Raw genomic sequence first — 115343 nt, 5'->3', positions numbered from 1 at the left:
CGGAGAAATCAGTTTCTCTTCCGAAAAAGAGCCCTTTGCACAATTGCTTAACAACAACTGCAGAGCCCTGACCGAAGATTCAAACAAAAATTTATGGGTGGGTACGCTTGAAGGAGTTACCCGCATTCATCTGCCTAGCGGCAAAAGCACTCTCTTCAATATTCACCAAAACAGCAAACATAAAACCAGCAGCCAGAGTTTTTATTTTATCACCGAACTTAGCGATGGTAAAATCTGGATGGGTACCGGAGGAAATGGTGTAAACATTTACGATCCGCAATTGGATTCGGTACATATTTTTACCGCCAACGATTTGCTGAAAAATAAAGATGTTTATGGTATTATTGAAGACTCGTTTAGCAACATCTGGATAACGAGTAACGATGGTTTGATCCTGTACAATACCGAAAATAATTCGTCGCGAAGGTTTGTGCTAAACGATGGTATCCAGGGCAACTTGTTTAATCCCAATGCTATTTTTAAAGACCGCCAGGGTAATCTTTATTTTGGCGGAACCAATGGTTTTAGCCAGCTTGAGCCGAAACCCATACAAACTAACCAACGCCCCCCCAATGTGCTGCTAACAAAAATTATTGTAAATAACCGTAGCATTGTTCCGATGCAAACCGTTGTTAACCAGTACGAAAGAATTATTTTAGCCCCCGAAGAAACGAACCTGAGTTTTACTTTTTCAGCCGACAATTACCTGTTGCCCGATAAAAATGAATTTACCTACCGGCTAAGCAATTACATTAATAACTGGGTGCAAAACAACAATAAAGGCACGGCCAGTTTTGTTAATCTTCCGGCTGGCGAATATCGTTTTGAAGTTAAAGCCAGCAACAACGATGGAATATGGAATGAAGAACCAGCCAGCATTACCATTGTTATTCAGGAATTTTGGTACAAATCAAAATATGCCCTAAGCTTTTATTTACTGGTTACACTGGTTATTATTGTGCTTATTATCCGCTTTTTCAGAGAGCGATCGAAATTGAAAAAGGACTTGCTGATTGAAAAGATGGAACACGAGCAAGAAGAGCAGTTAAACGAAATGAAGCTGAAATTCTTCACCAATATTTCGCATGAATTCAGAACTCCGCTTACCTTAATTAACGGTCCGGTTAAACAACTGTTAACTGCATCCAATTTAACCGATGTACAGCACAAACAACTTGATACCGTTAAACGAAATACCAACCGGCTGTTGCAGCTCATCAACCAAATAATGGATTTACGCAAAGCCGAAAAGGGTTTGGAAAAACTCAGCATCAGTCAAACTAATCTGGTTCAATTCATTAACGATCGGGTCTTGAATTTTTCGGAAGAGGCACGCGCAAAAAATATTACATTTTCGTTTAACTATTCCACCAGCTCCCAAATAATTGAAGTGGACGAAGAAAAGCTGGATAAAATAATATTCAACCTGCTATCTAATGCATTTAAATACACGCCAACCAACGGAAATATAACGGTGAGTCTTGCCACAAATTCATCAGACCGGCAGAGTTTCTTTTCAAACCAACTGAGTTTTGGTGAGTTGGAAAAAGAAGATTTTGTTGAAATTGCCGTTCTGGACAGCGGACAAGGCATTAGTGGAGATGATTTACCTAAAGTATTTGAACGTTTTGAACACGGAAAAAATAATAGCTCGAAAGAAAACAGCACCGGAATTGGATTAAACCTTTGTAAAGATTTTACCCTGATGCACCGCGGTACTATAATTGTTCAAAGCACGGTTGGAAAAGGCACTCGTTTTGCGGTAAAATTGCCCACCAAACAAAAGGCCCAAAAAATTATGTACCAAAGTCACGAGGAAGTTAAGAATATTGAATCGTGGGAGGCTAACGAGAACACTGCACAGCAAGTACCTGAAGCCAACAGCAACACTACTGTTTTGGTGGTGGAAGACAACAAAGACTTACGCGAATACATTGTTGGCCTGTTAACTAATTTTTACAAGGTACTTTTTGCCGAAAACGGGCAAGATGGTCTGGCAATGCTGAAATCGAATAACATCGACCTGGTTATTTCAGATGTAATGATGCCCAAAATGGATGGCTTTGAGTTTTGCCAAACCCTAAAATCTCAGATTGAAACCAGCCATATACCGGTTATTCTGTTAACCGCATTATCATCGGCAGAAAATACCTCCATTGGGCTCGATAAAGGTGCCGATGCCTATATCTCAAAACCCTTTGAAGAACAAGTACTTTTAGCCCGGATAAGCAACCTGCTCAATCAACGCAAACGGCTTCAGGAAAGCTACGCCAAACGATTTATAAGCAAGCAGTCCATTGATGTGGGTAGCCTCGACAACTATTTCCTGAATAAAATTAATGCCATTATTGAAGAAAATCTTGTAAACGAAAACTTCACTGTAGATATATTAGCTTCAGAAATGGGCCTAAGCCGCAGCCAGTTGCACCGGAAATTGAAACAAATTTCCAACCATTCGGCATCAGAATATGTAAATATGGTACGGATAAAAAAAGCTACTGCTTTACTGGCATCGCAAAACTTTAATGTTGATGAAGTGGCGTTTAAAGTTGGATTCAACAGCCATTCTTATTTTAGCAAGTGTTTTAAAAAAATCCACGGAAAAACCCCAAAAGAGTATTTAAAGGGATTGTAAAATTACCTGTTCCACCGATAAAATAGCTCATTTCATCGATTCAGTTATGCCGGGCACACCAATTATCGCTTACTTTGAAATGAAAACAAAAAACAACAGAAAGCAGAAACAATTTTTTTTCATAGATTAGGTTTAGTTAGTTCAGAAAACAGGGAGGCAGAGGTCTCCCTTTTTTATTGCACAAAAAAAAAGCCCCGCTTGGTAAGGATTTTCCAGGCGGGGCTTTCAATATAATAAGCAGATATATTGCGTCAAATATTTATAATATAATTCTTATTCCCCGTTTTATCGTATATATCGCGGCTAAACATATACAAATTCGATGGTTTTTTTGAACCGCCAACTACCCGCTTTTCGTCAAGCGGCACAATGTAGGTTTTACTAATTGCTTTTTTACGAAAGTTGCGGTTATCTATTTCGATACCAAATACCGATTCGTAGGCAAGCTGCAATTCATTCAGAGTGAATTTATCGTCTAAAAACTCAAAAATAACAGGCTCGGTCATTACCCTTTGTTTTAAATCGACAAATGCCCGCTCAATAATTTCCTGATGGTCGAATCCCAGCTGTGGTAATTTATTCAGAGGATACCATTTTACACTTTCATGGTTCATCCGAATTTTTGAAAGAGGCAACAAAAAATAATAGGCTACCGACATAACACGTGGGTTTACACCGCGACTTTTTAACCACAGCAAATCTTTTTCGTTTTTAATACGCTCAGGATTTCCAAAAGTGCGGAACTGTTTTTTATAAATATTGCCCAGCCCTGCAAGCTCACTAAAAATACGCTCTGCCGATTCGTCGAGCCGTTCACTTTTTAGCACATGATCGCCTGTTAACACCCAATCGTCAATAACCGGATACTTATCATCGTGCATGTGCAACATCCGTTTCGATAAAAGAATACTAATCCCATCGTTTGCAAAACCAAAAACAACACAGTCAACCGAAATATTTGGAATTTTACGAAAATCCATAAGCGTTTTTTTAACGTTTTTACCCCTACTTAAAACTAACACAAATATATAAACTAAACTCATTAAGTTCCAATTTTTTCTAAACAAGCACTTTTATTATTAAACGTATATTTAACTATTTCCAACATTTAGAAATTAAACATAAACACATAACCAATTAACACCGACAAGAACACATGTTATAAAACATACCACACAAAACCCTTTATATATGGGACTTATTCAAACTCAAAAGAAATATTATTTCGATTTATTTTGGATATGAGAAAAATATTTTCATACATTTGCTGAACTAACGTACTTTTAACGCTTTATAAAATTATCACATAAAACATTTAAACCATAGGATTATGAACTTACAGGTAACAAAAACCCAAAAAGTTAAAACCCAATTATTACGCTTTAAAAAATCATGTTTGTCATCAGCACACTTGTTAATACTTATTCTTTTAGGTGCATACATGGCAAATGCACAAGACGAAACTTCAATTGCCGATAATTTTAGCGTAAATCTTGAACTTAAAAACATGCACCTGTGGCATGGCTTTGTGGTTACTCCGGGTATAATGATGGCATCGAGCATTGAATATGTTTCGAACAATAAAAAGTTTATTGCAGGACTTTGGGGTGGCGCAAGTTACAGTGGCGAATACAAAGAATTTTCGTATTACACCAAATACAATTTCACCAACAATTTTAACGCAAGTCTTATAAGCCACAATAATTACAGCAATTACGAGAACTACGACATTTTTAGCTACAACAAGTACACCTCTCCAAACTTTGTTGATGTGGTTTTTGAATACACCGTATCGGAAAATATTCCATTAACCTTTTACTGGAGTACCATTTTATTTGGCAACGGTGCCGATTTTGAAGTGGAAGACGATGGCTCGGACACCAATTCTTACTCCAATTATGTTGAAATGCGCTACAAGTTATTCCCTCAAAATGAAACCAGTATTACCTTATTTGCTGGTGGTGCATTCTCGTTTACCACCGAGAAAACATTTTACAGCGAAAGTACGAATATTGTAAACCTGGGCCTGACTGTTAGTCACGACGTGGAATTTCTATCAAAAAAGTTTCCCGTAACGGGTACGGCATTCTGGAATCCTGAATCTGGGAAAGGTGCACTTCAATTGGCGATTGCCATTTTTTAATTCAACAATTCAATTTTTTAATATAACTTCAAAAGCATAATAATCATGAAAAACGAATCAAAACAAAACTTCGACCACCTGGATGAAGAACAGCTGCCCATAGCACGGCATAAACTTCATGGAGGGAAACACTTTGCCGGTCTTTACGCCGGAGAACATGTTGCAGCAACTGAATTTGTTATTGGCGCTACCTTTGTTTCGCTTGGAGCAAGCACGCGCGACATTCTTTTCGGACTACTTATCGGAAATATCCTGGCTGTGCTAAGCTGGACTTTCCTTACCTCTCCTATTGCGGTTCAAACCCGATTGAGTTTGTACACTTACCTGAATAAAATTGCAGGCGATTCGATGACCAAACTCTACAACTGGGCAAACGTGATAATTTTTACCGTAATTTCTGCGGCAATGATAACCGTTTCCTCCTCAGCTGTAAGGTTTCTGTTCGGAATTCCAGCACAATTAAATTGGTATTCAACAAATGTATGGTTCTTATTAATTGTAGTAGCTGTTGGAATTGTTGTTGTTTTTGTTGCCATTTACGGCTTTAATACCGTTGCCGATTTTTCGAGTATTTGCGCTCCCTGGCTATTTACCCTTTTTGTTGCCGGTGCATTGGCCCTGCTTCCCGCATTGGCGCATTCCGTAATCGGCTCTACTTCTATTTCGAGTTTTAGCGAATTTGTTCGAATTGGCGATGTTTCTATTTGGAAAGGAGTAACCAACACGGGAGAGTCGGGAATTGGTTTGCTTGAGGTTATTGGTTTTGCCTGGGCTGCCAACACCATCACCCACGTTGGATTAATTGATATGGCAATTTTCCGTTACGCAAAAAAAGCCAGCTATGGCCTTTATTCCAGCTTTGGAATGCTTTTCGGGCACTACATTGCCTGGATTGCTGCCGGAATTATGGGAGCAGGTGCGGGTGTTTTACTTAACCAACCGGTGGTTGCTTTAGACCCCGGCGATGTGGCTTATTACGCTCTTGGTGCTTCGGGGTTTGTGATTGTAATTGTTGCCGGATGGACAACTGCCAACGCTAATCTTTACCGTGCAGGACTGGCTGCTCAAGCAATCTTTTCGAATCACTCACGCCGTAAAACTACTCTAATAGTTGGTGTATTTACTGTAATTATTGCCTGTTTCCCCTTTGTATTTGGAAAAATGTTGCCAATGCTAACCTACGCCGGCTTATTGGTTGTTCCGGTTGGAGCCATTGTTTTTGCTGAACATTTCCTTTTTCCAAAAATCGGTTTAACCAGGTATTGGGCTTACTACAAAAAAATGATTACCAGCAAGCCTGCCATTATTTCGTGGATTGCGGGGCTTGTTTTAGGCTTTGGACTAAACGCTTTAGATATAATGTCGTTTTACTACCTGTTTATTCCGGCATGGTTTTTTACACTGCTATTGTATACTATTTTAGCAAGATACAATGGAGCTACAAAAGACTACACGGAAGAAATTAAGGAAGAACAACAGTTGCAAGCCAATATTTTAGCCTACCAGGAAGATAAGGCAAAATACGAAAAAGTGGAAGTTAAAGACTCCTCTGTTTTCTCACGGGTACTAAGTTATGCCTCAATTGCATGTTTGTTGGTTATTATAACTTTAGCATCTGTAACTATGTTCGGAAGCGCCGACCTGGAAGCCTACAACCTGAACAAAGATATTTTCCATAAGTACGCATTCTTCTGCACCATTGGCTATTTCACCTTTGCCTATTGGAACCTGCTTCGCAAAAAGGCACTTAGCAAAGCTGCTTTCGAAAAAGCGAACACCAAACAAGAATCGTTTAACTCGGCAAACGCCGAAGTTGCCACAGAACCCGTAATGGCAACCAATAAATAATAAAAACAAAGTATAACACCTGGAGCAAGACTGCACCGCGCTTTGCCTTTTGCGCTCTGCCCTATGCGCCCTGCTCCATGCAAAAAAATAAACAAGATGAAAACTTCAATAGCATTAAATCAAGAGAATCTGGCAATAATGCCACCTAATGTTTCCAAACCATCATACAACAGAGACAAAGTAAAAACAAGCATAGTACACATTGGCGTTGGTAATTTCCACCGCTCGCACGAAGCCTATTACACCAACGAATTAATGGAGCGATATGGTGTTTTAGATTGTGGAATTTGTGGTGTGGGTTTATTAGATTACGACCGCCGGATTTACAACATTTTAAAAGACCAGGATGGCCTTTATACTTTAGTTACCAAAGAATTGGACGGCTCGTTAAGTGCAAAAGTAATTGGTTCGATTGTGGAATTTCTGTTCGCTCCGGAAAACCCGATTGCCGTTATCGAAAAAATGGCGAACCCTGACATTAAAATTATTTCGCTGACCATTACCGAAGGTGGTTACAACCTAAACGAAGCTACCGGTGAATTCGATTTTAGCAACCCGGTAATTGTTGAAGACATGAAAAATCCGATGTCGCCAAAAACGGTATTTGGCTATTTGGCACAAGCCATGAAATTACGTATGCAGCGGGGTTTCCCGGGATGTACCATTCAATCGTGCGATAACATTCAGGGCAATGGCAATGTGGCAAAAAAATCGTTGCTCAACTATGTTGAAAAAGCAGAACCGGAATTGGTAGAATGGATTGAAGAAAATGTTTCGTTCCCGAATGCCATGGTAGACCGAATTACACCTGTAACCGTTGCAACAGATATTACAAAATTGCAGGAAGAATTTTTAATTGACGACCAATGGCCCGTGGTTTGCGAACCATTTATTCAATGGGTAATTGAAGATAAGTTTGCTGCCGGACGACCTGCCTGGGAAAAAGTTGGAGCTCAGTTTGTAGAGAATGTCGTTCCGTTTGAAAATATGAAACTGCGTTTATTAAATGCCGGACACAGTGTACTGGGAATGCTGGGAGCTTTGCACGGGTACAATACAATTGACGAGGCTGCCCGCGACGAAGATTTTAAAGTTTTTCTGCGTGCTTTTATGGATGAAGAAGCCAGCCCTACACTTGGCGACCTGGGCGGTATCGACCTTGAAAAATACAAAGACAGTTTAATTGAACGCTTCCAAAACATTTACATTAAAGACCTTATTTCGAGGATTTGTTTAGAAAGTTCGGCTAAGTTTCCGATTTTTTTGCTGCCAACAGTAAAAGCACAATTGGAAAATGGCGGTAATTTTGGACGTGCAGCTTTTGTGGTTGCGGCCTGGTGTAAATATAACGATGGAGTGGATGAAAACGGAAATACCTACACCATTGAAGATGCCATTAGCAACGAACTAATTCGCGCAGCAGCACTTTCGCACCAGGAACCTATCCGCTTTTTGGAAATCGATACGGTTTTTGGCAATCTGAAAGCTAACAAGACTTTTGTTGATGCTTTCCTTAAATCGTTGAAAATGCTGAGAAGCAAAAAAGTGAAAGCGTGTGTGCAGGAGATGAATGGCGTTTTAGCATAAGAAGAAGCAGGAAGACCGAAGCCGGAAGTAAAAAAACATTTAAAATTTTATTGCAGGACTCCGGTCTTCCAACTTCAGACTTTCATCATAAAATAAATACAAAATGAAACGAACATGAACTTATTTAATCATAACTACACCAGGGCAATTGCATTTAAAAAGCTTAACCGCAAAAAGCGCGAAAAACACGAAAACAAAATTGTAAAGCAATTTTTAACACGTCATAGACGTGTGCATATTTCACGTATTTTGTGCCTTTCGTGGTAAAACTAAATTTATATGGCAAAGCCATATAACTTGAAAAGTTGAATGCGATTGCCCTGATAATTACACAAATAAGGATGATTAAAAAAGTTTATGTGAGAGCGGAGCGGTTCCATCCGTTCTCAAATTTTAAAGTAAAATATTAACAACTTGAAAATTTTAAACGGATGAAAAACATAGTTTGTTACGGAGAAGTATTATGGGACATGTTACCCACAGGTAAGAAGCTGGGAGGCGCACCTTTAAACGTGGCACTGCGAGCACAGTCGCTTGGTAACAACACAAAAGTAATTAGCGCCATAGGAAATGACGAGATTGGTAACGAAATTATTGATAAAATGAAAGCACATTCTGCCAACCTTAACCATATTCAGGTGAGCAAGAATTTCGGCACCAGTGTTGTTTTGGTACATTTAAACAACAAAGGCTCTGCATCATATGAAATAAAAATGCCCTGCGCCTGGGACGACATTCAACTGTTAGAAAAAGATATTGAAGTTGTAAAAAACTCGGATGCATTTATTTACGGCAGCCTGGTTGCACGCAGCAGCACTTCACGCAAAACCTTATTTGATTTGCTGGCAGAATCAAAATTCAATGTTTTCGATGTAAACCTGCGTCCTCCTCATTTTTCTCTTGAAACCCTAAACAGTTTAATGAAGCCTGCGGATTTTATAAAATTTAACGACGACGAAATTGTTGAAATCTGTGCAAACATGGGCCAGTTAAATAAGCCACTGGAAGAATGTATCAGGTTCATTGCAAACAGCACAAACACTGCTCAAATTTGCGTTACACTGGGAGAGAAGGGTGCTGTTCTTTTTACCGACAATGAATTTATTTACAATAAAGGATATAAAATTACTGTTGCCGACACGGTTGGCGCCGGAGATTCGTTCCTAGCCACCATTGTAAGCAAACTACTAAACGGCTCAAGTCCGCAAGAGGCAATAGACAGGGCCTGTGCAATTGGTGCAATTGTGGCATCTAAAAACGGTGCAAATCCGGTAGTTTCAACTGATGATATAGAAGAAGTAATGCAGAAGTAACAATTGTATTAGATTATTATCAGACAACGATGATATTATAAAGATAAAATTAAATACGGGGAGCCAACAGCTTCCCTTTTTTTGCCCTTCCACGTCAGCCAGCGATAAAAACACAAACACTTTTTAACATCCATTAACATACTGGCACACAGCACACAAACACTCCAAATCACTTTAAACAAACATTCAATCATTCTATCGACAAAATAACTCATTTCATCGATTCAGTTATGCCGGGCACACCAATTATCGCTTACTTTGAAATGAAAACAAAAACACAACAGAAAGCAGAAACAATTATTTTTCATAGATTAGGTTTGGTTAGATTAGTTAGAGTTCATAAAACAGGGAGGCAGAGGTCTCCCTGTTTTTGCTGTCAACCTAAATGGTTTGATATAAGGCTATTCCTGAACCTATATCTCATTTTTTACAAATCCTGATAAGCTGAGTTTTTCCCGAATCGTAGTTCTGCAAATTTGTCGATGAAAAAATCAAATCCGTCGAGTCCATTTCATAAAAGATTTCCCATTAAGTTCCTTTGAACCAATCAAAATTCAATTAAAAAACGAAAGAAAAGAGCAATGGGAAATTCGAAAACAGAACACAGAAAATTATTTGTTAGATTGTTTGCCTTACTAATCCCAGTTGGTTTGCTTATTGGCTGCCAAAACGACGATGGCGACATAACATCGGAAGAGCTGGATGTAATAATAACTTACGATTATACCCTGGTAGCCTCGGGGCAAACTTCTATTTACGATGCCGATGGTGCAGAACTATACAACCTAAGTGAAGGCGATGCTTTTTTTGGGCAAGATGGAAATTATCTTAAAGGGGCTACCATGTCGTATGTTGACAATGGCGATGGAACCACATCTGACATAAACACCGGGTTAATGTGGCAAACCATTCCCCTACCCGAAAAAATGACCTACGACGAAGCAATTGAATATTGCGAAAATCTTGAACTGGCCGGTTACGATGACTGGCGTGCCCCGAGTCTGAAAGAATTATTCTCGATTAGCGATTTTGGTAAAGGGTGGCCATATCTCGACACCACTTATTTCAAACTGGCTTCGGGCATTGTCGACAAATCAGAACAATTTTGGTCGGGCAACCGCTATGTTGGAACCACAGTTGAAGGGCAGGATAATGCCGCCTTTGGAGTTAACCACGTTACCGGACATATAAAAGCTTACGCTGCCGGCTCTGAAATGGAAGGAGACGATTCCGGTGCACCTCCAACTGACGGAGCACCAACTGGTACAGGAACCGCACCAAGCGACAGCACCGGTACAGGCACTCCTCCACCTCCGGGAGAAGGAACGGGAACAATGGGCAGTCCTTTGGCAAAATACATTCGTGCGGTTCGTGGCGACGAGTATGGTGCCAACGATTATGTTGATAACGGCGACGGAACAATAACCGACAAATCAACCGGTCTGATGTGGACACAAGACGACAGTGGCGAAGGCATGGTTTGGGAAGATGCTCTTTCGTTTGCCGAAAACTCGACCTTTGCCGGATACGACGATTGGAGACTGCCCAATGTAAAAGAACACCAGGCTATTGTTGATTATGCTTATTCGCCAACAGCAACCGACCCCGATAAAGTTGGCCCGGCCATAGACCCCATATTTAATTGTACACAAATTACCAGCGAAGCAGGTTACGACGACTACGCTTATTACTGGACAAGCACATCGGCAAATTTTTCAAAAGGACAACCCTATTATTACGCCTGGTATATTTCGCTAGGTAGAGCTGTTAACGACCAGGGCGAAGACTTTCACGGAGCAGGTGCCGTTCGGTTTGACACAAAAGACATTGATGGCCCGGCAGGAGAAGATGCAGAACGCTATTACAACTACGTTCGACTGGTTCGAAATGTTGAATAAAACGATAGAATAAGATTTTGTTTTCAGGCTTTGAAATGCCGGATACCCGGGGCAGGATATTTCTTGCCCTGGTGTTCGGCAAATTCAGCATAAATTCACTAATTAAAATTGATAGCATATAGAAAAACTTTACATTTACAACAATATGAAAACTACCATAAAACCCAATACTAATTTTAGCAGAGTACAATTTCAGATAATACTTTTTATCTGGCTGCTAATATTTGCCATTCCTTTGTTAGCTGGCGATACCTCCAACGGGATAGCCTGGTCGCATATTACAAGAATTTGGATAGAATACGGATTTGTTTTTGTTGTTTTTCTGATAAACCATTTCCTTTTATTTCCTCAATTTCTAAAAGGAAGACGAATACTATATTTTGTTTCTGTCTTTTGCATACTGGTGCTACTTGTATTGGTATCTTATTTTTTTGGAAACACCGACGCTCCGCCAGCCGATGCCATGCAGCCAATGAGGCCTCCTGGCGAAGGTCCACTCGGACCTCCACCTCATGGGAAAGGCCCCAGAGAATTTATTCCCCCATCTGGAAACCTTTTAATAATTAGTATCTTAATGATTGGATTTGATGCAGGGCTCTCGTTTGCGGGCAAATGGTTACAGGCCGAGCAAAACAAAATTATACTGGAAAAAGAAAATGTGGAAAACAAAATGGCTTTTCTGCAAAACCAGGTAAGCCCTCATTTTTTCATGAACACTTTGAATAATATTCATGCCCTGGTTGATATTGATACAGAAGAGGCAAAAGAGGCAATTATCCGTCTATCGAATATGATGGCCTACATGCTGTATGAATCGCAAACCGAAAAAATCAGCATTCAAAAAGAAATTAATTTTATAAAAAGTTATGTGGAATTAATGAAATTACGTTTCTCCGAAGAAGTTGAAATAAAATTGGAAATTCCGGAGAAACTACCCGAAATCAGTGTTCCTCCCCTACTTACCATTTCGTATATCGAGAATGCCTTTAAACATGGCATAAGTTACGAGTCGCCATCGTTTATACACCTGGCCTATACATTTACCGATAAGCAGTTAGGCTTTGAGTTAAAAAACAGTAACCACGCCAAACAAAACAATAGCACGAACTCGGGAATAGGTCTGCAAAATGCGCAAAAACGTCTCGACTTATTATTTAAAAACAACTACAGTTTAAAAATGAGTTCGAAAACCGACAAAGAATTTACCATTAAATTAAATATTCCGCTATGATACGCTGTATTGCAATTGATGACGAGCCTTTAGCTTTACGACAAATAACAGGCTATATTGATAAAACACCATTTTTGCAACTGGAAAAGAGCTTTAACAGTGCCTTAAAAGCTATGGATTACCTGAACGACAACGAGGTTGATTTGATGTTTGTTGATATTAATATGCCCGACCTTACCGGGCTAGATTTTGTAAAATCGATATCAACGTCGGCCAAGGTTATTTTTACCACTGCCTATCGCGAATATGGCTACGAGGGCTTTCAGCTGGATGCTGCCGATTACCTGGTAAAACCCATTGGCTACCCCGATTTTTTAAAGGCTGTTACCAAAACAAAAGAACGTTTCTTCTCAAAAAAAGAAGTGACTGAAACTGTTGAAAAAAACGACCGATACCTGTTTATAAAATCGGAATATAAAATTGTACGCATTGATTTTAACGACATTACCTATATTGAAAGTATGCGTGACTATGTGCGAATTCACCTCGACAACCAGAAGCCGATAATGGCATTAATGGGCATGAAGAAAATGGAAGACTTTTTACCTAAGTCAGATTTTATGCGTGTACATCGCTCGTTTATTGTTAACCTCAATAAAATTTCAACTATCGAGCGTAACCGCATTATTTTTGGTAAAGACTACATTCCCATAAGCGAACAGTATAAAGAGCTTTTTCAGGAATTTTTGGATACCCGCTTTCTAAAATAATTGCTGCAAAAAAAAGAGATAATCGAATCATAAAATTCAATCATCTCTTTTTTTATTTGTTACAACTGCTGTTGTTAACTCAGAAATTTCTTTCTTAAATCTTCCACCTGCTCGTCGTTTATAGGAATTAGCTTACCCAGCGAAGCCCCCATTGTTAATGATTTTGCACTAAACTCGGCAACCTCAAGGCGGTCGAAAGTTCCCAGTAATTTATCTCCGGTTACCAATACCGAATCGTTATTAATAATTACCGCTGGCGTATTTTCCGAAATGGTATTTAAAATTGCTTCTTCGCCTGCGAAATGCGAACCAAAAGGCATATTTGGTATATCCTGAAGAAATATCCAACTTTCAGGAATTGTTCGTACATCAATTTTTTCGCCGGTAACACTATACCCCATCAAATATGGCGTTTGAGTTAAAATAATGGAATTAATGTGCGGATTGCGCTTGTATATTTCCTGGTGTAACCATGTTGAACGACTTGGAACTTTTCCCGGCTCACGCTTTCCATCCTTAATCTGCACAATATCTTTTAGTTGAATATCCCAACGCGCCACATTAGTAGGCGTAATCAAAAAATCATTTTCTTTCCACCTAACCGACACCGTTCCGTACGAGCTAATCATTAAGCCCTGCTCGCAGGCACGCAATACAATTCGCTGTATTTGCTCGCGTATTGCCCGTTCATCCGAGGGATAACTCACCTCTTCCATCTCGGGCAAAAGCTTTGGCACTTGGTTTTCAAATTCATCTATTTGCGCATCACTCAGGTAATTGGGCTTTCCAATGGTACTCCCGTTAATAAGTGTGCGTGCACTAAATTCCATGGTTTCAAAACGCTGATAAGCATCGCTAAGGTTTACACCGCCAACCACAGTACCGTGGTTTTCCATAATAACAGCATTTACGCCTTTTTTAAATTCTTCGGCAATAACATCGCCCAACTCGTTGCTACCGGGCAAAGCATAAGGTGCATAGCCAATTGGGCCAATTACATTCTTAGCCTGTGGCAATACGTTCGGGTCGGGTATTTGGCGAACGATACTAAACGAAACCAATGCCGGAGGATGTGCATGTATAACGGCCTTTATTTCGGGCCGGCATTTGTAAATTGCAATATGGAACGGATACTCGGATGAAGGTTTGTGTCTTCCTTCAATGGTTCCATCGTTTCGCACACAAACAATATCAGAAGCACGCAAAGTTCCCTTGTCGATAGCTGATGGGGTTACCCAAACATCGCCATTGTCATCAATTATTGAGATGTTTCCGCCGGAGGTTGTGGTTAGTCCTCCTTTGTAGATCTTATCAATAATCATGATAATCTGATCGCGGGGATGCATCCATTTTGTATTCAGTTTTCTCATTTCATTCTGTATTTATTTAGTTAATAGTCATAGCAAAAGAATTATGCTCAGGTTAATCCAACCTATTTATAATCATCACTAAAGAATTTTCACGCAAGCTATACTAGTTTGAGTCTTGCTTATAAAATTTATAGGTTCTGTAGCCATACGTGGCAATTACCACAAAGCTTATTAGCGGCAAAACAAAGGATACATTAACTGCAGGCATATTTCCAATTTGTCCCATATCGATAATAGTACCCTGCAGAGGTGGCATTAAAGCACCTCCAACAATTGCCATAACCAAACCTGCGGCACCCAGGGTGGCATCCTGTCCAATACCTTCAAGAGCAATTCCATAAATTGTTGGAAACATCAGTGACATAAATGCAGAAGTTGCCACCAGACAATACAAGCCTGCCATGCCTTCAATAAAAATGGTTCCGGTAATGGTGCACATACCTCCAATGGCAAAAAACAATAGTAATCGCCTCGAATTTACATATTTCATCAGTAAGGTGCTTATAAAGCGGCTTCCCAGAAAAATGCCCATTGCAACAATATTGTACATTTGTGCGGTGGCCTTATCAATCCCCAGGTTATCAGCATATTGAATTATAAATGTCCAGCACATAATTTGAGCAGCTACGTAAAACACCTGAGCCAGAACACCTTCGCGGTAAACACGGTTACTTATCAGGCGTTTAAACGATTGCATGGGATGAATTTCGTTGGCATGCCCGGTTTGCGGCATTTTAGTGAGTACAATAACCACAAACATGGCGATTACCACCAGACCTAAAATTACGTATGGGTTCCGTATAATCATCAGATCGTTGGTTCGAATAGCAGCTTTTGTTGCCTCATCAAGCATGGGGAAGATAAGTTCGCCCGCTGCATTTCTTTTATCCGACTCTAAAGCCGCCAAAACAATGCGCGAAGCGACAAACATGCCTAGCAGCGATCCCATTGGGTTAAAAGCCTGTGCAAGGTTTAAGCGGCGTGTTGCGGTTTCTTCAGCACCCAGGGATAGGATAAACGGATTAGCCGTTGTTTCGAGAAAAGCCAGGCCAAAGGTTAAAATATACAGCGAAACCAGAAAGAATCCGAAAGCCTGAAATTGAGCGGCAGGCCAAAAAAGCAAGGCTCCCGTGGCATACAATGCTAAACCTAAAAGTATACCCTTTTTATAACTGAATTTTTGTACAAATAAAGCAGCAGGAATAGCCATAGTAGCATAACCGCCATAAAAAGCAAACTGCACCAGCGAGGCTTTTGCATTTGATATTTCCATTACGGTTTTAAATGCTGCAACCATGGGATTGGTAATATCGTTGGCGAAGCCCCATAACGCAAACAAGCTGGTTATTACAATAAACGGAAACAGGTATTTTTTCTCTACTACCTTAGTTTTTGTTGGTTTCATTTGTTTTAGTTTTTGTTCTAAATGGTATTTCCCTTTTTACAGGATACCGGCATTCAATAACAACAGGCAAGCTTCATTATTACCGCTCAAGTTGTTTTAAATACCAAAATTTATGGATGTTTTTATAAGTTTTCTACTCTACGGGTGTAACCCCTTTTTTAAGAATTATATTACCGTATTTGGCCAGCTCACCTGTAACCACAACTGCAAAAGCTGATTTTGTTCGTTCGTAAAAATCAAAGCGTTCAATACGTAAAACCGGCTTAACTTCTGGATTGGTTTTTCGAATACTCTCCAAATAACTGTCTTCTACCTGTGGGTCAAGGGTGTCGCCCTCCACCGCGCTCATCATCATCAGCGGATGGTCGGTGTATTGATCAAGCTCGAAGAGCGGTAGGATTGCAGCCAGTAATTCAGGGATTTTTAATCCATCAGCGCGCAGTACATTGTTATTAAAACTTTCAGCCGGGAAGTGGGCATCTGCTAAAACAATTTCGTCGCCATGGCCCATACGGCAAAGTAATGCAAGTAATTCGGGGCTTAATAAAGGTGATATTCCTTTCAGCATAAAGTAAAAATTTGATTGATTTATTTCAGTTTAATTCATTTTAAACACTAATACAGAAAACTTCAATTGATTCGCCCCATGAAGCTACACTTTCATCTACGCTAAATATGAAAAATTGCCCTATCCTCAACTTCACCTCCAAGATGTACAGCAGGCACATTTCTTCATTTATTTCAATCTTTTTGAAGAGCTTGGCAGTAAACCAGCTACCACCCGGCTTAAAAGCCGGCTACACCCATCGGATGCGTAGTAAGCAAAGCCCCGGGTAAATCATAAAAATCTCAACCACTATAATTTAAAAAGAACGAATACTATTTATAGTTACTCATTCTTGTTTGATTTTTGGTTTTGTAAACCTTAATTTTGTTTAGCGCAAAGATGAAAAAAAGGTATACTGCACAAAATGACCGATTTTATTAATTTTATATCTATTTGAAACATAGCCCTCCTAAAAACCGGTTTTAAGAGTGCATAGCGACACGGGGGGAGATGTATTTATTGTGGAGTAAGTTTATCGTATGTTAATTTTATTTGCTCTAAAACCGCTCCATTCTCACCAGTTAAACTGAATTGAAGTATTGGCAGTTCCTCCGTGGTATCAAAGCTTAATTCGCCGAAAGCCACAAACCCTTCACCATGGTAGCCAAATAACTGGTTTTGCGGGTTGGGAGCCATTGCATCCGGTCCGGGTACCCCGCCGAGTGATGCTACCTGAAACTCGTAAAACCTGTTGTTGTTTTCACGCGGAATACGGAATGCCCTTGCTCCATGACGGTCTCCACTTAAAAAGACAACACCAGAAATATGATTTTTTTCAATAAACGAGAATAATTCCTCCCTACCGGCAGTATCCCAGGTACCCCATGAGTCTTTTCCATTTGAAACATCATCGCTCCACATGGTACCACTGGAAATAACTTTAAATGGAGCAGTAGAATTTTTGAGGGTATTTTTTAACCAGTCTTGTTGCTGTTCGCCCAAAAACGAAGCATATTCTCCACGTTTTTCAATGGTTCTGCACGACCGGGTATCAAGCATTATAATTTCAACAGGCCCCAAACGGGTAGAAAAGTAAATGCCATCTTCAACATTTTCAGGGTTATTCCAGTTCTCCTTCCATATATTCCGGAGAGCATCTCTGTCGTTGGTTGAAAAACCTTCAGGAATGCCGCTTAAATCGTTATTTAAATAGTCGTGATCGTCCCAGGCAGTATACACCGGAATTTGAGCTACCAATTGCTGCCATGGAGTCGATAAATCCCTCAAAAGGTAGTCTGAACGGTGCATGGCAAAGTTATTTTCCCTGTCGTCAACCGCAATGTCGCCAAGTAAAAGCATAGCTTGTGGTTTTCGGGCCATTATTTGGTTAACAAGGTTAGGGTTATGGATTCCTATTTTATGAAAACACGAGCCAAAGGCGAGTTTAAAAACAGTTTTCGCATCTTCTGAGGGAGCGGTTGTAAATGAACCGTTGGCTACTTCATTATTTTCAATCACGATTGTATACTGATATTCGGTATTGGGAAAAAGGTTTTCTACTTCAATCTTTTGCACCACACCGGGGCTTGTTTTTTCCAGCCGCACCTCATTTGGGGTACCATCTTCTTTTTTGCTTACAACAATACTGAGTGGAAGTTCCTGTGCCGGACGCAACCAAAATTCAACACTTTGGCTTGTGAGTTTTCCCAGCATTGGGCCCCCTAATAATTTTATATTGTTCTTTTTAGCCGCTGCCAGTATCTCCTCGTTGGTAAAATCAGCAGTACTGCAGGCAGCAAATACCGAACGAGCCGTAAGAAAAAATTCTTTTTCCTTTTTTGATGCACCCAAATAGCTATCCTGCAACTTTTCATCAATTGATTGATTGCCAACATGTGCTTCTTTTAAAGTAACTTTATGTTTGGGTTGCTTTATCTCATCAAGCTGGGCACTCACTCCTAAACAACTAAATATAAACACTATAACAATAGTTAATATTTTATACTTGTTAGAACTTTTCATTGATGATAAATTTTAGGTTTAAGCCCATGCCGGATGTTTAAACAGGCTATATTGGTACTTTTTTGCTAAAATAAACTTTTACACCGATATTTTTGAGTGATTCACCTGTTATTCAGAAAACGATTTAAATGAAACCGGTTCAACTCATCGCTATCGCCATATTTTTTTCGAATTTCAATAAGCCTGGCGTGCATTTGTTTTTGTACTTCAGCGTACTCCGGGTTATTGTATAAATTAGTCATCTCTGTAGGATCCTCTTCCAGATCGTACAATTCCCAGGTATCCGAATCGTAATAAAAATGAATGAGTTTATAGCGGTCGGTACGCACTCCGTAATGGCGTTGCACATGGTGTTCGCCCGGATATTCGTAATAAGTATAATAAATGGCATCGCGCCAGTTTTCGGTCTTTCCTTCTGACAAGCTCCTGAATGATTCGCCCTGAATATCTTCAGGAATTGCTGTTTCTGCATAATCCAGAAATGTTGGAGCAAAATCAAGGTTCTGAACCAGTCCATCCACAACAGTTCCGGGTTTTATTTCTTTTGGGAAGCGCATTAAAATAGGTGTACGAAACGACTCTTCGTACATAAAACGTTTATCAAACCAACCGTGTTCGCCCAGGTAAAATCCCTGATCGGAGGTATAAATTACAATGGTGTTTTCGGCCAGGCCTTCCTCATCAAGATAGTCTAGCACTTGCCCAACACCATCGTCAACCGATTGAATGGTGGCAAGGTAATCTTTCATGTAACGATTGAATTTCCATAAGGCCAGCTCTTTTCCTTCAGGCTTTAGTTCTTTAAACTCCTCAATAATTGGCTTATAATGAGCATCCCAGGCAGCCCGCTGTTCTTCGTCCATGCGGTTGTATATATTTTGAGCATTGGGGCGGTAACGGGTTTGAAATTCTCCTTCGTCATCGAGCATTTTTAAATCGTACACCAAATCCATATGTTCCCAAATCCCCATTTCATGTTCAGCAGCTACGGGGCGGTTTTCAAAATTATCAAAAAAATTGGCGGGCGGTGTAAATGTCGAGTCCTCAAATAAATCGAGGTACTTTTTCTCGGGCATCCAGGTCCGGTGTGGCGCCTTCTGGTGATATAGCATCAGAAATGGCTTGCTTTTATCGCGTTTGTTTTTTAACCAGTCTAATGCAATATCGGTGGTAATTTGCGTACAATAACCGTGGTACTGCTTTTTAACGCCGTTTTCAATAAAATCGGGGTTGTAGTATTGCCCCTGCCCCGGCAGAACGTTTGAATAATCAAATCCCTGCGGCAAACCATCGATATGTATTTTGCCAATCATAGCTGTTTGGTAACCTGCTTTTTGCAGCTGTTTGGCTACGTTATCCTGGCTCCAGTCAAAAGCCTGCTGGTTATCCACTTTCCCGTTAACAAAACTGTGTTTGCCGGTAAGCATCACCGCACGGCTGGGTGCACAAATCGAGTTGGTAACATACCCTTTGGTAAAAATTGCCCCTTCCTCTGCAATGCGATCGATATTGGGTGTATGGTTTAAACCATGGCCATATGCACTAATGGCCTGATAGGCATGGTCGTCGCTCATTATAAATACAATATTGGGCCGTACTTGCTCTTTGTTGGCAGTATTGCACGAACAAATTATAGCCAAAACAGCAAAACAGCACAACTCAACTATGCGATTTTTTTTACTCATCAGAATCTACTTTTAAATTTTTTTAAGAACAAATATATTTTCTCCGGGCTTAAGCTCCACCACCTTTGGCCATTTTTTTTGTTCTAAACCATTAAAAAGTAACATTTCAGTAGAATTTGGGACATAAAATTCGCCACGCATCGTATCAGGAAGGACCAGCGTATATTTCTCTTTTCCGTTTGGCATGGTCTCAAAGCTTGCTAAAATCTGGCCAACTTTGGTAGGCACACTCAACTTGCAATGCGTTAAGCCTACAATCTGAGGTTTTATTGTAACGCTTTTAAAACCGGGCTCCCGAGGTGTTATTCCCCACATGTACCTGGTAACAATATTGGTTGGGGCTGTTCCCCAGGCATGGTTCCAATCGGCATTTGGTTTGTATTTCATGTCCCAGGCTTCAAGCGTCATGGTCGATCCTATTTTAATCATATTCCACCAGGTACGATCATGTGTGGTATCGGTAATTAAGTGCATTGCATACTCGGGTGCCCTGGCTTTAAACAATCCCTCTAACAAATATTGAGCACCGTAAACACTGCAAGCCATCCCTCTGGTTTTAATATGCTCAACCACCGATTTCTGATATTCTTCAGGCACCAAATCAAAAGCCAATGGAAACATATTGGCATGCAAAGAGGCATGGTTTGAGTGCTCGCCATCTACATAAACCCCACGTTCTTTATCAAATAGCTTTTGGTTAATGGCCTCTTTGGTTTTGGCCGCTTTTTCCTGAAAGCATTTTGCATCATCATATTTCCCAATGAAATTAGCTATTTCTGCCATAAGCTTCATGTTATGATAGTAAAAGGCATTAACTACGGTATTAATCGCTACCATTTCGTAGCCATCGCGTTCTCCGGCTTCGGTTGCCAGTTTCCATCCCGTATCTTTTTGGCCCGGAGGCCAGTCAACGATATCGCGTACATTGGTTTTTGGATTTTTAAAGCCGAGTTTTTGTTTATATTCAGGTGTAAGCTTTTCTGTTTTTGTGCTAATTAGCCCATCCTCACGCACCAGTTCCATTAAGGTTCTGGTTTTTAATGTTTCGTAGTTTTCTTGCAGTACCTGTAAATCGCCGGTATACATATAATCCTGATAAAACAACATTACCGTGTGCAAAAGCCACTCGGTTGGCCAGGTAGGGTGTTTCAGAAAATATTGGTTGGTTCTGCGGGCAACAGCATACTCCTTATCCAAACAATAATGACTTAACTGATTAATGTAGGCATCGGCTTCGTATGGAATCCGCTCACGGTCGCCATCAACATAATACCCTGTAAAGGTGGTGGCTTTTATGGTATGTTTACACAACTCCCACACGGCGTTTAGCACCGTATCCGACGAAGTAAACAAACTAGCTTCATCGTCAAATTTGCAATAAAAAGCTTTTTGTAAAACATCAATCTCACGAATAGGGATTTTCAGGTTTTTAAGCTCGCAATAACGAAAAGGCATAATTACGCCAAACGAATCGGGTAAAGCAATGGCATTAGGGCCCGTATTTCGTTTATCAGCCTTTAACTGAACTACTGTTTTTCCGGGTTGTAACATATTTAACACAACTTCCTGGTAACGAATGGTTCCGCCAGGCTGTTTGTCAACCAGGCTATTTTCAGCCACTTTTTCTCCTATATGAAGAATCAGGCTATCGTCCTGTTCGTGTTTAGTTTCAAGTACCACCGTTCCGAAAAAGGCTTTACCAAAATCAATAAGATAATGCCCCTCTCCGACTTTGGTAATTTTTTCGGGTTGAATAAAATCTAATTCAAATTCAAACTTACTATTTTGAGAATAAGACTTGTTATAAAACGCGCTTGTTACCAGCATAAAAATGATTATCATCCGACTTATTCTACTTCTCTTTTTTACCATAACTTATTTGTTATTTCATTAATTATTCACCAGTTATTATTTTAACGGGGCCCAGTAATCCTGATGGGACCAGCGGACTATCTTTCTGATAATGCCGGGCCGTGGTAAAAGTAACTCTTCCGGTTGGGCTATTTTCACCGTCAATAAACCATTCCGGCCAATCAACAAAATGCGGATAATATTTTTATACTCTTCATTTGCCCGGCAGTTATCCATTGTTATTTTCCAAAAACAGCCTTATCAATCACCACTTTTTCGTGCCCCTGTACGCCAAATGCAAGTTCTATTGCACGAGGTTTTTCACTTGCTTTGTACACCAACAAAAATGCATGCCAGCCTTTTTTCAAGGCTACTTTTTCTGTTTTTCGAAACGGATTCCAATTTTTTGCCTTATCAATAATTACATCATCGCCAAAGTAGAACAAGCTTTCGCCATCCGATTTTAGTTCAAATTCGTAAACCCCATTTTCCGCAGCATATAAGTAGCCTTTATAAATGCGGGCTTCATGGGGCTGAACATTTTCCCCCAAATCGATTTTTGGTACTTCTTGAAATTCGGCAGCAGCCGGCAATTCTATTTCTTTTGCCGATTTAAATTTCCCGGAAGCCTTCCAAAGTTGCAGTCTCCCCTGTTCAGGTGCAATTTCAACTGCCTCGCGATAATCCATTTTTACCAACTTAATGTTCGTAATATCATTAAACTGTTCGCCTAAAAAGCTACGCACCTTTATTTCTCCTTCATTTTTTACTTTGAACGGGGCTGTATATTTTAATGAATTTCGCGTGGGTACTGAGCCATCGAGCGTATAGAAAATTTCAACTCCGGCTTGTGCGTAAGCTAAATCCAGGTTTACCAAAACACTGTCAACAAAAGCAATATTTTTACCATGGTCGTTCACTGCCGGTATGTAATAGTAAATATCCAGTGCATCCATTCGTGCAAACTGGCCTTCCATACGGTTAAAGAAATTCTCAAAATCCTTATTTTCTTTCATAGTCCAGGCTGTTTCGGCCATGGCTTGTAAACGCGGAAATGCCTGGTATTGCAGACGCTTAAAACTGGGTATCCACTCCGACCACAAATTGGCCTGAATGCCCAAAACATTGTTGGCTTCATCCGGTGTAAAATCGTCTGGAACAGGCTCGTAATTGTACACCTTCTCCATTGAATTATGATCGTTTAAATAATCGTAATAGTAAGCTGCAGTTGGCGTAACCACCACCTTGTTTCCGTTTCTTGCAGCTGTTTTTGGGGCATCGGGCACCCAGTTACGCCACCACATTACACTGGCATCTTCGGTAAGGCCTCCTTTCACAATCTCATCCCAGCCCATCAGCTGCTTACCTTTACTTTGCAGGAATTTTTCAATACGGCGGTTAAAATAAGATTGCAATTCATGTTCGTCCTTCAACTTATGTTTATGAATTTCACTCTGACAATGTTCGCACTCCTCCCACGATTCAATGTTTACTTCATCGCCACCAATGTGAATGTATTCACTGGGGAAAAGCTCAACCACTTCAGCCAATATGTGTTCCATAAACTCGTAGGTGGTTTCTTTGCCCAAACACGCCGGGTAGGTAAACACAGTTGCCCAACCCGACTCTTCGTTGCACGATAGATACGGATAATTGTCAATGGCCGATTTAAAATGGCCGGGCATATCAATTTCGGGCAAAACAGTGATGCAACGTTCATCGGCATAAGCTACAATTTCTTTTATTTGTTCCTGGGTAAAAAAGCCACCATACATGCGTTGTCCGTCAATTTCGTGGTAATTGCTTTCGTCAATTTTATATAACTCGTTTTCAATGGCACGTTCGTTACAAATACTATCCTGATTGTTTTCAATGCGCCAGGCTCCTTTCTCGGTAAGCAAAGGATACTTTTTAATCTCAATACGCCAGCCCTGGTCATCGGTAAGGTGCATGTGGTAGGTGTTCAGTTTATATAAGGCCAGGTAATCAATAAATTCTTTTACCTCATCAATATTAAAAAAGTGACGGCTAAAATCCATATGCATTCCGCGCCAAGTAAAACGGGGTTCGTCTTCCACCTCCACGCAAGGCACCAGCCAGTTGGCTTTCGTCACCTCTTTCCTTTCAATTTCATGTGGCAACAACTGCCGAATGGTTTGTACACCATAGAAAAAACCGGCTTCAGACGAGGCCTGAATGGTTATTTGTTTCGGACTAACCTGCAAAATATAAGCCTCATGAGACAAACCTTCAATGCCTTGAAAAAGGATGCCGTTGCTGGTTGTGCTTTGGGTTTCTGCCAATGAAAAACCGGCAGCTTTTTCAAATAAGTCCGAAAGGAAAGTAGCCGCTTTTTTTGCCCGCTCATCCTGAACTGAAAGTTTTGTTTTTGAAGAAAATTTAAAAGCTCCGTCTTTTAATATTAGACTTTTAGGTTGCGGAACAACAGAAATATCATCGGTTTTAAAACCCGGATTTGAACAGGATGCCAAGATTAGGGCAACCCAAAATAGGATTAAAGCACTTGTTTTCATTCGTTTTAATATTGTTTGTTTCTTTTAGCTATTTCTTACAGCGAATATGGTGCTGTGTATTTGCCTTGTTTCTGCTACAACGTTTGATAATTCTTTCTTCTGAAAAGAAAGTATGATTATCACCTTATTTATTACTATTCTTCAGTTTCAAAAATGCCTCTTCGTTAGCCAATGGAAGCAGATTGCTTCTGTCTCTTCTTCGAACAAGGTTCTGTAGCTGAGTGAGTGGGATATCTCCTCCCGAATTCTGGATTCTGGTATAAACCGGGTTATTATCTCGTTCAGGAATAAGTTCTAAAATCGTATTAAACCGGGCAAGCTCGTCTTTCACATTAGCTTCATCAATCAGGTTATTTGTTTCATATGGATCTTCCTGCATATCAAAAATACGTACCACCTGCTTTAAAGTATCTACGTAGGCTTTGTAGTGCTGACTACAAATGACCCGATCTCTAAAAACAAAGCGGTTTTGCAATAAGGTATCAGCAGAAAGGACAGCCGGTAATCCGCCCATTGACAGCGCCCACTCTCTTTTGCCATTGTTTAAATTACCACGTAGCACATCGGCAAATGAAACACCATCGATATTCAATAAGTTGCGATTTTCGATATTCGCCAAATCCAGCAAGGTTGGATAAATATCAGTAAAATCAACAAGGGCTTCTGTTTCGCCTGTTTTTCCATTGGGAGTACGAGCAATAAATGGTGCGTTTATTCCATTTTCGCTTAAAAAGGTCTTTCCTCCTCTTACGTAAGCGGTATCTCTTTTTCCAATAATCGAACTTGTTGTTCCGTTGTCGGTAGTAAGAATAAGGTAAGTATTATCCATAATATCCATCTCCTCCAAAGCTTCAACAATTTTACCAATAATATGGTCAGTGTATCTTACCATTGCCCGGTGCTTCTCAAATATTGTAGTAACACCGGGTTCAAAAGGAGTATGCACAAAAGGGGTGTGCGTTAAAACCATCGGATAATAAACACACATGGGGTGTTCTTTATTTTCGCGTAAAAAGTCGATTATAAAATCAGAGAAAATATCAGGCCCAAACTGGCCGTGATAAGTCTTGCTGCCCTCTTTTGTGTGAATATAGGGATCCCAATAACGGCTTTCACTAATTGGATTGCTACTTTCGTATCCGGTCCACATACAAAATTCATCAAAACCGGCTTTTTGCATGGCATCGGGTTCAATTCTAAAATCGTTAATTTGCCATTTCCCGGCTACACAGGTTTTGTATCCGGCTTTCTTTAGTTCGTTGGCAAAAGCCGGATTTTTTTGCGTATCGAAATTTACACCATGGCCCCACCTCGGAACATCGTAGTGATTAATCCAGCCATTTGTGTACGGGTACTGGCCGGTAACCAAAGCAACACGCGAAGGCGTGCACTGTGGCATAGAGTAGGCTCTGTTAAATTTAATTCCTGAAGCTGCTAGCAAATCAATATTTGGTGTATTTATTTCGCTTGCACCATAGGCTGAAATCCACTCCTTTCCCAAATCATCGATTAAAATAATGAGAAAATTTGGTTGCTTTGGTTTTGAGGGAGAAGTACAACTGCCCAATAAAAAACAAAGCAACACAACTAAAAACCAATGCATTTTCAGGAAGGAAAAACAATTTCCTTTTACCGCTAAAATAGTATTCTTTTTTTGTTGAGCTACCATCGCCGTCCCGTTTATGCTTCTACTTAATCGTCAGCCTGATTATCTGGTCGATCTCGTTTTCAGGCAATCCCCCGGTGTAAATAAATACGCCCTCATCCTGTTGTTTATAGTTGAGTTTTGCATCGCCCTCGAAGGTTTTTGCCGAGGTAATTTTCTGATTAAACTGCGGGATAAAAATGTAAGGCTTATTGTTTGGTTTCAGAATATGCACAAACAACTCTTTACCTTTTTTTGTAATGGTTCCCCAATCTTGAGAAGCAATTACTTTTCCACGAGTTCCATAAATGGTTTCGCCATATTTTGCTGTCCATTCGCCAACCTCTTTTAAGGTTTCGATAAACTCGGGCTGAATTTTACCATTAGGCATCGGGCCCACATTTAGCAACAGGTTACCATCTTTTCCGGCAGCTTTTACCAGGAAATCGATAATCTGTTTTGTTGATTTAAAGTTTTTGTCGTTTAAACCAAAGCCCCAAAACTTAGCCATGGTAGCACACGACTCCAGTGGCAGGTCGCTTACTTTCACTCCGGCGCTGTAACCACCTTTATTTTCGCCCGGCAAATCGCGCTCAAAAGTCTGAATATCTTCACCCGGAATAGGCTGGATGTGGTGATTGTTGGCAATTAAAGTTGTTGGGCTCAACTCGTGAATAAGACTGTAGATTTCATCGTACCGCCAGTCAACGGTCTTGCGCTCCCAGTGCCCATCAAACCAAATGCAGCCAATTTCGCCGTAGTTGGTCAACAGTTCCGTCAATTGTTTCTTCATAAAACCGATGTAGCTGTCCCAGTCGCCATCAACCGGTTTTCCATCCACAATTTTACTTCCGAAAGCATAATCGTCGCGTGCCCAGTCGAGCAGCGAATAGTAAAAGTTCAGCTGAATGCCTTCTTTTTTACATTCTTCTGCCAGTTCTTTCAGCGGGTCTTTCCCGTAAGGCGTGGCATCTACAATGTTGTAATCTGAAGCGTCGGTATCGAACATACTAAAACTATCGTGATGACGTGTGGTAATGGTGATGTATTTCATTCCGGCTGACTTGGCAATTTGCACCCACTCTTTGGCATCAAACTCCTGTGGATTAAAAAAATCTGCCAGACGTTTGTAGGTATCAAAAGGAATGCGCTGGTTGTGCATCACCCATTCGCCATCGCCAAGAACACTGTAAATTCCCCAATGGATAAACATTCCAAAACGCATATCGCGAAAATCTTCGCGGGCTTCCAGGTTTTCGGGTGTTGGGGTGTATTGGCGCATGGGAAAGGAATATTGTTGTGCATTTGCAGCCAAAATTCCTAAACTGAATAATGTGATTAAGATTACTTTTTTCATGATGTTCTATTTTTCTTTGTTTTGATATTTTCATTTACTCTACCCCTCACCCTGTCGGGAGCTCCCCTCATGAGGGGAGCCAGCTTTGAAATAACGACCTACATTTCATCAAAGCCTCTGGCTTTACATCTTACCGTTTCCCCTTTATGAGGGGAAATGCCTACAGGCAAAAGGGTAAAGAATTCTCTTATATTTTATTTCACCGAAAACTCAACCGGTTCCGGGCCCATTTCCATTTCTAAAATACCTCCCGAAACAATTTCATCATGACTTATCCAATAGCGTTTCATCGGCGTACCGTTTAAGGTCATTGATTGGATGAAGATGTTTTCCGGCGAATTATTATTTGCTATAATTTTAAATTTCTTTCCCTTGTAGTAGTTTTCATCTAGGCTCAATTCAACTTTATTAAAAACCGGACTGGTAATCTGATACTTGTTATCGCCCGGACAAATCGGATGAATTCCCATTGCCGACAGTACATACCAGGCCGACATTTGTCCCACATCTTCGTTACCACACAATCCGTAAGCATCTGTTCCGTAGGCTGCACTACAAATTTTTCGGGTCCATTTTTGTGTAAGTTGTGGCACACCTGCCTCGTTTAGCATGAAGGGCACATGATGAACGGGCTCGTTAGGATGGTTATAGTAATTGTTCCAGAGAAAGTCTTCGGGTGTATTCTCAAAAAACGATATTAATGAATCGCGAAAATGCTGTTCTCCACCCATCAATTCTTTTAAACCATCAATATCGTGCGGCACAAACCAACCTTGCTGCAAAGGATTACTTTCAATGCAACCCTGTCCGTGCACCGTTTTTCCTTTCCATTCTTTCCAGTTTCCTTCGGCATCGCGGGCCCGAAACCAGTTTACGTCCTTGTTCCAAATATTTTTGTAGTTTTTACTTTTTGAATAGTATTCATTTGCAACCGTTTCATTCTCTAACGATTCGGCAAAACGCGCCAGGCACCAGTCGGTATAGGCATACTCCAGTGTTTTTGAAATACTGTGGGGGGTGAATCCCAATGGTTCGTTACTAAAGGTATCCACGCTGTTTTTGCAATAGTCAAATGCTTTTGCGATATCGTAGTTGCGAATTCCTTTTTCGTAGGCATCAACAATTACCGAAACAGCAGGATTGCCGAGCATACAGCCCGAATAAGAATTTAACATCTCCCAACGCGGCAAATAGTCCCTGCCACTCAATTCGGCCATTTGAAGCAAAGAATTTACTTCATCATTCACCAACTCCGGGTTAATAATGGTTTGCAAGGGAAATTGCGAACGGAAAACATCCCAACCACTAAAAATAGTACGGTAGGTAAAATTGTTGGTTTGATGTATTTTTTTATCGGCACCTATGTAATTTCCGTTTACATCGGAAAAGGTACGCGGATCAATCATTGTATGGTAAAGTGCCGTGTAAAAAATTGTTTTTTCATCTTCAGTACCTCCTTGCACCTCTACATTATCAATGGCCTTACTCCATAATTCTCGTGCCTGTTTATGCACTTTATCAAAATCCCAATGATCGATATCGTGCTCCAGGTTTTCCCGTGCACCGTCCACACTAACGAAAGAAATACCGCTTTTAAGTAGCACCTCTTCCCCTTCTTTTGTGCTGAAATTGGTATAAAACCCAAGGTGTTTCCCTTGCATTTCTTTTGCATTTTTATGGCGTGTTGCATTTTTTACTGCATTCTGGTATTCCGGTTGTCTGATGTGGCGCATCTTTCTCCCTTCATCAGGAATAGCTGCACTCCAGATTCCATAATCTTCCAAAGGTTTGCTAAACTGGCACCAAAAATACACGGTATAATCTGCATTTCCGGCTCCGGCTCCCCAGCCACCACCTTCAGGTGGGCATTTCATCCATCCGGAAATGGTATTTTCATTTTCAATTTTAATGTATTGTTCGGTTGAAGTACCACCCACCCTGCGCGATAAATCGATTTGAATACGCGAGCTATCGTTTTCGGGATAGGTAAAGCGAATAATTCCGGCGCGCGGTGCAGCTGTCAATTCTGTTCGCACATTATAATCGTCGAGCGTAACGGCATAATATCCAGCCTTGGTCTCTTCTGTTTGGCGTGAAAAACGCGAACGATATCCCCCCTCCGGTTTTTCAGGCACTCCGCGGTTTGTAATTAGTTTTCCGGTAGTTGGAGTAACCAAAAAGTTACCCAAATCGCCAAACCAACCCACGCCGCTCATGTGGGTAAAACTAAATCCTTCCAGGGTTGGATGTTCGTAAGAATAACCACTCCCATTGTCGCCACCGGTATAAGTATCGGGGCTAAGTTGCACCAAACCAAACGGTGTTGCTGCTCCCGGAAAGGTTTTTCCAAAACCATGGTAATCGGTAGTTTTTTTTCCATAGGTTACTGCTCCAATAATAGGATTGATGTAATCTACAGGCTTTTTTTCGTGTGTTTTACATCCTGTAATTCCCATCACTGTAATCAACACTAATCCGGCTATTTTTTTTACTTTTTGCATGGTTTATACGTATTGCATATTCATGCACCACCTCACCACACCTGTGGTGTATTCCCCTCCTTCTCGCTTCGCAAGCCGGAGGAAATTTCGTGCTGCGATTTTATTTTTCTGTTTTAAAGATATCCACTTCCACATCATTTGGTTCAGCTGCACCTGCGGTTGTTCTTCCTTGCTCAACCAGCGTCATTAATTCAGAGCTCAGCTCCTGAACCACTTCCGGATATTTTTCATACACATTGTTTTGCTCCGTTTCATCTGCTTCCATGTTGTACAGTTGAATTTCGGGTAAACCGTTTTTGCGTGCCGCAATATCACCGGGACTACTCCAGCCTCCAGAGCCAGGGCACAATTCCAGTTTCCAGGGGCCTTTGCGAATAGAAAATTTGCCACTAATGGAATGATGAATTACTGCCGGATAAGGGCTTGGTGCTGTGCTATCTTTTAACAACGCTAGAATACTGTACGAATCTTCCCCGGCATTTTCAGGAACATCAGTTCCGATAATATCAGCGCAGGTGGCCAACAAACTGGTAAGACAAATTACCTGATTGTTTAAAGAGCCAGCTTTAATTTTACCGGGCCATTTTACTATAAACGGAACCCTGTGTCCTCCTTCCCAAATATCTGATTTTCCGCCTCGAAACTGTGCGCTGGCGTAGTGTCCAAACTCATTTTCAAGTTGATTTCCACGGGCAGCAGGAAACGAACAGCCATTGTCGCTGGTAAAAAACACAAGGGTATTTTCGGCTATACCGTTATCGTCGAGGGCGCGAAGTACCTGCCCCACCACGTCGTCGGTTTCCATCACAAAATCGCAGTAAGCCGACATGCCACTTTTACCCTGCCAGGCTTCGGATGGCACAATAGGCGTGTGTGGCGAATTCAAGGCGAGATACAAAAAGAAAGGCTCATCACTTTTTGATTGTTCAGCAATATAACTACTGGCATGAGTGCCTAAAAACTGCAGCATTTTTATGGTTGGCATGTTGTCGATTACCTTGCCATCTTTTATCACTGTTTCCATTGATGCGGAATGGTGAAAACCAAGATAGGTATCGAAACCACGCGTTGTTGGTCCGTTTGGCACAGTTGAACCTACCGGAGCCGGACTTGGTCTTCTTTGTCCGTTTGGATACACATCAACCGGGTTGCCTAACGAATCGTTAAGGGCAAAACCCAAATGCCATTTCCCCATGGCTGCGGTTGTGTAACCGGCCTGTTTAAGCAATGCCGGAACTGTTAACTGATTTTCAGCGATTAATGGCTCAAACTCCTGTCCACCACTTAGCACGCCGTTTTGCAAACGCGAACGCCAGGCGTAACGTCCGGTTAAAACTCCATAACGCGTTGGTGTACAAACCGAAGACCCTGAATGGGCATCGGTAAATACCATGGCCTCTGCTGCCAGCCTATCAATTTGCGGTGTTAAAATTTTTCCACGTTCGGGATTTAAGCACTGCACATCGCCATACCCCAAATCATCGCAAATAATGTAAACGATATTTGGATTGTCAGCTCTTGTTGCTTTTTTAGTTCTTGTACCCGAACAAGCACAAAATCCAAAAGCCACTATGGTTAGCAATAATATCTTAGTCATTCTTACCGTATTTTTAGTTCAGTTATTTTTCCCAACAAATTTCGGTCCTTATCAAACAGTCCGGCTTTAACGGTGCTCCGGTTCTCAACGGTAAAAACACCGGTGTATTGCTTTGCCTCAGCCGTTGGTTCGCTGCCATCGGTAGTATAAAATATGTCGTAAGCGGTTTCGGTGGTTAAATATACTTTTGCCTGGTATGACAATTTATCGAGTGCAAACGAGCCGTAAACACTGTACAGGCTTGTTGAAACATTTACTCCTTTTTGTTCCAACCTGTCGAAATGATTTTCGACTGCCGATTGAAAACGGTTCCAGTCTTTAACTTCGGGTGTACGCCAGGCAACTTCAGCATTGGCAAGGGTGCGTGGGTACAGCATATATTCGCAATGTTCTTCGGTTGGGGTAAATTCGCCCCACAAGCAAGCTTCGGTTCCCAAAACAAAGGCAGCTTCTTTGGTGCTTAATTCTTCAGGGATAGGCTCGTAAGCATAAACTTTTGATAGAGGCAATACCACTTTCGGGCCCTCGGGCTCCAGCTCCTGCGGTCCTTGCACCTGGCTGATGTACGAATGCGTATAATCTGTCATTATAGTTGGATAGCCACCTTTTGGGGCATCCACTTCGGGTGTATATTTCCCGCGACGCCAGGCCATTATAGTTGCTCCCTTTGCGCCTTTCCCACTCAGAATCTCGTCCCAGCCAATCATTGTTTTTCCTTTGGCGCTTACCAATTTATTTACACGTTGAATAAAATGGCTTTGCAGTTCTTCCATGTCTTTTAAGCCATTTTCTTCCACTACCTTTTGGCAATGTTCGCACTTACGCCAGTTGGTTTTATTACATTCGTCGCCACCAATGTGCAAGTATTGGGTTGGAAACAATGCAGCAACTTCGGTAAGTACATCGTCTAAAAATTCGTAGCTTGTTTCTTTTCCGGCACAAACGGCATTATCAGGTGCCTTTCCTCCGGTTGCTACTTCAAAGTTGGCTGAATCAACACAAGATAAAAAAGGATAAGATGCAATTAAAGCTTTGCTGTGTCCCGGCACATCAATTTCGGGAATCACTTCAACATTACGAATTCGGGCGTATTCAATCACCTCTTTAATATCTTCCTGCGTATAAAAGCCACCAACGGTTTTAGGTTCATCGGGAGTAGCCAGTTCACGCTGCCACCAGGTAATTCCTGTGCGGTCGGCTCGCCAGGCACCTTTTTCTGTAAGGTTCGGATATTTTTTTATTTCAATACGCCAGCCCTGGTCGTCGGTTAAATGCCAGTGGAATTTATTGATTTTGTAGGATGCAAACACATCGATCTGTTTCATTACAAATTCTTTGGTTTGAAAATGGCGCGATACATCCAGCATCATTCCACGCCAGGCAAAACGTGGATTGTCTTTTATTTTCATACATTTTGCCTCAGCTTTTCCGGTTTTTACAACCAGCGCCTGACGTAAAGTTTGAAAACCGTAAAACAGTCCGGCATAACTTCTTGCCTGTACTGTTATTTTACTGGTAGAAATGTCTAAAACGTACCCTTCTTCGTCAATAGTTTCATCATTTACCATTTCAAAAACGATAGCGTTTACCCCTACTCTTTTTCCTGTTTTTATTTCTAACCGGAGGCCTGTATCGTCGGCTATTTTTTCCAAAAAGTAGGTTTCAAAATCGGTTGCCACTTGTTTGGGGATATACACCCGCGTTTCAGCAGAGAGTGTAAAAATCCCATCTCTTAAAATTACCGACTGAGGTTGTGGAATAAAAGCGGGTTGTTTTTCCGTGGCTTTAACCGATAAGGAAACAATTAGTATTGTGAGTAATAATATTATTCTGGTCATCATTATAAATTTTGTTCAATTATCCGGGCTACTTCTTTGCCCTGTTCTGTTTTGCCCAAGTCGTTGTAATGTACGTCTCCGGGCTTAATTGCCCACGCTTCGAGGTTTGGTTTTGTAAAAGCATACAAATCGTTTATGGCAATGGCCGGGTAATTTGCCAAAACCTGTAAGGCAGCTTTGTTGTATCGTACGCTATCGCCCGCGTATCGTCCGGCAGCCCCTTCAGGTACCGGCGTTGTGGTGGCAAAAATGAGTTTTGCCTGTGGAAATTCTTTTTGCAGGTAGCTACAAACCGCGTTTAGCTTGGTTTTATATTCTTCAACAGATGAAACCTGCTTGCCATTTTCCTTATCCAGCTTACCATTGTTCAGGTACTTTAAATCGTGAAGGCCCACATTAAAATGAATGACATCCCATGTAAAATCCCAACCATTTTTCAAGTGCGGCTGAAACATCGTTTTTTGCATCTCTTCGGTTCCGGGAATAAGGTGCTGACTTGCGCCTCCGTTTCTGTAGGTGCGGAAAACATCAGCCCGGCCTTTCAAGCTATTACGAACAATTGGGGTGTACCCAATAGATATGGAATCGCCGTAAAGTAAAACCTTAGGGATTCCTTTTTGCGGGTGCACATAATCGAAAGCCGGACCTGTTAACAGACGTAAATTATTCCAGGCTTCGCGGCACACTTCTTCTTTGCATTTTTTCCCTCGTGAACCGGCAAAGGATAGTGGGGAGAAACTTATTGCCGCCACCCCAAAGACTGCATTTCTAATAAATTTTCTTCGTTCCATAGCTTATTTTAACTGACTTAAATTGATGAAAGTAAACTTCTGGAAAGCCCCTGATTACAATTGTACAACTAGCGTATTAAACGATTTGGCATCCAGCTCAACGTTTATCGCTTCACCGTTGATGTTTAATTTCAACACACGATTTTTATCTACCTCGTTGTAGTTCAGAATTTTTACTTCGTTGACTGTTTCCGCGTAAAACACCAATGTATTTTCATCACTTCCATCGGTGGTCAGTTTAACATCACCGGGCTTTACAAATGCACTAAGGTGTTTCATCAGGTAAAACTCAGGATTGTAAACAATTTCTTTTGTTTTGCTGTCAATCGAAATCATCGAGTTTTGTTTCCAGCCCCACTGACTTTTACCAGTTTCATCTAAAACCATATTCCAATACATATAGGCATTGGCACCATTCTCAAAATAATGCTTCATCAAACTGAAAGTATATTCTGCTGCTTTCCAGTCATTTGAGCCATCGCCACATTCGGTTTCGGTTTGCATTAACTGCATTGCCGGATATTTTTTATGAACCTCAGGGATTGCACCTTTACCTGCCCACTGAAAGCCAACACCTTTAACGTAATCCATCGTATTTTTATACTGAAGCACATCGTCAACGCGCTCAATTTGTGGGCGTTCAATTGTTCCCAACCAGATTTCCGCATCAATTCCATCTTTTTCAAACCGGGGAGCAAGATAATCGGCAATTAAGATTCCAAGATCCTGAGGTTTCCAAACACACGATGGAAAATTTTGTGCCGAGTTAGGTTCATTTTGCACATGAACAGCTGAGATTTCGATCCCCTCTTTTTCGTAGGCTTTAACAAACTTTGAGAAATAAAGCGCATAGGCCTGAAAATATTCAGGTTCGGTAATAAAACGCGATACCAGTTCTTCCATAGAGCTCAACTCAGGTGCTAAGTCGTTTACTTTTGCATCGGCACGGCACGCGTAATGTTTGTTGTGTTTCATCCACGATGGCGGACACCAGGGAGAAGCCCAAACCTGGATATTCGGATTTATTTTTTGCGCTTCGTGAATGTAGGGAATCAGGCGTTTTTTATCGCGGTCGATGGAGAAATTTTCCATTTCAAAATCCCCTTCAGTTTCGTTATAGCTGTACCAATCAACCGCATAATCGTTGGCCCCGATCGGCATGCGGCAGATGGTAAATTTACAGCCTGTTTCCGGGTCGAATAAATCGTTTAGAATTTGCTGTTGCTCTCCGGGAGTTACCATATTCAATGCCTCCCATCCCAATTCGTTAAAACATCCACCAAAGCCTGAGATGGATTGTTGGCGGTTATTGGTGTCAATATTAATAGCGAATTCAGCAAGTCCGGCTGTTGGTTCCGAAACAATTTCTTTTTTAACCCAAGGGTTCGAATCAGTTGTGCTTACCCAGGTAACATCGGTTTTTTGTGTGCATGATACCAGTATTGCAGTTAATGCCAGTAAAATTAGTTGAAGTTTATTCATATTACATTGTAATTGTTATTATTTTATGTCCGCTTATATGTTCCAACTGTTCCCAATCCGCAACGTTATCATTTTGTAGTTTTCTTCCTTGAGTACTTCTTCCGTCATTGATCACTTTCAATAACTCGTTGCGGTATTCGTTAATCAGCTCAGGATATTTAGCTACCTGATTAATTTCCTCTGCTGCATCATGCCCAATATTGTAAAGCTGAACCTTAGGCAGACTATCCATTAGAGCTTTGTCTCTACTGGCATTTGGGAAACTCCAACCTCCGGATCCCGGACAAAAAGTGGCTTTCCATTCGCCCTTACGATAAGAAAACTCTCCATTAACCGAATGATGAACAATGCTTTGGCGTACCGGTAAATTTGATTCGAAATTTGTTGCTCCTAGATGACTGTAACTATCTTCGGCAACGTCATCTGAATATTCTGCCCCTATTAAATCGGCAACAGTGGCAAAAAAGTCGGTTGTACAAACCAGTTGATTCGATTTTTTGGGATCAATATTCCCTTTCCAGCTCATAATATAAGGTACCCGATGACCGCCTTCGAATATGTCTGATTTTGTTCCTCTGAAAACATAACTCGGATTGTGTCCTTTGCCTATTAATTGTTTAAAGTTTGCAGTTGGTGAGCATCCATTATCGCTGGTAAATACAATTAAGGTCTTTTCAGAAATGCCATTCTTTTCCAATGCTTTTGTTACCTCACCAACAACCCAATCTACCATTAAAACAAAATCACCATAAGGGTTTTCCAAACCACTTTTCCCTTGAAACTCTTTTGTGGGTAATATGGGTGTATGCGGAGCAGGAAGTGGCATGTATACAAAAAATGGGTTATCCTGATTTGCATTTTCATCAATATATCTGACTGTTCTTTTTGTTATTTCAGGCAGTACTTGTTCATGATCAAAATCATTAGAAGTTGGGCCTTTACGCCAGGTAGTTTGTCCTCTTTTTCCAACCGTAATTTTTACAGGAACCATTGTTGCCACATCATTCTCAACCCATACATACGGAGGCATATCCAGTGAACCACAAAAACCGAAACTATAATCAAAACCATGCGTATTTGGCCCGTTTTTAACTGGCTGGGAAAAATCTACTTCCGGAATTGATTTCAGTTTATCGATGTCTATCGAATCCGGATTATTTAAAGCCCAATCCCAACCTAAATGCCATTTCCCAATAAAGGCAGTATTGTAACCATTGTCTTTTAAGAGTTCTGCAACGGTTGTGCGTTCTTGTTTTATAAGCGACTTTGAATAGCCACTTAACACCCCTTGTTTTAACCTAGTTCTCCAGTTATAACGCCCTGTTAATATACCATAACGGGTTGGTGTACAAACCGACGAACTCGTATGGGCATCAGTAAACATTACCCCATTTTTAGCCAAATGATCGATGTTGGGTGTTTGTATTTTTGATTCTTTGTTATACGAGGAAACATCACCATAACCTAAGTCATCTGCCAAAATGTAAATGATATTAGGTTTATTAATATCTCGCTCTTTGGGCTTAGTACAAGCAAATGCAATAACCGCCAACAAAACTATTAATGATACGCGTAACATATTTTACTAAAAATTATCTATCAACTCTTCACTTTGTTAAAATCAAATATTTAATGGCGGTTATTATTTAAACTTTCATCAAAATCAGCCATTATCGTTTTCATTTCCCCAACTGTTTCAGTATACTGATCAGCCAGGTTGTTCTTCTCTGAAATATCTTCATTCAAATTAAAAAGCTCAATTTCACCTTCCTCTTCCCTGAGTTTCCATTCGCCAACACGAACTGCCTGCAGGGTACTGTCGCGGTAATAAAAGAATGCTTCGTGCGGTGAAGCAGCCGTTTCATCACCAGAGAGTAAAGGCCAGATATTCTTTCCATCAATTTTTCGTTCAGGTAATTTGGCACCAGTTAAACCGGCAATTGTTGGCAGCAAATCAATTGTAGATGCAATTTCCGAGCACTCGGCACCTGCCGGTATTTTACCTTTCCATTGGGCAATCATTGGCATACGCATGCCGCCCTCGTAGGTACTGAATTTGAAACCACGCAAGGGGAATGCACTGCCGCCATGACCATTTTTCAGGTTCCACGGGCCATTATCCGAAGTAAAAACTACGAGCGTATTCTCATCCAGCTCAAGTTCCTGAAGCGTTTGCAGAATCTGGCCCATACTCCAGTCGAGCTCCTCAATAACATCGCCATACAAGCCCCGTTCGCTCTTCCCCTTAAATTCAGGTGAAGCAAATAGCGGAATATGAGGCATTGTGTGTGCGATGTAGAGGAAAAAACTACTGTCCTTGTTCTCCCTTATAAATTTTGTTGCTTCGTTGGTGTATCGTTTTGTTAAAGTTGTTTGGTCAACCGGGTACTCAATCACTTCGTCCTGGCGCATTAAAGGCACTTTACCGCCCCGCCATTTTACCTCCTTCAGGCTGTCGAGGTTCATGCCCTCGTTGTACACGATATTTTCAGCGAGTTTAAAACTGCGGTTTATCGACATGTCGTTGCTATACGGGATTCCGTAATATTGATCGAAGCCCTGGCTGGTTGGCAAAAGCTCGGGTTTATCGCCCAAATGCCACTTACCAATACAGGCGGTTGCATACCCTTGTTCTTTCAGCATATCGGCAATGGTTACTTCGCTTTGGGCCAGGCCTGTTTCGCTGGCAGGCCATAAAACCACCGGAACGCCTACCCTTAGCGGATAACACCCGGTTAGCAAGGCCGCACGCGATGGCGAACAAACCGACGAGGCCGAATAGAAGTCGGTGAAACGAATTCCGTCGTTGGCCATCTGGTCGAGATGAGGTGTTTTTATTAGCGGTGAGCCAAAACACCCTACGTCGTTATAGCCCTGGTCGTCGGTGAAAAAGATGATGACGTTAGGTTTTTTATTTGTTTCCGTTTTGGTACAAGCCCCCAGTACCATCCCGAAACAGATAATTGCTACAATAAAAGTTTGTATTTTTCGATAAGCACTCAACATTGCAATTTTTATTTTAGTTCGCCATTAAAACTATAATTCTTGCCTTTTTCTGTTTCAAATTCAATCAAGGTATCGTTGTATTTTAAGTGACAAGTGTTGCCGGCCTTTGAAAGTACTTCCACTTTTTCAAGCTGCCCGTCTTTCCACGAAAAAGCCAGTTCGAACCCACCCCGCGCACAAACACCCGAAATGTTTCCGTTTGGCAGAGCGCTGGGTAAGGCTGGCAAAAGCTCAATTTTACCCAAATGACTTTGCAACAACAGTTCAATGATTCCGGAGGCACCGCCAAAATTCCCATCAATCTGAAATGGAGGATGGGCATCGAAAAGGTTGACATACGACCCCCCTCTTTCTTTGTTATCGGGAGTAATAGCCGGACTCAGCAGGCGGTGAATCATTTTGTAAGCATGATTACCATCGAGAAAACGCGCCCAGTAATTGATTTTCCAGGCCAGGCTCCATCCGGTACCACCATCGCCACGAAATTCGAGCGATTGCTGCGCGGCATTCATCAACTCTGGTGTTTCTTCCGGATTAATCTCACTTCCCGGATAAACCGCCCACAAGTGCGACACATGGCGGTGTTTTACTTCCGGATTATCTTTGTCTTCCAACCACTCCTGCAACTGCCCGTACTGCCCAATTTGGTTGGGTGCTATCTGCGGAATCAGGGCTTTTAATTCTTCGGCAAAAGCATGGTCTTTGTTTAGTTTTTCAGAAGCTTCAATGCAAATCCGAAATAAGGCGCGGATAATTTGATGATCCATGGTTGGACCAGCCACCAGACCACCAATTTCGGGAGAGTTGGATGGCGAACTGATCAGGTATCCGGTATTGGGATCACGGTATAAAAATTGGGCAAAAAACTGCGCCGAACCCTTTATTAACTCGTAGTTCTCCTCCAAAAACTTTTTGTCTTGAGTAAATAAATAATGTTCCCAGAAATGGGTTGACAACCACGCACCACCGGTTACCCATATTCCATGATTCGACGCATTTATAGGTGCTGCCCCTCTCCAAATATCTGTGTTATGATGTAGAACCCAACCATCGCAATTGTAGTGTTCTCTGGCCACAATCGCTCCTGTTTCAGCAACCTCCTTAAGCATGGTAAACAAGGGCTCGTGGCACTCCGGCAGGTTGGTTAATTCCACCGGCCAGTAGTTCATTTCGGTATTAATGTTTACGGTATATTTACTTTCCCAGGGTGGGCGAATTTTATCGTTCCAAATTCCCTGTAAGGTAGTTGGCCTCGTACCCTCGCGGCTACCGGCAATGGTTAGGTAACGGGCATATTGCACATACAAGGCCAGCAACTGCGGATCTTCCGGTAAACGTTCAAATTCAACAATGCGCTTTTCAGTGGTCATGGCTGCACGGCCGTTATCGCCAAAATCAATTTTAAAACGATTGTAAAGTTGCTGATAGTCGGCAATATGATCGGCTTTTAACTCCTTGTATTTTTTACCCTCCAGATGCTTTAACTTTTCACCGGCCAGCTTTTTTGCATCGGCACTAACGTCGTTAAAATTTACATAATTTGTTGCAGCTGAAAGGTAGATGGTTGCTTCCGAAGCGTCCTTTATTTGAATGTTGTTATCTACCGCAGCAAATGCGCCATCGGTTTTTACCACCAGCGTTGCCACGCCATACAATGCGCCATCTTTCACGTTTACTTTCAGCTCCATTGTATTTCCTTCGGTAAAAACAGCTTTTTGTTCGTGAACAGCATCCAGAGCAAGCTCAAAATTCAGAGCCTTCTTTTTATCTGCACTAAGGTTTACCGCTATAACCTGGTTGGGGAAGGAGGCAAACACTTCACGCTTATATTGAACACCGTCAACTATATAGGAAGTCTTTGCAAGGGCCTTTTCGATATCTAACTCGCGTTGATAAGCCGTATAATTCTCATGTCCCGGAAATTGGAGATACAAATCGCCAAAGGGCTGATACGCTTTCTGATGCAGCGGAACACTCATAAATTTTTCGGAAGCCAGGTTTTGCGCCTCGCGTTGTTTGCCATCTGCTAACAGTTGCCTGATTTCTGCCAGGTAGTTGCTTGCTCCCTTGTGCGAATAATCGTGTGGTTCGCCCGTCCACAATGTCTCCTCGTTAAACTGAATGTGTTCTTGCTGAACGCCACCGTAAACCATTGCTCCCATTCGTCCGTTACCAATGGGCAGAGCTTCTGTCCAAATTTCAGCGGGTTTGGTATAAAGTAAGCGAAATCCGGATGGTTTTTCTGCATTTTCACACGCCAACAAACTCATTAAAACCAAGAGCGTTATCAGTATTTTATTCATCATTTTAGCTATTTCGTATCCATTAAATTTACCTCAACATAAAAGGGCATGACATAATTCGCCTTGTTGTTTTCGTTTACAAAAACTGCCGGAATTAGGTCTATTTCGCCCTGCGGAATATAAAATTCACCAAGCAACAGTTTTGCACTCGCCGGATTTTTAAAATGAAAAGTATGTTTTTCTTCCCCTATAAATAGCTCAACATCGCAACTGGCAGCTATAGGCTTTTTAAAAAACAGCTTAATCTCATACCTGCCACTCTGCGCGGCTTTTGTAGCCCAGTAAACAATATTTTTATCCGCTTTTTCGTGCGGTGTAAAATGCACATCGTTTAAGTTTAACATACTTGGATTTTCATGTTCTGTTCCGATTATCATTCGCGGAGCATGCAGCGCATTTTGCTCGGCCAGCAGCTCATCAATCCAGTTATTTAAGTCGGTTTTTAAGGCAGTTGCCGTTTCCTTGTGGCCTTCAACAATATTGTGTTGTTCATACGGATCGTTGAGACTAAACAATTCAAATTCGTCAATAGTGGCATTCTCGCTACAGTTTCCAACCAATTTAAACCGGCTGTTCCTAATCATCATATTATCGAATTTTCGGGGTTCGCGGCGTGACCAGTAACGGCAAATATTACGTTTGGGCAGTTCTGAAGCTTCTCCTGTTAACAAAGGCAACAAACTTATGCCGTCAATTTTTCGGTCGGTTGGAATAGTGGCGCCACATAATTGGGCAATGGTTGGAAAGATGTCAAAATGCGAAGCGGTAGCCTTAATATCCCGGTCGGGTTTAAATCCATTGGGATAGCGCCAAAAACAGGGTACCTGTATGCCACCTTCGTAAACCGATGATTTTCTTCCGCGCATTCCGGCCAAATACCGGTAAGGAATTGGTCCGTTGTCGCTCATAAATATCACCAAAGTGTTTTCGCTTAAGTTGAGCTCATCCATTTTTGTTAACAAACGCCCCATATTATCATCGATATTGGTGACCATCGCATACACTTTCCGGGCTTTCTCCTTCATGTTTTCGTTCATCTCGGGAAAAGGGCGGCTGTCGTTTTCGAAACCTGAAGCCGGATCAATGTCTTTGTACATTTCGTAATATTCCTGCGGAACCTGTAGCGGATCGTGTGGTGCGTTAAACGCCAGATATAAAAAGAAAGGATCGGTTTGGTTTTCTTCCAGAAACTGGATAGCTGCATCGGTAAAAACATCGCTGCAATAGCCCCGGCTTTCGACCATTTTACCGTTTTCAAAAAGCGCAGGATCAAAATAGCTTCGGTTGCCTTTTAGGTGGTTGGGCCAGTCGCCCCACTGCCCGATACCTCCCGACAAATGACGCAAGGTATAATCGAAGCCCTGATCTTCAGGGCGCATTGGATAGTTATCGCCCAAATGCCACTTACCAATCATTCCGGTTTTATAACCCACATCTTTTAATATTTCGGCAAGGGTTATTTCAGAAGCCGCCATCATTGCCCCCCCCTGGTACGTGTCGCGCACGCCTGTTCGCAAGGTATAGCGGCCAGTCATTAAGGCCGAGCGGGTTGGGGCACAAACCGGCGACACCAAAAACTCATCGAAACGCACACTCTCGCCAGCAAATTTGTCAAGCACCGGTGTTTTTATGTGCGGATTTCCATAATACCCCAGGTCGCCAAATCCCTGATCGTCGGTCATTATTAAAATTACATTGGGTTTCCCTTCCACTCCACTCTGTGAAGTATTCGATTTAGAAGTTTTTTGCGTACAGCTTCCAAGCACGAACATCATCAGGGCAATACTTGTATACGTAATTAGTCTGTTCATTAATATTGTTTCTTATTGAGTTAAGAATACATCCTCTTCCCACAATCGTATTTTTTCTAACATTTCTTCAACTAATGCCGGATTCTCAGAAGCTACGTTAGTTGTTTCCCCAATGTCAGTTTTCAAATTAAACAGTTGTGGTTCAGCACTTTTAAAGCGCATAAGTTTCCAGTCGCCAGAGCGTAAAGCTGTTTTTCCTGAGAAACTCCAAAACAAATCCCTTTCAGGTATCTCCTCGCCTTTCAGCAAATGATTTTTAAAACTTACACCATCAATATTTTGCGGGATTTCAGCCCCAATCATTTCAGCAAGAGTTGGATAAAGATCCATGGTTAATAGCGTTTCATCATTTATCTGATTAGGAGCAATTACTCCGGGATACCAGGCAATGGCCGACACGCGATGACCACCTTCCCAAAGGCTTGCTTTAAAACCACGCAGTGGGCCATTATCGGCTAAACGTGAAATACCACCATTGTCGGAACAAAAGAAAACGAATGTATTTTTATCAAGCTCTAATTCTTTCAATGTATTAATTACTGCACCAATACCTTCGTCCATGACTTCTATCATTTCTTTGTAGATGGGTTCCTCAATTTCTTTCGGGTCGCGTTTGTTAAATCCCGGATCGTCTTTTCCTCCTATTTGGCGGCGGGCTTCGGTATTTCTTCCCTGAAAAGGGCCATGAGGCGCCTCGTGCGGGATATACAGTAAAAAAGGTTTGTCTTTGTGCCGTTTGATAAAACCGACCGAATGTTTTGTAATCAAGTCGGTAGAGTAGCCTTTTTCTTTTACCAGTTTATCGCCGGTCCACCAGTCTTCGTACCCTTCCTGATCCACGTGCGAATGGTAATCAACATTGCCTGAAACAAAACCAATGTATTCATCAAAGCCTTGATTGATGGGATTAAATTTTGTTTCGTAACCTACATGCCATTTCCCAAACATTCCGGTTGCATAGCCAGCATCTTTAAATGTTTCGGCAAACGTTTTTTCACCAGGAGCCAAACCTACGTGACGATGACTCTTAGCGGTAACAACACCATCAATACCCACTCGTTGCTGGTATTTTCCGGTGAGCAGTGCTGCCCGCGTGGGACTGCATACCGGGCCGTTGGAGTGGAAATCGGTAAACCGGATTCCTTCAGCGGCCAGTTTATCGAGGTTGGGTGTATTTATGGTTTTACTGCCATAACACGATAAATCGGCATAGCCCAAATCATCTGCCATTATGATAATGATATTGGGTTTGCTAACTACGTTTTCCTTTGTACAGGCAAACGCGAATGCCAGCGATAAAATCAAGCCCCAAATTGATATGCTTTTTAATTTGTTCATTTTTAAACCTTTGCACGCTGATTTTGCAAATTTACACAGATGAAGAATTATACATCTGCGATTATTTGCGTTATCTGCGCGAAATTCTTAGTCGTTCCAGTGTTCTGCAATTATCTCCAAAATCTCCGGATTATCGGCATCGGTGTCGCCAAGCAATTCCCGTTGATGAAGAATTTCCTTTTTCATTTCAGCAATAATACCCTGATATTCGGGCTCATTGTAAGCATTATGTAATTCCTTTGGATCTTTTTCAAGATCGTAAAAATCCCAGTAACGCCCGGTTTCTTCGCCTTCGCCAAATTCATTCGCTTTAAAACCATTTCCGTAAAAGAAAGCTAACTTGTAGCGGTCGCCACGAATTCCGAAGTGTCCCGGCCGCATGGTTTGGTGTTCCCAGTAACGATAATAACCATATTTGCGCCAATCGTCGGGCGTGTTTCCTTTCAGGTTTTCGCGGAAGCTATGCCCTTGCATTGCGCCCGGATAAGCTGCTCCGGCATAATCGGCAAATAAAGCTGAGAAATCCACATTTTCAATAATATCGTTGTTGCGTGTTCCTGCAGGAATTTCTTTGGGATAACGAATAACAAATGGCATATGTACCGATTCTTCGTTAATCATCCGTTTATCGAACCAACCGTGTTCGCCAAGGTAGTAGCCTTGATCGGCGGTATAAATTACAATGGTGTTTTCTGCCAAACCTTTTTCATCCAGATAATTCAATAGCTTTCCAATATTATCGTCGATAGCGGCACCACAACGCATAAAATCTTTCACATATTTTTGGTAGGTTTTGTAACGTGCGTCGTTGTTTGTTAATCCATCAACCGAAAAAGGTAATTCAGGATACTTCATGAAACCAGGAGTATCGTCGGGATTAGCTGAGGCTTGCAGGTAACGTTTTTTCAGGTTATCAACCGATTGGCCTTTAAATGAACGGCCGGTATCGTCAGCTCCCTGATCGTAAAACGAACCTGGAATTGGAATCTCCTGATCGCGATACAAATGGCTGAAACGCTCGGGATAATCCCAGGGCTCGTGTGTTGCCTTAAAATGACACATCGCCATAAATGGTTTGTTTTTATCAATACCTTCGAGCCACTCAATAGTTTTATCGGTAATTACATCGGTACTAAAACCTTCATAAGCTGTTCCTCCTTCATGTGCATCTTCCCAGTTTTCTTTGGTTTTTAGAATTGGATCCCAATAACGCCCCTGCCCGGGAAGAACACAATAATAATCGAATCCGGATGGCTCTTTTTTCAAGTGCCATTTTCCAATTACCGAGGTTTGATAACCTACATCCTTTAAAACTTTAGCAATGTTATTTTGCTCGGGATACAACGAACCACTCAATGTTTTAATTCCGTTAATATGGCTGTATTGTCCGGTTAAAATAGTACCACGGCTTGGCGTACAAATGGAGTTCGACACCAAACAGTTATCCAACACACAACCTTCCTCAGCCAGGCGACTAATATTTGGCGCATAAACATAGTCTTTTAAAATTCCGCCGTAAATTCCCCATGCCTGCCCGGTGTGATCGTCGGCCATTATGTATAAGATATTGGGTTGCTTAGGCGCCTCACTTTTTTCGGTTTTGCACCCCGTAAAGGCAGAAACAGCAACAAACGCCAATACCAACGATTTTAACTTTGCTAACATTTTATTTCCCTTTGTGTTATTTAATTTCAAAACTTCGCTTAGTCAATTTAGCCGAAGAAGGCCCTACTCCTATTTCGAACACACCCGGCTCCACTACTTTTTTATCATGCTGAATATCAAAAAACGCGAGGTCTTCTGATTTCACGGAAAAAGTAACCATTGTTGATTTTCCGGGTTCAAGTGAGATTCGTTTAATTCCCCTTAAGCTTTTTAACGGACGAACTTCATCACTTTCAACATCACTAACATAAAGCTGAACAACTTCATCGCCTTTATAATCACCATTGTTGCTTACTTCAACAGTAACCTGCAATGAATCATTTGCTGCCATCTTCTCTTTCGACAAGGTAATATTTTTATACTCGAAATTTGTAAAGCTTAAGCCATAACCAAAAGGATACAAGGCCTCTCCCTTAAAGTAACGATAAGTTCTGCCTTTCATGGCATAATTAACAAACTGAGGCAAGTCTTTTTCTGATTTGTAAAAGGTTACCGGCAAGCGCCCCGAAGGATTGTAATCGCCAAAAAGAATATCGGCAATAGCGGTTCCGCCCAATTCGCCGGGATACCAGGCTTCCAGAATAGCTGGCAGGTTTTCATTTTCCCAGTTTATAGCCAATGCACTACCATTTAACAGAACCAAAATCACAGGTTTTCCAGTAGCGTGCAGTTTTTTAATTAATTCTTTCTGCACGGTTGGCAGTTGAATATTTGTTTTGTCGCCACCATCAAAGCCGTCCCAATCAACGCGCATTTGCTCGCCTTCAACTCCGGGTGAAATGCCACCTACAAAAACAACCACATCCGATTTATCGGCAATTTCAATAGCTTTTTCGTAAGATGATTTACCCGGTGTTTTCCACATCAGCTTTAATTTTGAAGGAACGCCTTTGTGCTTGTATTCAATATTGATAGCGTATTCTTTTCCCTTTTCAAGGTACACGCTTTGGAGTAACAACCTGCGTTTGGGCGCTTCAAAATTGTCAATTACTACTTTACCATCTACCGAGAATTGAAAACCACCGCTGGCATGCACACCCAATTCATATTCTCCCGAAACAGCTACTTTAATTGTACCGTCATATTTAACTGCAAATTCGCTTAGGTTTAATCCTTTAACCGGATTAGCATTCCAATTGGTGTTAACGCCTTTTTCAACACGCGTTTCAAGAGCTTTGCCCGAGAAATCGAGGTTGTTAAAATAGCTGGCTTGTAATCCCTGCTTTCCGTTAAAACTCAAAAATCCAGCCGGAATAAGCGATGCAGAAGATGCTGTATCAATTAATTCGCACCCTGTTTCGAAATATACTTTTGTGTCTTTTGAAACCTTACTTTTTATACCTTCAAGCGGAGTGCTGTATTTTGCCGGAAAACCGTTGTAGTTGCCCAGCAAAACTTCCAGGTTATTGGCATTTGGACCAATAACAGCAATCGATTTAATATCTTTTTTCAGTGGCAATGTTTCGTTTTCGTTTTTCAACAAAACCATTGATTTCCGAGCCGTTTCAAGCGCCAGTTTTCGGTGTTTTTCTGAGCTTACCACGCTCATAGGGATTTTGGCATAAGGCACATTTTCGGGCGAATCAAACATCCCCAGTTTAAAACGCGCTACAAAAAGCCTTTTTAATGATACATCAATTTCATCTTCGGTAATAAATCCCTGCTCAACAGCCCCTTCAAGATAGGCATAGCGGTAACCGCAATTTAAATCGCACCCTGCCAGAACTGACACCGCCGCAGCCTCTTCTTCCGAGTCGGTAAAATTGTGGTAATCGTGCACATCGCGAATGGCGTTACAATCGGAAACCACGTACCCCTCAAAGCCCCAGTCGTTGCGTAGAATTTCGGTAAGCAAATACGGACTGGCACAACACGGTACTCCGTTGGTGCGGTTGTAAGCCCCCATTACAGAGTAGGCATTTGCTTCTTTGATACAAGCCTCAAAAGCCGGCAAATACGTATCGTAGAAATCGCGTTCGTTAACGGCAGCATCAAAAAAATGTCTTTCCGGCTCGGGGCCACTATGTACGGCAAAGTGTTTTGGCGTGGCTACCAGTTTTAAATATTCCGGATCGTCGCCCTGAAGCCCTTTTACAAAAGCAACTCCCATGCGGGCAGTCAGGTACGGGTCTTCTCCGTACGTTTCCTGTCCACGGCCCCAACGCGGATCGCGAAAAATATTTACGTTGGGAGTCCAGTAAGTTAAACCTTCGTATCTTTTGTAGGAATTGTTGCGTTGTGCTTCGTGGTGTTTTGCACGGGCTTCGTCTGAAATAACCACTGCCGATTCGTAAATGAGCTGTGGATCCCAGGTAGCCGCCAAACCAATGGCCTGTGGAAAAACCGTTGCTTCGCCGGCACGGGCTACACCATGTAAACATTCGTTCCACCATTCGTATTCAGGAACATCTAAACGCGGAATCCCCGGTGCTTTATTCATCATTTGCGAAACCTTTTCCTCTAAAGTCATTCGCGAAATGAGGTCGTTAACACGCTCTTCAATACTCAGGCACTCGTCTTGGTAAGGAAGTTTAGTTTCCTGTGCACTGCCTGAAAAAATAATTGTAGCCAGACAAAGAAGTCCAACAATCTTTCGAAAATATGATTTTTGTAGCAACATTTTATCTTGATTTTCCTGATTAAAACTGCACGTCTTTAAACTTTGCTTTTAGTACAACAGGGTAGCTTTTCCCGTTTACAGCAGGCATGTTCACTACCAAACTTGCAAAGTTTTGTGTGAAGGTAATTTCCCGGCCATCGTACAATTGGGTAAGGGCAATTAATTCGCCAGGATTAACCTCACTATTTTTTCCAAGCGAAGGGATGGCAAATTTGCCGCCTGCAGGATTCATTACTATAATGTAAAAATCTGTACCTTTTGTGGTGTAGCGCACTTCGTCGTGGGCAAATGCCGGTGTGGCCGTTGTACGCTGGTTAAAATGCTCACCCTTTTTCTGATTTTCTGTGGCATTTCGAAGTTCGCCAACCACGGTTTCTACTGATTCGCCACGCACACCTTTCCCATCGCCAAATACTTTCCAGGGGCGTGATCCGTAAATGGCTTCTCCGTTAATTTTTAGCCAGTCGCCAACTTTTAGAACTTCCTCTTTAATTTCCGAAGGTATGCTGCCATCCGGATTTAATTCCATACTTAGCAACAAGTTTCCGTTTTTACTCACCGCATCAATTAACATTTCCAGAATAGTAGTGGCATTGTGTGTTAAATGGCGGTCTTTTTTGTAGAACCAATCGGTAAAGGTAATTTCCGATTGCCAGGGATATTCACGCAAAGTATTACTTCCTCCCGACTCCACTTCATTTACCGTTCCGGGCTCCAATCTTTTAAGAAGCATTACGGCATCAATTTTCCCATTCTCTTTCAGGCTATTGTTATACAAGCGCCGCACCACCTCTTTGCCGTGCTGTCCATACGAAAAATTAAGGCCATCGTTGTATAATAAATCTGGTTTATAATCGTCAACCAATTGTTTATGGCGCTTTTCCCAGTTTTGTTTAATAGCGTTAATTACTTCGGGTGTTCGGTCTTCAGGTGCGGGGCCATATAAATCGGCCGGGTCGAGTCCTTCCCACCAAAGGCCTTTCCCATCTTCCTTTGTCAAGCGTCCATCGTAGGGTACACCGGCTTTTTCTCCGGTTTCATCGGCTCCAAAGGCCGGTAGCCACCAATTCAGAAAACGGTCGTCGTGACTGGTTACACCAAATTTAAGCCCGGCGTTTCGGGTTGCGGCTGCAAATTCGCCGATAATATCCTTTTTCGGTCCTACGTTCACCGAGTTCCATTCATGATAGGTTGAATTCCAAAGGTCGAAATGATCGTGATGATTGGCCAAAGCGACAATATATTTCGCACCGTTTTCTTTTGAAAATTTCACCAATGCTTCGGCGTTAAAATTTTCGGCTTTCCAGGTGTTAATTACATCTTTAAATCCAAATTCAGAGGGGTGTCCGTAAGTTTGTTCGTGGTAAGGTCGGGCCATTTTACCAAATTTCTGACGGCCTACATCTTTCATGTACATATGACGGGCATACCAGCCACCTCCCTGCTCGGGAACTGCCTGAGGCCCCCAGTGGAACCAGATACCAAATTTGGCATCGCGGAACCACCCGGGGCATTCATAGTTACCTGCAAGTTCATCCCACGTAAGTTCCTGATTGTCTTGTGCTTTTATTTTTTCGGCAACCAGTAACATTAATACCGGCAGAAAAAAAAGACATATCTTATTTAATGCTGATTTATTTTTAGTTGGTTTCATTTTAAAAAGTTAAAAGAAGGAAGCAGAAAGCTCAGAGCTCTTTTCTTCCGGTTCATGTATCAATTATTCGTTATATAAACCAAATTCATCTTTGTCTAAATTTGCAGGATCTCCTGTTTCTGAAATTAATTCTCGAAGTTCTGCTATCAATTCTTCTTTTATTGCAGTGTATGCTTTTTCATTCACCAAATTATTTAACTCCCATGGATCGTCTTTCAGGTTAAACAGCTGTTGAGTTTCTATCCCTTCTTTACTGCTAATTATCAGTTTCCATTCGCCTTTGCGCACTGCGCGGTTAGCTCCCCTATCCGAGGGTTGACCTTCTTTTTCACGTTTTACATCACCGGGCCAGGCATTATAGGCAAACTGCAAAGCATCGTGTACTTTTTCTTTTTCGTTATGAATAACAGGACTAATATCTTTGGTTTGAATTGATTCCGGAATTTCCAGATTTGTGAGCGCACATAAAGTAGGAAACACATCGTGCAGGTATACCAGAGCTTCGCGTTTTTGATCCTCAGGAATACCGGGTCCACAAAAAATCAGCGGTACTTTTATGCTGTGTTCGTATAAATTTTGTTTGCCCAGCAGGCCATGTTGCCCAACAGCAAGTCCATTATCGCCAGAAAATACAATGATGGTGTTTTCTGCTTTACCCGATTTTTCCAACTCGTCCAATATTCTTCCAATTTGGACATCAGTTGCAGTAATCATGGCATAATAATCCGAGATATGCTTTTTTATTTCGTCGGCAGTGCGAGGAAAGGCAGCCAGTTTCTCATCGCGAATGTGCATATCGGCAATAGGAAAAGGATGTCCGGGCTTAAAGTTAGCAGGAAGCTCCATTTCTTCTGCCGGATACATTTTATGAAACGCTTCAGGTGCAGTGCGCGGATCGTGTGGAGCGGTAAAAGCCACATACATTAAAAATGGTTTTTCGCCGGTGCTGTGCTGAATAAAATCGATGGCTGCGTCGGCAAAAACTTCGCTCGAAAATTTTTCTTTGTCAGAGTAAGGTTCCGACCAACCTGAAGCTGGTTCAAAATCTTTCACCAGTGTACCGAAATGTTTGGTCATTCCACCAAGGTACACCGATTTACAGTGGTCAAATCCACGCTCAAGCCATGGCGTACCATTGTGTTGTTTTCCGGTGGCAAAAGTTTGGTAGCCATTGTTTTTAAAATGCTCCGGAAAGGTTATAAAATCGCATTTTCCGCGTTCGCTAGCGGGAACTGTCCACTGGGCATAAACGTTGGCGGGCAGGTTAAAATAATGACGACCGGTCATAAGCATAGCGCGGCTCGGCGAACATACTGCTCCGTGTGGTGCGCCTAAGATATAAGAGTTGGTAAATGTAACACCACTTTTTACCAGGCGATCGATGTTGGGTGTTTGCACCGGGTCGTGTTGCATTTCGCCAATGGTACCGTAGCGCTGGTCATCGGTGAACAGAAATAAAATATTGGGTTGTTTTGTATTTTCTTTATTGGCCACTTTACAAGCTCCCAGAAAAGAAATAATACAACAAAGCAGGAGAATTTTGCTTTTTAAAAAGGTTATATTCATTCCATTTTTTATTTAAACCGATTTATTTGCGGTCTTTTTTCTGAAAAAAAAGGGGAGACAAGCTCCCCCTAGTTTAACTTAACAAACTAAACTAAACCTATGCGAAAGGTTATATTTTATTCCCAACCCGGATTTTGGGTAAGGTTCTCGTTTAAAACAAGTTCATCAGAAGGTAAAGCGCTCAGGTAGTCTCTTGATGGGTTAAAACCGTAGCCTGTCGGAATCGCCCCCTGGTATGGATCAAGATAGCCTTCTTCATCGCTCGTAAGCTTGTTGTTTGCATTTTTTAAGATATCCTCGTAAAAGGCTCCACGGGGTCTTTTTCCTACAAACAAATTATGCGCTCTCCAACGTCTTAAATCATCGCTTCTAAAACCTTCACCTAATAATTCTACCGATCTTTCTCTTCTAATTTCGTATAAAACATCAGTTAAAGTATAGCCATAATCGGGCCACTCAGGGTCAGCTGTAATTGAGGCCATTGTTAAATGTGGCATCCCCACACGGTCGCGAAGTTTATTGATCGACACATCCAGGTCTCCCTGACTTACAGTGCCCAGTTCAGCTTTTGCTTCGGCATAAATAAGTAATGCTTCTGCATACCTGAAACTTATTTTTGCGAGGTCTTTAGATACATTATTCAGTTCTTCATCAACATTTAAGATGCGGTATTTTTGCGTTTCGTAAGCTGTTGGGCACATGCCGTTACCAGAAAGCTCGGGTACGCTAAAAAATACGGTATCTCCATTTGAGTTGATAATTTCAATATCACCCGGAACCATAACGGTAGCGGCTAACCTTGGGTCTCTGTTTATTTCTAACGAATCCAACATTTCGTCGCCTTTGTATAATGGACTAACAGAAACAGGTAGTCCGTCTTTACACAAATAACTGCGAACTGCAAATCGTGTATATCCACTTCTGTTTGGAAAGTATTGCGAATCGTTTCCGTAACTACGACCATAGGTAATATAATCGTATTGTCTCCACAACATTACTTCCTTGTTACCACTTAAATCTGTTTGATTAAAAATTGATCCATAATCAGCATGCAAAGAAAAAGCACCTCCATCGATTACTGCTTTTGAAGCATCGGCAGCTTGTTGCAAATAAGCTGATCCATCTGAACCGGAAACTCCAAATTCGGTACCTGCGTGATATTTTTCCCAGGTTCCTTCAAACAGGGCAACCCGTGCTTTAAATAACTGAGCAACTTCTTTACTTACCCTTGGTTCGCCACTTAAATCGCCTTTTGTTTTCAACAGCGATATAGCCATATCAAGATCAGCCAAAATAAAATCAGCCACTTCATTACGCGGACCTCTTGCAGCGTATAAATAATCGGTATCAGTGTTATCAATGTACTTGTCGATAATTGGCAAAGCACCGTATCTGTTTAACAACTCGTAATAAAAGTAAGCACGAAAGAAATATCCTTCTCCGGTATACTGGTTGATACTTGCTTCATCACCTTCTGCTTTTGATACATTCGCCAAAAAGTAGTTTGCCCTGCGCACTTCATCCCAGCTCCAAATGGTTCCTGACGCTGCAGTTGGAACGGTGTTGTTTCCGTTTAATCCATCGGGAACAGTAGTATAAAGCGAAACATCTGTTCCATTGTCGGGGTTGGCTGAAAAACCATTACCAACGCCAGCCCAACCCGGCAATTTGTTGTAGAACCAGTTTGAATATAATTTCAGGTCGCTTGCTGTTTTCCAGAATTCCGGTTCCGAAATTTGATCCAAAGGAGTCCTTTCCAGGTAATCTTCATCGCAAGAAACAATTGATAAAGAGAAGATTACGATAAATAAATATATTAGCTTTTTCATTTTAATCTATTTTATACGTGTTTTAGAATGAAATATTTACCCCGGTTGAAATTACCTTCGACAGTGGGTAAGAGTACGCACTACCAAAGTTACCAACGGCTGTTTCCGGATCGTACATCATCATTTTTGTTTTTGTCCAAAGGTTTTCACCTGATACATAAACTCTTACACGATCCAACATTACTTTTTGACTTATGTTTTTCGGAAGCGTATATCCTATCTGTACATTCTTTAATCTCATGTATGCACCATTTTGCACATAACGATCAACTGCAAAGCGGTAGTTTCTGTTATTATTACCCGGATTTTGTGCATATGGCCTGGGGAAGTACGCATCGGTATTAGCACCTAAAGCACTTGTTTCATCTCTCCAGTAATCTAAATGTTCTTCAAAAACCATGGCATGGAAAGGTCCCTGCGCCGGTCCGCGGAAACGTTGGTGGTTCGACATTAACACGTCTCTTTTTCCAACGCCCTGAATAAACATACTGAAATCGATGCCTTTCCAATCGCAGCCGATATTTAAACCGTACTGAAATCGTGGGGTCTGGTTTCCTATAACAACAAAGTCTCCTGAATCACCAAGGGTATTGGTACCTCTGTCAATAACCATATCTCCGTTTTGGTCAACATATTTGGTATCACCAGGATTCCATGTTCCACCACGGATGTATGATTGGTCAATTTCGTAATTTGCCACTTCTTCCGTTGACTGGAACCATCCGTCCCACTCAAGGCCCCAAATTTCGCCTAAATCTTTTCCTGAATAATAATCAGACAATAAAAGTGTTGGATTTGGATATTCTTCAATAGTACGTTTGTAATCTGAAAGAACGAAACGAACATTGTAGTTAAAGTCTCTTACTTTATGTTTCCATGAGATTTCAGTTTCCCATCCCTGAATACGGGTAATACCAATGTTTGTTAACGGTGCTGAAGTACCCAAAACAGCAGGCAGAGCTTCTCCCTGTGCAGCCATGTCGTTAATATCGGTACGGTACCAGTCGAAATTAACCACTAACCTATCTTTAAGTGCTGAAACATCGAACCCAAAGTCGGTAGTTTCCACGGTTTCCCAGGTTAAGTTTACACTGGTTAAATCAGGTGCATTGGCAACGTAATTCCATTCGCCATTAAACAAATAAGAACCTTGCCCAACACTCATTGTTGGTACGTATAAGTAGTTTGAAACATTTTGGTTACCCAAGGTACCAAACGAACCACGAAGCTTAAATGTACTTACCCATTCTTTCAATGGCCAGAAATCTTCTTTCGCCACATTATACCCTGCCGATACAGAAGGGAATCCTGCCCAACGCGAACCGTCTTCAAATCGCGATGAACCATCTCTGCGGAAGCTTACTTCAAGAAGGTATTTCCCTTTGTAATCGTAGTTTAATCTTCCAAAATAACTTTGCGTAGCCCAATGTGCTATTGCATCATCAACTGTTTGTTCTCCAACTGAAGTTGAGATGGAAGGAATATTGTCGGAAAGCAAAGTTCTTGCTTCGGCACTTAAATTATACGATTCATACAACTCGCTCTGGTATCCGGCTAATATTTTAAAGTTATGGTCTTTAATTGATTTGGTATAACTGGTATACAAGTTTGGCGAGAAATATTCGTTGGTAAATAAGGTTGGAGCAACTTCGGTAGCGGCCTGCGATGGAGTAGTTGTAATGGTACCATTTGGCAAATAATACTCCGTTTGAATGGCTGTGTTCATCCTTCTGTTGTTGTTCCTTTTATAATTATATTCCAGGTTTACCAACCAGCCTTTTATGGGCTCAATAACCACACGGGGAAGTAACACTATCTGGTTATTCTCGTTCTCGGTACGCTGATTTTTCCATAGTGGATAATAAGCCTGAACAAGCGGTTCTCCAAAAGGATCAACAGTTGGTAATGTAGGCTTAATTTTAGTCATTAAGTCTAAAACCTGGCCTCTTTGCCGGGCATAAGTACCTTGCGCGTAGCTAATCGGGAATTCATCTTCGCTTTTTACAAATTTGGTTAACAATTCAAAGCTTAACCAATCGTAAGGTTTTGATGCAATTTTGGCATCCAGGTTGTAGCGTTGATAGGATTCATCGCCAACCTCAAGCAAACCGCCTTCATCATAGAAACCAGCTGAGATATAGTAGTTCAACTCCTTGTCTCCGCCTTTAAAATTTACATTGTGTTTCTGACGCGCAGCCCAGTCCTTATAAAGAAAATCTTTCCAGTCGGTTGCTCCGGTTGCACCCAGACCTGCTGACGACTGATCCCAGGAAAGGCCATTAGATTTGGCAACCAACGAAGGTGCACTTCCCGGTTCCTCTATATTCATTTGTATCCATTGAAGTTCCTCTTCGGTATACCAGGGATTACTGTTGATATTGGCTCGGGCCTCATTCATTACCAATGCAAAAGTGTAAGCATCAACCGATTCGGGCAAAATTGTTGGTTGTGCCCATGAAAAGTTGTTTGAATAAGCAATTTTCATTCCTCCGCGCATGCTTTTACCACTTTTCGTGGTAATAAGAATGGCACCACCGGCAGCCCGCGAACCATAAATCGACGCAGCTGCAGCATCTTTTAAAACCGAAACTGTTTCAATATCTTCAGGATCAATATTATTCATTGACATCTCCACACCGTCGACCAAAATAAGCGGGCTGGCACCTCCAATACTACCTGTTCCGCCGCTTGTCATAAAACCACGGATATTGATATCCATGTCAGCTCCCGGCTCACCACCAAAACTGGTATTCGATATTTGCAGGTTAGGTACTGCACCTTGTAAAGCCTGAGATGTATTGGAAACAGGACGGTTTTCAATAATCTCTGAATCTACCTGTGATACAGAAGCTGTTAGGTTTACTTTTTTCTGCACACCATATCCAACAACAACAACCTCGTCGATGCCGGCAATTTCGCTTTCCATAACAATGGTAAAGGTTGTTTTTCCGGCCAGGGCAACTTCCTGTGTTTTCATCCCAACGAATGAAACATGCAGGCTTTCTGCATTTTCCGGAACTGCCAGGTTAAACTTACCATCAATATCGGTAACCGTTCCAACAGAAGTTTGTGGAACCATAACAGTTACACCCGGTATGGGCTCACCATCAACATCGGTTACAACACCTGCTATTTCTCGTTTACCCTGATCAACTGCTAATGCTGTTTGTTCAGCTTTTTTCACTACAATCTGACGATCGTAAATCTCGTACTGAATGTCTTTTGCTTCAAAAATAACATCCAGAATCTCGTCGATGCTTGCATCGCTCAATTTTAGGTTTACACGTTTGGTTACGTCCAAATCCTCATTTTTGTACAGAAAAATAAACTTACTGTTACTTTCCACATATTCAATAACTTCGAGGATAGTTGAATTTTTCATATCAATATCCATCCGTGTTTTTTGTGCATAACTCTCTGCACTCACTGCCATTGAAAAACCAAAAATCAGGATAAAAACGATTCGCATAACTTTACTCATTTTTTGTAGCGATCCCGGATCGAGGGAATCGCTCAACCAATTTTTTTTCATAAATTTGTTCAACTTTAGATTGTAAATACTGTTATTTAAATGGTATTTAAAACCGGGAAATGTGCCACCATTTTCCGGTTTCTCTTTTATTTAACTAAATACTTCCATTCGTTTATTTTTATAAAATCTAAACCTGTTAATACCTCCAGGTATTCAAACACCTCGTCCTGATTGGTTGCCACATCCAGCTTACCCGAAATTTTTATGGTTCCATCCAATGGGTCTACATAATCAAAACGAATGTTGTAATATCGTTCCAGTTTTTTAATAATTCGATTTAAATCGGTATTTGAAAAACTGAAAATACCTTCAGTCCAGAGTGTGTAGTAGTCGGTATCAACAGTGTATACTTTTGTACTTTCAGTGCTTTTGCTCCACAAAGCCAACTGCCCGGGTTTTAAAACCACACCTGTATTAAATAAACCTGTTCTTGATTCAATTATTTCAACGCTTCCTTCGGTTAATACTGTTTGTATAGTGTTATCTTCGGGGTAGGCTGAAACATTAAATTTAGTTCCCAAGACTTTTACCGACAATGTTGAGGTTTTTACAACAAATGGCTGGTCGGCATTTTTTTCCACATCAAAAAAGGCTTCTCCAACGAGGTAAACTTCGCGGGTTTTGTCTACAAATTTTGATGGATAAATAAGGCGACTACCTGCATTAAGCCATACTTTGGTGCCATCAGACAAATTAATGGTTGAACGGTTGCCGTATGGAATAACCAAGGTGTTCATTTTGGGAGCCGTAGCATCAATGTTATTACCTACGAGCTCCTTCTGGTTTATACGAATGGCTCCATCAACTGAATATTCCAATTCCGACTCCTCATTATTCAGGGGAATCTGCTCTTCGTTGTCGAGAATAAGTACCGGTTCCTGGATGTTTTGCGTTACAGTAAAACTTTCCATGGCGTATTGAATATTGTCTTCATGCATGTAATAATATACTGCACCACCTCCAATAGAAAGGAAGATAACGGCTACTGCGGCATATCGCAATGCCACACGCATAAACGCAAAACGATTACGCTGTCTGTCAGCTTCTTCCAGTTGTTTAATTATTTTTTTCGCCAGTGCTTTTTTCTCGAGTTCGGAAAGTGTTTCGTTTTTATATTGGAGGTGTTTTTCAAACTGGGCCTTAAAATCAAGAATTGCCTGTGCTTCTTTTGAGTTGGCCTCCAGATATTGTTTCCAATAGGATTCAATCTCTTGAGTGGGGTGATAAATCCACTTAAAAAACAAAGGATTTTCTATGAGTCGATTGTATAATTCCATTCTTTTTTCTTCGCTTATTCGTTAATAAGAGGAGAATAAATTAAAAAGGGGACACAAATTTTTAATTTTTTTAAGAATTATTTTGTTTTTTCTTGAAGTTGGTTAGAACTGAACTACAAAACATGCTTGCCAGAACTTACCAATCAACAATAACCTACTCTGAAACAACCTTTTAAAAACATTTTCTTATTAAACCCAAATGTTAAGTTTAAATTGCTGGTTTTGCTTAATGAAAGGAGATAACAATAGAAAAGAGGCTGTTAAATTTAACTATGAACAGTCCTTACATGCAAAAACGGCCTTGTTTTCTTATTTAATCACATCTACATTCATAAATTTAACAACTACCGGGTTGGGCCAAATTTTATCGTTATATAAACGATGGGCGCGGCTAACCGAAATCTCTAAAACATCATTGTGTTGCTCAAATTTTGTTTTCGGATTGTTCTCGGGCCAGTATTCCACCACCAAATCGTTTTGCCCCAACACCGATGCTTGTGTTTGCGGGGTAGCCTTTAGGTTTTTCAATAAAAAATTTCTTCTAAAACCTTTAAACCAATCCTTTTCACCTGTAATAATTACATATACCGCCTGTTCCTCTTCGTTTTGGGTAAACCAAATATCACCATCTTTTATCATACCCTTCATTGGGCGTATTCCTTTTATTGCCTCATTGTTAACAAACATCCAGAGTCCCACTTCGCGCAAACGTTCGTCTTGCTCTATTGGAATTTCACCATTGGGTTTTGGGCCAATATTCAGTAAAAAATTCCCCCCCTTTGCCCGAATTTCAATTAGTTTGTTAATTACATCTGTACCACTTTTGTAGACTTCGTTAGTGGGTTTATACTGCCACTGCGTACCCATGGTCATGCAAGTTTCCCAGGGGCCGGGCATTGGGCCATTTGGTATTTTCTGTTCGGGGGTTTGCATTTCACCTCTGGTTACAATTATATCAGGGTATTTCTCATGCACCCACTGCACAAGAGGTTTTGTACTAAACGCATCAAAAAACACCATATCAATCGGACCATAATTGTTGAACAACTCGTCAATCTGTTTTTTATCGTACTCCAATAATTCCGGATTATCGGTAACCTGTGTTCCTTCTCCTTTTCGTGAAATTACTTTGCCTTGCTTATGTAAAAAGCTAAAATCCTCAGGCGAAAAATAAACCCCCACCTTCAATCCATATTTTCGTAACGATTCAAACAACATCCCGGTAATATCCTTTCCATACGGGGTATTCATTATATTAAAGTCAGTAGTTTTGGTATTCCACATACAAAAGCCATTGTGATGTTTGGTAGTAAAAACCACATATTCGGCTCCGGCCAACTTAAACAAGCGGGCCCACTCATCAGGATTAAATTTTTCAGGATAAAAAGTTTTAGGCAAATCATTCATGTACTTATTCAGGTACTCTTCAGAAGCTCCCACCATGGAATGACTGATTACGCTACCGTATTGCGAGTCCATGCTCCAGTGAATAAAAATACCGAAGCCCATGTCCATAAAATCCTCTTCAAGGTGGGGTTTGTTTTTTAACTGGGCAAAAACAACACTGTTGATTAAAATGAAAACTCCGATAAAAAATACTGCTTTCAATTTCATGTCTAACAATTTCTTTTTAAAATTATTTTGTGCTTTCTGAAGTCATTTCCAACACCAAACTACCCCCGCCAGTAATTTCACGGTGGCTGATGTTGAAATTCTCAACCGCCTTGTTGTTTAATAAAACCTTATCCACGAAAACATTGGCAGCAGCATTGTTTTTTGCAGTAATGGTAAATGTTTTTCCTGTATAATAATCAGGATTCAGCTGAATAGTAATTTTATCAAAGATTGGACTGCCAAGCTGGTATTCCGGGTTTTCATCGGTGCCGCCATTCATTTGAAATAAACCAATTTTTAACAACACCGATAGACTTCCCATTAATCCCTGGTCTTCGTCGCCATTAAAACCTGCTGCAGGAGAGAGTCCGCTAAAGGCTTTATCTACCACTTTTCGAATCCAGTATTGCGATAAATCGTGGCGATCGAGCAAATTAAATACATGTCCGGTTTGAATTGAAGGCTGGTTACCATAGTTCACAGGAATACGACGATATTCAGGATGTTGCTCCTGATCGTGCGCTCCACCCGAGGTAAAACCCAGTTTTTCTGCTGTTTCAAATTGCGAATTCAATTTTTCCACCGCTTTTTCTTTACCTCCCATTAATTGGGCCAGGCCGGTAATATCGTGTGGCACAAACCAGGTTGATTGTGCCCCGTTTGATTCGTTAAATCCATTTTCGTATTCATAGGGATCAAAATTTTCCCGCCAATTTCCATTAACATCTTTCGGGCGCATCCAAGTGCTTTCGCTATCATACACATTTTTGTAATTTTTTGAACGCGCCATAAAGTACTTGTAATCTTCGGTGTACCCCAGCTTTTTTGCCAACTGCGCCAATGTCCAGTCCTGGTAAGCATATTCCATGGTAAGGCTGGCTCCATCCTGGTGAAAGCCAAACTTACCTTCGGGGATCGGATGTGGAACATATCCTTTTTCAATGTAGTATTTCAGTCCACCACCCAGGTTGGTTTTGTGCTCATATCCCGCTTTTTCCATAATTCCACCGGGCATATGATTCTTTTTCAAGGCCAGATAAATTTCTTCCAGATTCTCGGTTACAATGCCTTTCTGAATAGCACTAACTATAAACGGAGTGGCTGATGAACCTGTCATTACATAAGTATAATTTCCACCTGACGGGCCACGTGGAACCAATCCGCCATCTGCGTAATACACCATCATCGACTGAACAAACTCGTCCATAATTTCAGGATAAACCAGCCCCCAAAGTGTATTAATTGTCCATTGCGCCCCCCAGAATGCATCGGAATTGTAATGGTTAAATTTTGGATTTCCATTTTCATCTAACGGTAACTGGCCAACACGAAATTCTTCACCGGTATAATCCGGGTAAGCTCCGCTTGCATCGCTAATAGTACGGCGACCTTGTAATCCGTGCCAAAGATCGGTGTAAAAACGTCGTTGCTGTTGTTCTGTTCCGCCTTCAATTTGAATACGATTTAACAGGGCATTCCATTCGTCCTGCGAATCGCTGACAATCTGATCAAAGTCCCATCCAGGTAATTCAGCACTTATATTTTTCCCGGCATTCCCGATTGAAGTGTATGAAATTCCAGCTTTCAATAAAACCTCGTCGGCCTGCTCGTCAAAAACAACCAAAAAATTTCCCGTTGCTTCATCATTTTCTACACTTGATATTTTGGTATCGCTTTCAATCTGAAAAAATACTTTGGTAGGTTTAGGACGACGGATTGTTGCCCCAGCGGTAACTTCTCCAACAACAGTATTATCACCCGTTTTTGAAAGTTGTCCGTTTTCGTTGGTGCACGGCCCAAGTACGGTATTCAAATTCAACAATAATGCTGCTTTTCCTTCGCCATTAAATTTATATTTATGAAAACCAACGCGTTTTGTACTGGTTATTTCGGCAGTAATTTTATAACGATCGAGTTCGAGGTAATGATATCCAGGTTGTACTTTTTCGGTTTCGTGGCTAAAATGCGAATAGAAATCGGTAAAAATAGTTTCGCTATTATTTTCGGTTAAAGCAACCGGCATTACCGACAGACCAGAAAGTTGCCAGGCGTGAATATGACTAAAACCTTTAACCGTATCGGTAAGATAACGGTAACCACTCCCCCACGCGCCCCCAATTTGGGTATCGGGACTAAGGTTTACCATACCAAACGGACGACATGCTGAAGAAAAAAAGAACCAGCGCGAGTTCTCAGAATCTAAATGCGGATACACCAGATCTACCAGGTTCTTTTCTACAGGTTCTTTTTCTGTACTCTTTTCGCAGGCCGCGAAAAAAAATAAAATTGCAATTAATCCAAAAACTTTTGTTTGGAGATTTTTACCTGTTCTCATATTTTTTGTACTAAAGTTTACTTTTCAAATTCTCTTCAATTGTATCCAACATTTCAAAGGTAGGAAAACCATTGTTAGGACGACGATTTTTAGGATCGTACCATCCTTTCCATGTCGGATTTTTATCGCCATTAACAGAACGTTCGTAAACTGTAGTTAAGGCTGTACGTGCAGGGCCAACTCGTTCAATTGCTTGTTTCAGGAAATCAGGATTGCCGGTTTCTTCGAACTGCTTTTTGGCTTTTGTCATTTGATGCAACTGCCCTTCGAAAGCTAATAAATCGACATAAATTTGTACCGGCAAAAGAATATAATCGTGGTAGAATATGTTGTCGACACCCAGTATCTCCATACCTTCTTCTGCCGCAGCCAACGATTTTTTCAGAATTGAAATCCGATCATCGCGCTGTTCGTAGTCGCTTTCAACCATGTAATACTCAACCGGAATAGTGGTTTTTCCGGGGCGTACTATTGGACCATCGGACAAATAGGCTATAGCTTCGCGAATTTCCCACAAATGAAGTACATAACCCGAACGATTGTATTGAGCTTCGTGTAGTTTTTTCATGGATTCAATGGCACATGTACCAGCTTCTTCTCCAAAATATTTTGTGGCCCAGTCTATATAAAACTGTTCGCCATTAAATGCATTTACATTGTCGGCAACTTTCGAAAATGCCTCCAGGTTCAATAAAAATGGCCGGAATTGCTGGCCATTTACCAGGCAATATTTATTGGCACCATAATCATTTACCATCTGTTTCATTACCGAATCAATCTTTTCGGGATATGGATTATGAATGGTATGGTTTAACCAAAAGCCGGCATGCATATAGGTTCCAAAATCGTAACCTTTTGTACTTTCCGGTAAAAACTCAAAATCGACATTTCCGTCGTCACTCCAGGCAATAATCCAGTCTTTGGGCGGATTAAAATCGGCGTTAAACATTTCCATGCCATCGTGGTAACAAATCAATACTTTTTTTGCCCCGGGTTTATATTTATCAATTAAATCGCCCAGCTCAGCATATACTTCGTTAAACACATCAATTTTATCTTCGCCACACGAACTTTTGTATTCCCAGTCCCACACCTGATTGCGCGGACGAAGAATAAAAATATCGGTTTTTGACAGGGGCGTTTCTTCCAGGTAATATTTCCAGGTATCTATCCAGTCTTGTTTGTTTTTTTCCCAACAGTCAGCTTTGTCCTGGTCCATAGGTTTTATTTTGTAGCCCAGTGCCATATCAATTTGCACCATCATCCCCATATCGTGCGCATAATTAATCATACTATCGATATACGAAATTCGAACATCGTAATCGGGACGTATTTTTTTATACGAGGGGCGCAGGAAAAACTCGGGGCGCCCCAGCATGTCGAAAAGTTGAATGGCATTGTATTTAATACGAACCAGGGAGTTAATCATCTCCGTATAATTCTTCCAGTCGTATTCTAATTTGGGTTCTTTTATATTGGCCAATTCGTCCACATCGTTTTCAAAGTAACAAAGGATGGGAATTTCGGGTGGAGGAATTATTTTATTTTGGAAATTCAGGAGCTCTGTTTTAAGATTTTCTTTTGGGGCATTGCCATTCCAGTAGGCCAGCGGATCGACATTTAAAATTTCTTTGCAATATTCATAAACAGCATATTGTGTTCCCTGCACATCGCCTCCGGCCAGCACAATTGCATCCTGATTTTTATCCAATTTGATTTTTGCCCAAATACCACCTCTTTCTCCCGGAAAACCATCGGACAATACAATAGTTTTATTCGAAGATAAATCAGCAATTATTTCGTTTGAATTTTGTGTGCCGACTATAAAAAACAATCCTTTTTCGGGAAGTTGGCTACCTGCATTTAATACGGTAATATTTTTCCCGATGACTTTATTTAAATCGCTTTTAAGATGCTGAATTGTTAATAGCTCTGCTTGTGAAGCATTGTCGCCTGCAAAAATGTAAATGTTTTTATTTGAATTGCAGGCCTGCATTGCAAACAAGGCTGTAAACAAGAACACTAAGCTTATAATATTTTTCGCCGTCTTCATAGTACGTAATTAAAAGAAAGGGAACAGGTTAATAATGAGGCATAATAAGAATGAAAAAGCAAAAGCAGTTTAAACCCGGGTATATGCATGCATATACCCGGGTTATTTAACTAAACTAAACCTATCAAAAATCTTATTCTTATTATCTAATATCCATCGTTTTGAGAAATAGAAGGAATCGAACGGTCAATTTCAGTTTGCGGAATTGGACGCAGGTTGTGAAATTCTTGCATTTGACCAATTGCAGCTGTCCATGGATTCATTAAACTAGTACGTTCAATTAATTTGCTTGTTCTTTTTAAATCGAACCAGCGGCAATACTCCCCCATCAATTCGCGAGCTCTTTCATCTAAAATCATATCAATGTCGAGGTTTCCCTTTGCTCGGTACGAAACTGCATCTAAAGAATTCAAGTCAGCTGGGGCTGCAGCACATTTGGGCTCTGCACCAGCATTTGTTCCAAGCGCGCGGTCTACAACTTTATTATAATATACATCGGCATCGCCCAGGTTACCATTCGATGCTCCTTTAACCATAGCTTCTGCCGCAATTAAATAAGTCTCAGCCGAGCGGAAAAGAACGTAATCTAAAGTTCCCATTGCATCATCATATTCAATTCCTGGTTGCCAGAATTTCCACATCAATGGTGTTTTGTAATTTTCTCGGTGGAAAGGAGTTCCCTCGGTAATTCCAATTTCATCAACGTTAAGAACCCCATAAGGTTTTGAGCCACCAACATCCATACCTTTTTCCGAATCACTGGCAGGATTATTCCATGGAGGGAAATAAAGTACTGTATCTCCTTTAGCAATATCGATTGTAGTATTTGGATCGTCTAAATTTGGAACAAATCCGTTAACATCTGATAAAGCATACATAGCCTCAACAAAATTATGTTTATATCTATTATCCAATTCCGGATCGAATAAACGATACATGGCAGGAGTTGTGATATAATTACCAACAGCATGACGGTTATAATCACTTGTTCTTCCTAACGACCCCGGAATATCTTCGGCGCTTCCACCAAATATTGAGTGATAATCATTTCCTCCATCATACGAAAGTACATCATCGCTGTATTGAACCGCAAATACAATCTCATCATTTTTATCCACCTGATCGGGGAATGTTTCTTCCAAAGGATTTTCAGCGTGCAATGGAAACAGATTTTTGTATTCTGGCTCTAAAGGATAAGCACTAATTACTTTATCAGCATATTCCACTGCTTTGTCGAAATCGGCTGCAGAACCACCCAACGAATTGTCATAATTCCATCCGCGAGTTAAATACACACGAGCTAACAGAAATTGAGCCGCACCTTTTGTAGCACGTCCGTACTCTGTATTGTCGCTTGTTGGCAAAACTGATTCGGCTTCGCTTAAATCTTTTATTATTTGTGTATAAACTTCAGTAGCCGTAAACTTAGTTACTTCGCGTGTAGCTGTTGTTGTTTCTACCAAAGGCATTGGAATATCGCCAAATTGCTGCACCAAATAGAAATAACAGAAAGCACGTAAAAATTTAGCTTCACCAACGCGGATTGCCAATAAATCTTCATCCATGCCAACAATGTCTCCTTGACGTGAAATTGCCGTATTGGTTCTTCCAATTTCTTTGTACAATAAATTCCACAAGGTCGACACCGCACTATTTGATGCTGTAAAACGAATATCGTACACATTTAAAACACCGCCTGCGGCACCACTACCTGCTTCATTCCAGCCTTTACTGGTAAATACATCTGTGCCAAGAAATACCAAGTCGCGTTGTTGGTGAATATTTCTCAATAAAGAATATGTAGATTTTACCAAATCTTCAAATCCATTTTCATCCATATAATAACTTTCAGTTGTTTGAGATGAGATTGAATTTTCTTCCAGATAATCGTCACAACTTGTACTTGCCAATAGCATAAGTACAATCATTGCAAAATACCTTATATTATATTTTTTCATTGTTATTATTTTATTGTTTATAGCTAGATTAGAAAGTAACCTTTACACCAAACAGATAAGTTGCTGACGATACATCATCGTTATATAAGCTGGTGTTGTATTCAGGATCGGTTCCGTCAAAATCGTGAAATACAAAAGGATTAGTTACCTGCGCATAAAGTCGTACATGGCTCATGTGCCAACGATCGAGCAATGTTTTTGGTAGCGTGTACCCCAAAGTAATATCTGAAATACGAATAAAGCTAGCATCTTGATACTGAATTGCTGAACGGTAAGGATTTGATACCCCAGGACCATAATACTCGTTCGATGGATTATTGATTGTCCAGTAATTGAGGTTAAGTACGTTGTATCGTGTACCGTTAACATCTCCCATTGTTCCCGAAAGCATTGAGTTACGATACATTGCTCCCTGACTGGTATAAACTAAAAAGGATAAGTCGAAATTATCAAAAGTGAACTTATTGGTCATACCACCAATCCATTTTGCTTGTTCCGAGCCTAAAATAATACGGTCATCAATATCAGTTCCAGTTGAAATTTGATCGTCATTATTTTGGTCTACAACGCGAACGGCACCTGGTACCTGACCATAAACGGCTGCAGCGTCAGCTTCGTCCAATTGCCAAATTCCATCAAATTCATACCCATAATGTACGTCTAATGCTTCTCCCACAAATAAGCCGGTGCTAATGTCTTGTAAAATTCCATCGCTACCAATTGAAACAACCTCGTTTTTATTCGTAGAAAAGGTCAAATTGGTTGTCCACGAAAATCTATCGGTTTTAATATTAACCGTATTCAACATTATTTCGATGCCCTTATTTTGTACCTCGCCAATGTTTGTGGTAACCTCGCTAAATCCAGTTGAATTAGGAATTTGTTCATCGTAAATTAAATCAACTGTATTCCTTTTGTACAATTCTATTGAAGTTGTAATTCGGTTATCCATTAACCCCAAATCAATACCCAGGTTTATTTCCTTACTCTTTTCCCATTTTAACGATTTGTCGGCCAAATTTGCTGGGGCAAAACCATAGGCAGCAGTACCATCAAAATCGTAAGCGGTATTTGTTAAACTAGCCTGCGTACTGTATGCACTAACAGCACTGTTGCCAACTAAACCATAACTTACTCTCATTTTTAACGATGAAATATTTTCCACACTCTCCATAAAAGGTTCGTCGCTAACTCGCCATGCAACGGCTGCTGATGGGAAAAAGTCCCATTTATTTCCATCACTTAATTGCGATGCACCATCCCAACGATTGGTTAAGGTTACAAGGTATTTATCTTTAAAACCATAAATAATGCGCCCCATAAACGAAAGCAATGATCGTTCGGTCAGATTAGTTGTTAATTTTGAAATCGTTTCGCCAGTACCAATTGCGTACCAAAGTGAATTATATGGAAGATCATCAACCTGACTTTCCATAGATTCGGTACGCGTTTGGAAAGCACTTTGCACACCTGTTAAAGTAAAGTCATGCTCTCCTGCTGATGTTTTGTAGGTAACAATATTATCTAAAGTATAGTTAGAAATTTGCTTGGTATTATAATAAGCTCTTGGGGCTCTGGTAGTTTTTTGCGATTTTGTATATGTTCCTCTATACTGTCCAAATCTTTCGTTGTAAACATTGGCTGACAATTGCGAACGTATTGACAGACCTTTTAAGGGAGTAAGCTCGATATACGCATTTCCAAAGAAAGTATTTGAACGGGTTTCATCCTGAAAGTTCTCCGGATCCATTTCGATAAGTGGATTTAAAACCTGTTTATCGTTAATTCCCATCCAGGCAGCATAACCATTCCAGTCAGTATCCTGATTTTCATCAGGGTTAAGAATATCGTCGTACATAATAACACCTGTAGGACGCGCCCTAAAAGCACTTCGAATGGCTTCATTCGATCCAAGATTCTGTTTACCAAAGCTGTAATTTGCATTAAATCCAACTTTTACAACATCATTCAGTTCACTGTCTAAACTACCTTTAATATTGTAACGCTCGTATTTAGTATTCTTCAAACTACCACCTTCTTTTAAATAACCGGTTGAAAAATGGTAATTGGTATTATCGCCACCACCGGCTACCGAAACTGAATGATTGGTTTGTAAACTTGGGTCGGTCACCTCGTCAATCCAATCCACACTTCTTCCCGATTCGTAGTTATCAATCTCGGTTGAACTAAAAGACCTTGAAGTACCTCCGTTTAACACTTTGTCGATTGCTGCCATCTCATAAAATTCCTGAGCATTCATCATGTCGGGTAAATGTGCAGGTACTTTTACTCCGGCGTAACCGTTATACGTAACTTGTGGCTCGCCTTTCGAACCTCTTTTGGTAGTAATAATAATTACTCCATTTGCACCACGCGATCCGTAAATTGCAGTAGCCGAAGCATCTTTCAAAACATCCATTGTTTCAATATCGGAAGGGTTCAACACATTAATATCGCCTCCCATAACACCATCGATAACCACCAACGGAGAGTTGTCGTAGTTGATTGAGTTAAGTCCCCTGATATTTAAATCGTATCCGGCTCCAGGTCTTCCGCTCGATTTTTTAACGGTAACCCCTGCCACCTGACCTTGAATAGCTTTGGCAGCTTGCGTTGGAGTAACACGGATAATGTCTTCGGATGCCACCGATGCGACTGCCCCCGTTAGGTCACTCTTCTTCATCGAACCGTAACCTATTGCAACAACTTCTTCGATACCAATGGCATCTTGTTCCATTGTAACATTATATGTACTTGCAGTTCCAAGAACAACCTCCTGAAGCTTCATACCTACAAAAGAAAATTGCAAGGCTTCTGCATCAGCAGAAACAGAAATCGAAAAGTTACCATCAACATCAGTAACAGTACCATTTGTGGTACCTTTCTCAATTACTGTAACACCAGGCAGGCTTATGCCATCCTGATCGTTTACCGAACCTGTAACGGTTCGTTTTTGAGCCCAAACCAAATTGCCTAAACATAGCATAAAGGCAACTGCCAGGGTAATTCCTAATAGTCGTTTCATAAAAAATTAGTTTTGTTTGTAAAATGGTTTATTGAATACTGAGATTTTCCCGAACGGTACAAAAGATGAAATTTGACACACCATAAGCAATCTTGAATTTAGTTTTATTAAAGTTTACAGGCTCAAACGTAAAAAGAAGTTAAAATTTGGGCATGGAGATATCACCCCATTACATGGAGGAATCACCCACAATGCGACAATAGCTTAACAACCAACTAATTAAGACTTGTAAATATATTTACTTGGAGAAGTTCCGAATTGTTTTTTAAAGCACTTACTAAAATAAAGGGCATCGTTAAAACCAACTTTATATGCAATTTCAGAAATGCTTAGTTTCGATTCCAATATCAACTCGGCAGCTTTTCTTAAACGAAAAGTCCGTATAAACTCATTTGGCGAAACGCCTGTTATACTTTTAATTTTTCGATATAGTTGTGAGGAACTTATTCCAAGGTTTTTACAAAAAGAATCAATATCAAAACTTGAATTATCAATATTTTCTTCAATTAAGGCAATTACCTTGTTTAAAAATTCTTCATCAATTTTGGAAACTGTTAATTCTTTTGACGAAAGGTTGAAATCCTTACCAAATTTCTTTTTCAAATTTGTGAGGTTTTCCAATATCTTCTCTATTCTGATTCTTAGCAATTCAGGGTCAAAGGGTTTGGTAATATAATCGTCGGCACCGGTTTTGTACCCTTCTAACTTATTTTCAACGCTTGCAAGCGCCGTCATTAAAATTACAGGAATATGGCTAATTTCGGGTGTAGATTTTAGCGTTTTACAAAATTGTAATCCATCCATGTTTTCCATCATTATATCGGAAACTACCATATCCGGATTTTTTTCTTTGCATCTCTCCAATCCTTCTTCCCCATTTGTTGCAGCGTACACTTTGTATTCCTGACTTAAAAAACCGGCAAGATAATCGCGCAACTCCTGGTTATCTTCCACAATTAAAAGTTTCTTTTTCTCTGCATCTTTCTTATTGTAAAAAGTTTCTTCTTTTCTTGCATCAATGGTTTTAATCAACTCTTTTGTTCTACGATCTGCATCACGAGAAAAATCAAATATTTCTTCTTCCGAATAATCATTTTTATTAACCGGTAAAATAATGGTAAAAGTTGTCGATTCTCCGGGAATACTCTCTAATGCAATTTTGCCATGGTGCAGTTCAACAACATTTTTAACAAGCGCAAGCCCAATTCCGGTTCCGGTTCCGGTATTTATATTGCTTGACTTTACCGCATCTGAAACCTGGAAATAACGTTCGAAAACTTTTTCCTGCAATTTCTGGGGAATGCCTTTCCCTGTATTGGATATTTTCAACTCAACATGCTGAGTTTGCATATTTTTGTTTGCTTCTAACATATTAAGTTCGAGGTTTACCAAACCATAATCGGGAGTATATTTAAAAGCATTCGACAAAATATTAAAGAGAATTATATCCAGTTTTTCTAAATCGAACCAACCATTAAGTTTTCGTTCGGAGCTTTTAAATTCAACATGAATGTGTTTTTCTTCAGCCATGTATGCAAATGCCTCAATATTCGATTCAATAATTTCAACCAAATTGGTACGGGTCACTTTTAGTTTCATTCCTTGATGCAAGGATTTTCTGAAATCTAAAAGTTGGTTAACCAACGAAAGCATGCGCTGCGAATTGTTCATTACAAGTTGAAGTAACCTTGAGCTTGGAGGAATAGGCTTATCTGATGAAATTAACTGTTTTGTTGGTCCCAAAATTAAAGAAAGTGGCGTGCGCAGTTCGTGCGAAATATTTGTATAAAACCGTAAACGTTCCTGGTGAAATTTTTCCTCTTTGTCGCGTTTTACCTTCTCTACAAGTAACTCTTTCTTAAGCTTCATTCGAGCTAATATTATGCGCCTCGAAAAATATAGAATTATTATAAAAGCAATGATATACAAAGTAAAAGCATAAAAACTCAAAAGTGGAGCAGGTTTTATTCTCATTTGTAAGCGGGCCGGCTTTGTGCACCATACACCATCGTTATTGGCACTATATACCTCAAAAGTATACCGCCCGGGACGTAGGTTGGTATAACGCGCTGTACGCTCTTTGCCAATATGCCACTCTTTATCGTAGCCATGCAACATATACCGGTATTTATTTTCGCGCATATTAAGATAAGAAGAAGAAGTAAACGATACCGAAAAATCTTTGTTACGGGAGTTCAACTCTATCTTTTCTTCAAAAGCAATATTACGTTTAATTATCTGCTGGTCGTTTAACCTGGTATCGGTATGAATATCGATGTTATTAATAAGTAAATTGGTAAAAACAGGGGTGGGAGAATAGTTATTTATAACCGGTTTTGTTGCATCAAATTCAAATATTTGGTCAAATCCACTAATCAAAATACGGTCGTTTTTATCAATAAAAAAACCGCGCCGGTTGTATGAACTACTTCTAATTCCATTGTTTACATTAAAGGGAATAAGGAGGTTTGTACCTCTATCCCATTTCGCAATTTTGTTGAAATTCAGATTCAACCAAAGGTTTTGTTCCGAATCGAATTGTAAATTGGTTACCCAAAGCTGGTTTTGCTTATCGAAAGTTTTAGTGGAAAACGATTTTGTATTTTCGTTGTAAATGTATAAGCCGTTTCGGCCTCCTATAAAAATTTCGTTACTTTCTGATTCTGCTATAGCAATAAAAATATTTGGATTTAATATTGAATCGGGATTATCGGGCAAGTAATAGTGGAACGAGTTACTATTCTTATCTTTCTTAAAAATACCTGTTTCGGTGGCTACCCACATTCTGTTTTTCGAATCGCAATGAATAGCATTAATTTGGATTCCAGATGATAGTCCTTTTTCTTCCCGAAATTTTCCGGTTTTTATATCAAAATATTTTAACCCCTCACCAAAAGTACCAATAGCAAGTGTGTTTTTTTGGAGTTCGTTAATTGAGTATATAGGAATGTTGTTGGAAGAATGTTTGAAAGTTGAAATAGCTTTGGTTTTACCATCTATTTTAACCAAAAACCCATTATAACTTCCTACCCATATATTATTTTCCGAATCAACCAGAAGCGAATAAAACTTTTCGTTATTCGTTTTATATGTATCCTTTTCAAGAAAGGGCAACAACTGTTCTTCCTGTTTTTCAATTAATCCATCGAAAAGCGAAAGAATTAACATTCCATTTTTCCAGGGATAAAAATCAGTTGCCGATTGTTCTCTTAATTCATTAATAGCAGGTCCATGCAGTGGTTTAAATTGATTAAAATAAGGGTCGTACCGGTTTAAACCATTTTCGGTAGTTACCCAGATAATTCCCGATTTATCCTGAAAAATATCCATTATCTGGCTATTTGAAATAGAGTTGGAAATATTCCGGTTATAAGTTATAAGTTGGTATTTCCCATTTTCTATATCCGAAAACGAATCGCATAAGATTAATCCTCCCCAGGTTCCAATCCATAGCTTTCCATTTCTATCTCGACAAACTGATCGAAAATAATTGGTCATGCTACCGGGGGGAAATATCTCAGAAGAAATATCTTCAAACTTATTCAGTTTTGTATTAAAGACATTTAAGCCTCCCCTTGTGCCAATAGCCATTGTGCCATCATTATCTTTAAAAATTTCGTAAACATGGTTATGAGACAAAAACTGACTTTCATTCTCAACACGGAAATTTTTAAGCGACTGAACTTCTTCATTTTGGTAGGTAAAGCAATACAAACCATTATGTAGTGTGCCGAACCAAATTTTATCTTTATCAGGAAAGATGGCTCGAATGGAGTTTGGGAAAGTATTCGTGTACTTTTTAAAATCAATTTTGGTAAAATTATCTTTTTGCTGATTATATAAAAATAATCCTTTGTCGTAAGTTCCTATCCAAATGTGGTTATTATCATCTATTGCCAGGCTTCTTATTTTGTTGCTCCCAATAGAGTTGCCCCCCCTTTCTTCTGGGCGGTAAGTTATTAGTTCCTCGGTTTCAGGATTATATTTTGATAACCCATCGTTGGTACCAATCCAAATATTATCAGAGTTATCTTCTATAAGTGCTGTTACATCCGAATTTATTTGTTTGCTATTCCTAAATTGATGCTGATAAACATAATCATCTCCACTATACTTGTACAAGCCGCTAAATGTTGCTATCCACAAATAACCTTGGTTATCTTGTAAAACCCTCCTTACACTTAAATTGGCATCCCCTTCTTTTGTCGGAATTTTATTAAACGAATGATTTTGGGCTGAAACCCTAAAATAAAGTATACAGAAAAGTAGAAAAAGTAGTTTGTAATAGTTCATAATGATTTGTAAGCAATTCTTCCTACTAAATAACAAGTGGCTTATAAACAAAAATTTGCCCATCAAGGTTAAAGATACTTTTTACTAAATCCTATTTCAGTTTTGTAAACAAGATAAACAGTTCAAATAAGCTATTCCCCAACTCGTTTTGAATATGTTTTAATAAGCGTTGAACCTGTTTTTTTACAGTATCGGGTTTCAAATCCAACATTTCACCAATTTCCTTATAGGTTAAACCACTATTAAACTTTAAAAACAACAATTCTCGCTTTTGGTCATCGAGATTTTTGATTTCGTTTTGAAGTAGTTTTATATTTTTTTCCAGGATTTCCTTTTCACTCACTTCTTCCAACGAAAATTTCAGATTAAAAGCTTCAAACGAATCGTTGGTTAAATCAAGCTTCCGGCTTTCTTTAATCTTACGAAAGATTATATGCTTTAGTGTTTTAAATAAATAAAACTCAAGATATTCGGGTTTCTTTAGTTTCGACCCATACTTGTAAATATCTATAAATAAGTCTTGTATCGAATCTTCAAGCAAATCTTTATTCGACGTTATTTTTGAACCATAGGCATACAAAGAATCAACAAATTCGTTGTAAATGGTCTCAAAAGCATACCGGTCGCCAGCTTTAAACTTATCCCAAACTTGCTGCCAATATTTTCGATTTGCGTTATCTTTCAAAATTACAGGTAGTTGTTAGTCGCATCAAAAGTAGCAAATCGGTTTAATCGTACAAATCTTCGTTACTGCTTATTAGCGAAAAATTATCTGAAATGGCAATCAGTTATAAAATCTGTCGATAAAATCTTCAAATTCATAGATTCCATTTAAATTTCATTTCAGTATCGCTTTTATTTGAAGTGCAAATGCTACTACAATGCACTTGTTTAAACAATTATAAGTCGTCTACCCCGGGAAGTAATGGGGAAATAAAACAACAATTTTGAACAAAAAAGTTTAACAAAATGAAAACAACAGAACAACAAGACAAAAAAAAATTTTTAGTGACTACCATTGGAGTAATAATTATGCTGATTTTAATGGCAACCAGTACGGTTATTTTTGCGCAACCTCCGGGAGGCAACGGAGGCGGACAACAAGGTCCTCCACCAATTCCAAATTCAAAACAAATTAAGAAAATGGTGGCTGAGCTTGCAGCTGACATCCAGTTAAACGAAGACCAGCAAACACAGGTATTGGCAATTTACCAGGAGCATTTTGCAGCTGTTGAAAAAGCTACCGGTTCCGGCCGCCCCGACAGAAGTAAAATGGAGGCCTTAAAAGCTTCGATGGAGAAGAAAGTAACAGCTGTTTTAAGCGATGAACAACAAGAATTATTTGCGGCGTACCTGAAAAAACAACAAAAGAAACAAGGTAGGTCAAGGCCTTAATGTAAAAAAGCGTACAGGTTTTTTAGCAGCTTTAAATAGGAAAACAATGGTATTGTTTTCCTATTTTTTTGGTGGTTTTGTTAGTATAAGCTGCATTACTAATCCGGGTCTGCACTTTATTCATATTAATGGAATACCTCTAAAAAACCTCCGGTCAGCAAGGTAAATGTATGATCTGAAAAACTCGTTTGGAAAATCTCCCGATTCGTCGATTTCTTTTTAGAATAAATAATTGCAAGGATACTTTAGGGAAAAAATTAACAGTTCTGTACTATTTGTGTAATCAATATTTAACAATTATGAATACTAAGGAAACAGATTATTTCGCCCCCATAAGGTTAGATGAAATGGATAAGGTAAAACTGATGAACCGAACCGACACAAAATACTGGTTCAACATTAAACAGCTGCACCAATTGCTCGAATCGGTTCAAGACCATTACTTTATTCTTACCATGAAAAACGAAGTAGCACTTCCTTACTGTACTATTTATTACGATACCGATACCGATGGTATGTTTACTGCCCACCATAATGGCAAACTCAACCGGTATAAAATAAGACGCAGAAGCTATGTTAACAGCGGCATTAGTTTTTTAGAAGTAAAATTTAAAAACAATAAGGGCCGTACGATAAAAAAACGCATTCCAACTGAATTTAATAACAATTTCAGCGAAGCAGAAAATTCATTTTTACAGGAAATAACACCTTTTTCTGTTGAAGAGTTATCGCCCTCGTTAACCAATAATTTTTCGCGCATTACTTTGGTAAACCGCAACTTTAAAGAACGATGCACCATTGATTTTAACCTGCAGTTTAAAACCTTACAAAAGCAAATTGCACTTAACGAGCTGGTTATTGTTGAAATAAAAGCCGATGGTTCGCCGGCAGCATCGCCACTAGCCAGGGCATTGCGCAACCACCGGATAAAAACCTCCGGATTCAGCAAATATTGTATTGGCCGAACGGTTACCGACTCTTCAATAAAACGCAACGCTTTTAAACACAAAATCAGGATGATTGAAAAAACCATCAGCACAAAACACAGTTTGTACAACCTTTAATTAAAAATCATGAGTGAAACAGAAACAGTAATCGACACCATTAAGAATGTTGCGTCGACAGAATTAACAGAATTGGCCAATTGGGAAGAGCGCCTTCGATTCTTAGACATTAAATTGATAAACGTGGGCGACTTTTCGGAGCTTTTGGTGCGCCTGGCCCTTAACCTTTTTGTAAGTTTTTTGGTGGTGCACTACATGTATGCCCGAAACAGCCGCCGTAAAGACTTCTATTTTAGCTTTTTAGCCGTTGGTACTGTTGTTTTTCTTTTAAGCTTTTTACTAAACAGTGTTAAGCTCGAACTCGGTTTTGCTCTTGGTTTATTTGCCATCTTCGGAATTATACGTTACCGCACCGATGCCATCCCCATTAAGGAAATGACCTACCTTTTTATTGTTATCGGCATTTCGGTAATAAATGCCCTGGCCAACAAAAAAGTGAGTTACGTTGAATTAATTTTTACCAACTCGGCTATTGTTTTTGGTTTGTGGCTGCTTGAAAAACGCTTAATGCTGAAACAAGAAGGCTCGATACGTTTGATTTACGAAAAAATAGAGAACATACATGACGACAAAAAAGAAGTGCTTTTGGCCGATTTGAAAGCACGTACCGGAATTAATATTAAACGTTACGAGATTCAGAAAATAGACTTTTTGAAAGACGTTGCCGACATTACACTCTATTTTAATGTGAATGGCAAAAGCGACGAAAACCATTCTTAGCACACCCATAAAGAGAAACAACATCCCTTTTTGGGGCCCTTATAAAAAAGCTTCGATATAAATTTAAGAGTGAAATCACAAGATTTTTAAGATGAAAACAAAAATTAAAATACTGGCAGTTATGTTTCTTTTATGTACAGGAACTACTGCATTTGCCCAGGAAGTTGAGAACGAATTTCAGACCAGAACAAAACTCGACTTAAGCTTTAAACCGCTAAAAAAAGTAAAGTTTACCATAAGCCCCGAGTTGCGTTTTGATGATAGTTTTTCGCTAGACAAGTACTTACTTGAAGGCGAGCTGGAGTATAAGGCTTCTAAACTGTTTACATTGGGTGCCACCTACGGTTTAATAGGTAATGTGCGCGATGAAAAAGATACAGAATACATGGGACGATACGGTTTTAGCGCCACCGCCGAGAAAAAATTTGGCCGCTTCGAACCCTCCTTTCGCTTGATGTACAGCAATTATGCCGACGATGATATTGACGACAAACAGTTTTTGCGCTACAAAGCAAAAGTAAAGTATGATGTCCCCAACTTTAAAATCAATCCTTATGTGGCTGTCCAGCTGTTTCAGGATTTAAACGAAGGTGAACTGTACAAAACAAGGTACTCTGTTGGTGCCGATTACAAGCTCTTTAAAAAGAATTACCTGGGTGTGAGCTACGAGTTTGATTATTACAATTCCGACTACCTTAACAAACACATTATCAACATCGGATACAAAATTAAATTTTAAACAAGTCCTGCAATGCTCCAAAGGGATGATTCTTTGCCTTTTCAGAGCATAAAGGGGAATAAAAATTACAACACAATGAAAAAAATAAGCCTGTTTACAACAACCCTTCTATTGCTAATTTTTGCCGCTTGTCGCGACGAAAATCTGGTAACTGAAGTAGAAGAAGAGGAGGAAGAAGAACAAGAAATTGTGGATATGACCGATTACTCGGACTGGGATGATGCCACCCACAGCTCTGCTGCAACACTAAATTACGATATGGTATTTAACCAAAGCGAGGTTTTACGTTTTGATATCACTATTGACAGCGATGATTGGACTTCTATGCAATCCAACCTTTCATCAATATTAAGCTCCGGTAGCAGCCGACCGGGAGAATCGCTTGATTTTGATGATCCTTCGTTCTACCCCTGCTCGTTTAAATTTAACGACACCGAGTGGTACCATGTTGGCATTCGTTACAAAGGTAACTCAAGTCTTCAATCCACTTATAGATCGGGCTTGAAAAAATTCTCGTTTAAACTTGATTTTGACGAGTTTGAAGACGATTACCCGGCCATTAAAAATCAACGATTTTATGGTTTTAAACAGTTAAACCTTAAAAACAACTACCTCGATGCATCAGAAATGCGCGAGAAAGTTGGTGCCGACCTTTTTCGCCAGTTTGGCCTGGCGTCACCACAAACCGCCTTCTGTGTAGTTTATGTTGATTATGGCAGTGGTCCACAATACTATGGCGTTTATACCATTGTTGAAGAGGTTGACGATTCGGTAATAAAAACACAATTTGCCGATGGCTCGGGTAATTTATATAAACCCGATGGCGATGCCGCTTCGTTTGCCAGTGGAAGCTACGACACCAGCGAAATGGAACTTAAAACCAACGAGGATTCGGCCAACTATTCAGATGTTAGAGCCTTGTACGATATCATCAATAGTTCGGAACGCACCTCGGATGTTGAAGCCTGGAAAACCAAGCTTGAAGCTGTTTTTAATGTGGATGTTTTTCTGAAATACCTGGCCGCCAATAACATCATTCAAAACTGGGATACCTATGGTTTAATGACCCACAACTACTACCTGTACAACAATCCCGACAATAGCATGTTAACCTGGATTCCGTGGGATAACAATGAAGCATTTCAAACCGGCAAAAATGGTGGAGCACTTAGTTTAGGCATGAGCGAGGTAAGCAGCAGCTGGCCACTCATAAAGTACATAATTGCACAACCCGAATACGAAGCTATTTACGAGGGCTATCTGCAACAATTTATCGACGAGGTATTTGTACCTGCTGATATTATTTCGACTTACTCTACTTATTACGATTTGATAAAAGAATATGTGTATGCCGAAGTTTCGGGCTATTCGTTTTTAAGTAACGATTCGCAATTTGACTCGGCTGTTGAAACCTTGAAAACACACGTTCAAACCAGAAACAATTTGGTTGAAAGTTATTTGAATTAGAAGGAGAAACAAAGACATAACCACTTTTATTTACACATTTATTAGAAGGAGGCAGTAGTCTCCTTTTTTATCTTAAATAATTCCTATTTCGTTAGTAAAATATGGCTATCCGTAGATTGCTTTTTCATGGCATTCAAAAAGAAAACACCTTTACAATATCAAAAATAAGAAGTGTGCTTGGAGGCCAGAATGGGACTCTGTTTACGAGGGGATGCAAATTCAGAGACCGTTCTAATAAATACCAATTAAAAAACTCAAAATATGGCTATAAATAGTATTAACGGATGTATCGGTTGTGGAACCTGTGTGGCTACCTGCCCCACCGATGTAATCCGCTTAAATGAGAAAACGAAAAAGGCAGAGATAAAATACCCGGCCGATTGCCAGATTTGTCATTTGTGCCGCATGTATTGCCCCGTGGATGCAATTACAATCACTCCAGAAAAATCAATCCCGGTAGTCGTTTCATGGGGGTAAAGTACAAACTGTTTAGCGGCGTGCAATTTGGTTTCAACTTATAGGCACCCGGTAAATCAAATACAAAAAACAATGCAAAACAAAATAAAAATATACAACCGCATAGCCGCCATCCTTATTTTTATCGGGTTGCCAATTCTATTTTGGGCTTTAGGCGATGCACCCAAACGATCTGTACTAAAAGAGTCGATTTCGCTTCTTACACTGGTTTCGTTTTCATTAATGCTCATGCAATTTTACCTGGCGCGCAGCAACCGAAAAATAATTAAGGAACATAAAATGAGCCGAATTATTAACTGGCATCGTTACCTTGGGTATGCGTTTGTTACTGTGCTTCTATTTCACCCACTCTTAATTATTGTACCACGTTATTACGAAGCCGGAGTTGACCCAACAGATGCATTTATTCAAATGCTAAGCACTTTCGATAACCCCGGAATTATTTTAGGAATTGTAGCCTGGAGTTTAATGCTGGTTCTTGGCATCACATCTCTTTTCCGGAAAGTTATACCATTATCATACAAAACCTGGCGTACGATCCATGGAATTTTATCCCTACTTTTTATAGCAACCGCCTCGTGGCATGCAATAAAACTAGGTCGCCACATTGATACGCCATTAATTATTTTCATAGTAACAGCAGGAGGAATTGGAATTCTGCTTCTTTTAAAAACCTATTTTCTACCATCGAATAAAAAAGCCTGAAAATGAATACTAAAGATTTACAAAACAATATCTCGCGCCGCAGGTTTTTAGGAACTGCAGCAGCCGGAACAGGAGCAATGATGTTAGGAGCCTCAGCACTTTCGGGCTGGGCCAAAAATTTAACAAAACTGGGAACTACCGATTTATTAAAGCGCGAATACGAAACCGATGTGCTGGTAATTGGTGGAGGAATGGCCGGACTTTTTGCAGCTGTGAAAGCGCACGATTCCGGCGCAAATGTAGTGCTGGTATCAAAAGGCAGGTTGGGTTCGTCGGGACAAACACCTTTTGCAAAAGGAATTTTTGCCTACGATGCTACGCAAGAAGAAATGAGTATCGACGAATTTACCGCACAGGTTTCAGCATCAGCCATTGGCTCCAATAATCCGGTTTATACCCGGCAGGTTGCTGCTCACTCGCTGGCAAGGGTTAAAGAGCTTCGTGAGTGGGGATTTTTTGAATCGCCGCTGTACAACAAATCGTTTACCAACCCAATAAAAAAACGCAATATTCCTTTAATCGAGCGGGTTACCATAACCCATTTAATAAAAGAAAATGGACAAATTGCAGGAGCTGCAGGTTTTAGTGCCGATGAACAAAAGGTACATTGTTTTAAAGCAAAAAGTGTGATTTTGTGCACCGGAGCCGGAGGCTTTAAACCCAACGGTTTTCCAATTTGCGACCTTACTCACGATGGAACTATCATGGCCTACGAAATTGGAGCGCTGGTTACCGGAAAAGAATGGAACGATGGGCACGGTGGTTCGGCAATAAATCCAGCTGCCTGTTACGATGGATGGCACGGTATGTTCGACCGAAAATGTGGAACTACCGGGATAGGCATTCGACACGATTTGGGTGTAGACATGAACTACCAGGCTTATGTTAGCGGAGGCGGAAAAGTTTCTATGGGGCCGGGTGCCGGAAATACAACGGTAAAAGGAGGTCCCCAAAAACCCGAAGGATTTGACCGACAAAGAAGGCCTGACGGACCGCCTGCAGATGGAGACAATAAAAACAGGCCAGACGGACCACCTCCGGGAGGAAAAAACCGCAAAGAAGGAGGACCTGATGGTGATGGTGGAGCGCCTCCGGGAATGGGTGGAAATATGGTTGGCGGTTCTTCTGCAGGGATGTCTATTCATAAATCGGAAGGGTTGGTTCCGGTTAACGACAAATGCGAATCCACTATTCCGGGGCTTTATGCTGCCGGTGATGCCCTGGGCTCGTACATGGCCGGTGCCATTTATACCCAGATTGGTTCGTCGCTGGCTGGTTCAGCCGTTCAGGGAGCCATTGCCGGAGAAGCCGCTGCAGCATATTCAAAACAAATAGAAAGCCCCATATTTTCAGAAGCCAGACAGCAACAGGTTCGGGAAGAAATTCTTGCTCCCTTAAAAAGAGAAGCAGGCTACAGTCCCGCCTGGGTAACCCAAACCTTGCAGGGAATAATGATACCAAACTTTGTTCTCTATATTAAAAAAGAAAACATGTTACGGGCCGCACTTGCTTATGTTGAAGAACTTCGCGATACACATATTCCGCATTTACGTGCTGCCGACATGCATGAACTGCGCCTGGCTCACGAAACCCGCAACATGATAATAAGTGCCGAAATGAAGCTGAAAGCCTCAATAATGCGGACAGAAAGCCGTTGCAGCCACTACCGGCTCGACTATCCGGAAATTGACCACGAAAACTGGCAGGCCTGGATAAATATTTACAAAGGCGACGATGGAAACATGCAATTTGAAAAACAGAAATTTGGTACCTGGCCGGATGGAAGTATAATTGTTTAAAGATTATCGTTAACGGTATTCCAATAAAAAGAGAAATCCACAAAACAAACTTCCCTTTTTAAAATTATTTTTGAAACTCAATGGCTCCTATATCGGGTTTCCCCTTTACAGCATTACCAAGAAAATCTTTAGCCGCATGACCATCAGCCTGTTTCCCCGAATTGATAGCCGGAGAACCTGCTTTTAACCGGTACCCAGCTAATCGGTTGGGATTGGTCATATCAATATCAACTCCTCCGCTTCCCGCATTTTCAAAAAGCGGATCTTCGTTAATCGCATTTTCCCCTTTCGGGTTAAGATTGTAATACAGGTTGTTTTCTAAAACGCAGCTTTCATCCGGCTCGAAGCCCCATTCGGCTTTGTCTTCGAAATAAAGTATATTGTTATAAAAAGCTGTTTCTGTTGGTACTCTTGTCTTTCCGGCTGCTACAAACACACGTGTTCCTTTGCCTTTTCCAAAATAAATGGTGTTGTTGTATATTTTTACATCCTTTACCCCGGTTTCTTTCGGAAATCCGTACAGAAATGCGCCTAACAATTCGTTCTGACTAATGTTATAACGAATGGTAATATCGGTGTTAACCGGGCGTTTCATAATTCCACAAAACCAGTTATTGTCGTGGCTATAGTTGTATTGAATTATGGTTCCTGTTGAATTGTAATCGGCATCAAATCCACCATGGTCAATGTCATCGGGATTATCACTGGTATTGCCGTAGGCTTCATTGAATTGCACAATGCAACCAACGGTATTAAAATTGAAGACGCTGTGACCGGTATCAAAACGGCTGTTATAAGCCAGAATATTGTATTCAACCACGGGATTTAAAGCATAACGCACAATTATTCCGTTGCGCCCTGTATGTTCTACCTTGTTTCCGCGAATCACAAAGTTTGTCCACGGATGATATTCATCGCTTTTAATATTTCCCCAGCTCGACTGATTGGAGATTCCAACGCCTCCGGTGTGTGCAATTCTATTGTTTTCAATTAGCAGATTATGAAATTTAGTCTTGACTTGCTCTCCGCGTACTTCAACATAAATACCACCGGTGTTTTTGCCTCCCACCTTGCCATTAACATGATGGACGTAACAGTTTCGGATAGCTATATCTTCAATTAAACCAACATCTTCGGCTACTACTTTTAAACCGTGTATTTCACCCTGATTTTCTGCCGTGCCATTTGTATTGGTAATTTGAAGGTTGCTGATTGACCAAAAGGCGCCGTTTTTAAGTAACAATACAGCAGATCGTTTTCCTTCTCCCTGCAACACCGGCTTATTCTCAACCTCATCGGTATATATTTTTCCGCTTTCCGGCTCATAGGCAGCCACAAGGTTGGGTAACTCAGCGGTTCCGCTACCTCGCAAAATAAATTGCCCGGTAAATGATTTACCTGCAGCAAAAAGTACCTTACTGCCCGGGGGAAATTTATGATTACTCCACTTTTCAAAATCGTTTTGGGAATTAATGAGAAACACGTTTTCTTCCGGGAGAACAGTTTCGATTTCTGTTTTTGTGCACGCTGATAATTGTAATGTTATACTTCCAAAAACAAACAGGGCAATTATCCTTACTATTATTTTATTCATTATCAATTCGTTTTATTTTTCAATCTTTATCTTAACCAAACAGGAATTGAGTCATTTTTAATCCACTCTTCTATTCGTTTATCGAGTTTATCGGGTGTATATTCCGTTTTTCCTGCAGGTATGGCATCGGTTTTTGGTAAATATTGCTGAAGTTGGGCAATCACATCGGCATAACTTGGGTTGGAGGCCAGGTTTACATGCTCGCCCGGGTCGTTTCGGTGGTCGTATAATTCTTCGCCTCCATCGCGGTATTTTATATAGCGCCAGTTGTTGCTTCTTACCGCATGGTTTTTATAATACCAGGTATTTAAAACAGGCTTATCCCACTCCATTTCAGGATTTTCGATCAGAGGCGTCAAACTATTTCCTTCCAGTTTTGGCAGTTCGGGCAGTTGGCATAAATCAAGCAGTGTTGGATAAATATCGAGTAAACTCACTGCTTTATCACAAATCTCACCTTTGGGTTTTATACCCGGATACGAAAATAACAAAGGTACGCGTGTGGCTTCTTCCCAAAGGGCTTGCTTACGGAAATGCCGTTTTTCGCCCAGATGTTGCCCGTGGTCGGACCACAACACAATGATTGTATTGTCGGCATTCGGGCTGTTCTCAAGCGCCATTAGCACTTTTCCAATCTGCTCATCAACAAACGATACACAGGCCAGGTAAGCATGCACCAGTTCCGGCAGAATTTCTGCTTTGCGCTTAACATCGTACCAGCCTCCAAGTGGTGTCCTTCCAAAGGCAATAGATTTCCCCATCATCGGTATATCGTTAAATTCATCTTCCGGCACTTCAGGTACAATTATCGAGTCTATATCGTACAAATCGAAGTACTTTTGAGGGGCGGTATAAGGTACATGCGGGCGAATAAAACCACAGGCCATAAAAAATGGCTTATCCTGTTTTTTCGAAATTTTATCAATCGCCCAGTTGGCAATCTGCTCATCGTACATTCCGCCTTCCGGAATTTCATCTTCAGCAAGCGGACCACCACAAAGCGAGTAAAAGCGGTTTACAGGCATATAATTTTCCAGAATATTTTCTTCGCCATACAACTGCACCAGTTGTCCGCCATCTTTGGTAAAGGGGTAAAACATTTTTCCGCGGTACCCAAACCCGGCTTTTTCGATATGTTCTTCCATATTTTGCCAGAACTCGGGTGCGTAATCCGTCCAAAAATCGTCAGTTTTATTGGGGTAATCCGATTTTCCATCGTGAAAAACTTTTCCGGCAGCATAGGTATTGTAGCCATTGTTTTTAAAGTATTCGGGAAGCATGGCATGACCTTCCATAACCTCGTTGTAGTTTTTACGCATGGCAGCAGTTGATGCATACCAGCCCGAAGTTGTGGGATGAATACCGCTTAACAATGAGTTACGCGATGCGGTACAAACCGCCTGCGAACAATGCGCATTTGTAAATGCAACGCCCTGTTCAAATAACTTGTCCAGGTTTGGCGTAATGGCCTGTTTGTGCCCATTAAGCGGGGCTATCCAGTCGTTTAAATCGTCGACTGAAATAAACAGGACGTTTAGTGTCGAAAATTCGCTTGTTTTTTGAGCCGGCGAACAGCCCAACAACAACAGCAGAAAAAAGTAATATATGTATATTAATTTCATGGTAAAGTATTTTTTTTATTTCTATTCTACAAATCTTCGTTGTTGCTTCCTTCTCCAACATTTGCTCCGTAAGAAATAAGCCTGCAAAAGACACTTTAATTAGTATTACTGTTATTTACAAGTTCAATCGTATAAGTTCCTTTCGGAATACGAACACGAACCCAATTCTCACCAGAAGCAACATTCGTAAGTTTATTCCCATTTAGTTTCACAGACGAAACATCTGAATTATAAAAGGTCACGCTAGCCCCGGACGAAATAATTTTCCCACTACTTCCTTTATCATCTTTCGCTGTATTCATATAAAGTGCGAGCGGAGCATCCGACTTAAAACCATTTTCCATATCCTCACCTGATTTAAATGATGTACCCTTAACAAAATAAGAGAGTAACTTACCGGCCAACTTTCGGTAAAAAATATCCTGCCCCATGAATGACTCCTGTTCGTATTGCTCAAGTGTAATACCACCGGAATTTAAAGCTACATCAACAACCGGCCCCTGCTTAATTTTACATCCGGAATAAGCGCCGGCTACTATTCTGTCCATGTCGCCTACCTTGTGATTTTTATCTCCCGGAAATAATACGGTAAGTACATTTGCTTTGTTATCGCGGGTAGGGTAAGTAGCGTACAAATATTCGGCTCTGTAGTGGTTACCACGACTTTGGTTCACCATTTCTTTTTTCTGAACCGAATGAGGAGGAGTGCCTAAAAAGGTTTTCAATACCGGGGTATTTTCTCCAAATAGTACCGGACCTACATCGCCATCCTCACGCTTAATTTTAGAAAAGTATGCTGTTTTATCCTGAATGACTTGTGTTTTAGCCGTATTTGGGTGCCAAACTACGTTTACCGAATCACCCTTATTTTCAGTAGTTACATGGTCTGTTACCACATAATATCCATTCGCATTATTTGATGGCTGAATAAACAAAACATCTCGGAGGTGCTCGCCTTTTATGCTGGTACTGTTTGAAGCACGAAAATATTCCACGTCTTCACCAGTAAAACCTTCCACAATTCCATCGGCTAATTTGCCTGAATGATTTTCGCCGGCAATTAACACGGTATTTGCCGACTCGGCATGCGCATGAATAAATTCGAAAGGTGTAGTAAGACCACCAGCACTTACATCGGCATTTGGCCCATCGTAGCCGGCATTTCGGAGCAGAATTTCGCCATAGCCTGCCATTCCAATGGCATTGGCTTCGTAATGGGTATGGTATTCTTCCTTGCCGGTTAGCGTTTGAACGCTAAGGTACAAGGCATCTCGCGAAGGTTTGTTTCCAATTAAAGCCGCATAATTGTCAAAAATCCGACTGGGAGCCATTTCTGCATCAGCAATATTAAATTCGATAGGATTGTTTTGTGCTGCCGGGCCAGCCATAACAATGTACGATGCCAGATAACCTTTAAGCGTTGCCTGCCTTAAACCGGTCCCCTCGCGAAGCGTCCACATGGCATATTTATAGGCCTTGTTGGAAAAACGTGCAGCCCTAACCGTTGTTGGACTTACGATTACGTCATCTTCAACCGACCAGGCAATCTGGCTTCCCCGTGAGTCGCCATAAAAAATACATCGTCCAAACGGAGAATTTTCGTAACCATAAATGGCTTCATGCATGTTAATCATTCCGCTGTCGCTGTAATATTCATGAAATCCCATGTATTCCATAATATCAAAAGTGGTATTCTTGGCAGCGCGTTCCTTCACATTAAACCGCTCCATATTATAACCACTCCCCGATGGCGATATGCCATCGGGCAAGAAATGAATGCGTAAATCAATATCGTACTGTTTTTTAGCCTCCAAAAAATTGGCCGTGTCGCCCGCATATTTGTACCAAAGCATCCGCATGGCCCATCCGTGAGGGCGCCATTGCTTTAAAACCAATTTGAATATTTTTTCCTCAAGGATTTTTTCATAGCCGGCCAGCACTTCTGGCTCCAGGTCGTAACGAATTACATCCAGCGCTAAAAGCCCGTGAAAAAGCTCATGTGAAGGCACAGAAGAAGTAGCAGCTCCCGTCCCAATTTTCATGGTTTTTATTCGGGTTTCGAATTTGTTTTGAATATGGGCAATGTATTTGCTTTTATTTGTCGGATCGAGAATATAGGCCAAAGCATTTGCCCCAAAAACATCACGTGGAGTTCCATCCGGTTTTGCGTTTTTAATGGCACTGCTTTTCATCGCACCATACATTTCCGAGCTGCTCGCCAGTTGTCTCCAATAAGCGTAATCAGTGGTGTCAATAATGTTTCCTGAAAAGCCTTTTATTGGATTAATTGCCAAGCAAATAACTACTACTAAAACTATTTTGGAAAAGTTATTTGTTATTCTCACAACTATTGCTCTTAATGTTTGTTTTGTCATTTTACTTTCCGGATAGATTATGAGGGTAAAATCCATACATCAAACTTGCTCTTGATGGTCCGCATAATGTATATTGAGAATAAGCGTTATTAAATACCATTCCTCGATTGGCGAGCTTGTCCAGGTTTGGGGTAATCGCACCTTCGTAGCGATTCGCATAAGATGGAAAATCATTCAGATCATCGGCAGATATGACCAAGATATTTGGTTTCTCTTGTGCATAACTATAATGACAAAGAGTGGCGAAGATGAAGAATAACAGTAAGTTGTATTTCATTTTTTTAACCTTCATTTTTGAAAAAACACCGTGGTTTCCATAGCCATTTAACTGGCTTTTGGGATCAGCGCATTACCTCCGCTTAGACTCCTCGTAGCCCAATTTTGCATGAGGTTCCTGGAGCATTCCATGCATGCGTTCGATAACATCTTTGTATTTATCATTATCTGCCAGGTTGTTCCATTCGTTCGGATCGTTTGCGTGGTTGTACAGTTCCATAGAACCATCAAAGTATTCTATAAACCGATAGGAACCGTATTTTACCGTCGCATATGTCTCTCTTCGGAAGGTATAAGCAGGGTATTCCCATTCAATATCCGGATTTTCTATCAGAGGAACCAGACTTCGACCTTCAACAGCCTTGTTTGCAGGAAGACCACAGAGATCCAGTAATGTTGGGTAAAGGTCAATCAGCTGAACGTTGGCCTCAACCGGTTTGGTTGAACCTTGTGTTGGACCGGTTCTTGGATCCATAATAATCATTGGAACTTTTGTCGAACGATCCCAAGCGGTATGTTTTTGAAACCTTTCTTTCTCTCCTATGTGAAATCCATGATCCGACCATAATACCACAATGGTATTATCCTTATACGGACTGTTCTCCAGGGCTTCTAGTATTTTTCCAATCTGGACATCTGTAAAGGTTATACAACCCATATAGGCCTGCAGCATCTTGCGCCACTGATTGTTTTCAATCGCCCATGACGTAGTGGGATAGGAATTCCAGGTTTCCCTGGCCGCTTTGGGAATATCATCATAGTCGTCTGCTTTATAGGGTGGAAGTTCAATTTCATCGAGCGGATACATGTCCAGGTATTTCTGTTGAATATGTAAAGGTGTATGTGGACGCAGAAAGCCTGTCATCAGGAAGAACGGTTTATCATGGTCCTGTGAGAGTTGATCTACTGCCCATTCAGCGGCTTTATAATCACTCATTTCATTTTCAGGTTTATTTATGGGTCCCCAATCGAGAAGTCCTTTTGAACCGAACCAGTTCATCCTCTTCTGATTTCCATTTTCATCACGATTGAAATCCCATGGTCCCCGGCCATGAGAAACGTCAACCGTCTCTTCCGGAACATGATGGTGAAGAAGCTTACCAGCCGCCATTGTCTTGTAGCCATGATCCGCAAAATATTCATAGATCAGGGAGGATCCTTTCTTTTTGACCGCGTCATAGACTGCGTCGTCCTTCTGCTGCAGTGCTCCATCAACACCAAAACCCAGGCTGTGGTAATACATACCAGACATCACGCTTGCACGCGAAGGACCGCATACCGCATACTGACAATGGGCAGACTTAAAAAATGTTCCTTGTGAGGCCAGTGCGTCCATATTTGGCGTGATAATCTGGCTATTACCCATATAACCTTCCCAGTCATTCAAATCGTCAACCGCAATAAAAATGACATTGGGCTTTTCTGCAGCAAGGACTGTTGCAGACATGACCAAAAGTAATCCAGCGATTGTTAAAAATATTCTTTTCATGGTTATAGATGTTATTTGTTTTTACTACTTACCGAAGAAAGTTCCTTTCGGATGCTAACAAACTTACACAATTAAGCTCCTTAAGATCAGAGGCCGAAAGGCATAAATTCTGTCTTTTATTATTTCTTCCAAAGCCCATAAATCTGTTTTTTGCTACCCATTTTTTCTGTGGTGGCATTAACGTCATCCAGGTACGTTACAAGTCGATTATGTAATTCTTCCGTTTTTTCAGGCATCTTCTTCGAAAGATCGTTCTCCTCTCCCAGATCCTTACTTAAATCGAATAATTCAATTTTATTTTCATCCCATGTCTTGACGAGTTTGTAGTCTCCTTGACGAATTGCGCTTATTGGCTCACGGGTAACAGCCTTATGAAAAATAAAAAAATCATTTTTACGATTGACCGTCTGAGACTCTCCCATCAAGAGAGATTTGAGGCTTCCTCCATCTAAATTTTCATATTTCAGCTCCTCACCTGCAAGATCTGTAATTGTTGGCAATAGATCCACCCCTGAAACAGGAACGTGTGAGACAGCTCCTGCTTCGATGCCTGGTCCGCTGATGGTAAAGGGAACGCGTATCCCGCCCTCATACAAACTATGCTTACCATCTCGTAAAGGTGTGTTCTGGTTGGGCGCTTTTATTTTACTGGGGCTCACTCTGCCTCCATTGTCCGACATAAAAATGACGTATGTATTGTCCTGCAGACCGAGCTCATTAATACTCTTCATAAGGCGCCCCACCCCTGTGTCCAGGTCTTCGGTCATAGCCGCGAACTCGGGGTCTCTGTGGATCTTTCCTATTGGGCGTTTATTTACTTTGTCAAGTGTTTCCTGCTTGTAAAAAATTTTCAAATGCACAGCATAGTGGGAAACCTGAACATAAAAGGGCTTGCCTTCATCCCGGCACTGTCGCATAAAATCTTCAGCACTCCTGGTAACCTGATCAATTAATTTAGGATCGTCTGTCGCAGAGGGTTTCTTGCTCCCTTTAGCACCACCTTCGTTATTACTGGTGTAACCGTCGCTTGCATCGTAACCCAGTTCCTCCGGAGTTATTAGGTCGAAACGCATATCCCATTTACCAAAGTGGGCGGTGCGGTAGTTTGGATCGATCGCTTTGAGTGCCCGCGGAATATTTGGTTGCTCTTTGTAGTATTCTGTCCAACCAGGCTGATCTTTCTGATACATATGGCGAGCGGTATTTTGACCAACCTGTAAACTCCTGCGGGTAGGACAGCAAATCGGCCCCGGAGCATATCCCTGAGTAAAGCGCATTCCCTTATCAAAGAGCCGATCCATATTCGGTGTCAGGTAGTAATCACTTTTCGATTCAGGAATAGCTGGATCCATCAGTTTAGAACTCCCTACCCAGCTCTGGTCGTCGGAGAGGATTACAATAAAATTTGGAGATTTTTCTTTACTCATTACAAGCTGTGAAATACTCAACAATACAATTAGAAAAGCTATTACTCGTGTCATCATTTTTCTATTTGGTTTTTAATTAACAGAAATGCTTTTGCCTGAGCGACATCATCATTTTTTTCTTCCCAGCCGTAAAACAGCCACATATCTTCTTTAATATTTCCTTCTTTTGTTTTTATAGGTTGAACATTATTAAAACGCCAACCCTGATATTCTCCCTCCGCTTTAAGCAGTGTATTTTTCATTTCCCATGTAAAACCATCATCGCTTGAAATCCATTCTTCAATGCGTGTTCCACCGCCATGACTGTTCATTACTCCTTTTCCCTTTGATTCAAAATATCCGTCGTCCATTAATAAATAAGCATGCAATATTCCTTCATTATCAATTGTAAGATGACTACTATTCCACTTATGACAGGCCGGAGCAATGATGATCTGCTTCCATTCATTTCCAACTCGTCGAACGTAATAGTAATTCAGTTTTTCAAAAATATCCTCGGTAAGCACATGCAAAAACGCAGGATTATTATTTTTATCAAAGATTATATCAGGCGGAATTCCCGCGCCTCGCCAATTTGTATCCCATATTTTACATTGGTTGTTCGCCTCTTTTAAATGAATTGGAGTTGTCATTTCCACTCCATCAAAATTGTAGGCCTGAGCTGTTTCCAAATCTACTTTCACATAATAAAGATTGGTTTTTAAAGTCCCCAGGTTTCTTTTGTAAAGTGGATTGTACGATTTCTCAGCAAGATTTTTCTTATTATCATCGTAATATACAAAAGCGATGTGAATGGATTTTCCATCTTTTGAGGGCAAGTAAGTATGATAAGAAGAAGCCTCATCCATATCCTTATGGTCTTTTCCAGAAAGCTCATCCAAATTGTTTAAATCAACAACGGGATCTTTTGGAGTTTTCCATGTAATTCCATTATCTGAACTAATGCTATAGGTCCACGAACTTCGGTGTTCTCCGGTGCGATAGTAGATTAACTGCTGCTTATTAAAAATTTGAGAAACCGACGGATAAGATAGCGATGGAGCAATTTGCGCAACAATTTCCCAATCTTCAGTTTTGTTCTTTGCTTTTGAAATTACATGTGTTCCCGGAGTTTTATGACAGCCCGAAAGTACATGTAAAAAGTCATTATTATCGACCCAAATTACAGGGCCATAATGGTGGTCTTTACTTACTGTTCCAGGTAGTTGAACAGACTCCGAAAATGTACTGGTTTTTAAATTGTAGGTAGTTAAAAAAGGAAATGTTTTTTCTAGTTTTGTAGCTTTTTCAGGTGCTCCGCCATTATAAACCAGATGGATTTTGTCGCCCATAAGCACAGCTTGTGGATGTTGCCGGCGATCATAGGTCATTTTTTTTGTGCCTCCTTCGCCAAAAGGTATAATTTGGTAACTCTCTTTGGAATTTTCCTGGCTCATTACAAATGAAGATATGAGGAACATTTGAATTAATAATACTAGATTAACCATATAATGCCGCATATAAATTGATTTTTTTCATGATATAAAAATTCCCGTCAATATCTTAGGGTATTTTATCCTACAAAAAACTAAGTCTATTTTAAAACAAAACATCATTCCTAAAGGCAATTATCGGGCTTTTGGAACCAAGGCATTACCTCTGTTTGGATTCCTTGTAGCCCAATATAACATCAGATTCCTGGAGTAATCCATGCATATGTTCGATGATATCTTTGTATTTATCATTATCTGCCAGGTTATTCCATTCGTTCGGATCATTTGCGTGGTTGTACAGTTCCATAGAACCATCAAAGTATTCTATAAACCGATAGGAACCGAATTTTACCGTCGCATATGTCTCTCTTCGGAAGGTGTAAGCAGGGTATTCCCATTCAAGATCCGGATTTTCCATCAGAGGAACCAGACTTCGCCCTTCAACTACTTTGTTTTCAGGAAGTCCGCAAAGATCCAGCAGTGTTGGATAAATGTCAATCAGCTCAACGTTGGCATCAACCGGTTTGGTTGAACCTTGTGTTGGACCGGTTCTTGGATCTACGATGACCAGTGGAACTTTTGTCGAACGATCCCACGCGGTGTGTTTTTGAAACCTCTCTTTCTCTCCCATGTGAAATCCATGATCCGACCACAATACGATAATGGTATTATCCTTATACGGACTGTTTTCCAGGGCTTCTAGTATTTTTCCAATCTGGACATCTGTAAAGGTTATACAACCCATATAGGCTTGCAGCATCTTGCGCCATTGCTTGTTTTCAATCGCCCATGACGTAGTGGGATAGGAATTCCAGGTTTCCCTGGCCGCTTTGGGAATATCATCATAGTCGTCTGCTTTATAGGGTGGAAGTTCAATTTCATCGAGCGGATACATGTCCAGGTATTTCTGTTGAATATGTAAAGGTGTATGTGGACGCAGAAAGCCTGTCATCAGGAAGAACGGTTTATCATGGTCCTGTGAGAGTTGATCTACTGCCCATTCAGCGGCTTTATAATCACTCATTTCATTTTCAGGTTTATTTATGGGTCCCCAATCGAGAAGTCCTTTTGAACCGAACCAGTTCATCCTCTTCTGATTTCCATTTTCATCACGATTGAAATCCCATGGTCCCCGGCCATGAGAAACGTCAACCGTCTCTTCCGGAACATGATGGTGAAGAAGCTTACCAGCCGCCATTGTCTTGTAGCCATGATCCGCAAAATATTCATAGATCAGGGAGGATCCTTTCTTTTTGACCGCGTCATAGACTGCGTCGTCCTTCTGCTGCAGTGCTCCATCAACACCAAAACCCAGGCTGTGGTAATACATACCAGACATCACGCTTGCACGCGAAGGACCGCATACCGCATACTGACAATGGGCAGACTTAAAAAATGTTCCTTGTGAGGCCAGTGCGTCCATATTTGGCGTGATAATCTGGCTATTACCCATATAACCTTCCCAGTCATTCAAATCGTCAACCGCAATAAAAATGACATTGGGCTTTTCTGCAGCCATGACTATTCCAGACATAAGCAGTAGAAATCCTGCTATTGTTAAAAATATTCTTCTCATTCTTATAGATGCTATTTGTTTTTATTTCAAAGCATTATTTAATTCCGTAATCATTTCCGGAACCAAAACAAAAGGATCGTAAGCTTTATTTTTATTTTCAAGCGTTTCAACCGGAAGGTATCCCCTGTAATTGTTTTCGCGCAGGATTTCTACAATTTTTGAAAAATCTGTTCGGATTTCACTTTCCTTGCCAAAAACACTTTCTTTTACTTGCCAGTTAACAGCAAAAGGGGTAACCGCTTTTATGTCTTCATAGGGGTCTTTTGTTTTAAACATTCCGGTATCCAGGATAATGCCTGCCCACTTGGAATCAACCGCTTTCAATACTTTAAGGCATTGTTCGCTGGTCTGAATCATGTCACCGTGGTTTTGAATTCCAATCATCACCCCATGTTTCTCTCCAAATTCGGCACATTCTTTAAAACAAGGAATCATCCATTCAGCCACTTCATCCCATTTGTTTTCGTAACCTTCGGGGATTTTCCCGGCAAATAAACGAATAACCGGAGCGCCTAACCTGGACGCTACTACGATCCATTTTTTTGCCAATTCAACTCCTTCTTGTCTTACTTCTGGGTCAGGTGATGCAAAATCGTTTCTTATTCCTGTACCTGAAATATCAATTCCCAGCAGAAAAGCTTTTTGTTTGAAGGCAAACAAGTAGTCGTCAGAAGGAACTTCAGGATAAGCGGGGAAATAATATCCGGTGACATCTATTGCTTTTATATTTTGTTCGGCACACCAATCCAGCAAATCAAACAGGGTGAATTTAGGATTACCCTCCTCATCTTTTGAAAGCAATATTTTATTAAAAGAATAAGCATTTAAACTTGGAACAATGCTGGTAGGGCCACTACGCTTTATTTTATTCTGAGCGAAAGATGTATTCGAAACACTTACTACTATCAGCAAATTCGTAATGAAAACAAAAGACAGAAACCAATATTTACTATTTCCCAGAAGCGGATTTTTAATTTTATTTTCCATCGTTGGTATTTTAGATTAGATAAGTTTTATTGTTTTACGCTCAATAACAATCATCGGGTAATCTGCGAGTAGGGCGTTCTCAAAAATACATGCTCCTTCCTCGTTTACAATTTCCATTTCATATACCTCGCCTGTTAAAGGATCGAGCAGGACGGGATCGGTGAAATTGATTCCTTTTATTTCGATATTAACTTTTGCCAGCTCGGGTAAGTACTCCTGCGCATTCCAGGGTAACCACCAGGCTACCAGGTTATTTCCCTCATTATCGGAATATGTAGCCATCAGCGGAACGGATGGAAAGGCGTCGTCCTCCGAAATTCCGTAAAAAACACCTTCATCCAGAATTTCAATTTTGTATTCAACCGGATTGGGTTTATACTCCGGTTTCCAAACGGCACACAAATTTTGATAGGCATAAAATGCCGGTTTCTTCTCAAAGTTAGGATTGGTTAATAAACATTTTTCGTTAACGCCTTTTGTTCGTACCCGCGAACCACCACGTTCCGGATATCCAAAAAGTTTATCGATGGGACGCAGGTTTGTTCGCTGTTGCTTTTCACCTTTGCCGCTGGTATGCACCAGTTTAAAATAGTTGCTTAAAGTGGCTTTGCAGAAATAGGTATCAACAAAACTTTGGCGTAAAAGCCATTTGGCCTGAATGTTTAAACCCCAGGGAGCACGGCCCCTGAAATCGCGGGTACTGCTATGCGACGGATAACCACATTCGCCTTGCCAGAGTTCAATTTCAGGATTATAACTGTTAATTACATCCCACAATTCAATGGCTTTATACACTCTTTCTTCGGGAACTGCGCCATAGTTGTGGTACGAAATAATATCGATAATTTTATCGGCCCCCACGCTTAAAAAATCATTGGTAAATTCCGGATTAATACCCGCCATCGATCCGCCAATTATTTTACACCCCGGATCGGTTTGTTTTATAAGCTCAGCCGTTTTTACAAGCAAGTGTCCGTATTCTTTTCCATCGGGTGTTGAGCCCCAATAGTTACGATGATTGGGTTCGTTCCACACTTCCCAGTAATCAATTTTATCTTTGTAACGTTCAACCGTTGCTTTTACAAAAGCAAGAAATGCTTCCATAGCCACGGGATCTTTTATGGGTGGCTCTGGCCTGTATCCATAAATTTCGGCCAGTTTTGGGTCGTCGTAAGTTGTTAACTTCGAATATAACTCGTTACCTCTACCTACGGTTATAAACGGAGTTATCCCGTTTTTCAGGGCAACTTCAAAAGCTTTGTCGGTAGCAGACCAATCGTAAACCCCTTTCTCACGTTCAATTTCATTCCATCCTGCCCCCAAGCGTGTCCATTTTACACCAATTTCAGCAGCTTGTGCAACCAGGCTATCTACCAAGGTACCCGCCTGAATGCCAAAGGGAGATGAAGCGACTTCAGAAGAATTCTTTGGTTCTATATTACCTATTTTATTATTGGAAATCAGATTAGAAGACTCTTTTACACTGCATGAAAACACTGTTAAAAGCAATATAATGAACGCATTCAAACATTTTGTCTTTTTCATTTTAGGTATAGTTTCAGTTGGTAAATTTTTATATCATGTACAAATATTAAGCGGAATCGTCACATATAAATTGTGGTTTAATCTTAGTTCTGTTTTGCCTGAATTTCAAACATTTTTTGAGCATAGCGTTGCCCCAACAACTGCTGACTTGCGGCATCGAAATGTGTACTATCAATAGTGCCGGTTCCTTCAGAAGAAACCACACCACAACCTTGTAATTTATTGGGTAAGTCGAGAATCATCTGATTAAAACCGGCTCGATTTTCTTTGTCGCCAGATAACTGACCAGCTACAAAAGGTAAGTTTTTCACTGCTAAATCGCTACGTAAAGCCTCAATCAGTACTATTATTTTAGGCATATATTCGTTGTATTTCGAACTATTGGATTCGCCCTGATGCCAAAGAATTCCTTTTAAAGTTCCGTATTTCAATGCGGCCTTGGTGCGCTTTACTGCCTCATTGTAAAACTCGCCCCCGGGTTGCCAAAGCTCTATTTTTGTACCCCCTTTGGCGTTTACCACGAGGCCAATGGAATTTTTTCCGTTTAATTCAACCATAGTTTTTGCAAAGTGGTATCCCGGCCCAAGTCTTTGCATGGAAATATCTTTTCGGATGGTAGAATATTTATTGAGTGGATTAGCAGCTTTTTCCCATTCACAGCCGACGGTTCCCGTATACAGAAATACGTTTTTAAGGGTATCCTTATCAGCCCCTTCAATGGTGGCCCTGCCAGCCATATTCGACTGGCCAATTAAAAGATATATATCCAGATTCCTGGCTTGTTCATCCTTTACCTCGTCACCATCATTTTGTACAACAGCATTGCATTGCCAAAAAAGCAAGCAAGTTACCAGGGTCAGTAGTCCTTTTCCAACGCTAATCATACCTCTCTATTTTTATTTGTCGAAATGTTCCACAATGTTATACACCTGCGTATTTAATTCCTTCATTTTATCCAACATTGGAGTCCACGGCACGTAGCGGTTGCTTACAATTCCCTTGTTGGCATCTACATTCGATGGGTCGACTCCTTTTTGATTGGGGTCGTTATCGATGTATTTAAAATAATGCCAGCCCACGCAGTTTTTCGATTCGAGCAAGGCCAGGTTGTAATTCTGATAAAACAAACCGCGGTCTTCCTGTGTGCGTACAATCCATCCGGCTCCACTGATATTACCCATCCCCGAGTCTTCGCCTTTGGTATAATATTCGGTAACAATAAACGGACGACCGGTCCATTCAGTCCACTCCTGCACATGTGCCGAATCGGGAGTCCAGTGGTTATAATAATTATTTGAAACAATATCGAGGTGTTGACCAACAGCGCGCATAAATTGTTCGTGATGTTTTTCGTCGGCATAAAATCGTGCCCCTATGTACATGTGGTTCGGATCGTATTTTTTTATGGCTTTTGATACGATGGAAAAATACATTTCGCCAACCAGAGCCATAAATTCCTCGCGATGTTCATCGGTAATTTCAGCTTTTGTTATACCTTTTTCTTTTAACCAGTTTTCAGCTGCTATTCTTCCTGCTTCGTTTTCGGGCAGGGCTAAATAATTATCGATGGCTTTGAACTTAAACGGCATTTCGTTATCAGAAAAATGGCCAAAAAGATTAGGGTCGTTTTTGTACTCCAGCAATTGCCTGGCATGTTCATCGCAAAAGGTCTCAAACTCGGGATCGAACACAAAAATGGCATCGTTGGGGTAGCCAGTATGCCCGGCCTGCTGGTAGGTTCCTCCGCGTTTTCGGCCATAGCTGCTCATAAAATTCCAGTTTATGGTGTAAGCCATGGGTTGTTCAGCTGTTTTATTGTACTCAATAATAGCCTCATGATCTGACCAGGAGCCGGCACAATTGAAACCATACACCTGCAATAAAGCAATGGTTTCTTTCATCCAGTTTTCTTTTGAGCCGAACTTTTCTTTCAGGGCCTGGTTCATTCCTTTCGAGCCTTTGGCATTTAAACTGTTTAAAGCAATGTTTATATACCGGTTGCCTTCCGGATCGATTCCCCACCAGCGGTCGCCAATTTTTTTAACGTGAAAAAATCCGGTTGCTTCTTCTTTAAAGTCAGTATTTCCGCCGTATTGATTTAGAACAGGTACCTTTTCAGGAGTTTCATAACCTGCCAGAATTTCTATCGTACGGGTTTTAAAGGGTTTATACGGGCGGTATGTTCGCGTGCCGTCATCGTGGTAAACACGGGTTTTGGCGTCTACCATTAGGTATTGTTGCTCAGGAGCTTCTGCTTGTTTTTTTGAGGGAGATGAGCAGGAAATAATTATTAAAGAAATTATAACTAGCGAAAATATCTGTTTCATTACTGAGATTTTAATGAGGTTCATTTTTTTGCGGTTCATGAAACTTTTATATTTCAATGTTATTCTATTGAATGAACCGCATTATTTCGGTGCTTTTAGTCCCCGGGTTGAAACCCGGGGTTATTTAAATCCTTTCAGGATTTCTTTTGACGAAAAGAATAGGCTTACCACTGGTAATCATATCCTTCGCGGCTGAGTGTCCAGGAGGCTTTTACTTTTTCCAGTCCGGCTTTTAGCTTTTCAAAAAGTTCCGGTTTTTCCTGAGCCAAATCATTCGACTCTTCCGGGTCGTCTTCCAGGTCAAAAAGCATCATCTCATCGCCTTTGTCGGGTATACAAATTTTATACTGCCCATCAATAAATGCATAAGTTTCTATATCTCTGTAATGACGGAGAAAACCAGCAGCAAAAGGAATTGTACGTTCTATTTCTTTTCCTCTTAAAACAGGCAAAATGCTAATTCCATCGAGAGGAACTTTATCGGGTACCGGTATGTTCAGCATTTCAAGAATGGTTGGAAAATAGTCGCTGGTGCAAGCTGTAAAATCACTTGTTTGTCCGGCTTCAATATTACCGGGCCACTCAATTACCGAAGGAACGCGTAAACCACCTTCCCACATTTGATGTTTGTGTCCGCGGAACGGACCAGCTGAAGCAATTCCGGCTTTTGCCTGTGGGTCGGCAGGGCCATTATCGGAACAAAAAAGCAGGATGGTATTTTCAGCTACACCTTTTTCTTTCAGAAATGCTTTTAAACGGCCGATTTGTTCGTCCATGGCAGTAATACAGCCGTATAAATGTTTTTGTTCTTCCGGCAAACCGGGGTATTTGGCCAGGTATTCGGGCCCAGCCACAACCGGTTCGTGCGGTGTGTGAAACCAAATAGTAGCCAGAAACGGTTTTTCTTCATTGATTGATTTTTCGATAAACGGGATTGCCCTGTCCATAATTATCCGGCTATCGTCGCCACTTAGGTTTTCAGTTTCGGGTACGCCATTGTGCACATAAATCGATCCTCCCCATTTTCCGTTTTCCCCTCTTCCAAAACCGCTCCAGTTATCGGGATAAATTGTTGGATCCCAGGTTGGAACAGCACTTTTTGTAGCAAATACCTCTTCAAAACCATGATGCCATGGTGGAGAATAATGTCCGCGGCTTTCTACCTTGTCGGCTTCCACCCAGCCCAAATGCCATTTTCCGAAAAATCCGGTTGCATATCCCTTCTTTTTCAACACTTCGGCAATGGTAGTTTCGGCGTTACGCATGGCCCCGGTGTGGGCTGCAAAAATTCCCTGACGAAACGGTGCACGTCCGGTTAAACAACTGGCACGTGTTGGCGAACAAAGTGGTGCTGCCGCATAAAAATTGGTAAATTTCATACCGGCTTCGGCCATTTTATCAAGGTGTGGAGTGATAATCTTTTCGTTCCCATTAAAGCCCACGTCACCCCAGCCAAGGTCGTCGGCCATAAGCATAATAACGTTTGTTTTTTGGGCCTTTACAAAACCAGATACGCCAATTGAAAGCGTAAAGAACAGCAGTAGTATTTTTGTTTTGTGCATTTTATACCGTTTTTCAATGATTTAGGAGAAAGTAAGGGATTTCAATATTGAAATCCCTTACTGAATAACTAAACTAATCAAACTATATTAATTGTAACCCGGGTTTTGCTCCATTACGGCACCAGTATTCGAATCAATAATTCCCTGAGGAATTGGGAAGTACTCGTTAAATGGATTTACTTTCGACTCATCTAAACGAGGATTGTACATAACCGTCCTATCGTAGAATGTTCCTGTTCGTACCAAGGTATGTTTACGATATTCTTCCGTTACCAACTCGCGCGAGCGTTCATCCAGTATAAAATCTAATGTAACATCGGCAGCAGTAATTTCTGATGCATTTGAACGAGTACGTACAGCATTTAAATACATGGCTGCCTCGTCGTTTTTTCCCTGATTCATAAGAGCTTCGGCAGCCAATAAATAGGTTTCTGCCAAACGCATAAACATTTGGTCGTCGTATTGTCCTGCACGAGAAGCATTATCCAAAATATAAGGGTCGTTGTATTCCCACTTCAATACATATGGCCATAAATAGTGGTCTTCCAGGTCATCCGGCTCATCGTAATCCATATTTACATATCGAATTGTATCAAACGCAGATGCGGCATCGTCAACCGGATAAATGAAGAATTTCTTCACACAGTACTGCGAATACCTGTCGTCGGTTTCTTCGTACCAGTTAAAAGCTGCATCGGTAACAGAAATACGACCGGCACCTTTACCACCGTTGTAGGTATAAAGAATATCCAAATTCTTCTTTTTCAAAACCTTATCCTTGGCATAGTAGGTAATCCAGGCATTCTTCATATAAACGTAGGCATTACCCACCACATCCATGTAAGCATTGTTCATTACCCATAAAACTTCCTTGTTACCATCTTCGGGACGTGCGTTATCAAAAATATCAGAAAATGCGTTACCCGGTTCTTTTTCATTTACGCCAAAACGGTCGGTCATTAATTCATAAGTACCATCGTTTATAACTCGTAAGGCCTCGGTCTCGGCTTTTGCATCTTCTCCCATTTCAAGGTAAAGTTCTGCCAACATTGTACTGGCAACTGCACTGTTTACCCAACCTGTTTCTTCAATCATATCAAGGTTATCGCGGGCAATGGTAAGGTCAGTTTCCATTTGAGCATTAATTTGTTCAACAGGTGCACGTTCCCAGTCATTTCTATAGGTTGTTCCCGTTATTTCATCCAAACTTAAAGGAACTGAGCCCCAGCCATATTTTAAATGACGATATGCCCACGCACGCATCAATCGGGCCTGACCAATTACTTTCTGTTGATTGATTAAATCTTGAGACTCGCTGCCCCCCAACCAATCTACATCGTAGTTCTCGGCACGGTTAATTACCATGTTTGCCGAATTAATAATACGATAACACCAGTTAAAATTAGCTTCAACCATTGAATTTTCGGAATGCAGGTTATTGTAATCATTAAATGGATCGATTTGAGCGGCTCCATTGTTAATAAAGCAGTTATCAGTTCCCATTTGCCATAATGATGCGCGTGTTGTGTTACTTTGCGATTGTCTTTCCTGTCGAATTATACTGTAAATGGCATTTAACCCATTTACAAAACCATCGTAATCAACATATAGGTTTTCAGCAAAAATATCGTCTTTTGGTTCCTCTTTTAAAAATTCATCTTCATTACACGAGTAAATGATGAAAGTGGAACATATCGTTAATAATATTAGTAATTTCTTCATCGTAATAAATTTTTAAGATTATAAACCAACTCTAACACCAAATAAATAAGTAGTTGTTTGTGGAACAGCAGTCTGGTCGCTAAACTCAGGGTCTAAACCTACCCAATCAGTCCAGGTTGCAAGGTTTTTAATATTCCCAAATACTTCAATATTATTTAGTTTAAGCTTATTAACTGTTTTTTCCGGCAGCTGGTAGCTTAAAGAAATATCCTGCAAACGCAAGAAATCGGCTTTCCGGTAAAATGGCATACTAAATTTATTTACGCTGGCATGTCTGTCGTTTCTTGGGTATTCGTTGCTCATGTTTTCCGGTGTCCAGAAATCAACATTGTAACGATTTAATCGCAAATCATTATCATTAGTATACAACAATTCGTTCGATTTAGTTATACCTACTACTGTATTCAAAAAGAAACTAAACGTAAAGTTCTTGTATTTGAATGTATTAGTCATTCCTGCAACAAAATCAGGAATTCTACGACCAATTATTTGTTTATCGTCGGTTGAAATTACACCATCTTCCGAAGCATCAAGGTAGCGAATATCACCAGCGGTAACATCTCCCTGTGGTGTACCGTCCATATCTTCCTGGTAAATTCCATCGAAAACATAGTGGTAGTTTACGCTAACAGGTTCGCCAATAAACCAGCGGCTGTCAATGTCATCAATGTAATTTCCATCATCGTCGGTTAAACCAACGTGTACGATTTCCGAATCATAATGCGAAATATTAAAATCGGTTGTCCACTTAAAGTTCGAATTATGAACGTTTACTGAAGATACCTGGAATTCGATACCGTTATTTTTTGTTTCACCAATATTCTGTGTGATTGAGCCTGTTCCATTTACATTCGAAATAGATTTGCTCAATAACAAATCGGTAGTGTTCGACCAGTACATATCAACCAAACCTCTTAAACGATTATTGAACAAACCAAAGTCAAGCCCCACGTTGAATGAAGTTGTGGTTTCCCAACCCAAAGATGGGTCGCCCAATCGGCTTGGATAAAATCCGTAAAGTGTTCCATCATCAGCATCAACATAATCTTCAGAAGATAAAGTTGGTAGTGTTGAATAAGCCGAAACCGCTTCGTTACCATTAACACCATACGAAAGGCGTAACTTTAAAGCATCAACCCTTTCTATATCTTCCATAAAGCTCTCGTTGGCAATGTTCCATCCTACTGCAACCGATGGAAATACACCAAATTTATCATCTACGCCAAAAGCAGAATAACCATCGCGACGAACAGTTGCCGTAAACAAATAACGTGAATCGTAAGCGTAATTAGCACGGGCCATTTGCGAGATATGCGTTACTTTTCGGTACGAATCGCTAGGCTCAATTAAAGCTGCTTTATCGGCCTGGTAATAAGTCATAACATCATTCGGGAATCCCTCCGCACTTACATTGTGAGTTTCACGCCATTCGCTTTGCGCACTGTACAATCCTGTTAAGAAAATAGAATGTTTATCGAATTCCTTTTTATAGCTAACAATATTCTCAATAATCCAATCTTCTTCGTAAGTATTGTTTGAATCGAGGCTACCGTTTACACGTAAACCGCTTAAAGTATTTCGGCCACGATAGGTTTGATTTAAAGTTGAACGATAATCGTAACCTGTATTTAATTTATAGCTTAAACCTTTTACAAATGGAAAATCGATTAAAACACTGTTATTAGAAGTAAAACGGCGTGTTTTATTGCTATTATCGTATAAAATTGACAAAAGTGGATTTTCTGCATAAACACCATCTTCCCAGGTTTCCATACGAATTGAACCATCTTCATTGTAAGGAATCCCCAGAGGATTCATATCGAAAGCATCCGAGAAGTCGGCATCAGTTCCACTTCTGTCGTAATAACCATATTGTGTATTGGTTGTAAAGGTAATCCAGGGCAATAGTTTATGGTCAAGGTTAATTCGGAAAGTAGCACGTTTAAAATCATCGCCAACTGCAATACCTTCGGCATCTAAATAAGCCATTGAAATATAGAAGTTGGTTTTTTCCGAACCTCCGGAGAAAGAAAGATTATGCTGTTGCGTTTGTCCGGTTTGTGTTGCTAAATCAACCCAGTCGGTGCTCCTGCCACTATCGTAACCTTCATCTTCAATTGCAGACGTGCTTAATCCTCTTTCCACTTTTGTTTCGTAAAAAGTTGCGCCATCCATTAAATCGGGTACGTTAACCACTTGGTCGAAAGCATAAGTACCTTCATAGTTCACACGCAGGTCTCCGCTTTTTCCTCTTTTCGAAGTAATAAGAATAACACCGTTGGCACCTCGCGAACCATAAATAGCTGTTGACGAAGCATCTTTTAGAATTTCAATGGATTGAATATCTTTCGGATTAACCTCCGAAAGATTACCTCCAAATGGAATACCGTCCATAATAATCAATGGGTCGTTCGATGCAGAAATAGAATTCTGACCACGAATAAGCATTGAGTTTGATGAACCTTCGGCATTTGATGAATTAACCCTAATGTTTAAACCGGCAGCTGCTCCTTGCAACATTTGTTCAACACTTACGCGAGGTCGCGTTTCAATAATATCGGTATTTACCGAAACAACAGAACCCGTAATGTCGCTTTTCTTTTGAGTACCATACCCCACAACAACAACCTCGTCTAAGCCAATATCAGAGGCAATCATGGTTACATCGATGGTTGTAAGACCGGCAACAGGAAGTTCCTGTGTTTCGAGTCCCACAAAAGAAAATTGCAAAACAGCATCTTCAGGCACATTTGGTAAGGAGTATACACCCGAAACATCCGTAACTGTTCCTTGCGTTGTTCCTTTAATCACCACAGTAACTCCCGGTAATAGAGCACCATCATCACCGTTAACCGTACCGCTGACAGTTTTATTCTGAGCAAAACTACTCAAAGCCATCGTAAATGCGATTAACAAGACACCTAGTCTTTTTACATGAAATTTAATTTTCATAAGATTAAAGTTTGAATTAGTTATTTATAATAAAATGTAAATTAGCACAAGGATAAGGCCGGCAAGAATTGCAGCACTGGCTAAGATCGATACCAGTAATCGTTTTTTAGAACTATTCATAAGTCCGGTTTTTTTGTTCGAATCAAAAATAGTTTAGTTCGTTAACAACTGTTAAAATTTGCGTTACACAAAGGCAGGGTAAATGTTACCATATGGCAAATAAAATGTAACAAGAATACAGGGGATATGTTACATAAACAGATGCAACACTTCATATATAAGACTGACAGCAAACACTTTATGCCTTCAATTTTGAATATTCGTTTGGTGTTACTCCGAATTGCTCTTTAAAACACTTGCGGAAATAGTCGGCGTCTTCGAACCCCACAAGGTTGCGCACTTCTTTCACTGAAATTTTATCCTGGCTGAGCAGGGTTGCCGCCCGTTTTAACCGAACATTTCGAATAAACTCAACGGCAGTTTGATTGGAAAGTGCTTTTATTTTACGATAGAAATGAACACGGCTTAAACCAACATGCTCACTCAATTTATTTACACTCAAATTTGGATTTGCAATATTTTCAATAATGTAATCAACTGCCTTTTTTAAAATCTTCTCGTCAACCGATGTTAAGGTTACACTACCCGGATCGCAAATGGCCTCGCGTTTAAAATATTCTTGTATTTTCCGGCGTTGTTCAATCAGGTTTTTAACGCGTAAAGTCAGGTAACGTGCACTAAAGGGTTTGGTAATATAATCGTCGGCACCGGTTTCCAGGCCCTCGTATTTAAACGTTAGGGCAGTGCGGGCAGTAAGCAAAATTACAGGAATATGGCTGGTACGTGCATCGGTTTTAACGCGTTTACAAAGTTCAATACCATCCATAACAGGCATCATTACGTCGCTGATAATAATTTGCGGGTTGGTTTCGATTGCCTTTTGAAGGCCGGTTTCGCCATTCTCGGCTTCGCTTATTTCATACTCATCGGCAAACAATTCTTTAATAAAGGCCCGCACCTCTGCATTGTCTTCAATAATCAAAAGTCGTTCAAATTCATTGTCAGGGGCAGTCTCCTCCTCTTCTTCTGATGGGGAAACAATTACGGTTTCGCGTTGCAAAAAGTCGAAGGTATATAAACTTGGATCTTCGCTGTTTTTAAAATTATTGTCCAACTCTTCATTTGCATAAACACTTTTATCAAGCGCAAGAAAGATCGAAAAAATAGTTTCCTTCTTTCCGGCATCATTGGGCATACTCGATACGCTAATTGCGCCTTTGTGCAGTTCAACCATTCGGCGCGTAAGCTCGAGCCCCACGCCCGATCCGGGTAATTTATTTTTTGCGGGATCTTTTTTAGAATAAAACCGGTTAAAAACATTTTTAAGCTGATCGGCAGTTAAGCCTTCGCCGTCGTCGATTACATTAATCTGCAGGTAATCCATTTTTGAATTCAGTTCCTTTGCTGCCTCCTTCAATTTACTGCCTTTAACTTTATTCAGCTCCAATTTTACCTTACCACCAGCCGATGTAAACTTTATGGCATTTGACAAGAGGTTGTTTAAAATTATTTCAAGCTTATCCCTGTCGTACCAAACCTGCAATTCTTTCAGTTCTGAGTTAAACTCAAAATCAATATTTCTGGCGTTTGCCACCTCGTTAAATGCCAGACTTATTTCAGATAGAAAACGGATGATATTTCCTTTAGCCACCTGCAGGTTTTCGTGGCCTGTTTCCAATTTCCGAAGATCGAGAATTTGATTTACCAGTTGCATTAATCGTAAACCGCTGCGCTGAATTTGAGCAAGCTGATTACGAAAGCGGATGGGTAATTCTGATTTTGAAATGAGATTCTCCAAGGGGGCAAGAATTAAGGTTAACGGCGTTCGTAGTTCGTGCGAAACATCGGTGTAAAACTTTAGTTTCAATTGGTGCAATTCGCTTTCTTTCTCGCGCTGAAAATGTTCCATTTCCAACTGGTTTTTCATTTTTGCCCATTGTTGCGACAATACAAAAAACACCAACAGTAAAATGGCTAACACAAAACTGTATAATAAAAAGGCCCACCAGGTTTTCCACCAGGGAGGTAAAACTGTAACGGTAATTTCGCGATACCCTGCTCCCCATTCTTGTGGATTTGTAGTGACCTGAAACCTAATTGTATAGGTACCAACGGGGAAATAGGTAAAATTAATATTGTTCACATTTCCCATTTCAATCCAATCATCATCAAGACCAACAACCCTGTAACGGTATATATTTTTATCGGGATTAATAAAGTTTATACCGGTAAACGAGATGGAAAAATCGCGTTGGTGGTAATAAAAGATAAGATGATCGGTTTCGTTTAAAACTTTTTGTAATGGGGAGTCTTTTGTGCCCGGTTTAATTTGTTTATAATCAACCTGTAAGTCTGTAAAAACCAGGTTGGGGTAAAACTCAAACTCTTTTACATCATCAGGGTTAAAGGCATTTAAGCCATTGGGGCCACCAAAATACAGTTTGCCGGTTTGCGACCGTAATGCGCAGTTAGGAGAATATTGCAGGCCCTGGGTTCCTTCGCTTACCGAGTAACTTTGTGGCTCAATATACAGTTCTCCTTCATTGTTCTCTTTCAAGATTATCTTCGACAAGCCCTTGTTCGTTGTAATCCAGAATTCATTATCTGATCCTTCAAGCAAGGAATTTACAGTATTATCATTGAGTCCGTTCCCGGTATTAAACCAGTGTAATTTATTGTCTTTTATGAGATAAAGACCACGGCCCCTGGTACCGAACCATATATTTTGCCCGGCATCTTCATTTATAAAAATTACGTCTATTTCATCGCTAAGCCAGTTATCAATCTCCTGGCTCAGGTTAACAATTTTATTCGTCCTGTTATCAAGAACAAAAAGCTCTCTTTCGCACCCCACCCAAATTCGACCTTTCGAATCCTGAAAGAAACAACGAACATGTTTATTATTAAAGGGTTCAATATTTACAAAAGTTTCTGTTAGGGGATTAAAATGCTGAACACCACCTCCGTTGGTACCAATCCACATTTTTTCATCATTTTCTTGTAACAAAGCCAAAACGTGCCCTGGATTTATTGCACTTTTGCTTTTCGGATTGTGGTAATAACTGGTTGTTTTTCCGGTTATTACATCGTACCTGGTTAATCCGGTTAACGAACCAATCCACAAATTTCGTTTATAAAGGTTTAACGATTTTATGGTATTTTCGAGTTGGGTATTTGTGCCCGGATTAATAATTTTTGTTACCGTTATTCCTTCATCTTCCGACAGGTACACACCCCCACCCTCGCTTCCTAACCACAACCGCTTTTTTTCATCTTCAATTAATGCCGAAATTACCCTGTTTTTTATTTCCGGATTTTTTTGACTTTGCCACGAGTGGTGTTGAAAAAGATTTTTTTGGGGATGATAATAGTTTACACCTCCCTGGTAAATGGCCAACCACATTCCGCCTTGCGAATCAGTAAGTATGTCGCGAATTGAGGTGTTACCTACCGCACCACTTGTTTCCTGAAAATGATCGAACACAACGGTACTATTTTCTCGTTTGTTATAAATACATAAACCGGCAAAGGTTCCAATCCAAACATTATCATCATTTTCAAAAAAAATGCACCTAACTGTATTTGAAGGTAATAAATTGTCGTCCGCACTAAGGCGAAGCATAATTTCAGGAACTGTACCTTCAGTATCCAACACATATATTCCGTTTCGTTCGGTTCCTAACCACAATAATCCGTCTGAATCTTCTGTAATTTCACGCACAACCTGTCTTTCCGAGTCATTGCTTTGGTCAACAAAATATTGTTCAGGATTATTGTTTTTCCATTTGTACAAGCCATTACCAGTTCCTAGCCAAATTGTACCATTTGTATCCTGGTATATTTTACGAATATTATTTGCAAAATGATTTTCTTCCGGATTTAACATTTTATACGTAACCGATTTGCGGTTTTTAGATATAATATATAATCCATCGGTGGTTCCCAACCAAATGCGCCCATCATTCGTTTCAAGAATTGTTCGTATGTAGTAAGAGTCAGAAGGAAAAGAGCCGGCCGGTAACTTAACAGTGCGAAATGCATTAGTTTGCGAACTGTATACACACAAACCATTAGCTGTACCTATCCATAATTCTTTTTCTTTGGTTTCAAAAAGGCAGTTAATATGGTTATTAATTAAACTTGTAGAATCGAAAAACTGATGTTTAAAAATTTCAAATTTTTCACCGTCAAATTTATTCAGGCCATCGCGTGTTCCTATCCATAAAAATCCCTCGTGGTCTTCGCGCAAACAAAGTGCCGAATTATGTGATAATCCGGCAGACATATCAATTCTATTAAAAGTTTTTTCCTTGGAAAATATGCCTGAGGAGCTTCCGATTAAAAATAAAACAACGAATATAAAACGCATTCCAGCTCCCATTATTTGAATTTTAAAAGATAAAACTAACTGTTTTGATCTATTGAAAAAATCTTTGGCAAGAATAATTACCCCTGATCTTACTTAGAAATTCAATTACACGTGCTCATTATTCAAAAAACGATGCGGCATTATCGTGGAGGAGCAATTGTTTTTCTGCCGAGGTTAAAAAAGTGGCGTGCCATGCTACAACGTCAATAAGTTGAAGGTAGGTATATTTTTTAAAAGTTGAAGGGATATCGCTACCCCAAAGAATTTTATGTGCCCCCATAATTTCAACAGCTTCTTTTAAAAGTTCAAGTGCCTTAACACAGGGGTAATCATCGTTAATAAACGCGGCGGTCGACGAGAATCCAAAAAATACATTCTCCAGGTCTTTCCCCAGGGCGAGCATTTCATTTCGTCGTGCTCTTGCTGTCTCATCAAGGCCTGTTCTATAGAAGCCAAGGTGTTCAATCAATATTTTTGTTTCCGGAAAACGTTCGGCAATAAAACTTATATTTTCAACCTGGTAACCATTATTAAAAATATCGCCCGTATCAACAATTACCCGTAAGCCTGAGTTTGCTACCGTATCCCAAACTTTCATCATTTCTTTTCCCTTAAGAGAAAACCCCGGATAATTGCCCGACCAGCCCCATTCTTCGCTAATTTCAAGTTTCAGTGTATTCTGATTTTCTGATGCAAATTTCTTTACAATAGCAGAGGCATCTTTTTTCATCGGGTTAACCTGTATGGTTCCGTAAAACCGGTCGGGGTAATTAATGATGGCCTGTCTAATTTCTGTGTTTAAAATACCAATTACCGGGTTTTGTAAAAGTACGGCTTTTGAAACGCCTGAGAAATTCATGGTTTCCAGCAGTGTTTCGGCCGTAAAACGGGTATCGTAAAAAATAGGCGGAAGAAAAGTTAACTCCTCTCCCCGCCAAACTATTTTCCCGTAATTGCCCGTTGATGTTTTGGCGCCTCTTTTTACACCGTTTATTCCGTAAAGAATGTGCGCGTGTGCATCAAAAACCGGGATATTTTCACTCATACCTTTTTTCCCGGTAAATTTAATAATCGTTTTTATCGGTGCTAATTGGTTTATGTGTTTTTAACCACTCCTGCCCTTCAATTGTAAGAAAAAAATCCATCCACATGTAGTGCATTTTTTTATTTTCGTCAACACTCACCCAGTGACTCGAGCCAATGGGGATATGCAATAAGGAATATTCTTTAAAAGCTGCTGAGGCTCCATCAGCATGAACAGTTACATGGTTATTTGTTAAACCAAGAAACAGTTGATCGAGCATAGGGTGCTTATGTGCGCCAACCTCATCGGGGCCGGGAGCTTCTACTGTGCCAAGTGCCACACGTGGAATTACACCTTCCGGAAGAACTGTTCGGCTGACGGTATTCGGACTCTTAATTTTTTCGGTGTAAGCCTCACAATCTTCAAACCGTGTAAAAAACACAGTTTCTTCATTCGGATATGTTTTTAACAACTCAAGATCCTCATCGGTAAGTTTTTTCGAAAACCTGATAAAATGCAACTCTTCTTCCGGGTTTACCTTAATGGTTAACTCACTACATTCAAGAGGAATAGCAATAGATTCAGGTACTAGTTCAAAAAATGTAGTATCAGCCACTAAACGCCCGTTTCCTTTAATAAATATAAGTAAGCTGGCATACCGGTTCGAAAACAATACACGGTGGTCAATGGGTCCTTTCAATGCCAGATGCTCAATTTGCATGTCGGCAATTTCTCCCGGAAGCACTATTTCTTTAAAAACCGAATCGCCAACCGGTAATTCCATTTGCATCTCCTGCACAACAATTTCAGTTGTTTTTGAACAGGAAACAAATGCCGGTGAGACAAGCAAAACCAAAAAAGCAGCTACAAATATTTTTTGAATCGACAGCATGTTAAACTTCATTTGTCAGGCTTTTAATTTTCTGTAACTCATGGTTAATACATCAAGCGTAATTTCAGGTTCTCTTCAACTACAATTTTTCCCGAATTCCTGATTTCATTATCGGCATGGGTATTGTTTTTGGCTCCCCACAACAGCGCCACCAGTTTAACCGGGTTATTTCTGAAAGTATTATTCGAGATATTTACATTAATAATTCCACGGGTATTTAGTAAAATACCATTTTCTTCGTTGGCGCCACAACGGGTAAAAGTGCTGTTTGTAATCAGCAGGTTACCGCCAATTGTCGACTCGTCGTATCCGCCACGGTAGTAGTCGATAGTATTGGCTTTAATATTGTTAAAAGAACAGTTATCGATGGTCAGAAACTCCACATTATAATTTCCTTTATCGTCGGTTTCTTCCGAAAGTTCAATGCCGTTTTGGCAATCAGAAATCTCGCATCCAACAAACGAAATACTATCAGAGAACGATTCTTTATAAGCTTTAAGCACATAGTTAAACTTTTCAACCAGGCAATTTTGCACTTTTAAATTGTACAACGACGACATATTTTGAGGCAAAGAGGCGAATGCAAAATTATTGCCGTTGCCTTCGAGAGCCACGTTTTTTAGCAGCAAATTCCCTTTGGGATTCAGTTGAAACAGCGGGGTATTTTCTTCGCCACGGTAAATTATTTTGGTTTCAGCATTTGAATCGGCAGCTTTTATGGTTAAGCTTTTGTCGATATCCACCGATTTTTCCAGCACATATTCTCCGGCCGCCAACTCAATAATATCGCCACATTTTGCTTCTTTAATTTTTTGCTCAAGCTCTCCTGTTTTTGCAGCTACCTTCAATACCTGAGGAGTCTTTTCTACTTGTTCATCCTTAAACCAAGCGGCTCCGTATTTTGAGTTTTCCAATATTTCAGGATTTTCAAACGGCACGTCGCACATGGCTCCAACACGGTTATTCTCGGTGCGGGAGTTGCCCAAGATATCGGTTTTTATTGTTTCAAAATCAAAGCCATTATAATTTTCAACTTCGCAGATACTTGTTGATGGCGAATAAATAAAATCAGCAACTTCGCTCATGTTAAAATCGCAAAAATCGAAGGTATTTTGTTGTTCGTAGGCCAACTCTTTGCTGTTAATTACATTACTTTTAAAAAGTACCCCATCAATTTTATCATAAGCAACAATAGGCGCGGCAGTACTTTCTGAATTGTAAACAATATTATTTGCCACTACGGTTCGCACGGGGCGTGCCGAGCGGATTTCGGATGGCGGAAGCACTGCCGCCTGGCTAAGGTTTGCTCCAACGCTAAAATGCCATGGCGATTTACAATTTACCCAGGTGTTGTAGGCAACTACCACATCGGTTACCTGGTTGTAACGGTTTAGCGGCGATTTCGGGATACCGTTCATTACAGCCAGCGGCCCCCTGAAATTATTACCTTTTAAGTTGAAAAAATAATTGTTTACCACCCAATGTCCGGTATTTACCAGGCGAATTCCACCAATATTTTCTGAGTTATCGTCGCCAATAAAATAGTTTCCGTCAATTAAGCAATAATTTCCGTGGCGCGTTACCAGCGAGCCCTCGCATTTGTAAAACACATTGTTACGAAATTCGTTGTAGTTGGTTTTGCTCGAAATTACTTCAACCTCGCCATTACAACGGTCGAACAGGTTGTTTGCCACCAAAGTATTGCTGGGCGACATGGAAGTTCCGCTGTCTCCAATTTGTAAAGTCTCGCCATGTGGACCACCTTTTCGCGGGCGAGGGCCAAAATGATTATTGAGAATTTGATGATAATTTTTTATGCTTTCATTTCCTTTTAATAGCACACGAATGGTTGGCCCCGAGTTTGATTTGCCTATAATATTACAGTTGCTCAGCTCGTTATGCCTTCCCCAAAATTCTACCCAATGGTCGGCTCTGTCGCGTTGCGGTTGATTAAAATTATCAATTACGCAATGGGTAAAAGTACAGTTATTGGCTACTTTTCCTTTTAAGCGAAACTCAATAATTGCGTTGTTTGGCGTGTATCCATTTCTGAAATACAAACCGCTAAGCACAATATAATCGGCGCCATATTTTATCGATGATTGTCCTTCAATAAAAACTTCTCCGGGAGTCTCAGCCCTTAAAACAACTGGTTTTTCCTTTGTTCCTCCACTTGTCAGTTCAAGATTGATATCCGTCCATATACCATTTGCCAGAACAATTTCATCTCCCGGCTGCGCCTTATTTATGGCCTCGGCAAGTTCAGTCTTGTTTTTTACTGAAATAAGATTACCCGAAGGTTGTGTTGTGCATGAAAACAGGATTAGGGCTAAAATTATTGGGAAAAGGTTTTTGAATAGCATTTTATCGTGATTTTAGATTTTACAATTATGAAGTATAAATGGTATGGTTTTAATCGTTTTTAGTGAAATACCCCTGATTTGAAACGGCAGCCTCGCTAATGACAATACTTGCAGTTTTAAACCAAACTTCGGCATAATTGCCGGTTTCGTATTGTTTTTGAATATCGCCATTAAAAGTTTCGGCACCCGAGCACCAGTTTTTATTCACCTCGGGCGACAAACCATTGGTTTGATTGTAACAGCCCAGCTTAAAGAAGCACCCCTCATCGGCATAGGCATTTTCGCGCTCCACACCATCCTGCCCAATTGGCACAAAAAGCTGTTGTGTTTGCTCCGGAATATCAGCAATTGTGGTGTATTCCGATTGTACCAGGTTTTTGGTGAAGGTGCGGGTTTCGTGTCCTTCGCTGGTAAAAGTTAAATACATTACACTATCCTTCACTTCAATTTCATAACTAAACTCCTCACCCAGGGCAATTCCGTCAGCAGGTTCTTCGGGGTAAGTATTTTCTTCGGGGCCAACCACCGAAAAGTCGTAGCCCCAAACGGCTGAAGAATAATCCCATCTGCCGGAATTGTCGTCGCCGGCAGTATTAATCTCGTAGTGCCAGAATACTGAACCTTTGGTATGGCCGGGGAATTTTTTGTAGAATATTTTTAAAGGTTCGTTTTCGTGCCCGTCGGCACTATGAATTTGCCCCACAACCACTGCATAAGATGCTGCTACCCGGGCATCGCCGGTAGCCGACACATTCATAACTTTTAGAGTAGCTGTTAATTTATCATTGGCAGTTGCCGGGTACCATTTTTTCTTTTGAGCCAATTCTGTTCTGGTATTGTTAGAGGTTCCATGCGTATCGCCGGCATTAGGAGATTTAAACACCACCCAGTTGTTTTTTCCGTCATTTGCTGTATAAAAATAATCTTTGTGTTCCAGATTCAAGGCTTCTCCGGCATTTGAGCCATCACCTAAAATCAGGTTCCAATGTTCAAAAAACGGAATAACTTCATTGGCATAAATGGTTTGCTGAGTTTCTTGTTTTTTAGCTGAATTGGAACAGCTATAAAAAAACAATGCTGCAACAAACAATGAAATGATTTGTAGATTTAATCTCAAGTCTTTAGCGCTCATTTTTTTAGTTTAAAATTGGTTAAAAAGCATGCTTTTTAGTAGTCTCTGCTATTTCAGCTTTTCGATTATTGCCAATGCTTCGGCACATTTATCGGTAATGTACTGGTAATTTTTCTCAGCCAAAACCTCTTTCGGGAACAATTGGCTTCCCATGCCCACACAGGTTACTCCCGCATCAAACCATTGTTTCAGGTTATCTTCGGTTGGCGAAACGCCACCCGTTGGCATTATACTGGCGTAAGGCATTGGACCTTTAACGGCTTTTACAAAGCTTGGTCCGCCCACTTGCGAGCCCGGGAATATTTTTACTACCTCAGCTCCCAATTCGTGTGCTTTGCCTAT

General features: G+C 40.6%; 71 protein-coding genes and 1 pseudogene (1 of these 72 running past the window's edge). 17 read left to right on the top strand and 55 right to left on the bottom strand.

The features are described from left to right. Positions 1–2635: the 3' portion of a hybrid sensor histidine kinase/response regulator transcription factor gene (locus tag QZ574_RS10210; protein ID WP_297089382.1), read on the top strand. The gene continues 1406 nt to the left of window position 1, outside the view; the window shows 2635 of its 4041 coding nt (coding positions 1407–4041); the start codon falls outside the window, past its left edge; it ends in the stop codon at positions 2633–2635. A 251-nt stretch (positions 2636–2886) separates the two neighbouring features. On the opposite strand, the gene QZ574_RS10205 is transcribed toward QZ574_RS10210, so the two are convergent. Next, complete coding sequence (locus tag QZ574_RS10205) at positions 2887–3615, bottom strand: NUDIX hydrolase (protein ID WP_297089381.1); 729 nt, start codon at positions 3613–3615, stop codon at positions 2887–2889. 350 nt (positions 3616–3965) lie between these two features. Between QZ574_RS10205 and QZ574_RS10200 the strand changes: the two genes are divergently transcribed. The 8 genes from QZ574_RS10200 (at position 3966) to QZ574_RS10165 (ending at position 13365) form a co-directional block, all read left to right on the top strand. After that, the gene (locus QZ574_RS10200) at positions 3966–4778 is read left to right on the top strand and encodes a hypothetical protein (protein ID WP_297089380.1); all 813 of its coding nucleotides are present in this window, start codon (positions 3966–3968) and stop codon (positions 4776–4778) included. Positions 4779–4823: 45 nt separating this feature from the next. After that, entirely contained in the window at positions 4824–6626 is a 1803-nt protein-coding gene (locus tag QZ574_RS10195; protein WP_297089379.1) for a hypothetical protein, read from the top strand. A 96-nt stretch (positions 6627–6722) separates the two neighbouring features. Further along, complete coding sequence (locus QZ574_RS10190; protein WP_297089378.1) at positions 6723–8213, top strand: mannitol dehydrogenase family protein; 1491 nt, start codon at positions 6723–6725, stop codon at positions 8211–8213. 114 nt (positions 8214–8327) lie between these two features. After that, positions 8328–8480: a hypothetical protein gene (locus QZ574_RS10185; RefSeq protein WP_297089377.1), complete on the top strand. Its 153-nt coding sequence runs from the start codon at positions 8328–8330 to the stop codon at positions 8478–8480. Between the two features lie 164 nt (positions 8481–8644). Then, positions 8645–9526 carry a carbohydrate kinase gene (locus tag QZ574_RS10180; RefSeq protein ID WP_297089376.1) on the top strand — a complete coding sequence of 294 codons (882 nt, stop codon included), beginning with the start codon at positions 8645–8647 and terminating at the stop codon, positions 9524–9526. Positions 9527–10107: 581 nt separating this feature from the next. Further along, positions 10108–11424: a DUF1566 domain-containing protein gene (locus QZ574_RS10175; RefSeq protein ID WP_297089375.1), complete on the top strand. Its 1317-nt coding sequence runs from the start codon at positions 10108–10110 to the stop codon at positions 11422–11424. Between the two features lie 145 nt (positions 11425–11569). Further along, complete coding sequence (locus QZ574_RS10170; RefSeq protein ID WP_297089374.1) at positions 11570–12655, top strand: histidine kinase; 1086 nt, start codon at positions 11570–11572, stop codon at positions 12653–12655. Further along, positions 12652–13365, top strand: a complete 714-nt coding sequence (locus QZ574_RS10165) for a LytTR family DNA-binding domain-containing protein (protein ID WP_297089373.1) — start codon at positions 12652–12654, stop codon at positions 13363–13365. Before QZ574_RS10170 ends, QZ574_RS10165 begins: the two co-directional genes overlap by 4 nt. Positions 13366–13439: 74 nt before the next feature. Here QZ574_RS10165 and QZ574_RS10160 read toward each other — a convergent pair whose 3' ends face one another. The 33 genes from QZ574_RS10160 to QZ574_RS10000 form a co-directional block, all read right to left on the bottom strand. After that, positions 13440–14735 (bottom strand): class II aldolase/adducin family protein, encoded by a 1296-nt coding sequence (locus QZ574_RS10160; RefSeq protein ID WP_297089372.1) that lies wholly within the window; start codon positions 14733–14735, stop codon positions 13440–13442. Positions 14736–14838: 103 nt separating this feature from the next. Further along, positions 14839–16140: an L-fucose:H+ symporter permease gene (gene fucP / locus QZ574_RS10155; protein ID WP_297089371.1), complete on the bottom strand. Its 1302-nt coding sequence runs from the start codon at positions 16138–16140 to the stop codon at positions 14839–14841. A gap of 133 nt (positions 16141–16273) precedes the next feature. After that, a complete protein-coding gene (gene fucU / locus QZ574_RS10150; RefSeq protein WP_297089370.1) occupies positions 16274–16708 on the bottom strand; it encodes an L-fucose mutarotase in 435 nt (144 codons plus the stop codon). Positions 16709–17203: 495 nt separating this feature from the next. Then, positions 17204–18709 carry an alkaline phosphatase D family protein gene (locus QZ574_RS10145; RefSeq protein WP_297089369.1) on the bottom strand — a complete coding sequence of 502 codons (1506 nt, stop codon included), beginning with the start codon at positions 18707–18709 and terminating at the stop codon, positions 17204–17206. A gap of 101 nt (positions 18710–18810) precedes the next feature. Continuing rightward, positions 18811–20394: a sulfatase gene (locus QZ574_RS10140; RefSeq protein ID WP_297089368.1), complete on the bottom strand. Its 1584-nt coding sequence runs from the start codon at positions 20392–20394 to the stop codon at positions 18811–18813. A gap of 12 nt (positions 20395–20406) precedes the next feature. Then, positions 20407–22266, bottom strand: a complete 1860-nt coding sequence (locus QZ574_RS10135) for an alpha-L-rhamnosidase C-terminal domain-containing protein (protein WP_297089367.1) — start codon at positions 22264–22266, stop codon at positions 20407–20409. Positions 22267–22484: 218 nt separating this feature from the next. Next, positions 22485–24779: a family 20 glycosylhydrolase gene (locus QZ574_RS10130; protein WP_297089366.1), complete on the bottom strand. Its 2295-nt coding sequence runs from the start codon at positions 24777–24779 to the stop codon at positions 22485–22487. 124 nt (positions 24780–24903) lie between these two features. Beyond that, positions 24904–26448, bottom strand: a complete 1545-nt coding sequence (locus tag QZ574_RS10125) for a sulfatase-like hydrolase/transferase (RefSeq protein ID WP_297089365.1) — start codon at positions 26446–26448, stop codon at positions 24904–24906. A 19-nt stretch (positions 26449–26467) separates the two neighbouring features. Then, positions 26468–27781, bottom strand: coding sequence for an alpha-L-fucosidase (locus tag QZ574_RS10120; RefSeq protein ID WP_297089364.1), 1314 nt, complete (start codon positions 27779–27781; stop codon positions 26468–26470). 194 nt (positions 27782–27975) lie between these two features. After that, the gene (locus tag QZ574_RS10115) at positions 27976–30282 is read right to left on the bottom strand and encodes a GH92 family glycosyl hydrolase (RefSeq protein ID WP_297089363.1); all 2307 of its coding nucleotides are present in this window, start codon (positions 30280–30282) and stop codon (positions 27976–27978) included. 100 nt (positions 30283–30382) lie between these two features. Further along, positions 30383–31879 carry an arylsulfatase gene (locus QZ574_RS10110; RefSeq protein ID WP_297089362.1) on the bottom strand — a complete coding sequence of 499 codons (1497 nt, stop codon included), beginning with the start codon at positions 31877–31879 and terminating at the stop codon, positions 30383–30385. Positions 31880–31881: 2 nt separating this feature from the next. Beyond that, positions 31882–33720 (bottom strand): family 20 glycosylhydrolase, encoded by a 1839-nt coding sequence (locus QZ574_RS10105; protein ID WP_297089361.1) that lies wholly within the window; start codon positions 33718–33720, stop codon positions 31882–31884. Continuing rightward, the gene (locus tag QZ574_RS10100) at positions 33720–34508 is read right to left on the bottom strand and encodes an SGNH/GDSL hydrolase family protein (RefSeq protein ID WP_297089360.1); all 789 of its coding nucleotides are present in this window, start codon (positions 34506–34508) and stop codon (positions 33720–33722) included. Before QZ574_RS10100 ends, QZ574_RS10105 begins: the two co-directional genes overlap by 1 nt. Positions 34509–34562: 54 nt before the next feature. Next, positions 34563–35990 (bottom strand): hypothetical protein, encoded by a 1428-nt coding sequence (locus QZ574_RS10095; RefSeq protein ID WP_297089359.1) that lies wholly within the window; start codon positions 35988–35990, stop codon positions 34563–34565. A 1-nt stretch (position 35991) separates the two neighbouring features. After that, complete coding sequence (locus QZ574_RS10090) at positions 35992–37569, bottom strand: arylsulfatase (RefSeq protein WP_297089358.1); 1578 nt, start codon at positions 37567–37569, stop codon at positions 35992–35994. 50 nt (positions 37570–37619) lie between these two features. Beyond that, on the bottom strand, positions 37620–38996 hold the full coding sequence (locus QZ574_RS10085; protein ID WP_297089357.1) for a sulfatase: 1377 nt from the start codon (positions 38994–38996) through the stop codon (positions 37620–37622). Between the two features lie 8 nt (positions 38997–39004). Continuing rightward, a complete protein-coding gene (locus QZ574_RS10080; protein ID WP_297089356.1) occupies positions 39005–41302 on the bottom strand; it encodes a glycoside hydrolase family 95 protein in 2298 nt (765 codons plus the stop codon). A gap of 5 nt (positions 41303–41307) precedes the next feature. Next, a complete protein-coding gene (locus tag QZ574_RS10075; RefSeq protein ID WP_297089355.1) occupies positions 41308–43110 on the bottom strand; it encodes an arylsulfatase in 1803 nt (600 codons plus the stop codon). Between the two features lie 12 nt (positions 43111–43122). Then, positions 43123–44448: a sulfatase gene (locus tag QZ574_RS10070; protein WP_297089354.1), complete on the bottom strand. Its 1326-nt coding sequence runs from the start codon at positions 44446–44448 to the stop codon at positions 43123–43125. 87 nt (positions 44449–44535) lie between these two features. Further along, positions 44536–46113, bottom strand: a complete 1578-nt coding sequence (locus QZ574_RS10065; RefSeq protein ID WP_297089353.1) for a sulfatase — start codon at positions 46111–46113, stop codon at positions 44536–44538. Positions 46114–46129: 16 nt separating this feature from the next. Next, entirely contained in the window at positions 46130–48733 is a 2604-nt protein-coding gene (locus QZ574_RS10060) for a glycoside hydrolase family 3 C-terminal domain-containing protein (RefSeq protein WP_297089352.1), read from the bottom strand. A gap of 19 nt (positions 48734–48752) precedes the next feature. After that, complete coding sequence (locus tag QZ574_RS10055; protein ID WP_297089351.1) at positions 48753–50387, bottom strand: alpha-L-fucosidase; 1635 nt, start codon at positions 50385–50387, stop codon at positions 48753–48755. 63 nt (positions 50388–50450) lie between these two features. Then, positions 50451–51953, bottom strand: a complete 1503-nt coding sequence (locus QZ574_RS10050) for a sulfatase-like hydrolase/transferase (protein WP_297089350.1) — start codon at positions 51951–51953, stop codon at positions 50451–50453. A 116-nt stretch (positions 51954–52069) separates the two neighbouring features. Next, positions 52070–53782, bottom strand: a complete 1713-nt coding sequence (locus QZ574_RS10045; protein ID WP_297089349.1) for a RagB/SusD family nutrient uptake outer membrane protein — start codon at positions 53780–53782, stop codon at positions 52070–52072. A gap of 22 nt (positions 53783–53804) precedes the next feature. After that, complete coding sequence (locus QZ574_RS10040; RefSeq protein WP_297089348.1) at positions 53805–57314, bottom strand: TonB-dependent receptor; 3510 nt, start codon at positions 57312–57314, stop codon at positions 53805–53807. 86 nt (positions 57315–57400) lie between these two features. Next, positions 57401–58591 (bottom strand): FecR domain-containing protein, encoded by a 1191-nt coding sequence (locus QZ574_RS10035; RefSeq protein ID WP_297089347.1) that lies wholly within the window; start codon positions 58589–58591, stop codon positions 57401–57403. Between the two features lie 309 nt (positions 58592–58900). Continuing rightward, a complete protein-coding gene (locus QZ574_RS10030) occupies positions 58901–60205 on the bottom strand; it encodes an alpha-L-fucosidase (protein ID WP_297089346.1) in 1305 nt (434 codons plus the stop codon). A gap of 22 nt (positions 60206–60227) precedes the next feature. Then, positions 60228–62540, bottom strand: coding sequence for a GH92 family glycosyl hydrolase (locus QZ574_RS10025; RefSeq protein ID WP_297089345.1), 2313 nt, complete (start codon positions 62538–62540; stop codon positions 60228–60230). Between the two features lie 10 nt (positions 62541–62550). Beyond that, a complete protein-coding gene (locus QZ574_RS10020; RefSeq protein WP_297089344.1) occupies positions 62551–64593 on the bottom strand; it encodes a glycosyl hydrolase 115 family protein in 2043 nt (680 codons plus the stop codon). Between the two features lie 146 nt (positions 64594–64739). Further along, positions 64740–66551, bottom strand: coding sequence for a RagB/SusD family nutrient uptake outer membrane protein (locus QZ574_RS10015; protein ID WP_297089343.1), 1812 nt, complete (start codon positions 66549–66551; stop codon positions 64740–64742). A 28-nt stretch (positions 66552–66579) separates the two neighbouring features. Further along, positions 66580–69576, bottom strand: coding sequence for a TonB-dependent receptor (locus tag QZ574_RS10010; RefSeq protein WP_297089342.1), 2997 nt, complete (start codon positions 69574–69576; stop codon positions 66580–66582). A gap of 219 nt (positions 69577–69795) precedes the next feature. Further along, complete coding sequence (locus tag QZ574_RS10005) at positions 69796–73869, bottom strand: two-component regulator propeller domain-containing protein (RefSeq protein ID WP_297089341.1); 4074 nt, start codon at positions 73867–73869, stop codon at positions 69796–69798. A 91-nt stretch (positions 73870–73960) separates the two neighbouring features. Further along, positions 73961–74554, bottom strand: coding sequence for a sigma-70 family RNA polymerase sigma factor (locus QZ574_RS10000; protein ID WP_297089340.1), 594 nt, complete (start codon positions 74552–74554; stop codon positions 73961–73963). Positions 74555–74838: 284 nt separating this feature from the next. Here QZ574_RS10000 and QZ574_RS09995 point away from each other — a divergent pair, with 284 nt between their 5' ends. From QZ574_RS09995 to QZ574_RS09960, 8 genes are all read left to right on the top strand, one after another. After that, positions 74839–75264: a hypothetical protein gene (locus QZ574_RS09995; protein WP_297089339.1), complete on the top strand. Its 426-nt coding sequence runs from the start codon at positions 74839–74841 to the stop codon at positions 75262–75264. Between the two features lie 299 nt (positions 75265–75563). Further along, the gene (locus tag QZ574_RS09990) at positions 75564–76328 is read left to right on the top strand and encodes a polyphosphate polymerase domain-containing protein (RefSeq protein WP_297089338.1); all 765 of its coding nucleotides are present in this window, start codon (positions 75564–75566) and stop codon (positions 76326–76328) included. Positions 76329–76337: 9 nt separating this feature from the next. Next, positions 76338–77048 carry a DUF4956 domain-containing protein gene (locus tag QZ574_RS09985; protein WP_297089337.1) on the top strand — a complete coding sequence of 237 codons (711 nt, stop codon included), beginning with the start codon at positions 76338–76340 and terminating at the stop codon, positions 77046–77048. Between the two features lie 91 nt (positions 77049–77139). Further along, the gene (locus tag QZ574_RS09980; RefSeq protein WP_297089336.1) at positions 77140–77787 is read left to right on the top strand and encodes a DUF2490 domain-containing protein; all 648 of its coding nucleotides are present in this window, start codon (positions 77140–77142) and stop codon (positions 77785–77787) included. A 75-nt stretch (positions 77788–77862) separates the two neighbouring features. Next, positions 77863–79254, top strand: a complete 1392-nt coding sequence (locus tag QZ574_RS09975) for a CotH kinase family protein (RefSeq protein WP_297089335.1) — start codon at positions 77863–77865, stop codon at positions 79252–79254. Positions 79255–79515: 261 nt separating this feature from the next. Beyond that, positions 79516–79731, top strand: a complete 216-nt coding sequence (locus QZ574_RS09970; RefSeq protein ID WP_297089334.1) for a 4Fe-4S dicluster domain-containing protein — start codon at positions 79516–79518, stop codon at positions 79729–79731. Positions 79732–79803: 72 nt separating this feature from the next. Beyond that, positions 79804–80436, top strand: a complete 633-nt coding sequence (locus QZ574_RS09965; RefSeq protein WP_297089333.1) for a ferric reductase-like transmembrane domain-containing protein — start codon at positions 79804–79806, stop codon at positions 80434–80436. A 2-nt stretch (positions 80437–80438) separates the two neighbouring features. Further along, positions 80439–82235, top strand: coding sequence for an FAD-dependent oxidoreductase (locus QZ574_RS09960; protein ID WP_297089332.1), 1797 nt, complete (start codon positions 80439–80441; stop codon positions 82233–82235). Between the two features lie 64 nt (positions 82236–82299). Here QZ574_RS09960 and QZ574_RS09955 read toward each other — a convergent pair whose 3' ends face one another. From QZ574_RS09955 to QZ574_RS09855, 21 genes and pseudogenes are all read right to left on the bottom strand, one after another. Continuing rightward, entirely contained in the window at positions 82300–83829 is a 1530-nt protein-coding gene (locus QZ574_RS09955) for a right-handed parallel beta-helix repeat-containing protein (RefSeq protein WP_297089331.1), read from the bottom strand. A 26-nt stretch (positions 83830–83855) separates the two neighbouring features. After that, entirely contained in the window at positions 83856–85451 is a 1596-nt protein-coding gene (locus QZ574_RS09950; protein WP_297089330.1) for a sulfatase, read from the bottom strand. 95 nt (positions 85452–85546) lie between these two features. Further along, positions 85547–87796 (bottom strand): hypothetical protein, encoded by a 2250-nt coding sequence (locus QZ574_RS09945; protein WP_297089329.1) that lies wholly within the window; start codon positions 87794–87796, stop codon positions 85547–85549. A gap of 31 nt (positions 87797–87827) precedes the next feature. Further along, positions 87828–88103, bottom strand: a complete 276-nt coding sequence (locus QZ574_RS09940) for a sulfatase-like hydrolase/transferase (RefSeq protein WP_297089328.1) — start codon at positions 88101–88103, stop codon at positions 87828–87830. Between the two features lie 72 nt (positions 88104–88175). Next, positions 88176–89591 carry a sulfatase gene (locus QZ574_RS09935; protein ID WP_297089327.1) on the bottom strand — a complete coding sequence of 472 codons (1416 nt, stop codon included), beginning with the start codon at positions 89589–89591 and terminating at the stop codon, positions 88176–88178. A 119-nt stretch (positions 89592–89710) separates the two neighbouring features. After that, a complete protein-coding gene (locus QZ574_RS09930; RefSeq protein ID WP_297089326.1) occupies positions 89711–91075 on the bottom strand; it encodes a sulfatase in 1365 nt (454 codons plus the stop codon). Then, positions 91072–92505, bottom strand: a complete 1434-nt coding sequence (locus QZ574_RS09925) for a BNR-4 repeat-containing protein (RefSeq protein ID WP_297089325.1) — start codon at positions 92503–92505, stop codon at positions 91072–91074. The genes QZ574_RS09930 and QZ574_RS09925 overlap by 4 nt, the downstream gene beginning before the upstream one ends. Positions 92506–92650: 145 nt before the next feature. Next, entirely contained in the window at positions 92651–94066 is a 1416-nt protein-coding gene (locus QZ574_RS09920) for a sulfatase (protein WP_297089324.1), read from the bottom strand. Positions 94067–94087: 21 nt separating this feature from the next. Beyond that, positions 94088–95053 carry a sugar phosphate isomerase/epimerase family protein gene (locus QZ574_RS09915; RefSeq protein ID WP_297089323.1) on the bottom strand — a complete coding sequence of 322 codons (966 nt, stop codon included), beginning with the start codon at positions 95051–95053 and terminating at the stop codon, positions 94088–94090. 15 nt (positions 95054–95068) lie between these two features. After that, positions 95069–96598: a hypothetical protein gene (locus QZ574_RS09910; protein ID WP_297089322.1), complete on the bottom strand. Its 1530-nt coding sequence runs from the start codon at positions 96596–96598 to the stop codon at positions 95069–95071. An 83-nt stretch (positions 96599–96681) separates the two neighbouring features. Beyond that, positions 96682–97482, bottom strand: a complete 801-nt coding sequence (locus tag QZ574_RS09905; RefSeq protein WP_297089321.1) for a sialate O-acetylesterase — start codon at positions 97480–97482, stop codon at positions 96682–96684. Positions 97483–97494: 12 nt separating this feature from the next. Then, positions 97495–98925: an agarase gene (locus QZ574_RS09900; protein WP_297089320.1), complete on the bottom strand. Its 1431-nt coding sequence runs from the start codon at positions 98923–98925 to the stop codon at positions 97495–97497. Between the two features lie 164 nt (positions 98926–99089). After that, a complete protein-coding gene (locus QZ574_RS09895; protein WP_297089319.1) occupies positions 99090–100487 on the bottom strand; it encodes a sulfatase-like hydrolase/transferase in 1398 nt (465 codons plus the stop codon). 87 nt (positions 100488–100574) lie between these two features. After that, on the bottom strand, positions 100575–102209 hold the full coding sequence (locus QZ574_RS09890) for a RagB/SusD family nutrient uptake outer membrane protein (RefSeq protein ID WP_297089318.1): 1635 nt from the start codon (positions 102207–102209) through the stop codon (positions 100575–100577). A gap of 18 nt (positions 102210–102227) precedes the next feature. Continuing rightward, the gene (locus QZ574_RS09885; protein WP_297089317.1) at positions 102228–105161 is read right to left on the bottom strand and encodes a TonB-dependent receptor; all 2934 of its coding nucleotides are present in this window, start codon (positions 105159–105161) and stop codon (positions 102228–102230) included. Positions 105162–105459: 298 nt separating this feature from the next. Then, positions 105460–109506 (bottom strand): two-component regulator propeller domain-containing protein, encoded by a 4047-nt coding sequence (locus QZ574_RS09880; protein ID WP_297089316.1) that lies wholly within the window; start codon positions 109504–109506, stop codon positions 105460–105462. Between the two features lie 202 nt (positions 109507–109708). After that, complete coding sequence (locus tag QZ574_RS09875) at positions 109709–110635, bottom strand: amidohydrolase family protein (RefSeq protein ID WP_297089315.1); 927 nt, start codon at positions 110633–110635, stop codon at positions 109709–109711. 19 nt (positions 110636–110654) lie between these two features. Further along, positions 110655–111518 (bottom strand): hypothetical protein, encoded by an 864-nt coding sequence (locus QZ574_RS09870; protein ID WP_297089314.1) that lies wholly within the window; start codon positions 111516–111518, stop codon positions 110655–110657. Positions 111519–111550: 32 nt separating this feature from the next. Continuing rightward, positions 111551–113869: a chondroitinase-B domain-containing protein gene (locus QZ574_RS09865; protein ID WP_297089313.1), complete on the bottom strand. Its 2319-nt coding sequence runs from the start codon at positions 113867–113869 to the stop codon at positions 111551–111553. Between the two features lie 49 nt (positions 113870–113918). Next, positions 113919–115001 (bottom strand): polysaccharide lyase family 7 protein, encoded by a 1083-nt coding sequence (locus QZ574_RS09860; protein WP_297089312.1) that lies wholly within the window; start codon positions 114999–115001, stop codon positions 113919–113921. Between the two features lie 48 nt (positions 115002–115049). Then, positions 115050–115343, bottom strand: a pseudogene (locus tag QZ574_RS09855) (bifunctional 4-hydroxy-2-oxoglutarate aldolase/2-dehydro-3-deoxy-phosphogluconate aldolase); the annotation flags it as partial.

The sequence above is a fragment of the uncultured Draconibacterium sp. genome (assembly GCF_913063105.1).
Taxonomy (GTDB): domain Bacteria; phylum Bacteroidota; class Bacteroidia; order Bacteroidales; family Prolixibacteraceae; genus Draconibacterium.
The sequence above is the reverse complement of the archived record's forward strand: the minus strand, read 5'-3'. Positions and strand labels throughout refer to the sequence as shown.

Excerpts from the sequence above, each read along its gene's own strand:
- QZ574_RS10205 (WP_297089381.1), bottom strand. The coding sequence starts at position 3,615 with ATGGATTTTCGTAAAATTCCAAATATTTCGGTTGACTGTGTTGTTTTT.
- QZ574_RS10200 (WP_297089380.1), top strand. The coding sequence starts at position 3,966 with ATGAACTTACAGGTAACAAAAACCCAAAAAGTTAAAACCCAATTATTA.
- QZ574_RS10195 (WP_297089379.1), top strand. The coding sequence starts at position 4,824 with ATGAAAAACGAATCAAAACAAAACTTCGACCACCTGGATGAAGAACAG.
- QZ574_RS10190 (WP_297089378.1), top strand. The coding sequence starts at position 6,723 with ATGAAAACTTCAATAGCATTAAATCAAGAGAATCTGGCAATAATGCCA.
- QZ574_RS10185 (WP_297089377.1), top strand. The coding sequence starts at position 8,328 with ATGAACTTATTTAATCATAACTACACCAGGGCAATTGCATTTAAAAAG.
- QZ574_RS10180 (WP_297089376.1), top strand. The coding sequence starts at position 8,645 with ATGAAAAACATAGTTTGTTACGGAGAAGTATTATGGGACATGTTACCC.
- QZ574_RS10175 (WP_297089375.1), top strand. The coding sequence starts at position 10,108 with ATGGGAAATTCGAAAACAGAACACAGAAAATTATTTGTTAGATTGTTT.
- QZ574_RS10170 (WP_297089374.1), top strand. The coding sequence starts at position 11,570 with ATGAAAACTACCATAAAACCCAATACTAATTTTAGCAGAGTACAATTT.
- QZ574_RS10165 (WP_297089373.1), top strand. The coding sequence starts at position 12,652 with ATGATACGCTGTATTGCAATTGATGACGAGCCTTTAGCTTTACGACAA.
- QZ574_RS10160 (WP_297089372.1), bottom strand. The coding sequence starts at position 14,735 with ATGAGAAAACTGAATACAAAATGGATGCATCCCCGCGATCAGATTATC.
- fucP (WP_297089371.1), bottom strand. The coding sequence starts at position 16,140 with ATGAAACCAACAAAAACTAAGGTAGTAGAGAAAAAATACCTGTTTCCG.
- fucU (WP_297089370.1), bottom strand. The coding sequence starts at position 16,708 with ATGCTGAAAGGAATATCACCTTTATTAAGCCCCGAATTACTTGCATTA.
- QZ574_RS10145 (WP_297089369.1), bottom strand. The coding sequence starts at position 18,709 with ATGAAAAGTTCTAACAAGTATAAAATATTAACTATTGTTATAGTGTTT.
- QZ574_RS10140 (WP_297089368.1), bottom strand. The coding sequence starts at position 20,394 with ATGAGTAAAAAAAATCGCATAGTTGAGTTGTGCTGTTTTGCTGTTTTG.
- QZ574_RS10135 (WP_297089367.1), bottom strand. The coding sequence starts at position 22,266 with ATGGTAAAAAAGAGAAGTAGAATAAGTCGGATGATAATCATTTTTATG.
- QZ574_RS10130 (WP_297089366.1), bottom strand. The coding sequence starts at position 24,779 with ATGAAAACAAGTGCTTTAATCCTATTTTGGGTTGCCCTAATCTTGGCA.
- QZ574_RS10125 (WP_297089365.1), bottom strand. The coding sequence starts at position 26,448 with ATGGTAGCTCAACAAAAAAAGAATACTATTTTAGCGGTAAAAGGAAAT.
- QZ574_RS10120 (WP_297089364.1), bottom strand. The coding sequence starts at position 27,781 with ATGAAAAAAGTAATCTTAATCACATTATTCAGTTTAGGAATTTTGGCT.
- QZ574_RS10115 (WP_297089363.1), bottom strand. The coding sequence starts at position 30,282 with ATGCAAAAAGTAAAAAAAATAGCCGGATTAGTGTTGATTACAGTGATG.
- QZ574_RS10110 (WP_297089362.1), bottom strand. The coding sequence starts at position 31,879 with ATGACTAAGATATTATTGCTAACCATAGTGGCTTTTGGATTTTGTGCT.
- QZ574_RS10105 (WP_297089361.1), bottom strand. The coding sequence starts at position 33,720 with ATGATGACCAGAATAATATTATTACTCACAATACTAATTGTTTCCTTA.
- QZ574_RS10100 (WP_297089360.1), bottom strand. The coding sequence starts at position 34,508 with ATGGAACGAAGAAAATTTATTAGAAATGCAGTCTTTGGGGTGGCGGCA.
- QZ574_RS10095 (WP_297089359.1), bottom strand. The coding sequence starts at position 35,990 with ATGAATAAACTTCAACTAATTTTACTGGCATTAACTGCAATACTGGTA.
- QZ574_RS10090 (WP_297089358.1), bottom strand. The coding sequence starts at position 37,569 with ATGTTACGCGTATCATTAATAGTTTTGTTGGCGGTTATTGCATTTGCT.
- QZ574_RS10085 (WP_297089357.1), bottom strand. The coding sequence starts at position 38,996 with ATGTTGAGTGCTTATCGAAAAATACAAACTTTTATTGTAGCAATTATC.
- QZ574_RS10080 (WP_297089356.1), bottom strand. The coding sequence starts at position 41,302 with ATGATGAATAAAATACTGATAACGCTCTTGGTTTTAATGAGTTTGTTG.
- QZ574_RS10075 (WP_297089355.1), bottom strand. The coding sequence starts at position 43,110 with ATGAACAGACTAATTACGTATACAAGTATTGCCCTGATGATGTTCGTG.
- QZ574_RS10070 (WP_297089354.1), bottom strand. The coding sequence starts at position 44,448 with ATGAACAAATTAAAAAGCATATCAATTTGGGGCTTGATTTTATCGCTG.
- QZ574_RS10065 (WP_297089353.1), bottom strand. The coding sequence starts at position 46,113 with ATGTTAGCAAAGTTAAAATCGTTGGTATTGGCGTTTGTTGCTGTTTCT.
- QZ574_RS10060 (WP_297089352.1), bottom strand. The coding sequence starts at position 48,733 with ATGTTGCTACAAAAATCATATTTTCGAAAGATTGTTGGACTTCTTTGT.
- QZ574_RS10055 (WP_297089351.1), bottom strand. The coding sequence starts at position 50,387 with ATGAAACCAACTAAAAATAAATCAGCATTAAATAAGATATGTCTTTTT.
- QZ574_RS10050 (WP_297089350.1), bottom strand. The coding sequence starts at position 51,953 with ATGAATATAACCTTTTTAAAAAGCAAAATTCTCCTGCTTTGTTGTATT.
- QZ574_RS10045 (WP_297089349.1), bottom strand. The coding sequence starts at position 53,782 with ATGAAAAAGCTAATATATTTATTTATCGTAATCTTCTCTTTATCAATT.
- QZ574_RS10040 (WP_297089348.1), bottom strand. The coding sequence starts at position 57,314 with ATGAAAAAAAATTGGTTGAGCGATTCCCTCGATCCGGGATCGCTACAA.
- QZ574_RS10035 (WP_297089347.1), bottom strand. The coding sequence starts at position 58,591 with ATGGAATTATACAATCGACTCATAGAAAATCCTTTGTTTTTTAAGTGG.
- QZ574_RS10030 (WP_297089346.1), bottom strand. The coding sequence starts at position 60,205 with ATGAAATTGAAAGCAGTATTTTTTATCGGAGTTTTCATTTTAATCAAC.
- QZ574_RS10025 (WP_297089345.1), bottom strand. The coding sequence starts at position 62,540 with ATGAGAACAGGTAAAAATCTCCAAACAAAAGTTTTTGGATTAATTGCA.
- QZ574_RS10020 (WP_297089344.1), bottom strand. The coding sequence starts at position 64,593 with ATGAAGACGGCGAAAAATATTATAAGCTTAGTGTTCTTGTTTACAGCC.
- QZ574_RS10015 (WP_297089343.1), bottom strand. The coding sequence starts at position 66,551 with ATGAAAAAATATAATATAAGGTATTTTGCAATGATTGTACTTATGCTA.
- QZ574_RS10010 (WP_297089342.1), bottom strand. The coding sequence starts at position 69,576 with ATGAAACGACTATTAGGAATTACCCTGGCAGTTGCCTTTATGCTATGT.
- QZ574_RS10005 (WP_297089341.1), bottom strand. The coding sequence starts at position 73,869 with ATGAACTATTACAAACTACTTTTTCTACTTTTCTGTATACTTTATTTT.
- QZ574_RS09995 (WP_297089339.1), top strand. The coding sequence starts at position 74,839 with ATGAAAACAACAGAACAACAAGACAAAAAAAAATTTTTAGTGACTACC.
- QZ574_RS09990 (WP_297089338.1), top strand. The coding sequence starts at position 75,564 with ATGAATACTAAGGAAACAGATTATTTCGCCCCCATAAGGTTAGATGAA.
- QZ574_RS09985 (WP_297089337.1), top strand. The coding sequence starts at position 76,338 with ATGAGTGAAACAGAAACAGTAATCGACACCATTAAGAATGTTGCGTCG.
- QZ574_RS09980 (WP_297089336.1), top strand. The coding sequence starts at position 77,140 with ATGAAAACAAAAATTAAAATACTGGCAGTTATGTTTCTTTTATGTACA.
- QZ574_RS09975 (WP_297089335.1), top strand. The coding sequence starts at position 77,863 with ATGAAAAAAATAAGCCTGTTTACAACAACCCTTCTATTGCTAATTTTT.
- QZ574_RS09970 (WP_297089334.1), top strand. The coding sequence starts at position 79,516 with ATGGCTATAAATAGTATTAACGGATGTATCGGTTGTGGAACCTGTGTG.
- QZ574_RS09965 (WP_297089333.1), top strand. The coding sequence starts at position 79,804 with ATGCAAAACAAAATAAAAATATACAACCGCATAGCCGCCATCCTTATT.
- QZ574_RS09960 (WP_297089332.1), top strand. The coding sequence starts at position 80,439 with ATGAATACTAAAGATTTACAAAACAATATCTCGCGCCGCAGGTTTTTA.
- QZ574_RS09955 (WP_297089331.1), bottom strand. The coding sequence starts at position 83,829 with ATGAATAAAATAATAGTAAGGATAATTGCCCTGTTTGTTTTTGGAAGT.
- QZ574_RS09950 (WP_297089330.1), bottom strand. The coding sequence starts at position 85,451 with ATGAAATTAATATACATATATTACTTTTTTCTGCTGTTGTTGTTGGGC.
- QZ574_RS09940 (WP_297089328.1), bottom strand. The coding sequence starts at position 88,103 with ATGAAATACAACTTACTGTTATTCTTCATCTTCGCCACTCTTTGTCAT.
- QZ574_RS09935 (WP_297089327.1), bottom strand. The coding sequence starts at position 89,591 with ATGAAAAGAATATTTTTAACAATCGCTGGATTACTTTTGGTCATGTCT.
- QZ574_RS09930 (WP_297089326.1), bottom strand. The coding sequence starts at position 91,075 with ATGATGACACGAGTAATAGCTTTTCTAATTGTATTGTTGAGTATTTCA.
- QZ574_RS09925 (WP_297089325.1), bottom strand. The coding sequence starts at position 92,505 with ATGGTTAATCTAGTATTATTAATTCAAATGTTCCTCATATCTTCATTT.
- QZ574_RS09920 (WP_297089324.1), bottom strand. The coding sequence starts at position 94,066 with ATGAGAAGAATATTTTTAACAATAGCAGGATTTCTACTGCTTATGTCT.
- QZ574_RS09915 (WP_297089323.1), bottom strand. The coding sequence starts at position 95,053 with ATGGAAAATAAAATTAAAAATCCGCTTCTGGGAAATAGTAAATATTGG.
- QZ574_RS09910 (WP_297089322.1), bottom strand. The coding sequence starts at position 96,598 with ATGAAAAAGACAAAATGTTTGAATGCGTTCATTATATTGCTTTTAACA.
- QZ574_RS09905 (WP_297089321.1), bottom strand. The coding sequence starts at position 97,482 with ATGATTAGCGTTGGAAAAGGACTACTGACCCTGGTAACTTGCTTGCTT.
- QZ574_RS09900 (WP_297089320.1), bottom strand. The coding sequence starts at position 98,925 with ATGAAACAGATATTTTCGCTAGTTATAATTTCTTTAATAATTATTTCC.
- QZ574_RS09895 (WP_297089319.1), bottom strand. The coding sequence starts at position 100,487 with ATGCACAAAACAAAAATACTACTGCTGTTCTTTACGCTTTCAATTGGC.
- QZ574_RS09890 (WP_297089318.1), bottom strand. The coding sequence starts at position 102,209 with ATGAAGAAATTACTAATATTATTAACGATATGTTCCACTTTCATCATT.
- QZ574_RS09885 (WP_297089317.1), bottom strand. The coding sequence starts at position 105,161 with ATGAAAATTAAATTTCATGTAAAAAGACTAGGTGTCTTGTTAATCGCA.
- QZ574_RS09880 (WP_297089316.1), bottom strand. The coding sequence starts at position 109,506 with ATGTCTGCCGGATTATCACATAATTCGGCACTTTGTTTGCGCGAAGAC.
- QZ574_RS09875 (WP_297089315.1), bottom strand. The coding sequence starts at position 110,635 with ATGAGTGAAAATATCCCGGTTTTTGATGCACACGCGCACATTCTTTAC.
- QZ574_RS09870 (WP_297089314.1), bottom strand. The coding sequence starts at position 111,518 with ATGAAGTTTAACATGCTGTCGATTCAAAAAATATTTGTAGCTGCTTTT.
- QZ574_RS09865 (WP_297089313.1), bottom strand. The coding sequence starts at position 113,869 with ATGCTATTCAAAAACCTTTTCCCAATAATTTTAGCCCTAATCCTGTTT.
- QZ574_RS09860 (WP_297089312.1), bottom strand. The coding sequence starts at position 115,001 with ATGAGCGCTAAAGACTTGAGATTAAATCTACAAATCATTTCATTGTTT.